The sequence below is a fragment of the Flavobacterium sediminilitoris genome (genome assembly GCF_023008245.1).
Taxonomy (GTDB): domain Bacteria; phylum Bacteroidota; class Bacteroidia; order Flavobacteriales; family Flavobacteriaceae; genus Flavobacterium; species Flavobacterium sediminilitoris.
Map to the genome: position 1 here is coordinate 3,112,192 of NZ_CP090145.1, position 115,343 is coordinate 3,227,534.

Annotated in this window: 116 protein-coding genes, 1 tRNA gene and 1 other RNA gene (2 of these 118 only partly in view); 61 read left to right on the forward strand and 57 right to left on the reverse strand. The window is 27.7% G+C overall.

Features of this window, described 5'->3' with window-relative positions; all coding sequences use genetic code 11:
• A protein-coding gene (locus LXD69_RS14250; protein WP_045967378.1) for a patatin-like phospholipase family protein crosses the window boundary here: on the forward strand, positions 1-518 show its 3' portion. Its footprint begins 391 nt before the window's first position; the window shows 518 of its 909 coding nt (coding positions 392-909); its start codon lies beyond the left edge, outside the window; the stop codon is at positions 516-518.
• A gap of 68 nt (positions 519-586) precedes the next feature.
• The gene (locus LXD69_RS14255) at positions 587-2,326 is read left to right on the forward strand and encodes a hypothetical protein (RefSeq protein WP_246915886.1); all 1,740 of its coding nucleotides are present in this window, start codon (positions 587-589) and stop codon (positions 2,324-2,326) included.
• 58 nt (positions 2,327-2,384) lie between these two features.
• Here LXD69_RS14255 and LXD69_RS14260 read toward each other — a convergent pair whose 3' ends face one another.
• Positions 2,385-2,906, reverse strand: a complete 522-nt coding sequence (locus LXD69_RS14260) for a DUF7935 family protein (protein ID WP_045967376.1) — start codon at positions 2,904-2,906, stop codon at positions 2,385-2,387.
• 249 nt (positions 2,907-3,155) lie between these two features.
• Here LXD69_RS14260 and LXD69_RS14265 point away from each other — a divergent pair, with 249 nt between their 5' ends.
• The gene (locus LXD69_RS14265; protein ID WP_246915887.1) at positions 3,156-5,489 is read left to right on the forward strand and encodes an ATP-dependent helicase; all 2,334 of its coding nucleotides are present in this window, start codon (positions 3,156-3,158) and stop codon (positions 5,487-5,489) included.
• A gap of 97 nt (positions 5,490-5,586) precedes the next feature.
• Here the strand turns inward: LXD69_RS14265 and LXD69_RS14270 are convergent, their stop codons facing one another.
• Both LXD69_RS14270 and LXD69_RS14275 read right to left on the reverse strand, forming a co-directional pair.
• Complete coding sequence (locus LXD69_RS14270; RefSeq protein ID WP_246915888.1) at positions 5,587-6,276, reverse strand: LytR/AlgR family response regulator transcription factor; 690 nt, start codon at positions 6,274-6,276, stop codon at positions 5,587-5,589.
• Positions 6,277-6,278: 2 nt separating this feature from the next.
• Positions 6,279-7,100, reverse strand: coding sequence for a sensor histidine kinase (locus LXD69_RS14275; RefSeq protein ID WP_246915889.1), 822 nt, complete (start codon positions 7,098-7,100; stop codon positions 6,279-6,281).
• 362 nt (positions 7,101-7,462) lie between these two features.
• On the opposite strand from LXD69_RS14275, the gene LXD69_RS14280 reads away from it, so the two are divergent.
• From LXD69_RS14280 to LXD69_RS14290, 3 genes are read left to right on the forward strand one after another with little or no spacing between them, the layout of a single operon-like run.
• Positions 7,463-8,275 (forward strand): DUF5694 domain-containing protein, encoded by an 813-nt coding sequence (locus LXD69_RS14280; RefSeq protein ID WP_246915890.1) that lies wholly within the window; start codon positions 7,463-7,465, stop codon positions 8,273-8,275.
• Positions 8,276-8,335: 60 nt separating this feature from the next.
• Entirely contained in the window at positions 8,336-8,956 is a 621-nt protein-coding gene (locus tag LXD69_RS14285) for an L-threonylcarbamoyladenylate synthase (RefSeq protein WP_045967371.1), read from the forward strand.
• 13 nt (positions 8,957-8,969) lie between these two features.
• Positions 8,970-9,992, forward strand: a complete 1,023-nt coding sequence (locus LXD69_RS14290) for a carboxypeptidase-like regulatory domain-containing protein (protein WP_246915891.1) — start codon at positions 8,970-8,972, stop codon at positions 9,990-9,992.
• A gap of 43 nt (positions 9,993-10,035) precedes the next feature.
• On the opposite strand, the gene LXD69_RS14295 is transcribed toward LXD69_RS14290, so the two are convergent.
• The 4 genes from LXD69_RS14295 to LXD69_RS14310 all read right to left on the reverse strand — a co-directional run bounded on the left by LXD69_RS14295 (position 10,036) and on the right by LXD69_RS14310 (position 13,300).
• Complete coding sequence (locus LXD69_RS14295) at positions 10,036-10,614, reverse strand: chalcone isomerase family protein (protein WP_045967369.1); 579 nt, start codon at positions 10,612-10,614, stop codon at positions 10,036-10,038.
• A 310-nt stretch (positions 10,615-10,924) separates the two neighbouring features.
• Positions 10,925-11,764: an OmpA/MotB family protein gene (locus LXD69_RS14300; RefSeq protein ID WP_045967368.1), complete on the reverse strand. Its 840-nt coding sequence runs from the start codon at positions 11,762-11,764 to the stop codon at positions 10,925-10,927.
• A 76-nt stretch (positions 11,765-11,840) separates the two neighbouring features.
• Positions 11,841-12,845 carry a glycosyltransferase family 2 protein gene (locus LXD69_RS14305; protein WP_246915892.1) on the reverse strand — a complete coding sequence of 335 codons (1,005 nt, stop codon included), beginning with the start codon at positions 12,843-12,845 and terminating at the stop codon, positions 11,841-11,843.
• The gene (locus tag LXD69_RS14310; protein ID WP_246915893.1) at positions 12,842-13,300 is read right to left on the reverse strand and encodes a type I restriction enzyme HsdR N-terminal domain-containing protein; all 459 of its coding nucleotides are present in this window, start codon (positions 13,298-13,300) and stop codon (positions 12,842-12,844) included. The genes LXD69_RS14305 and LXD69_RS14310 overlap by 4 nt, the downstream gene beginning before the upstream one ends.
• A 54-nt stretch (positions 13,301-13,354) precedes the next feature.
• Here LXD69_RS14310 and holA point away from each other — a divergent pair, with 54 nt between their 5' ends.
• Positions 13,355-14,356, forward strand: coding sequence for a DNA polymerase III subunit delta (holA, locus tag LXD69_RS14315; protein ID WP_045967365.1), 1,002 nt, complete (start codon positions 13,355-13,357; stop codon positions 14,354-14,356).
• A 41-nt stretch (positions 14,357-14,397) separates the two neighbouring features.
• On the opposite strand, the gene LXD69_RS14320 is transcribed toward holA, so the two are convergent.
• The 3 genes from LXD69_RS14320 to LXD69_RS14330 are packed head-to-tail and all read right to left on the reverse strand — an operon-like array spanning position 14,398 to position 20,599.
• Positions 14,398-16,326: an OmpA family protein gene (locus tag LXD69_RS14320; RefSeq protein WP_246915894.1), complete on the reverse strand. Its 1,929-nt coding sequence runs from the start codon at positions 16,324-16,326 to the stop codon at positions 14,398-14,400.
• Between the two features lie 12 nt (positions 16,327-16,338).
• Entirely contained in the window at positions 16,339-17,271 is a 933-nt protein-coding gene (locus LXD69_RS14325) for a PorP/SprF family type IX secretion system membrane protein (protein ID WP_246915895.1), read from the reverse strand.
• Between the two features lie 22 nt (positions 17,272-17,293).
• The gene (locus LXD69_RS14330) at positions 17,294-20,599 is read right to left on the reverse strand and encodes an Ig-like domain-containing protein (RefSeq protein WP_246915896.1); all 3,306 of its coding nucleotides are present in this window, start codon (positions 20,597-20,599) and stop codon (positions 17,294-17,296) included.
• A gap of 413 nt (positions 20,600-21,012) precedes the next feature.
• Between LXD69_RS14330 and LXD69_RS14335 the strand changes: the two genes are divergently transcribed.
• From LXD69_RS14335 to LXD69_RS14350, 4 genes are all read left to right on the forward strand, one after another.
• On the forward strand, positions 21,013-21,195 hold the full coding sequence (locus LXD69_RS14335) for a CAL67264 family membrane protein (protein WP_045967362.1): 183 nt from the start codon (positions 21,013-21,015) through the stop codon (positions 21,193-21,195).
• A 216-nt stretch (positions 21,196-21,411) separates the two neighbouring features.
• The gene (locus LXD69_RS14340) at positions 21,412-22,602 is read left to right on the forward strand and encodes a T9SS type A sorting domain-containing protein (protein WP_246915897.1); all 1,191 of its coding nucleotides are present in this window, start codon (positions 21,412-21,414) and stop codon (positions 22,600-22,602) included.
• 284 nt (positions 22,603-22,886) lie between these two features.
• The gene (gene ettA, locus LXD69_RS14345; RefSeq protein WP_246915898.1) at positions 22,887-24,581 is read left to right on the forward strand and encodes an energy-dependent translational throttle protein EttA; all 1,695 of its coding nucleotides are present in this window, start codon (positions 22,887-22,889) and stop codon (positions 24,579-24,581) included.
• Positions 24,582-24,725: 144 nt separating this feature from the next.
• Complete coding sequence (locus LXD69_RS14350) at positions 24,726-26,933, forward strand: tetratricopeptide repeat-containing hybrid sensor histidine kinase/response regulator (RefSeq protein ID WP_246915899.1); 2,208 nt, start codon at positions 24,726-24,728, stop codon at positions 26,931-26,933.
• A 9-nt stretch (positions 26,934-26,942) separates the two neighbouring features.
• On the opposite strand, the gene LXD69_RS14355 is transcribed toward LXD69_RS14350, so the two are convergent.
• Together LXD69_RS14355 and LXD69_RS14360 are read right to left on the reverse strand one after the other, a co-directional pair.
• A complete protein-coding gene (locus LXD69_RS14355) occupies positions 26,943-28,193 on the reverse strand; it encodes a DEAD/DEAH box helicase (RefSeq protein ID WP_246915900.1) in 1,251 nt (416 codons plus the stop codon).
• A 28-nt stretch (positions 28,194-28,221) separates the two neighbouring features.
• Entirely contained in the window at positions 28,222-29,253 is a 1,032-nt protein-coding gene (locus LXD69_RS14360) for a formimidoylglutamase (RefSeq protein ID WP_246915901.1), read from the reverse strand.
• Positions 29,254-29,370: 117 nt separating this feature from the next.
• Between LXD69_RS14360 and LXD69_RS14365 the strand changes: the two genes are divergently transcribed.
• Entirely contained in the window at positions 29,371-30,255 is an 885-nt protein-coding gene (locus tag LXD69_RS14365; protein WP_045967357.1) for a hypothetical protein, read from the forward strand.
• Positions 30,256-30,331: 76 nt separating this feature from the next.
• On the opposite strand, the gene LXD69_RS14370 is transcribed toward LXD69_RS14365, so the two are convergent.
• Both LXD69_RS14370 and LXD69_RS14375 read right to left on the reverse strand, forming a co-directional pair.
• Positions 30,332-30,913: a 3'-5' exonuclease gene (locus LXD69_RS14370; protein WP_246915902.1), complete on the reverse strand. Its 582-nt coding sequence runs from the start codon at positions 30,911-30,913 to the stop codon at positions 30,332-30,334.
• A 30-nt stretch (positions 30,914-30,943) separates the two neighbouring features.
• Positions 30,944-32,863 (reverse strand): DUF294 nucleotidyltransferase-like domain-containing protein, encoded by a 1,920-nt coding sequence (locus tag LXD69_RS14375; RefSeq protein ID WP_045967355.1) that lies wholly within the window; start codon positions 32,861-32,863, stop codon positions 30,944-30,946.
• A gap of 347 nt (positions 32,864-33,210) precedes the next feature.
• Here LXD69_RS14375 and LXD69_RS14380 point away from each other — a divergent pair, with 347 nt between their 5' ends.
• The 16 genes from LXD69_RS14380 (at position 33,211) to LXD69_RS14455 (ending at position 45,251) form a co-directional block, all read left to right on the forward strand.
• Complete coding sequence (locus tag LXD69_RS14380; RefSeq protein ID WP_246915903.1) at positions 33,211-34,947, forward strand: sensor histidine kinase; 1,737 nt, start codon at positions 33,211-33,213, stop codon at positions 34,945-34,947.
• A gap of 7 nt (positions 34,948-34,954) precedes the next feature.
• The gene (locus LXD69_RS14385) at positions 34,955-35,605 is read left to right on the forward strand and encodes a response regulator transcription factor (protein WP_246915904.1); all 651 of its coding nucleotides are present in this window, start codon (positions 34,955-34,957) and stop codon (positions 35,603-35,605) included.
• Positions 35,606-35,845: 240 nt separating this feature from the next.
• On the forward strand, positions 35,846-36,529 hold the full coding sequence (aqpZ, locus tag LXD69_RS14390) for an aquaporin Z (protein WP_045967353.1): 684 nt from the start codon (positions 35,846-35,848) through the stop codon (positions 36,527-36,529).
• 207 nt (positions 36,530-36,736) lie between these two features.
• A complete protein-coding gene (locus LXD69_RS14395) occupies positions 36,737-37,864 on the forward strand; it encodes a hypothetical protein (RefSeq protein WP_246915905.1) in 1,128 nt (375 codons plus the stop codon).
• On the forward strand, positions 37,858-38,406 hold the full coding sequence (locus LXD69_RS14400) for a hypothetical protein (RefSeq protein ID WP_246915906.1): 549 nt from the start codon (positions 37,858-37,860) through the stop codon (positions 38,404-38,406). The genes LXD69_RS14395 and LXD69_RS14400 overlap by 7 nt, the downstream gene beginning before the upstream one ends.
• A 46-nt stretch (positions 38,407-38,452) precedes the next feature.
• Positions 38,453-38,617 (forward strand): hypothetical protein, encoded by a 165-nt coding sequence (locus LXD69_RS14405; RefSeq protein WP_246915907.1) that lies wholly within the window; start codon positions 38,453-38,455, stop codon positions 38,615-38,617.
• 311 nt (positions 38,618-38,928) lie between these two features.
• Positions 38,929-39,696, forward strand: coding sequence for a hypothetical protein (locus LXD69_RS14410; RefSeq protein ID WP_246915908.1), 768 nt, complete (start codon positions 38,929-38,931; stop codon positions 39,694-39,696).
• An 8-nt stretch (positions 39,697-39,704) separates the two neighbouring features.
• Positions 39,705-40,208, forward strand: coding sequence for a hypothetical protein (locus tag LXD69_RS14415; RefSeq protein WP_246915909.1), 504 nt, complete (start codon positions 39,705-39,707; stop codon positions 40,206-40,208).
• Entirely contained in the window at positions 40,208-40,390 is a 183-nt protein-coding gene (locus LXD69_RS14420) for a hypothetical protein (RefSeq protein ID WP_246915910.1), read from the forward strand. The genes LXD69_RS14415 and LXD69_RS14420 overlap by 1 nt, the downstream gene beginning before the upstream one ends.
• 4 nt (positions 40,391-40,394) lie before the next feature.
• On the forward strand, positions 40,395-40,601 hold the full coding sequence (locus LXD69_RS14425) for a hypothetical protein (RefSeq protein ID WP_246915911.1): 207 nt from the start codon (positions 40,395-40,397) through the stop codon (positions 40,599-40,601).
• A gap of 120 nt (positions 40,602-40,721) precedes the next feature.
• Complete coding sequence (locus LXD69_RS14430; RefSeq protein ID WP_246915912.1) at positions 40,722-41,282, forward strand: hypothetical protein; 561 nt, start codon at positions 40,722-40,724, stop codon at positions 41,280-41,282.
• 171 nt (positions 41,283-41,453) lie between these two features.
• Complete coding sequence (locus LXD69_RS14435) at positions 41,454-41,897, forward strand: hypothetical protein (protein ID WP_246915913.1); 444 nt, start codon at positions 41,454-41,456, stop codon at positions 41,895-41,897.
• Positions 41,898-42,625: 728 nt separating this feature from the next.
• Positions 42,626-42,991: a hypothetical protein gene (locus tag LXD69_RS14440; protein WP_045967352.1), complete on the forward strand. Its 366-nt coding sequence runs from the start codon at positions 42,626-42,628 to the stop codon at positions 42,989-42,991.
• A gap of 130 nt (positions 42,992-43,121) precedes the next feature.
• Positions 43,122-43,730, forward strand: coding sequence for a YqaA family protein (locus LXD69_RS14445; RefSeq protein WP_045967351.1), 609 nt, complete (start codon positions 43,122-43,124; stop codon positions 43,728-43,730).
• On the forward strand, positions 43,727-43,996 hold the full coding sequence (locus LXD69_RS14450) for a DUF3817 domain-containing protein (RefSeq protein ID WP_045967350.1): 270 nt from the start codon (positions 43,727-43,729) through the stop codon (positions 43,994-43,996). The genes LXD69_RS14445 and LXD69_RS14450 overlap by 4 nt, the downstream gene beginning before the upstream one ends.
• Before the next feature lie 13 nt (positions 43,997-44,009).
• The gene (locus LXD69_RS14455) at positions 44,010-45,251 is read left to right on the forward strand and encodes a mechanosensitive ion channel family protein (protein WP_045967349.1); all 1,242 of its coding nucleotides are present in this window, start codon (positions 44,010-44,012) and stop codon (positions 45,249-45,251) included.
• Here the strand turns inward: LXD69_RS14455 and LXD69_RS14460 are convergent.
• Entirely contained in the window at positions 45,248-45,640 is a 393-nt protein-coding gene (locus LXD69_RS14460; RefSeq protein WP_246915914.1) for an acyl-CoA thioesterase, read from the reverse strand. The two genes, LXD69_RS14455 and LXD69_RS14460, sit on opposite strands and share 4 nt — an antisense overlap.
• A 160-nt stretch (positions 45,641-45,800) precedes the next feature.
• Here LXD69_RS14460 and LXD69_RS14465 point away from each other — a divergent pair, with 160 nt between their 5' ends.
• Both LXD69_RS14465 and LXD69_RS14470 read left to right on the forward strand, forming a co-directional pair.
• Entirely contained in the window at positions 45,801-46,193 is a 393-nt protein-coding gene (locus LXD69_RS14465; protein WP_045967347.1) for a hypothetical protein, read from the forward strand.
• Between the two features lie 10 nt (positions 46,194-46,203).
• Positions 46,204-46,698 carry a MepB family protein gene (locus tag LXD69_RS14470; protein ID WP_246915915.1) on the forward strand — a complete coding sequence of 165 codons (495 nt, stop codon included), beginning with the start codon at positions 46,204-46,206 and terminating at the stop codon, positions 46,696-46,698.
• Here LXD69_RS14470 and LXD69_RS14475 read toward each other — a convergent pair.
• The 28 genes from LXD69_RS14475 to LXD69_RS14610 all read right to left on the reverse strand — a co-directional run bounded on the left by LXD69_RS14475 (position 46,691) and on the right by LXD69_RS14610 (position 74,886).
• On the reverse strand, positions 46,691-47,356 hold the full coding sequence (locus LXD69_RS14475; RefSeq protein ID WP_246915916.1) for a DUF2461 domain-containing protein: 666 nt from the start codon (positions 47,354-47,356) through the stop codon (positions 46,691-46,693). The genes LXD69_RS14470 and LXD69_RS14475 overlap by 8 nt on opposite strands.
• Before the next feature lie 315 nt (positions 47,357-47,671).
• Entirely contained in the window at positions 47,672-49,567 is a 1,896-nt protein-coding gene (locus LXD69_RS14480; protein WP_246915917.1) for an endonuclease MutS2, read from the reverse strand.
• Between the two features lie 440 nt (positions 49,568-50,007).
• Positions 50,008-50,595: a bifunctional phosphoribosyl-AMP cyclohydrolase/phosphoribosyl-ATP diphosphatase HisIE gene (gene hisIE / locus LXD69_RS14485; protein WP_246915918.1), complete on the reverse strand. Its 588-nt coding sequence runs from the start codon at positions 50,593-50,595 to the stop codon at positions 50,008-50,010.
• Between the two features lie 29 nt (positions 50,596-50,624).
• Positions 50,625-51,380: an imidazole glycerol phosphate synthase subunit HisF gene (gene hisF, locus LXD69_RS14490; RefSeq protein WP_246915919.1), complete on the reverse strand. Its 756-nt coding sequence runs from the start codon at positions 51,378-51,380 to the stop codon at positions 50,625-50,627.
• Between the two features lie 42 nt (positions 51,381-51,422).
• Positions 51,423-52,166 (reverse strand): 1-(5-phosphoribosyl)-5-[(5-phosphoribosylamino)methylideneamino]imidazole-4-carboxamide isomerase, encoded by a 744-nt coding sequence (gene hisA, locus LXD69_RS14495; protein ID WP_246915920.1) that lies wholly within the window; start codon positions 52,164-52,166, stop codon positions 51,423-51,425.
• A gap of 29 nt (positions 52,167-52,195) precedes the next feature.
• Entirely contained in the window at positions 52,196-52,777 is a 582-nt protein-coding gene (gene hisH, locus LXD69_RS14500) for an imidazole glycerol phosphate synthase subunit HisH (RefSeq protein ID WP_246915921.1), read from the reverse strand.
• A 58-nt stretch (positions 52,778-52,835) separates the two neighbouring features.
• Complete coding sequence (gene hisB, locus LXD69_RS14505; protein ID WP_246915922.1) at positions 52,836-53,972, reverse strand: bifunctional histidinol-phosphatase/imidazoleglycerol-phosphate dehydratase HisB; 1,137 nt, start codon at positions 53,970-53,972, stop codon at positions 52,836-52,838.
• Positions 53,965-55,005: a histidinol-phosphate transaminase gene (gene hisC / locus LXD69_RS14510; RefSeq protein WP_246915923.1), complete on the reverse strand. Its 1,041-nt coding sequence runs from the start codon at positions 55,003-55,005 to the stop codon at positions 53,965-53,967. Before hisC ends, hisB begins: the two co-directional genes overlap by 8 nt.
• A gap of 11 nt (positions 55,006-55,016) precedes the next feature.
• Positions 55,017-56,318, reverse strand: a complete 1,302-nt coding sequence (gene hisD, locus LXD69_RS14515; protein WP_246915924.1) for a histidinol dehydrogenase — start codon at positions 56,316-56,318, stop codon at positions 55,017-55,019.
• Between the two features lie 22 nt (positions 56,319-56,340).
• The gene (gene hisG, locus LXD69_RS14520) at positions 56,341-57,198 is read right to left on the reverse strand and encodes an ATP phosphoribosyltransferase (protein WP_246915925.1); all 858 of its coding nucleotides are present in this window, start codon (positions 57,196-57,198) and stop codon (positions 56,341-56,343) included.
• A 269-nt stretch (positions 57,199-57,467) separates the two neighbouring features.
• Positions 57,468-58,175 (reverse strand): VIT1/CCC1 transporter family protein, encoded by a 708-nt coding sequence (locus LXD69_RS14525; RefSeq protein WP_045967472.1) that lies wholly within the window; start codon positions 58,173-58,175, stop codon positions 57,468-57,470.
• A complete protein-coding gene (locus LXD69_RS14530; protein WP_246915926.1) occupies positions 58,168-58,629 on the reverse strand; it encodes a hypothetical protein in 462 nt (153 codons plus the stop codon). The genes LXD69_RS14525 and LXD69_RS14530 overlap by 8 nt, the downstream gene beginning before the upstream one ends.
• A 4-nt stretch (positions 58,630-58,633) precedes the next feature.
• On the reverse strand, positions 58,634-60,022 hold the full coding sequence (locus LXD69_RS14535) for a HAMP domain-containing sensor histidine kinase (protein WP_317236299.1): 1,389 nt from the start codon (positions 60,020-60,022) through the stop codon (positions 58,634-58,636).
• A complete protein-coding gene (locus tag LXD69_RS14540) occupies positions 60,015-60,677 on the reverse strand; it encodes a response regulator transcription factor (protein WP_045967333.1) in 663 nt (220 codons plus the stop codon). Before LXD69_RS14540 ends, LXD69_RS14535 begins: the two co-directional genes overlap by 8 nt.
• Positions 60,678-60,687: 10 nt before the next feature.
• Positions 60,688-62,001, reverse strand: a complete 1,314-nt coding sequence (locus LXD69_RS14545; protein WP_246915927.1) for a DUF3570 domain-containing protein — start codon at positions 61,999-62,001, stop codon at positions 60,688-60,690.
• 8 nt (positions 62,002-62,009) lie between these two features.
• Complete coding sequence (locus tag LXD69_RS14550; RefSeq protein WP_045967330.1) at positions 62,010-62,219, reverse strand: DUF4266 domain-containing protein; 210 nt, start codon at positions 62,217-62,219, stop codon at positions 62,010-62,012.
• A gap of 2 nt (positions 62,220-62,221) precedes the next feature.
• Positions 62,222-63,226 (reverse strand): FAD:protein FMN transferase, encoded by a 1,005-nt coding sequence (locus tag LXD69_RS14555; protein ID WP_246915928.1) that lies wholly within the window; start codon positions 63,224-63,226, stop codon positions 62,222-62,224.
• Positions 63,227-63,273: 47 nt separating this feature from the next.
• Entirely contained in the window at positions 63,274-63,705 is a 432-nt protein-coding gene (locus tag LXD69_RS14560; RefSeq protein ID WP_246915929.1) for a thioredoxin family protein, read from the reverse strand.
• Between the two features lie 681 nt (positions 63,706-64,386).
• On the reverse strand, positions 64,387-66,414 hold the full coding sequence (locus tag LXD69_RS14565) for a hypothetical protein (protein WP_246915930.1): 2,028 nt from the start codon (positions 66,412-66,414) through the stop codon (positions 64,387-64,389).
• A 31-nt stretch (positions 66,415-66,445) separates the two neighbouring features.
• Positions 66,446-67,192, reverse strand: a complete 747-nt coding sequence (gene fabG / locus LXD69_RS14570; protein ID WP_045967321.1) for a 3-oxoacyl-[acyl-carrier-protein] reductase — start codon at positions 67,190-67,192, stop codon at positions 66,446-66,448.
• Between the two features lie 210 nt (positions 67,193-67,402).
• Positions 67,403-68,275, reverse strand: coding sequence for a succinate--CoA ligase subunit alpha (gene sucD, locus LXD69_RS14575; protein WP_045967319.1), 873 nt, complete (start codon positions 68,273-68,275; stop codon positions 67,403-67,405).
• A gap of 91 nt (positions 68,276-68,366) precedes the next feature.
• A complete protein-coding gene (locus tag LXD69_RS14580) occupies positions 68,367-68,729 on the reverse strand; it encodes a nuclear transport factor 2 family protein (RefSeq protein WP_246915931.1) in 363 nt (120 codons plus the stop codon).
• A complete protein-coding gene (locus LXD69_RS14585; RefSeq protein ID WP_045967316.1) occupies positions 68,719-69,660 on the reverse strand; it encodes a UDP-3-O-(3-hydroxymyristoyl)glucosamine N-acyltransferase in 942 nt (313 codons plus the stop codon). The genes LXD69_RS14580 and LXD69_RS14585 overlap by 11 nt, the downstream gene beginning before the upstream one ends.
• A 71-nt stretch (positions 69,661-69,731) precedes the next feature.
• A complete protein-coding gene (efp, locus tag LXD69_RS14590; RefSeq protein ID WP_045967314.1) occupies positions 69,732-70,292 on the reverse strand; it encodes an elongation factor P in 561 nt (186 codons plus the stop codon).
• Positions 70,293-70,321: 29 nt separating this feature from the next.
• The gene (gene lpxA, locus LXD69_RS14595; RefSeq protein WP_045967313.1) at positions 70,322-71,110 is read right to left on the reverse strand and encodes an acyl-ACP--UDP-N-acetylglucosamine O-acyltransferase; all 789 of its coding nucleotides are present in this window, start codon (positions 71,108-71,110) and stop codon (positions 70,322-70,324) included.
• 4 nt (positions 71,111-71,114) lie between these two features.
• Complete coding sequence (locus LXD69_RS14600; protein WP_045967312.1) at positions 71,115-72,506, reverse strand: bifunctional UDP-3-O-[3-hydroxymyristoyl] N-acetylglucosamine deacetylase/3-hydroxyacyl-ACP dehydratase; 1,392 nt, start codon at positions 72,504-72,506, stop codon at positions 71,115-71,117.
• 14 nt (positions 72,507-72,520) lie between these two features.
• The gene (lpxD, locus tag LXD69_RS14605; protein WP_045967311.1) at positions 72,521-73,537 is read right to left on the reverse strand and encodes a UDP-3-O-(3-hydroxymyristoyl)glucosamine N-acyltransferase; all 1,017 of its coding nucleotides are present in this window, start codon (positions 73,535-73,537) and stop codon (positions 72,521-72,523) included.
• Positions 73,538-73,650: 113 nt separating this feature from the next.
• On the reverse strand, positions 73,651-74,886 hold the full coding sequence (locus LXD69_RS14610; RefSeq protein ID WP_246915932.1) for an HD domain-containing protein: 1,236 nt from the start codon (positions 74,884-74,886) through the stop codon (positions 73,651-73,653).
• A 192-nt stretch (positions 74,887-75,078) separates the two neighbouring features.
• On the opposite strand from LXD69_RS14610, the gene porX reads away from it, so the two are divergent.
• The 6 genes from porX to LXD69_RS14640 all read left to right on the forward strand — a co-directional run bounded on the left by porX (position 75,079) and on the right by LXD69_RS14640 (position 80,278).
• Entirely contained in the window at positions 75,079-76,632 is a 1,554-nt protein-coding gene (porX, locus tag LXD69_RS14615; protein ID WP_246915933.1) for a T9SS response regulator signal transducer PorX, read from the forward strand.
• Between the two features lie 86 nt (positions 76,633-76,718).
• Entirely contained in the window at positions 76,719-77,132 is a 414-nt protein-coding gene (tsaE, locus tag LXD69_RS14620) for a tRNA (adenosine(37)-N6)-threonylcarbamoyltransferase complex ATPase subunit type 1 TsaE (protein ID WP_246915934.1), read from the forward strand.
• 104 nt (positions 77,133-77,236) lie between these two features.
• The gene (locus LXD69_RS14625) at positions 77,237-78,433 is read left to right on the forward strand and encodes an alanine dehydrogenase (RefSeq protein ID WP_045967305.1); all 1,197 of its coding nucleotides are present in this window, start codon (positions 77,237-77,239) and stop codon (positions 78,431-78,433) included.
• 113 nt (positions 78,434-78,546) lie between these two features.
• Positions 78,547-78,933, forward strand: coding sequence for a DUF4258 domain-containing protein (locus tag LXD69_RS14630; protein ID WP_045967304.1), 387 nt, complete (start codon positions 78,547-78,549; stop codon positions 78,931-78,933).
• Positions 78,934-79,016: 83 nt separating this feature from the next.
• Positions 79,017-79,091: transfer RNA gene (locus LXD69_RS14635), tRNA-Val, on the forward strand.
• Positions 79,092-79,642: 551 nt separating this feature from the next.
• Positions 79,643-80,278: a response regulator transcription factor gene (locus LXD69_RS14640; RefSeq protein ID WP_045967302.1), complete on the forward strand. Its 636-nt coding sequence runs from the start codon at positions 79,643-79,645 to the stop codon at positions 80,276-80,278.
• Between the two features lie 212 nt (positions 80,279-80,490).
• Here the strand turns inward: LXD69_RS14640 and LXD69_RS14645 are convergent, their stop codons facing one another.
• A complete protein-coding gene (locus LXD69_RS14645; protein WP_045967300.1) occupies positions 80,491-81,657 on the reverse strand; it encodes a proline dehydrogenase family protein in 1,167 nt (388 codons plus the stop codon).
• Positions 81,658-81,751: 94 nt separating this feature from the next.
• On the opposite strand from LXD69_RS14645, the gene aroB reads away from it, so the two are divergent.
• The 4 genes from aroB to LXD69_RS14665 all read left to right on the forward strand — a co-directional run bounded on the left by aroB (position 81,752) and on the right by LXD69_RS14665 (position 85,907).
• Positions 81,752-82,819 (forward strand): 3-dehydroquinate synthase, encoded by a 1,068-nt coding sequence (gene aroB, locus LXD69_RS14650; RefSeq protein ID WP_246915935.1) that lies wholly within the window; start codon positions 81,752-81,754, stop codon positions 82,817-82,819.
• A 303-nt stretch (positions 82,820-83,122) separates the two neighbouring features.
• Positions 83,123-84,526: an arginine decarboxylase gene (locus LXD69_RS14655; RefSeq protein ID WP_045967296.1), complete on the forward strand. Its 1,404-nt coding sequence runs from the start codon at positions 83,123-83,125 to the stop codon at positions 84,524-84,526.
• Between the two features lie 12 nt (positions 84,527-84,538).
• Positions 84,539-85,513, forward strand: a complete 975-nt coding sequence (locus tag LXD69_RS14660; RefSeq protein ID WP_246915936.1) for a deoxyhypusine synthase family protein — start codon at positions 84,539-84,541, stop codon at positions 85,511-85,513.
• A gap of 88 nt (positions 85,514-85,601) precedes the next feature.
• Positions 85,602-85,907: a hypothetical protein gene (locus tag LXD69_RS14665; RefSeq protein WP_045967293.1), complete on the forward strand. Its 306-nt coding sequence runs from the start codon at positions 85,602-85,604 to the stop codon at positions 85,905-85,907.
• Positions 85,908-85,941: 34 nt separating this feature from the next.
• On the opposite strand, the gene LXD69_RS14670 is transcribed toward LXD69_RS14665, so the two are convergent.
• The 3 genes from LXD69_RS14670 to LXD69_RS14680 form a co-directional block, all read right to left on the reverse strand.
• A complete protein-coding gene (locus LXD69_RS14670; RefSeq protein ID WP_045967292.1) occupies positions 85,942-86,451 on the reverse strand; it encodes a DinB family protein in 510 nt (169 codons plus the stop codon).
• A gap of 45 nt (positions 86,452-86,496) precedes the next feature.
• Positions 86,497-86,976 carry an Lrp/AsnC family transcriptional regulator gene (locus tag LXD69_RS14675; protein WP_045967291.1) on the reverse strand — a complete coding sequence of 160 codons (480 nt, stop codon included), beginning with the start codon at positions 86,974-86,976 and terminating at the stop codon, positions 86,497-86,499.
• Between the two features lie 85 nt (positions 86,977-87,061).
• Entirely contained in the window at positions 87,062-88,174 is a 1,113-nt protein-coding gene (locus tag LXD69_RS14680; protein ID WP_246915937.1) for a M14 family metallopeptidase, read from the reverse strand.
• A 301-nt stretch (positions 88,175-88,475) separates the two neighbouring features.
• Between LXD69_RS14680 and LXD69_RS14685 the strand changes: the two genes are divergently transcribed.
• Entirely contained in the window at positions 88,476-88,955 is a 480-nt protein-coding gene (locus tag LXD69_RS14685; protein ID WP_246915938.1) for a helix-turn-helix domain-containing protein, read from the forward strand.
• A gap of 55 nt (positions 88,956-89,010) precedes the next feature.
• Here LXD69_RS14685 and LXD69_RS14690 read toward each other — a convergent pair whose 3' ends face one another.
• The gene (locus LXD69_RS14690; RefSeq protein ID WP_246915939.1) at positions 89,011-90,018 is read right to left on the reverse strand and encodes a hypothetical protein; all 1,008 of its coding nucleotides are present in this window, start codon (positions 90,016-90,018) and stop codon (positions 89,011-89,013) included.
• Positions 90,019-90,088: 70 nt separating this feature from the next.
• Complete coding sequence (locus LXD69_RS14695; RefSeq protein ID WP_045967285.1) at positions 90,089-90,640, reverse strand: 1-acyl-sn-glycerol-3-phosphate acyltransferase; 552 nt, start codon at positions 90,638-90,640, stop codon at positions 90,089-90,091.
• 55 nt (positions 90,641-90,695) lie between these two features.
• Here LXD69_RS14695 and LXD69_RS14700 point away from each other — a divergent pair, with 55 nt between their 5' ends.
• Complete coding sequence (locus LXD69_RS14700) at positions 90,696-91,361, forward strand: spermidine synthase (protein ID WP_045967284.1); 666 nt, start codon at positions 90,696-90,698, stop codon at positions 91,359-91,361.
• Here LXD69_RS14700 and LXD69_RS14705 read toward each other — a convergent pair.
• The 4 genes from LXD69_RS14705 to LXD69_RS14720 are packed head-to-tail and all read right to left on the reverse strand — an operon-like array spanning position 91,358 to position 94,603.
• Positions 91,358-91,816 carry a hypothetical protein gene (locus LXD69_RS14705; RefSeq protein ID WP_246915940.1) on the reverse strand — a complete coding sequence of 153 codons (459 nt, stop codon included), beginning with the start codon at positions 91,814-91,816 and terminating at the stop codon, positions 91,358-91,360. The two genes, LXD69_RS14700 and LXD69_RS14705, sit on opposite strands and share 4 nt — an antisense overlap.
• 12 nt (positions 91,817-91,828) lie before the next feature.
• On the reverse strand, positions 91,829-92,554 hold the full coding sequence (gene kdsB, locus LXD69_RS14710; protein ID WP_246915941.1) for a 3-deoxy-manno-octulosonate cytidylyltransferase: 726 nt from the start codon (positions 92,552-92,554) through the stop codon (positions 91,829-91,831).
• Positions 92,555-92,608: 54 nt separating this feature from the next.
• A complete protein-coding gene (locus LXD69_RS14715; protein ID WP_246915943.1) occupies positions 92,609-93,172 on the reverse strand; it encodes a DUF4126 domain-containing protein in 564 nt (187 codons plus the stop codon).
• Between the two features lie 6 nt (positions 93,173-93,178).
• A complete protein-coding gene (locus LXD69_RS14720; RefSeq protein ID WP_246918891.1) occupies positions 93,179-94,603 on the reverse strand; it encodes an ATP-dependent DNA helicase in 1,425 nt (474 codons plus the stop codon).
• 121 nt (positions 94,604-94,724) lie between these two features.
• On the opposite strand from LXD69_RS14720, the gene LXD69_RS14725 reads away from it, so the two are divergent.
• Genes LXD69_RS14725 through LXD69_RS14735 form a run of 3 tightly spaced genes read left to right on the forward strand, consistent with a single transcriptional unit; the run spans position 94,725 to position 96,863 of the window.
• Positions 94,725-95,486, forward strand: a complete 762-nt coding sequence (locus tag LXD69_RS14725) for a hypothetical protein (protein ID WP_045967276.1) — start codon at positions 94,725-94,727, stop codon at positions 95,484-95,486.
• Positions 95,470-96,282 (forward strand): DUF3822 family protein, encoded by an 813-nt coding sequence (locus LXD69_RS14730; RefSeq protein ID WP_246915944.1) that lies wholly within the window; start codon positions 95,470-95,472, stop codon positions 96,280-96,282. The genes LXD69_RS14725 and LXD69_RS14730 overlap by 17 nt, the downstream gene beginning before the upstream one ends.
• On the forward strand, positions 96,279-96,863 hold the full coding sequence (locus tag LXD69_RS14735) for an RsmD family RNA methyltransferase (protein ID WP_045967273.1): 585 nt from the start codon (positions 96,279-96,281) through the stop codon (positions 96,861-96,863). The genes LXD69_RS14730 and LXD69_RS14735 overlap by 4 nt, the downstream gene beginning before the upstream one ends.
• Before the next feature lie 87 nt (positions 96,864-96,950).
• On the opposite strand, the gene LXD69_RS14740 is transcribed toward LXD69_RS14735, so the two are convergent.
• On the reverse strand, positions 96,951-97,154 hold the full coding sequence (locus LXD69_RS14740) for a hypothetical protein (RefSeq protein WP_246915945.1): 204 nt from the start codon (positions 97,152-97,154) through the stop codon (positions 96,951-96,953).
• A 95-nt stretch (positions 97,155-97,249) separates the two neighbouring features.
• An RNA gene (gene rnpB, locus LXD69_RS14745) (RNase P RNA component class A) lies at positions 97,250-97,577 on the reverse strand.
• Between the two features lie 402 nt (positions 97,578-97,979).
• Between rnpB and LXD69_RS14750 the strand changes: the two genes are divergently transcribed.
• From LXD69_RS14750 to LXD69_RS14765, 4 genes are all read left to right on the forward strand, one after another.
• Positions 97,980-98,276: a hypothetical protein gene (locus LXD69_RS14750; protein WP_045967271.1), complete on the forward strand. Its 297-nt coding sequence runs from the start codon at positions 97,980-97,982 to the stop codon at positions 98,274-98,276.
• 34 nt (positions 98,277-98,310) lie between these two features.
• Positions 98,311-98,817 (forward strand): hypothetical protein, encoded by a 507-nt coding sequence (locus LXD69_RS14755; protein ID WP_246915946.1) that lies wholly within the window; start codon positions 98,311-98,313, stop codon positions 98,815-98,817.
• Between the two features lie 71 nt (positions 98,818-98,888).
• Positions 98,889-99,974, forward strand: coding sequence for a DNA polymerase III subunit gamma/tau (gene dnaX, locus LXD69_RS14760; protein WP_045967268.1), 1,086 nt, complete (start codon positions 98,889-98,891; stop codon positions 99,972-99,974).
• Positions 99,975-100,228: 254 nt separating this feature from the next.
• Positions 100,229-100,624 carry a hypothetical protein gene (locus tag LXD69_RS14765; protein ID WP_052705109.1) on the forward strand — a complete coding sequence of 132 codons (396 nt, stop codon included), beginning with the start codon at positions 100,229-100,231 and terminating at the stop codon, positions 100,622-100,624.
• 95 nt (positions 100,625-100,719) lie between these two features.
• On the opposite strand, the gene LXD69_RS18025 is transcribed toward LXD69_RS14765, so the two are convergent.
• Complete coding sequence (locus tag LXD69_RS18025; protein WP_255350295.1) at positions 100,720-100,854, reverse strand: hypothetical protein; 135 nt, start codon at positions 100,852-100,854, stop codon at positions 100,720-100,722.
• Positions 100,855-100,922: 68 nt separating this feature from the next.
• On the opposite strand from LXD69_RS18025, the gene LXD69_RS14770 reads away from it, so the two are divergent.
• The 5 genes from LXD69_RS14770 to LXD69_RS14790 all read left to right on the forward strand — a co-directional run bounded on the left by LXD69_RS14770 (position 100,923) and on the right by LXD69_RS14790 (position 105,027).
• Positions 100,923-102,008 carry a hypothetical protein gene (locus tag LXD69_RS14770; RefSeq protein WP_246915947.1) on the forward strand — a complete coding sequence of 362 codons (1,086 nt, stop codon included), beginning with the start codon at positions 100,923-100,925 and terminating at the stop codon, positions 102,006-102,008.
• 15 nt (positions 102,009-102,023) lie between these two features.
• Complete coding sequence (locus LXD69_RS14775; RefSeq protein ID WP_246915948.1) at positions 102,024-102,431, forward strand: hypothetical protein; 408 nt, start codon at positions 102,024-102,026, stop codon at positions 102,429-102,431.
• A gap of 119 nt (positions 102,432-102,550) precedes the next feature.
• Complete coding sequence (gene yiaA / locus LXD69_RS14780) at positions 102,551-102,952, forward strand: inner membrane protein YiaA (protein ID WP_045967261.1); 402 nt, start codon at positions 102,551-102,553, stop codon at positions 102,950-102,952.
• A gap of 108 nt (positions 102,953-103,060) precedes the next feature.
• The gene (locus LXD69_RS14785; RefSeq protein WP_246915949.1) at positions 103,061-103,714 is read left to right on the forward strand and encodes a TetR family transcriptional regulator C-terminal domain-containing protein; all 654 of its coding nucleotides are present in this window, start codon (positions 103,061-103,063) and stop codon (positions 103,712-103,714) included.
• Between the two features lie 2 nt (positions 103,715-103,716).
• Positions 103,717-105,027, forward strand: coding sequence for an ABC1 kinase family protein (locus LXD69_RS14790; protein WP_246915950.1), 1,311 nt, complete (start codon positions 103,717-103,719; stop codon positions 105,025-105,027).
• A gap of 87 nt (positions 105,028-105,114) precedes the next feature.
• On the opposite strand, the gene guaB is transcribed toward LXD69_RS14790, so the two are convergent.
• On the reverse strand, positions 105,115-106,587 hold the full coding sequence (gene guaB, locus LXD69_RS14795; RefSeq protein WP_045967257.1) for an IMP dehydrogenase: 1,473 nt from the start codon (positions 106,585-106,587) through the stop codon (positions 105,115-105,117).
• 478 nt (positions 106,588-107,065) lie between these two features.
• Between guaB and LXD69_RS14800 the strand changes: the two genes are divergently transcribed.
• From LXD69_RS14800 to LXD69_RS14830, 7 genes are all read left to right on the forward strand, one after another.
• Positions 107,066-107,266, forward strand: coding sequence for a hypothetical protein (locus LXD69_RS14800; RefSeq protein ID WP_246915951.1), 201 nt, complete (start codon positions 107,066-107,068; stop codon positions 107,264-107,266).
• A gap of 381 nt (positions 107,267-107,647) precedes the next feature.
• Positions 107,648-108,226 carry a hypothetical protein gene (locus tag LXD69_RS14805; protein WP_246915953.1) on the forward strand — a complete coding sequence of 193 codons (579 nt, stop codon included), beginning with the start codon at positions 107,648-107,650 and terminating at the stop codon, positions 108,224-108,226.
• Positions 108,227-108,441: 215 nt separating this feature from the next.
• Positions 108,442-109,500, forward strand: a complete 1,059-nt coding sequence (locus LXD69_RS14810; RefSeq protein WP_246915954.1) for an efflux RND transporter periplasmic adaptor subunit — start codon at positions 108,442-108,444, stop codon at positions 109,498-109,500.
• 39 nt (positions 109,501-109,539) lie between these two features.
• Positions 109,540-112,620 carry an efflux RND transporter permease subunit gene (locus tag LXD69_RS14815; RefSeq protein WP_246915955.1) on the forward strand — a complete coding sequence of 1,027 codons (3,081 nt, stop codon included), beginning with the start codon at positions 109,540-109,542 and terminating at the stop codon, positions 112,618-112,620.
• A gap of 1 nt (position 112,621) precedes the next feature.
• Entirely contained in the window at positions 112,622-113,929 is a 1,308-nt protein-coding gene (locus LXD69_RS14820) for a TolC family protein (RefSeq protein WP_317236300.1), read from the forward strand.
• Between the two features lie 40 nt (positions 113,930-113,969).
• Entirely contained in the window at positions 113,970-114,833 is an 864-nt protein-coding gene (locus LXD69_RS14825) for a bestrophin family protein (RefSeq protein ID WP_246915956.1), read from the forward strand.
• A 77-nt stretch (positions 114,834-114,910) separates the two neighbouring features.
• Positions 114,911-115,343: the start of an AraC family transcriptional regulator gene (locus LXD69_RS14830; protein WP_317236301.1), read on the forward strand. 494 nt of this gene lie beyond the right edge of the window; only the first 433 of its 927 coding nucleotides appear in the window; the start codon lies at positions 114,911-114,913; the stop codon falls past the right edge of the window.

A 115,343-nucleotide genomic window follows, 5' to 3' on the forward strand; every position in this document is an offset into this window, starting at 1 on the left:
TTATTGTAACCGTTTCAAATTTATCATTAAATACTGTTGAATATAAATCTATTAACGATTTTGATTATGATGATTTTTGCGATTGGGTATGGATTTCATGTAATTATATTCCATTTATGTCATTAGTACGGAAAAATGGTTGCGAATATGCCGATGGAGGATTTGCATCTATGGTTCCAATAGAAGAAGCAATAAAAAGAGGAGCCACTCATGTAGATGCCATAATTTTACATACTGAAACATCATTATATAATAGATTACCAGCAAGAAGTCCTTTTAATTTACTTACAAATCTATTCTCTTTCATGATGGATAGGATTGAATATCAGAATATTAAAATAGGTAAGTATGAAGCTAAATTTAAAAATGCAACGATCAATTTTTATTATACACCTACATTATTAACTACAAATTCATTAGTTTTTAATAAAGGACAAATGAAAGAATGGTGGAAAATTGGGTATGATTATGCAAAAAGTAAAGAAATAGATACTCAAGAAATACCAGTAGAAGAATAAAAAATTAAAAATAAGGGTAACAAAATATATTTAGTGTTGATATATAGGAAACATAAATATATTCAGTTATGAAAAAATTAAAATTTATTTTAGCAACACTAGTCATCAGTTCCCTTCTTTTTACAAGTTGTGATACAAATGATGACAGTTTAAATTTAGATGAAAATCAAGATTCTTCAATTAATTACAATTTTGGTTCAACCGTTTCAAGAGACTTTATTGGGCAAATAGTTGATGAAAATAATGACCCTATTCAAAATGCAACCGTTTTTATAGGAAACAATTCTTCTCAAACAGATAGCAATGGTATTTTTATAATTAAAAATGCTAGTGTAAAATCAAATTTTGCTTATATCACAGCAACAAAAGCAGGATATTTACAAGGTTCACGATCAGTTATTCCTACCTCAGGAGAAAATAACGTTAAAATAATGATGTTAAGTGCCACAGTTGTAGGAACAGTAAACTCTGGAACTTCAGGAAATGTTACTTTGCCTAATGGAACTAAAGTAGATTTTGATGGAAATTTCAAAAAAGAAGACGGTTCTTCATATTCAGGTTCAGTAAGTGTAATCATGCATCATTTAGATCCGGAAGATTCTAATGTAGAAGCAAAAATGCCAGGAATGTTATTGGCTTCAGATACTAATGGAGAAGCCAAAGTATTGGAAACTTTTGGTATGATAAATGTTGAATTATTAGGATCTAGTGGTGAAAAATTACAATTAGCAAGTGCTGCAACAATTGAAATGCCTATTGCTATAGGTCAAATGGCTTCATCTCCAAGTACAATTCCATTATGGCATTTTGATGATGTAAAAGGGTATTGGGTAGAAGAAGGTAGTGCAACAAAAGTAGGAAATAAATACGTAGGTTCGGTTTCACATTTTTCATGGTGGAATTGCGATGCACAATTTCCAACTGTTCATTTGTGTTTAACAGTTGTTGACTCGAATAATAACCCTCTTTCTAATGTTCAAGTAGAATTAGCTCCTAATAATCAAACATATCCTAGAACAGGAACAAGTGATAGTAATGGAGAGATTTGCGGATTAATTCCATCAAATCAGACAATCACAATGAATGTATTAGATAATTGTGGAAATGTAATCAGTACTTCTCAAATAGGACCATTTTCTTCAAATACAGTATTGCCTAATGTTATTGCAACTTCTGGAATGGTTTCTTCAACAACTGTTACAGGAACATTGGCACAATGTAATAACTCAAATGTTACAGATGGTTATGTTTTATTAAACTATGGAAACCAAAGATTCGTTTCTAATGTAACAAATGGAAGTTTTAGCTTTAATACCTTGGTATGTAATGCGAATACAACATTTACTTTAGAAGGATATGATTATGTAAGCTTGCAAACATCAGGTGTAATTAATTATACATTTGTGACACCAGTAACAAACATAGGAAATTTACTTACTTGTAATGCTGTAACAGAATATATTACTTATCAAATTGATAATGAACCTGTAGATTATTTCATTGGAAATATTTCAGCATCTTCTTCTCCAAATGGTTTAAACGTTTCTCTACAAGGAGCAACAGGAACTTCAAGTTTTTATTTCTATGGTAGCATTTTTGCAACAGGAAGTTATACAACAGCAAATTTCTTAATTGAAAATAGTGAAGTAATCATTCAAAATGGTGTAACAAATAATGTTATTTGCAATGTGAGTCAAATAGGTGCAATAGGAGGCTATATTGATATTACTTTTAGTGGTACATATGAGGATAATTCTAATGTAACTCACACTATTACAGGAGTAATACATGTAATTAGAGATAATTAATTCTAAAAAAAAGAAGTAAAATTTAAAATCCCAAGTGTAAACTTGGGATTTTATTTATTTAAAAAACTGTTTTTAATTCCTCTTTTAAATAGCTTATAGCAATTGCGCTAGGTGCTTCATTCTCGGTCAAACTAATTAAAATAGCTTCACGCAATTTTTCTGCATTAAGCACATCTTCTTCAATAGATGTTTGACGAATTAACTGAATGGTAGAATTTTTTGCTTTATTAATAATATCCCAAGTTGCACTAGTCAAATACACTTGTTGCGTTAAATTATGTTCAAATTCCGTTTGAATAGTATGAATTAATAATGTAGCATAGTCATTTTTATCATTACTTATGGGAGAAACACGTAATAGCAATTGAGTAGGATTTATTCTCTCCAATAACAAAACAATACGCTCATAAGCTTGTAATCGTATAGGTAATGCTTGTTTTTGATTTTCTTTTAAAAGTTCAAAACGTCTTCTGTTTTCTTCATTTTTAAAAAAAGAATGAAATAAAAAATAAGCAACACCACCTGTAATCAATGCTGGTAGAGTATAAGAAGCTAATTCAATAATTTTTGTACCGTCCATAATTGTTTTTAGAAGCTTTTTCCTGCTTTCGCCTTTATCTTTTTTCGCTATCACTACAAAAAAGGATATCAGCTCTATCAGGGCTATGTTAATAATCGCAAAGTAAAACTAAACTTTAACAATTTCCAAATATCAGTTTAGATTTAGGATTTAAATCATTACAAAAAAATGGTTAATAACTTCATTTGTAATAACAAATACAGAAGTGTATTTTTGTAGATTAGTTTACTCATTTGTCATAAAATTAAAATGCAACATATAATTTCCCAACTTAACGAGGCACAACAAGCACCAGTAATACAAAAAGACGGTCCTATGATTGTAATTGCAGGTGCAGGTTCTGGTAAAACAAGAGTGCTAACTGTGCGAATTGCTAACCTTATGAGTCAAGGTGTAGATGCTTTTAATATACTAGCTTTAACATTTACAAACAAAGCAGCACGTGAAATGAAAAAACGTATTGCAGATATTGTAGGAAATAATGAAGCTAAAAATCTTTGGATGGGAACATTTCACTCAGTATTTGCTAAAATTTTGCGTATTGAAGCTGAAAAATTAGGTTATCCTACAAATTTTTCTATTTATGACACTCAAGATTCTGTGAGATTAATAGGCTCTATTATAAAAGAAATGCAATTAGATAAAGATGTATATAAGCCAAAACAAGTATTAGGCAGAATATCATCTTATAAAAATTCATTGATTACAGTAAAGGCTTATTTTAATAATCAAGATTTACAAGAAGCAGATGCTATGAGTAAAAAACCTCGAATGGGGGAAATTTATCAACAATATGTAGAACGTTGCTTTAAATCAGGAGCAATGGATTTTGATGATTTATTATTAAAAACAAATGAATTATTAAATCGCTTTCCAGATGTATTGGCAAAATATCAAGATCGTTTTCGTTACATATTAGTAGATGAGTACCAAGATACAAACCACTCGCAATATTTAATTGTTCGTGCGTTATCAGATAGATTTCAGAATATTTGTGTAGTAGGAGATGATGCACAAAGTATTTACGCTTTTCGTGGAGCAAACATTAATAATATTTTGAATTTCCAGAAAGATTACGATAATGTTAAAATGTATCGTTTGGAACAAAATTATCGTTCGTCAAAAAACATTGTAGAAGCAGCAAATAATGTAATTGATAAAAATAAAACAAAACTAGATAAAGTAGTTTGGACAGCAAATGACGATGGACCAAAAATAAAAGTACATAGAAGTTTAACAGATGGAGAAGAAGGTCGATTTGTAGCCTCTACTATTTTTGAACAAAAAATGCAAAATCAATTACCAAATGGAAGTTTTGCTGTTTTATATCGTACAAATGCTCAGTCACGCTCTATAGAGGATGCTTTGCGTAAACGCGATATTCCATATAGAATTTATGGTGGTTTATCTTTCTATCAACGTAAAGAAATAAAAGATGTATTAGCATATCTTCGATTAGTTATAAATCCTAAAGATGAAGAAGCATTAATAAGAGTAATAAATTATCCTGCTCGTGGAATAGGAAATACAACTATTGAAAAATTAACTGTTGCTGCTAATCATTATAAACGTTCCATTTTTGAAGTAATGGAACATATTGATAAAATTGATTTAAAACTAAACTCAGGAACTAAAACAAAATTGCAAGATTTTGTAACCATGATCAAGAGTTTTCAAATTATCAATGAAAACCAAGATGCTTTTTACTTAACAGAACATGTTACAAAAAAAACAGGTTTAGTTCAAGAGCTAAAAAAAGACGGAACACCAGAAGGTATTACTCGTATTGAAAATATTGAAGAATTATTAAATGGTATAAAAGACTTTACTGAAGGACAGAAAGAAATTGATGGAGCTCGTGGAGCATTAGCCGAATTCTTAGAAGATGTTGCTTTAGCAACTGATTTAGATAAAGATACAGGCGACGATGATAGAGTAGCGCTTATGACTATTCACTTAGCCAAAGGATTAGAGTTTCAGCATGTCTTTATTGTAGGTTTAGAAGAAGACTTATTTCCAAGTGGAATGAGTATGAATACAAGAAGTGAATTAGAAGAAGAACGACGCTTATTTTATGTAGCTTTAACAAGAGCTGAACATCAAGCTTATTTAACTTATGCGCAATCTAGATATCGATGGGGAAAATTAGTAGATAGCGAGCCATCTCGTTTTATTGAAGAAATAGATGATAATTATTTAGAATATTTAAATCCAGTAGATAACGGAAATTATCGCTATAAACCTTTAATGGATATTGATGTTTTTGGCGATATAGATAAATCTAAATTGCGATTAGCAAAACCTATTGCGAGTAAACCACCTGCTTATTTAAAAACAGAAGAAAATAATAAACCTAATATTCGTAAATTAAAACCTGTCTCTGGAATAAAAACGCAAAGTGCTCCTAATTTGTTTGATAGTAAATTAGTTGCTGGAAATATTGTAATGCATGAGCGTTTTGGAAAAGGAGAAATCATAAGCATAGAAGGAGTAGGAGCAGATAGAAAAGCAGAAATTAGATTTGATGTTGGCGGTTTAAAAAAGCTATTGTTAAAATTTGCTAAGTTAGAAGTAATAGGATAAAAAGTAATTTATCATTTTCAGATAAGATAAATTTTATTTTTGACTATTTAGATTGTTTGGTTTTATAGAAGATTTAAGCTTTAATGTATTTTAAAATTCATTCTTTATTGCCAATCCATTTTTTTATCTTATGCTTATAAGTTTCACCAATAGGAGTAGTGCCAAGATCATGATAGATCATATTTCCATCAATTGATTTTATTTTATCAAGTTGAATAATATAAGATTTATGAACCCTCATAAACTCATTTAGTGGAAGTTTATGGATAAAATCTTTTAAATTATCTAAAACTATCAAACGCTCATTTAACAGATGTATTCGAATATAATCACTTAAACCTTCTATTAAAATAATCTCTTTTGGATTGATTTTTATTTGCCGTCCGTCTACTTTTACAAATAAATGATTGTTTTCCATAGTTTCTAAAATCACAAAATTGGTAAATTTTTGTATTGATTTATGAAATTTATCAAAACTGATAGGTTTTAGTAAATAATCAATTACACGATAATCATAACTTTCTAAGGCATAATCTGCATAAGCAGTCGTAATTATAAAGTAATTATCTTTATTGAACATTTGCATTAGTTGAATTCCGGATAGTTCAGGCATTTGAATGTCAATAAAAATTAAATCAACAGTTTGTTTTTGAAGTTGTTCGATTACTTCAAAAACATCAGTTGTTGCTAAAACAACTTCCAGTTGTAACTGCTTATCGGCATAATTTTTTAAGAGATCCACTGCTAATGGTTCGTCGTCTAAGATGATGCACTTAATTTTTTTCATGATTATAATTGTATTTCAAGATAACTTTTAAATATAATTCCATCATTTTTTACCTTAAATATATGCTTATTGGGATAATAATATTTCAAACGTTTTTTCAGATTAGCAATCCCGATGCCGGAATGTACATCTTTAAGTTTGTTATTTATATGATTTTCAGTTTCAATAATGATTTTTTTACTATTAGATTTAATAGAAAAAAGAACTGGATTTTTTACATCATCTAAAACACCATGTTTTATACAATTTTCAATAAACGGAAGTAATAAATAAGGAGGAATGATCTGATTTTTGTCTTTGACTTCTACTAAATCTAGTTTAATATAAATGGTTTTAGTATTTCTAATTTTTTCCAATTCAATATAGCTTTCAATATATTTCAACTCACTTTCTATAGGAATTTTTTCTTTTTGAGTTTCATAAGTAGTAAATCGCATAATCTCACTCAGTTTTTCTATAGCTGGTAAGGCTTGCTCAGATTTTGTAAAAACCATTGAATAGATATTATTCAGTGTATTAAAAATAAAATGTGGATTAATTTGTGATTTTAAAAACTGAATTTCCGCTTTTTTCTTTTCTTCGTTCAGTTGTACTTCATTCTGTAAAGTTCTTATGAAATTAATCACTAGCCAAATAATAGTACTTGTAATAATAGGCTTTGATGCCCAATGTAAATTGTCAAAAATATAATAAGTAAAATGAGTTCCTTCAAAATAATTTCCAGTTCCAATGACATGAGGAGAAATAATTTCTTCTATTATATAACGAACAATTATAAAATAAGCAAAAATTAGAATCAATCCTACTAAAAATTTGACTGTCATCTTAATGTCAAAAAAAATTTTTAAGATGAAAAGATAATTTAGATAAAAAGTAGAAATAGTAATAAAGAGATAAGTTAATTCAAAATAGGTAATTTCGTCAAGACTAAAGATAAACTCATTCTCTGGCTTTAATTTGACAAGGTAGCTAGATAGAAAAACCAACCAATATATGGAGTGAATTATAATTTCTTTTTGTTTTGAAAAGGGTTTCATTTCATTTTTACATTTTACTTTGTAAAAGTACAGGAGCTTTTTTTAAATAAAAAAGTGTTGACAGAATAAAATAAGGTGTTTATCGAAAAAATGAAGTATAGGGTTTAAATAATCTTCAACTTTGATTCAAACATTAAAAAAATAATATCATGAACAAAGTCATTTTCTTTATCGCATTTTTAGTAATTTCAAATGTTAAAGCACAGCAAAATATCTTTAAAGATAAATTTGATGATGCTATTCCAGTATTGAATTTCGGAACATTTCATATGGGATTCACTTCTGACGCTAATTCTGTAGATTTTGATGAAAACGATAAAAAAAATCAAAAAGAAGTGCATAAAATAGCAAAAATGATTGCAGAATTTAAACCTACTATCATCATTGTAGAAACTACACCCGATTTTAATGAAACATTACAGAAAGAATATGCCGAATATCTCAAAAATCCCAAAATAAAATTTAAAAATCCTTCTGAAATTGAACTTTTAGCTTATGAAGTAGGTCGTTTGAGTAGTGCAACTCGTATTTATGGAATTGATCATCATATGGGGTATAATTATAATATTCCAAATTATATTCCGAATAAAGTAAATGATCAAACCTACGAAAGGTATTTTCAATTAATAAATGAAGAAGAAAAAAAATTGAATTATGATAATCTTTCATTATTAGAAAAGTTAAAAATAGATAATAATCCACAATATTTAGATTTTTTAATTAACATTAATGCTGATATTTTGACTCATGTTTCTACTAAAGATAAATTTGAAGGAGCGGATGAAGCTGCAAAATTCTATCATAGAAATATCAGAATGTATTCTAATTTAAATCAGATTGATTTCAAGCCTGGTGACCGAGTTTTTATATTGATGGGAGCAACACATACGGCTTATTTTAATAATTTTATGAAGAGAAGTCCAAAATATCAGTTAGTAGATCCATTTTTATATTTAAAATAAGAAGTAAAAGACTTCTTTATTTCTGTGGAATTTTCGTAATTTGAGGAAAATTCCATAGAAATGGCAGAATTCATAAAAATATACGAAGACAAACCAAGTGAAGCAGCTATTAAAAAAGTAGTAAATGTTTTACGTAATGGGGGTTTAATTATTTATCCAACTGATACAGTTTATGGTCTTGGGTGCGATATTACAAACACAAAGGCGTTAGAACGCATTGCAAAAATTAAAGGAATTAAACTTGAAAAGGCTAATTTTTCTTTTATATGTAGTGATTTAAGTAATATATCAGATTATATAAAACAAATTGATACGTCAACGTTTAAAATATTAAAACGCGCTTTACCAGGACCTTATACTTTTATTTTACCTGGAAATAATGATTTACCAAAAGAATTTAGAAAAAAGAAAACAGTAGGTATTCGTGTTCCAAATAATAATATTGCATTACAAATAGTTCAAATGTTAGGAAACCCCATTGTTTCTACATCTATTCATGATGAAGATGAAGTTATAGAATATTCTACAGATCCAGAATTAATCTTTGAAAAATGGCAAAATAAAGTAGATTTAGTTATTGATGGTGGTTATGGCGATAATATTGCATCAACGATAATTGATTTATCAGGTTATGAACCAGAGGTAATAAGAGAAGGAAAAGGAAGTTTAGATATTCTTTAAGGCTTTTAGAATCATGAAGATATTTTTATTTTTTTTTATTCTTTTTAATAGTCCAATTATCGCACAAATAGTTGTTGAAGGAAAAGTTACAGACGAAGATAATATGCCAATATATGGTGCTTCTGTGTATGTAAATGGAACAACTATAGGAACTATGACCGATTCAAAAGGTGATTTTATATTGCATATTCCTAGTGAATTAAATACAGAAATAATTACCAGTTATATTGGGTATAAAACAACTTATTCAGTAATTCAAAAAAATAGTTTTAAATTAAATATTGTTCTAAAACAAAATGTTACTGAGTTAAAAGAGGTTGTATTGAGTCAAAATAAATTTTCGAGAAAACAAATGCTCGATATTTTTAGAAAGAACTTTTTAGGTACTACAAAAGCAGGTAAAAATGCTATAATTACAAATGAAGATGAAATTTATTTTGATTATAATAATGATAATTTTGTATTAACTGCATTTTCAGACAAACCATTACTTATTGATAATCCATATTTAGGATATAAAATTGAATATACACTTTTAGAATTTAGTACTACATTTTATAAATCAAGTATAAATATAAATGATGCAATAAGCAGTTCATTTGGAGGGTATTCGGTTTTTAAAGAAACAGAATTATCTAGTAAAATATCAAAGAGAAGAGAGAAAGCATATAAAGGTTCTTTTTTACATTTGTTTAGAAATTTAGCTCAAGAAAAATGGTCAAAAGATGAATTTTTATTATTTGAAGGTTCTTTTATGGTAAATTCTAAAGAGCATTTTAAAATAGAAAAAGATAGTAGTAAAAACATGAGTGAAGTTTTTGTGGAAAAACAAGACAGATTATTGCGTAAAAAAGGATTTATTGCTGAATTTAGTATTTTATATGATCAAAAAGAACAATCGAAAATATTTTTTTATACGTCTAAATTTTCTATCGATATATTTGGATTATTTACAGACTATGATAAAATTTATTTTTCTGGAGATATTACTAAAAGAAAAGTAGGCGATTTATTACCATCAAATTATGGTTTATAACAAAAAACACTTCAAGAAATTGAAGTGTTTTTTGTTGTTTATTTTATTTTCCTAGAAGCCTTCTTTTTAAAGTTTTATCTACAGCTCTTTCTTCAAGCCAAATTCCAAATAATGCTTTTCTAAAGTCTAAACCTTCAATTTCTCCTATTATATCATCGTTAAGAAAAACATAGGTTTTTTCATCATTCTGAGAATAGACAAATTCTACATATCCTTCAGCTTTTAATTCATTTTCAAAAAAGGACATAAACTTGTTTAATCGATCTCTTAAAGGATCTAAATCACCTTTATATGATTTTTCCATTCCTTCTTCAATCGCTTTTATTAGTTTTTGTCTAGTAACTAAAGTTGAAGTAATGTATAAACGAGTTGCAATGGTATTTTTAGAGTTTAAAATTTCATCTGCATTATCAGTCTTTTTTTCTAAGTAAAGAGCTTGTACATATAAATTAATCCACATTTTATCTCTAATTCCGTATCCATTCAATGACAATTTTGTTTTGTCATTTCCGTCTTTAACTTTAATTGATTTTTCAATTTTAATTCCGTCTATTTCAACATGTGACTGTGAAAAAAGTATTGAAGAAATAAATAGTGCAGTTAGTAAAAGTGTTTTTTTCATATTTTATTAAAAATTGGATTTAAAGGTAGTAAAAAAAAATATTTAACAAAAAAAATACCTTAATTTTGATGTATTATTAAAGAATAATTCTTTTTTTAACAAAAATAAGTTGTGTTTCAGTTTAATATTCTTGTTAAATTTTATAAAAAAAAACACCTCAAGTAATTGAAGTGTTTTTTTAGTTTTTAAAGTGTTTCAATATTATCCTCCTAAAAGTCGTGGCTTTAAAGTTTTATCTAACAGTATTTCTTAAAGCCAAATTCCAATTTTATATGGATATAAGTTCTATAAAGACTAAATTTAATTAGGATTATTTCTTTTCACTTAATGTTTTCATTTCCTTTTCAATCATATCATAGAATTGATCAATTTTAGGTAAAATGATAATTTTTGTTCTTCTATTTTTTGCTCTATTTGCTGGTGTATCATTTTCTACTAATGGAATATATGAACTTCTACCTGCTGGAATTAATTGTTTTGGATCAACTCCTAATTGGTTTTGTAATACTCTTACTATTGAAGTAGCTCTTTTAACAGATAAATCCCAATTGTCTAATAGTACATTGTTTTTAATTGGCACATTATCAGTATGTCCTTCTACCATACATTCAAAATCAGGTTTGCTATTGATAACTTTAGCCACTTTAGCTAAAACATCTTTTGCTCCATTACTTACTTCATAACTTCCCGATTTGAATAATAAATTATCAGCAATAGAAATAAATACTACTCCTTTTTCAACGTTTATATTAATATCTGGATCATTTAAACCAACTTCTTTTTTCAAGCTAGTAACTAAAGCAAGTGTTACACTATCTTTTTTAGTTAAAGCATCTTGTAATCTTGAAATTTTCAGATCCTTTTCTTTTAAACTCTCTAAAGATTTTTCTAAATTCTCAGCTCCTTTAGTAGTTAAAACAGTTAGTTCTTTTGAGCTATTTATTAAATCAGAATTATTCTTTTTAAGATATTCTAATTGACTTGTTATTGCTGATTTTTCGGTTAAACAATTATTTAATTTAACAGTTGCTGAATTTAGTAAATCTTGTATTTCTTTATTTTTCGCTTCCAACTCAGTGAATTTCTTTTTAGAAACACAAGACGTCATCAATAAAGCCAACACGGATAATGACAGAACGATTTTTTTCATTTTTTTTCATTTTTTTTAGTTATACAAATGTAGTTGAAATCATAATAGTATAATCAACCTTAGTTCTAAAATAAAGTTAATTATTATTAAAAATTTCTTTAAAGAAATGCTTCTTTAAAATAAAGTATTGATATATAATTGAGTTCGTTATATAATATTCTTTATTCTTTATTGATCTTCTCTTTTTAATATATTTAGGAAGCATTCTATAGAAAGAGAAGTGTGCTTTTATTATTGCTAAAACGTGAGTAAACTTTCCTTGTAATAAAAAACGTATTCCTGCAATTCCATCAAGAATTAGTCTTATGAACAAGATAATGAATAACTTATTTTTAGGCAAATTTTTTGTTAGCATACATAATGAATTTCTAAAATTTAAATATGTTTTTTTAGGATTTTGGATGCTTAATGTGGCTCCACCTACATGATAAACAGTTGATAAACCGCAATATTTGATAATATGATTATTATTTAAAGCTCTCCAACATAAATCAATTTCTTCCTGATGTGCAAAGAAGTCTTCATCAAAACCATTTAGTTCTTTATAAATGTCACTTTTAATAAAGAAACAAGCACCTGAAGCCCAAAAAATATTTATAACATCATTATATTGATTATTATCTTTCTCTAAGGTTTCAAAAATTCGTCCTCTACAAAAAGGAAAACCATATTTATCAATAAAACCACCAGCAGCTCCAGCGTATTCAAAATGGGTTTTATTTTTAAAATCTAAGATTTTTGGTTGAATTATAGCAGTCTTCGGTTCAGCATCAAAAATATCAATTATAGGTTGTAACCAGTTTTCAGTAACTTCAATGTCACTATTTACTAACGCAAGATAAGGCTCTTTTATTGTCTTTAAACCTTCATTATATCCTTTTGCAAATCCAAAATTGCCTGAATTTTCTATTATGTTAACAGAAGGAAAACCTTCTTTTAAAGTATTTATCGAATCATCAGTTGAATTATTATCAATAACATATATTGAAGCTTCATCTGAATATTGAATTACTGATGGAAGGAATTGTTTTAATAATGAAACTCCATTCCAATTTAGTATGACAACAGCTATTTTTTTCAATTTTTTTCAGTTTTTTTAAAATCGGGTAATTCTTTTAAAAAAGTATATTTTTCATTTTTAAAATCCATTATACAAAAGTAGTGATTAAGTCCGTTAGTAACCATTAAATACTCTGCTTTTAATACTAAATTATATTGTGCAATTTGATCAAATGTTTGCTGTTTTATGGTCACTTCTGGTGCTTTGCATTCTATTAAAAGATTAATGCTGCCACTAGAATTAAAAACAACAATATCATAGCGCTTATTTATATCATTTACTTTAACTAATTTTTCAACGTTTATATAAGATTTAGGATATTTCTTTTCTTGAATTAAATATTGAATAGTGTGTTGACGAACCCATTCTTCTGGAGTAAGAACAATAAATTTTTTTCTTATTTCATCAAAAATATAGGGTTTATTTTCACTATTTTTGAACCGAAACGAATACGTTGGAAAATTCAATTTTTGCATAGAGCAAATCTATAATCAATTTTACGAATATACAAATTAACAAATCCACATATTTTGGACGAAGTCATTCAAATTACTAAAGATATCAAAGCAGGAAATTTTAAACCTATTTATTTTTTTATGGGTGAGGAATCTTATTATATTGATAAACTTACTGAATATATTGAGAAAAATGTTTTGAGCGAAGAGGAAAAAGGATTTAATCAAGTTGTTTTATATGGTAGAGATACTACAATTGAAGATATTGTTTCAAATGCAAAGCGATATCCTATGATGGCCGAAAGACAAGTTGTTATAGTAAAAGAAGCGCAAGAATTATCTAGAACTATTGATAAATTAGAATCTTATATTGAAAATCCTCAACCTACAACAATCCTTGTTTTTGCATATAAATATAAAACGTTAGATAAAAGAAAAAAGGTAACTAAATTATTAGGAAAGTCAGGTATTTTATATGAAAGTAAAAAATTATATGAAAACCAGGTTGGCGATTGGATAAGACGTGTTTTATCAGGTCAAAATTATAATATTGAACCAAAAGCTGCTGCAATGTTAGTAGAGTTTTTAGGAACAGATTTGTCTAAAATAAGTAATGAATTAGATAAATTGAAAATTATATTACCAAAAGGACATACAATTTCGGCAAAAGATGTTGAAGAAAATATAGGAATAAGTAAAGATTATAATAATTTTGAATTGCGCAAAGCAATAGGAGAGAAGGATCAATTGAAAGCATATAAAATAATTAATTATTTTGCGCAAAACCCAAAAGATAATCCTATTGTTGTAACTACTGGACTTGTTTTTGGTTTTTTCTCTCAATTACTTCAATATCATGGTTTAAAAGATAAATCTAAAGCAAATGTGGCTAAAGTTTTAAAAGTGAATCCTTATTTTGTATCTGATTATGATGTTGCTATTCGAAATTATCCAATGAAAAAAGTAAGTGCAATTGTTTCTACTTTAAGAGGAATTGATGTTAAAAGTAAAGGTGTAGGAGCAAATATTTCGCAACACGATTTATTAAAAGAAATGTTGATTAACATATTTAATTAATACTAAAAGAGAGAGGTTTTAAGTCTCTCTCTTTTAATGTTTTATTTACTGACTATAATAAAATCGGAACGCCTATTAATTGAATGTCGTTCTTCTGTGCATTTTACACCATTTGGACAATTTTCTTTTAGTCTAGTTTCTCCATAACCAATAGCACTTTCAATACGTTCAGGACTTATTCCTCTTGCTATTAAATAAGTTTGAGTAGCTTTTGCTCTATTATCAGAAAGTTTTAAATTATGTGAATCTGAACCTCTAGAATCGGTGTGTGATTCTATTTTTATAACTACTTTAGGGAACTCAGTCATAACATAATATACTTTTTCTAGTTCACTTTCTGCTTGAGGAGTTATTGCAAATTTGTCTAAATCAAAATAAATAGGGTTTACTTTTATTTTTTCAACATTATCTTCTTTAACGACTAAACTTTCAAAGCTATTTAAATAAACGATATTGTTTTTAATATCTTTCGCTCCGTCATCTGTTTTTACCTGAACATTTTTAGAACTATAATTAGGTTTAGAAAAATTTAAATTATGCTCACTATTACAGGGTAATTGCACATTATAATATCCTAAACTATCCGATTTTACGTTTTGAACAGTATCTCCAAAATTATCTATAACTTTAATATTAGCATAAGGAATAGGTTTTTTAGTTGCTTCATCTAAAACATTTCCAGAATAATTTTGAAAGATAACTTCTTTTGTTTTTACGAAAGAATAGATATCATCATCTCCTTTTCCCATTGTTCTATTTGATGAAAAATAACCATCGCCAGTTTCTTTGTAGTATGTAAATGAGAAATCATCCATATTACTATTAATAGGAGACCCTAGATTTGTAGGAGTTGAAAATGAGTTTTTACTTTCAAGTTTTGATTCAAAAATATCTAATCCACCAATTCCATAATGTCCATCTGATGAGAAATATAATGTATTATTTACAAAATAGGGAAACATTTCTCTTCCAGCAGTATTAACAGAAGGTCCTGCATTAATAGGTGTGTTTATAGACCCATCTTCAAATATTTCAGCATAATAAATATCAGTACAACCATAACCACCAGGCATGTCTGAAACAAAGAATAAATATTTTCCTTTATCACATAGCGAAGGATGAGCACAAGAATAGTTTTCATCATTAAATTTTAGAGTTTCAATATCAACTATTTTGTTATCTACAATTGATCCTCTTAAAATTTCCATATTAGATAAACCGCTTTTGTTTGTTTTTATTTTACGTCTTTTTAAGTAATTAGAAGTAAAATATACTTTTTCTAAATCGTTTGAAAAAGCAACAGTTGCATCATGATAATCAGAGTTCAAATTATTTAAAAACAGTTTTACATTATCTACATTTCCTGTACCAATATTTTTTTCGGCTATATATGTATTTAAATAAGGTTGTTCATTCCAAGAGTATATTTTATTATTAAATTTAGAAGTATCTCTTGATGAATAAAATATTATTTTATTAGGGCCATATTTTACAGCTCCAAAATCGGACATTGGTGTGTTAATAGAAAGATTTGTAATTGTATATAACGTTTTCTTTTTATTTAAACTATCTAATTCTTTCTTTTGATATGCCAACATCTTTAGTTTGACAGGATTATTTTTGTAGTACTCCTTTAATAAATTATTAGCAGTATCATAGTCTCTGTTTGACTTTAAAGATTCAATGTATTTAATAAAGTTTACTTCAGCCATACTGCCTTGTTCTGCTTCATAGACTTTATCAAACCATTTTTTCGCATTTATATAATCATTTATATAAAAGTAACTATTAGCAATTCTAAAAACGGTTTCCTGACTATTTGCACCTTTATCTTCAATGGCTTTTTCATACATTTCAACTGCTTTTTTATATTGCATTGTCTTATAATATTTAGTTGCTTTATCTAAACTGGATTGTGAAAATAGGCTAATACTAAATAGAAATATTGCTGTTTGTATAATTTTTTTCATAGTAATAAAGGATTAAAAGAATCTAGGTGAACGAGCTAGTTTTGCTTTGTCATTTAAATTAAATTTTAAAATGATTTCATGTGAACCATCATTATATTTTTGTAAATCAGTAATAGAATGATCGTACGCATATCCTACAAATATTGAATTTGTTATTTGAAATCCTGCCAGAGCAGAAAACGCATCTGTAAATCGATATCCAGCACCTATTACAAATTTTTCGTTTATCATAAAGTTTGCAGATGCATCATAGGTAACGGGTGCTCCTTCAACTAGTTTTGCTAAGAAAGCAGGTTTAAATTTTAAACTAGGGGAAAGATCAAAAACATAGCCTCCTTGTAAGTAATAATGTGTTTTTCTCCTAATTATAGATTCTTTTATATCATCATACGATTCTGTGATTATAAAATTTGGAATTGATAAACCTAGATACCAATTTTCACCATATAAAAATCCTCCTGTGCCTATTATTAATCTTGTATTATTGTTTAAATTTTCATTAAAAGCATTGTCTGTTTGACTTCTATAAGTTCCTTTAGACCAATCAATATTTAATAAATTGAAACCTGCATTAATACCAAGTGATAAAATTGTTTTTTCACTCATTTTTATATGATATGCAAAATTCCCATTAAAATATTGTTGACTTTGTGGTCCAATTTTATCATTGATAACACTTAATCCTAGACCTGTGTATTCACCTAATTTACCATGAACGCCTAAAGATTGAGTTACTGGAGCTCCATCGATTCCAATCCATTGCGATCGATGAAGTAAAATTGCTTCAAGTCTTCCGTTTGTACCTGTATAACCAGGATTAATACTCATAGTATTGTACATATACTGTGTATACTGTGGTTGTTGTTGACCAAGTAGACTATTTTTACAAAATGTTATTAAAATTACGAGAAGAAATTTTCTTAATATATTGTTTGTTTTTTTCATACTTAAAATAGTTTACTTTGAATTATTTAGCAACGTATATCCATCCAGATTTTGATATATTTAATTCATCAACTTTTAATGAATAAAAATAAGTTCCAACTGGTACTGATTCGCCTTGTTTTATTACACCATTAACATTTGATATTCCATTCCATGTGTTCTGATATGATTTTGTTTCATAAACCATATTTCCATATCTATTGAATATTTCTAATTTGTTATTTGGGTAATTTTCAATACAATCAATTATGAAAAATTCGTTCTCTCCATCATTATTTGGTGAAAATTCATTATAAACCGTTAAGCAAATAACCATTACTTCTGCGATAGCTACATTATTATCAGGATTACTATCTACTGGATCAGAGTTTAATATTGTAGCTGTATTTGTAAAGTTTCCTGAAGCATTTATCGTTACAGTAATTTGTAAAGTGGCACTTTGTCCTGCTAATAATTGACTAATTAACCAAAGATTTGTTGATGAATCATAAGTCCCTATAGTAGTCGTATTAGAAACATAGTTATATCCTGATGGCAAATCTTCAAGTACTTCAATATTTTGGATGTCTGATGTTCCATTATTTGAAACAGTAATTGTGAAGACGATAGTTTCTCCAACTGCAATTTGCGAAACATTTGCAACTTTTGTAATTGTAAGGTCTGAACAAACAGTAATTGGAATATCTAATGAAGCAGAAGCTGTAGCACTACAAAGAGTAGCCCCTGAATATGTTACATTAACATTTCCTGTTGTTACTTCATTCCACTCTATGGTAACAAAATTTGATGAAGAGTCACCTCCAGAAGTAATTAAACCTCCTGTAACAGACCATTGATAATTAGTCATATTGGGTTCAGTAGTATATGTATATTCATTACTAAAACAAATATTTGCTGTTTCTCCATCTATTGTAGCATCACTTGTTGAATTTATAATAACAGTTACTTCTAATCTAACACTACTTTCACACGTTGTTCCAACAATTGCTGCGTAATACATTCCATTAGTAAGAAGTGTTGTAGGATCTAAAGGTGTTCCACCTGTGGAAGCAGTATACCATGCAATAGGAAATTCGTTTACTTGTATATCAGCTACAGTTGCATTTTGAGATACACAAAACTCTTGAGTCGTATCGTTAGTTGTAGGTGTTGCTTCATCAGAAATAGTTACAGTTACTTCTAATCTAACACTACTTTCACAAGTTGTTCCAACAATTGCTGCGTAATACATTCCATTAGTAAGAAGTGTTGTAGGATCTAAAGGTGTTCCACCTGTGGAAGCAGTATACCATGCAATAGGAGATTCGTTTACTTGTATATCAGCTACAGTTGCATTTTGAGATACACAAAATTCTTGAGTCGTATCGTTAGTTGTAGGTGTTGCTTCATCAGAAATAGTTACAGTTACTTCTAATCTAACACTACTTTCACAAGTTGTTCCAACAATTGCTGCGTAATACATTCCATTAGTAAGAAGTGTTGTAGGATCTAAAGGTGTTCCACCTGTGGAAGCAGTATACCATGCAATAGGAGATTCGTTCACTTGTATATCAGCTACAGTTGCATTTTGAGATACACAAAATTCTTGAGTCGTATCGTTAGTTGTAGGTGTTGCTTCATCAATGATAGTAATGATTACTTCTTTTAAATCGCCAGGGTTATTTGAACATTGGGTGTTAGAATCAGTAATACTTAAATAATAAGAAACAGGACTATCATTAGTTGTCAATCCGTTTATAGTTAGAACACCATTTGAATCGATAGAATATGTAATATTTCCATTAATCAATCCGTCAGTAATTTCATTTGTTGCATTTGCATCAAAATACCAATGAAAAGTTCCTGTAATTGTACTTGAAGAAGGAGTTATTACAACACTATTAATTGCGCATATTGGATTTTCATTTCCTGTTACAGATAAATTATTTCCTGTAGGTGCTGTATTAACATTTACAGTCACTTCAGTTCTTACAGATTCATCCGGACAGTTTGGATTTTTTGCAGCAGCATAAAAAGTTGTGGCTGTTGTAATTGCTGGAGTAATAAATGCTTCTCCAGAATTAACCATTCCTATTGGAGTTCCTCCAGAAGGCACATCATACCAGTAAATTTGTAAAGTTGAAGGATCAGCATGTGCAATTAAACTAGCTGAACTACCAGAACAAACAACTAAGTTTTGAGAACTAACATCAATAGTAGGTGCTGGAGGCGTTCTTGTAATATCAAATAAGTCTAATTTTTGAAAAGCAGAAACATTTAATAAAGCGGAATATTGAATAGTGATTCTATCCACTGCCATTCCTGGAGAATATGGTATACTTACAATCTCATTATTTTGTAAAAGAGTTAGTAAGTCTAAATTTAGTAATCCATTTAGTGATATTGAATTAGCTACATTGGCTCCATTGTATGAACTAATAGTTATATTATTAGCAACTCCAAGAGTAACTAAAGATGGATCTAATCTTAACCTTATATTAAAAACATCATTTGGATTTGATAATCCATCAAAATATACTGTTTGTTCAATTGATGCTGCTACATTTAAAATTCCTAAACTTAATTCAGAATATGAATTTAAATCAGAATCAATTACATTTTCTGGGTTATTTACACCCGCACCGCCTAATTCAATAAGATCTACTGTTAATCCACTTCCATTAAATGAAGTATATAAAGTATTTCCACATTCATTAGATTGTGATATATAATGAGCACTATAAACTTTTAAATTTTTAGTGTTATTTAACCCTAGGAGTGATCCAACTCTATTAGTTAATCGAATTCTATTATAAGGTTGATTGGGTGTAACTGCAAGAAAGTACTCGCCTAATTCATTAATTACAACTCTTAAACTAGGTGTAGCAAAAGCATTTGGTATTTGAGAACTTCCAGATCCTACGTTAATAATAGAATTGTTCATTTTTGCCTGAATAGTAAATTCTTGATTACCAATTAATACAATTCCAAGCACATCAGAAAGAATATTTCCTAAACTTCCTCCTAAAAGAACTTCTAGCAAGTTGTCATCTGATTCAATTTTCACATAAGATGTTGTGTTTGCAGGTAAAGTAGTTGGGAATTCAAGTTCAAGGTGCCCCGAGTAACTTCCTATTCCTACTGCAATTCCTGTACTTGCTCTTACTACTGCAAATGTAGTTTGGTCTAAGTCAGCAGCATTTCCACTATTGTCAACTTCACTTTCTGAAATAATTGATTGAGCGTAAACTAAAGTTTGAGCTTCAGAATAGCTAAGTTTAATCAGAAAAAAAAGCAGCGCAATAACTTTCCATTTTTCAAAACAATTTTTGAAGTAAAAATTTTCCATAAAAAAATATTGTTTAAGTTAATAAAAAATAGAGTTGTCCTTTATAAGAAAAAGGTAAAAAAAATGCCTAACAAGGTTTGAAATATTTATTATTAAAATAATTATACTAAACCTATCTGACATAAGCTCTTTTATTAGTTTTGTTTGTTCTTGATATGTAAATTTACGTATTTTTATGTTAAAACATTTACACTTTTATTATAATTAAAGTTAATTTTTTAATTAATTTACAATAAATTTACTATTAGAACATTAATTTAATAACAATATTCTTAATATTATTATTGTATACAAACACATTATTTTAAAATTAATAACCTTCATTTTTAAAACTCTTAATGAAAGAATAAGTCTACTCCTAAATATTAATAGAATTTGTATATTTGCTTTACTCAAATTTTTAAACTTAAATTATGGGAATGAATAAAAATACGGTATTAGCTTGGGCAACCTTTATAATGATTTTAATGGGATTACTTTTAATAGGGTTAGGTATTTATAGATATGCTGATATTGCAGGTTGGGGTTTTTCTGCTGTGGGAGTAGGCTTTTTTGCCATAGCATGGGTATTTAATGCCTTAAAGGGAAGAGTATAATTTTTTAGAGAAACAAATATGAAGTCGGTTATAAATAACCGACTTTTTTATTTTAATAGCTAAGAGGAGAGTTTTTAAGATGATTTTTTTAATTATATGTGTTGTTTTATTGGGTAATGAATTTTAGAATCGAATACATATCAGTAGATCGATTTAAATGGAGTATCCTGAAAAGCCAATTTAAAAATAGAGTAGGGTAAACAAACAAATAATAAAATGAAAAAATTATCAACCTTTTTAATCTTGTTTCTTTTTGTGCAACAAGTAAGTTTCTCTCAGTGTGCAAATGGAGATTGTAGCACTGCAAATATGGATTTTGAACCTAATGCTTATTTTGTGAGTAATGCCGATTGGCAAGCGTCACATGGAACACCATCTGTGAGTCCAAATAATGCATGGATGTGGTCTGCAAACGGAATTGGAGAAGGAATCAACTATCATTCCTATAATTTTGTTGCAGGTCGTCAATATTGCATAACAATAGTAGCAACAACAGTTGTTAGAGGAGGAGGTTTAGCCGATCCTAATGCACATTTTAAAATGATTGCCACTCAAGGTGATGTTATAGGTGGTGGAGGCACAGCTCTACCAGCTTTACCTTCACCAAATCAACTAATAGCTAATGAAAATTGGAATGCAACAGGACCTCCAAGTACAAATTCTTATACATATACTTTTACAGCTACAAATAATTTCGATAATTTATGGATTTATCCATATTCAAGTACAATGCCAGTTGTAGAATTAACTCTTAAAAGATTAATTATTTGTGATATAACTCCAGAACCTTGTGCTATTAAGTTTAAAATTGGTTTAAGCGAACAAGGAGGAGGAGATACAGCCATAACAGTTCAATCAGATCCAATTCCTTTAGGTGGTGTAGTTACTATGAATATAATCAAAAATGGTTCAAGTGTATATAATGGATTACCAATCAGCTATATTGGAACACCAGGTAACTATACAATATGTATGACATTAACTTTAAAGAGTGGTGTTAAGTGTACAAAATGTTTCGATTTCTGTATTGGTAAATGGTATGAAAAGGATAAATTATCAATAAATGAAGTAGAAGACATAATTTCAACTAAAACAAAAATTAAAGATTATAATCCATTCCCAGAAGAATTGAAAGAAAAAAACATTGAAGAATTATTTAAAAATGATGATGTTCAATTATTCCCAAACCCAAATACAGGAATATTTACGATTCAATCTAATAATGAAGTATTGATTGAAAGTATTACTATTGATAACTTGACTAATAATAGATTAGTTAAATTGATTAAACCACAAACAACTTCTGTTAATATAGATTTATCTAAAGAAGACGCAGGTATATATATTGCTAAAATTAAATTCAGAGATGGAACTACTATCAATAAAAAAATTATTATAAAAAAATAGAAATAGTTTTAGATCAAATTAATTTCATAAAGCGATTCTAAATTCAATTATTTTAAACGAATAACAACATTTACTATTCAAAAAGAAAATGTCTGTTTTTTCAGGCATCTTCTTCGTTTTGCTCTAAATTTAACGCAATATAGCCATTGATTTTTTTAAATTTTAAGCCTATATTTGTACACGTATTAAGTATTTTTTAAATAGTTGAGGATGATTCTAATTTTTATTAAATATCTTAATTTAAAAGAACACTCATATTAATATTTTAAATTAATAAAAAAACAATGTCAGACGATAAAAAAGTGATTTTTTCAATGTCTAAAGTAAACAAAATTTACTCTAGTACTAATAAACAAGTTTTAAAAGATATTTATTTAAGCTTTTTTTATGGAGCTAAAATAGGTATTCTTGGTCTAAATGGATCTGGAAAATCTTCGTTATTAAAAATTATAGCAGGTTTAGATAAAAATTATCAAGGAGATGTTGTATTTGCTCCAAACTATACTGTTGGTTATTTAGAACAAGAACCACAATTAGATGAAACAAAAACAGTAATTGAGATTGTTAGAGAAGGAGCCGCAGAAATTTATGCGCTTTTAGATGAATTTAATAAAATTAATGATAGTTTTGGCTTACCAGAAGTTTATGAAGATGCTGATAAAATGCAGAAGCTTATGGATCGTCAAGCAGAACTACAAGATAAGATTGATGCAGCAGGAGCATGGGAAATTGATAATAAACTAGAAGTAGCAATGGATGCGCTTCGAACACCTGATAGTGATACACCAATTAGTGTTCTTTCAGGAGGAGAAAAACGTCGTGTGGCTTTATGTAGGCTGTTATTACAACAACCAGATGTATTACTATTAGATGAGCCAACTAACCACTTAGATGCAGAATCAGTACTTTGGTTAGAGCAACATTTACAACAATATGCAGGAACAGTAATTGCAGTAACTCACGATAGATATTTCTTAGATAATGTTGCTGGATGGATATTGGAATTAGATAGAGGTGAAGGTATTCCATGGAAAGGAAACTATTCTTCTTGGTTAGATCAAAAATCAAAAAGAATGGAACAAGAAGAAAAAACAGCTTCAAAACGTAGAAAAACACTAGAACGAGAATTAGATTGGGTTCGACAAGGTGCAAAAGGAAGACAAACAAAACAAAAAGCTCGTCTTCAAAACTATGACAAACTTTTAAATGAAGATCAAAAAGTATTAGATGAGAAATTAGAAATTTACATACCAAATGGACCTCGTTTAGGAACAAATGTAATAGAAGCAAAAAATGTAGCTAAAGCATTTGGAGATAAATTATTGTATGATGATTTAAATTTTACACTTCCTCAAGCTGGAATTGTTGGAATCATAGGTCCAAATGGAGCTGGTAAATCTACTATTTTTAAAATGATTATGGGAGAACAACAACCAGATGGAGGAGAATTTTTAATTGGGGATACAGTTAAAATTGCTTACGTAGATCAATCACATTCCGATATTGACCCAGATAAATCAATTTATGAAAACTTTTGTGATGGACAAGAATTAATGATGATGGGAGGAAGACAAGTGAACTCTAGAGCTTACTTATCACGTTTTAATTTCGGAGGAAGTGATCAAAATAAAAAAGTAGCAACACTTTCTGGAGGTGAACGAAATCGTTTACATTTAGCCATGACACTAAAAGAAGAAGGTAATGTTTTATTATTAGATGAGCCAACAAATGATTTGGACATTAATACTTTAAGAGCTTTAGAAGAAGGTTTAGAAAATTTTGCTGGTTGTGCTGTAATAATCTCTCACGATAGATGGTTTTTAGATAGAGTATGTACACATATTTTAGCTTTTGAAGGAGAATCACAAGTATATTATTTCGAAGGAAGTTTTTCTGATTATGAAGAAAATAAGAAAAAGCGACTAGGTAAAGAAGTTACACCTACAAGAATTAAGTATAAAAAGTTAATACGAAACTAATATTTAAAATGATAAAAAAAGCCATCAATCTAGTTATTTAAACAGTAATTGATGGTTTTTTTATTTTTGAATATAGATATTAGTATGATATTTATTATATTTAAATAAAAAATAAGCAGTTAAGTATCTTAAAAATCTTCTCAAATGAAAAACTATTTAAAAACTATACTTATATTCTTCAGTTTAGTTTTTTCAATTGTAGTTTTTTCTCAAGATACAATCTCTTCAAATAAAGAAATTCACAAACTCTTACAAACTGCTGGAAAACAATTAAATACATTAGAAACGGATTTATCATTGCAAAATGCTAAAAAAGCACTTGCACTTGCTATAAATATTGAAGATAACGTATCAATAGCTAAATCATATAATTATATAGGCTTAAATATTGTAGAACATAGTGATTATGAAAAAGCGATTGAATATTTCAAAAAAGGTATTTTTTATGCTAATAAAACAAAAAATGATACTATAAAAAGTTGGATATATAATAATTTAGGAAATTTATATTCTTACAATAAGAACGAATATGAAAAGGCTATTAAATATTATTTATTATCATTAAAATATGCTAAAAAAGTTAGTATTGTTGAACTGACCTATAATAAAATTAATATTGCAGGTACTTATTTTGAAATTAATGAGTTTGAAAAAGGAAAAAAATATTTAAATAGTATAAAATTAGATATTACTCCTTTGAAAAAAGAGTATGAAGCACAATTTTTATATTATAGTTTAAATGCAGATTATTATTTGGAGAAAAATAATTTAAAACTTGCAGAACAAAATTATTTAAAGGCATTGAGTATTTGTTCACCAAAACCTAAAGATTTTTACATTCAACATGAAATTGACATAAATGAAAGTCTTTCAGATTTTTATTCTAAACTGAAACAGTATGAAAAAGCCTATTATTATTTAAATATTTCTGATTCATTAAAAGAAGTAAATTATGATGATAGTAAAAACAGAAAAGTTAAACTTTTAGGTCAGCAAATAGAGCAGGAAGAAATAGAAAGAGAATTATTAAAAGTAGAAGCAGAGAAAAAAATTCAAGATCAAAAACTTCTAAATATTAAAATTTTTATAATTCTTATCTGTTTAATTTTTTTAGCTACATTAATCATTTTATACTCACAATTTAAGATTAATAAGATTCGAACAAAATCAAATATTGAACTTAAAAAAGCAAATGAAGAATTAAAAATTGCTAAAGAAAAAGCAGAAGAAGCTTCAAAATTAAAATCTCAGTTTGTATCAACTGTAAGCCATGAATTAAGAACACCTTTATATGGAGTTATTGGTATTACCGATATAATCGAACTAGAGCATAAAGAATTAGAAAACAGCCAACATTTAAGAGCATTAAAATTTTCTGCAAAATATTTATTGTCGCTTGTAAATGATATTTTAAAGGTTTACAAGTTTGAAGAAAATCAAGTTTTTTTAGAAAATAATTTATTTCACTTACAAGATAGATTAGAGACAATTAAAGATTCAATTAATAATATTGCATTAAAACACAATAATAAAATTATAATTAGTGTAGATGAAAAAATACCTGAATATATAATAGGAGATAGTATAAGATTATCACAAATTATTATAAACTTAATGAGTAATTCTTTAAAGTTTACAAATAATGGAAAAATAGAAATTAAGGCTCAATTAGCTAAAGTTGTTAAAGATGTATTTTATATTGAATTTAAAGTAATTGATACAGGTATAGGAATTCCTAAAAAGTATCAAGATAAAGTTTTTGAAAAATTTGTTCAAATTGATAGGAGAGAAGATGATTATCAAGGAACAGGTTTAGGACTTACGATTGTTAAAAGACTTATAGACTTATTTAAAGGAGAAATAAAATTAGAAAGTGAAGAAAATATAGGAACTACATTTACATTCACAATTCCATTTGAATCTGGTGAAAAAGAGAAAAATGAATTCATAAAAAATATTAATGTTGATTTAAGCCAACCTAAGATTTATAATGTTTTAATTGTTGAAGACAATAAAATCAATCAAATTGTAACAAAAAAACTACTTGAAAATTATAAACTAGCTTGTCAAATTGCTGAAGATGGCTTTGTAGCATTAGAATTATTAGAGCATCAAAAATTTGACATTATATTAATGGATATTAATATGCCAAAAATTAATGGATTTGAAACTACAAAACTCATCAGACAAAAAGGGTATACATTACCTATAATTGCTGTAACTGCTTTTGAAAAAGAAGAAGTTGAAGAAAAAGCAAAAAGTTCAGGTATAAACGATATCATTGCAAAACCCTTTGATGCAAAGCAATTATTTCAAATGATAAAATTAAATATAAATATTAGATCAAAATAAATTAGTATTTTAATACCAACGTTTCTTGTTCTTTTTAGAATTATCTGATTTTCTAGATTTATTATTAGAAGATTTATTTTTATTTCTCAAATCAGGTTTCTGACCTTCCTTTTTTTCTTCTTCTTTCCAAGGATATGGATGATCTTCAACCACTTTGATTTTCATTCTAATTAGCTTTTCAATATCTTGCCAATATGCTTTTTCATCTTTTCCACAAAAAGAAATGGCTAAACCAGAGTTTCCAGCTCTTCCTGTTCGTCCAATTCTATGAACATAAGTTTCAGATATATTTGGAATATCAAAGTTAATTACAAAAGGTAAATTTTCAATATCAATTCCACGAGCCGCAATATCTGTAGCAACTAAAACAGGAATTTCTTGATTTTTAAAGCTTTCTAAAACACGTTGTCTTGCATTTTGAGATTTATCTCCATGAATAGCTCCAGATTCAACACCGTTCTTTTTTAAAGCTTTAACAACATTGTCAGCACCATGCTTTGTTCTTGTAAATACTAACACGTTTTTAATTCCATCATTTCTAATTAAATGATAGAGTAAGTTTCTTTTATCAGATTTATCAACAAAATATACTTTTTGACTAACATTTTCTGCTGTACTAGAAATTGGAGCTACTGAAACATACTTAGGATTAGTTAAAAAACTATCTGCTAATTCTCTTATTGCAAAAGGCATTGTTGCAGAAAATAATAATGTTTGTCTATTATCAGGAGTAAGTTTAATTATCTTTTTTACATCATTAATAAATCCCATATCGAGCATTTGATCTGCTTCATCTAAAACTAATTGATGCATGTGATTTAAATCTATAAATCCTTGCTTGTATAAATCTAATAATCTTCCTGGAGTAGCTATTAAAATATCTACACCTTTTTTTAATTGATCAACTTGAGGAATTTGATTAACACCACCAAAAATAACTAAAGACTTTATATTAGTATATTTTCCATAAGTATTAAAACTTTCTCCTATTTGTATAGCTAATTCACGAGTAGGTGTAATAACTAAAGTTCTAATTCTTTTTACTTTTTTTGCTGAACCAACAATTTTGTGTATTAACTGTATAATTGGTATCGCAAAAGCGGCTGTTTTTCCTGTTCCTGTTTGCGCACAAGCAACTAAATCTTGTTCTGCTAATATTTCAGGAATAGCTTGCTCTTGAATAGGTGTTGGGTTTTCATATCCTTCTTCTTTTAGAGCTTCTTGTATATTGCTAATTAAATGTAGATCTTTAAATGTCATAATTATCTGTTTCAGATGATTTTTTAAATTATAATGTTTTGCTTTTAATAAAATCGGTTATTAAATAAGCAATTAATTTGCCAGTTAAATGGCTGTTGTTTGTTAAATCTAATTCAGGAGCACCTTCGCATATATGTAAGTATGAAGCGTTTTTATGCTTTCCAAAAAAATGAACATACTCACGAGCTTGTTGAACACTAAAACCACTTAATGTCATAGCACTTGAATAAATATTTGGAATAGCATCTAAATCTAACTCTATTCCGTATGGATCTTGTTTTATAAATTGGAATGCTTCTTCTAATTGTGAAGAAAAAGTTTTTTGTTTTCTAACCTCAATTTCTTCGTAAGATACATATTTTACTCTAGAATCTAACTCTTTTAAGGTATTAAAGACGCTTTTTGATACAAAATTTTCATGCAAACCAAAAACAAAATATTTTTTTAAAAATCCTTCTTCAAAAGCATAACTAAAGCCATTTCCAGAATGTCTTCCCTCTAAAATTCTAAAATCGGTATGCGCATCAAAATTTATAGCATTTACAGGTTTTCCTTTTGCAAGAGCTAATCCTTTTATATTTCCGTAAGCATTATTATGTCCACCACCAATAATTATAGGTGTTTTTCCCGCTTTAATTATTTGATGAATTATGTGAGATACTTCTTTATCAATTTTTTCAACAATTTGGAAAAGTCTTTTTTTGTGATCTTTAATAGATGGTTTCAACTCTCTTGCTTCATTCATTTCTTTAATGACATCGAGTTGACCTAATATTAATAAGTTAGTTCCTTTACAAAACTTATTATGTTGAATATTTACAAGACTTTTTAATGCGCTTTCATAAGCAGAAGCCGTACCAGCTCTTCCTAAATTTGCTTTAACACCAATATCTTCTGGAATACCAAAAATAACAAAATTGGCATCACATGAAGTCATAAAGTTAATAGCATTTTCACCTACTGGAACTGTTAATACCTTCTCTCCAAACTTTACTTCACCACTTCTATGGTTTGTAATTTCAGCCAAATCTTTAATAGTTAATAATTTAATGTTTTCCATTTCTTAAAAAATTTCACTCCAAAAATACTATTTTAAAATAACTTTCGTTGTTACATTGTAAAATACTTTAGAAATTGTACATTTGTTAAAATAAATTAAAAAAGTAAACAAACATTTATGGAAAATAAGGGAAATAATTCAGGTTTAAAAGCAGCAATCGTTGTATTAGCATTATTATTATTGGGAAGTATAGGTTATATCTATAAATTATCCTCAGATAATAAAGAACAGTTAACATTATTAACAACAGAAAAAGCATCATTAGAAGATGATATTAGATCTAGAATTGCTGAGTTAGAAAGCATGTCTAGTGAAAATACAGCTTTAAAAGGGGATATTGATGCTCAAAAAGAAGAAATGACAAAACTTTTAGATGAGTTAGAAAAATCTAAAGGTGATGTAGCTGCCATGACTAGATATAAAAATGAATATTTTCGTTTAAAAAGAGAAATGGATAATCTTGTTGCAGAAAATAAGTTATTAAAAGAACAAAATGTTTCTTTAACATCTAGCTTAGACAGTACAAGTACTGCTTTAGATGAGTCAAGAAAATTCACAGACACTCTTTTAGTTCAAAACAATAACTTGACTAAAACTATTGAAAAAGCTTCTAAACTTGCAGTTTTAAATTTAAATGTTTTAGCATTAAAAGAAAGAAGTTCAGGAAAACAAGTTGAAACAAGTAAAGCAAGTAGAGCTAATAAATTAAAAGTTAGTTTCTTAATTGCTGAAAACCAAATTGCTCAGTCTGGAGATAGAAAATATTACGTTCAAATAATTGATAGTAAAAATAATATTTTAGGAGAAAAAACAACTATTGATATGGGAACTGAAGGACAATCATTAACATATAGTTTTGTTTCAACTGTAAAATATGAAAATAAATCTGTTCAAGTGAATCAAGAACTTGCAGGTGAAAACTTTGAAGCAGGAACTTATTTTGTAAATATATTTAGTCCTAATGGAGAAAATGTATCTAAAACAAGTTTTGTATTAAGATAATTAACAAAAAGAATAAACATAAAAAATGGATGTGTTAAATACACATCCATTTTTTTTTATACAATTTTTAAAATATTTAGATACCTAATTTTCTTTTCAATTTTAAAAAAATCAAAGACATTATATAGCTATCTCCACTAGAAGTGTGTCTTTCTGTTTTTCTAATTTTATAGATATCACATAGTTCATCAAGTGAAGTATAATGATTTTCAGGTAAACCTTTTAATTTTTGATACATGATATTTATATCCATGTATTGATTTTTAAGCTTTCCAACATTTAATCTGCCAAGAGCATGATTTATCATTTCTATATCAGAATCAATATTATGACCAACGAGTGTTGCATTTTTGATAAAACTTAAAAATTGAATAATAGCTTCAGCTTCAACTACTTTTTCTTCTTTACCTTCTTTTAAAATACCATGATATGGAACACTTTCAGGATTAAAAATACTTTGTTCTATAAACAATTCTATAAAATCGCTTATTAGTACAGTATTTTCATTAGCTCCAATTGCACTTATAGATAAAATTCTATCATTTTCTATATCTAAACCTGTAATTTCTAAATCAAAAATAACATATCTATTTAAATCTTGCTTATTTTCAAAATGCGAAAGGTATTCTTCCCAGAATTTAGGATAATCTTTTAGCATATTTTTAAAAAAAGGAATTTCCATTACTAATTAAGTAAAATAAGTGAGTTTAAATTTATTTTTTATAAGCTCTTGAACATGAGTTATAGGTTGAAAAGAGTTTTTGAGTTTTACTTTATCTAGTTTTGATAAATCTTTCAAATTAAGATAATTACCATCTGAATTATATAATAATCCTTCTTCTGTTCTAAATTTAATTAATTCTAAGAACGCTTCTTCGCAAGCCTCATAAATACTAGCATTTGCAGGTTCAATTTCTGCTAATTTAGCAAATCGAGAAGCGGTATTATTTATATTTCGTATACCATGACTTAAAATCATTATTCGAGCAGCATCAATAAGCTGTAATAAAGCTCTACTTTTAATATCAAAAGTGTCTTTATGTTCACCATCACTTTCTACTAAAAATTGCCTAAAAAAACCTAATGGAGGCGGATTTTTCAAAGCATCAGCTCCTAAATAGGCTAAAAATAATTGATTGTCAATAATGTTTTCAAAAATAGTATCCGTTATATCGTGAATTAAATTTTCATCTCCATATACAAAATCATAATCAAAAAAGACAGTGCTTATTACGGCCTTTTTCTCTCTAGGATTTAATATCCAACTTTTAAATTGGTTTTTCCAATCGGTTAAAGATTTACACCATAAAGGATTATTAGCCATCATATCATCTTTACAATATTCATAGCCAATTTTATTTAATTTATTTGTGACTATTTTACCTAATACTAAAAAGTATTTTTTTACTTCATCATATCTTTCGTCACTAACATCTTCAAAAATAATTGCATTATCCTGATCAGATAATAATAATTGTTCTTTTCTTCCTTGACTACCAATATTAATCCAAGAAAACGACGATGGAGGAGGAGTACCTATTTTTTCAATTGCTTGTTCAATTGCTCTTTTAGTTATAGCAATATTAATTTCTCCAACAATGGAACAAATATGTTTAATAGGAATGTTTTTATCAATAGAATGTTGAATTAAATTTGAAACTTTTTCTCTGACAATCTTTAAATCACGTGTATTTTGTGCTCGTTTTGTTTGTTTTAATAATACTCCAGGATTATTTGCTTGTGCTACAACAATATCATGCTCTGATATTATACCTGTTATTTCAGATAATGTTGTTCCGTCTTTAGTGACACATAAATGACCTATATTATATTTTAACATCATCATTTGAGCTTCAACAATTGAAATGTTTTCGGCTACAGTTATTACTGGAGATGACATAATTTTATTTATAGGAGTATCTATTGTAAAAAGGCCTGTTGCAATTTTTGATCGTAAATCTTTATCTGTTATAATACCAATGGGTAAACGATTTTCATGAACAAGAATACTACCAATTTTTCTACTAGACATCATTTGAGCAACATGTTTAACAATGTCTGTAGAAGTTGTTATTATTGGATTTTTAGTATAATGAATAGGTTGATAATATTGAATTTCATTTGTTCCTTCACTATAAATCACATTTTCGGATAGCAGTTTTCCTTTATGATTCTTATCTAATGGATTTCTTGTATTTGAAGCAAAACTTTGAAGCAAAAAATTTAAAACATTTGTATTTTGCATTGCTATTGGCTTAAAAACAGCAATAGGGATTGAATATACAATACTTTCTTCTCTAGCTTTGGCATTCATTAGATAATTATCTTTTGCAAAAAAGGGCCTTAATCCTAAAATATCTCCTTCATCACATTTGTCAACCAAAATATCATCAGAATCAGATGTAATAGTAAGTCCTATTGCTCCAGAAGCAACTACATAGAAAGTATCATGAGTTTGATCATTTACTTTAAATAAATAATCATTTTTTTCAAGATAAAGAACATGTATATTCTTAGCAATTTCAAATAAATCACTATGTTTTATACTTGTAAACGGATGATATCGCTTTAAAAAGTCTGAAATACGTTCTGCAATAGGATTCTTCATTATTAATGATAATTACAACGAATTTACAAATAAATAGATTATTCAAAACATTTTTTAATTAAAAAATATTGCAATTTTAATCTATAAAATAGTCAAAAAAAATTAAAATTATATATATATTTTTAGTACAAAAATTGATATAATTTTTGTAGATTTATATCTACATAATTGTAGATATAAACCTACATGAGGTTTCATTAAATATCCATATTTTTGCATCAATTTTATATTAATAATTTTAAATCAAGCCCTAAAATTTAAATTATTAAAAGCATAAAATAGCATTTTAAAACTAGATGTTAGTTTTAAAATTTATATTCTATAATTTAATAAAAAATATCTTGAGATTGAAAATTTATAATATTAAAAATCTTGACTTTAAGTATAGAAAAATAGTTCACTATACACTTTTGGCAAGCGCTTTTTTTCTTCAAATTTTATTAATTATTTTCTTTTATAATGAAATTTTTAATGAGGCTAAATTAGATAAAATTGAAAATGAAATTGCTAAAAGCAAAAACATGAAATTGCATTCAAGATTAGCACAGTTAGAATTTATAAATGCGCAAAATAATTTTCAAAATTTTATAATATCAAAAGAAGATTTATCTCTTCAAAATTATACTAGTTCATTAAAGCAAATGATAGATAGTTTTGATTCAATCCAATCATTTTCAGATTCTAACGCTAATTTTAAAAATCATGTTAGAACTCAAAATTCTTCGGAGATTAATGATGAAAAATTAAGATATAAAATAGATTCTCTTTTAAATTCACAATCATTAATACCAACAGCTAAAAATGATTTAGATTTTATAACTGTAAATCAATATAACTATAAAAATGTTTTAAATAGTATTGATATTGAATCATATATATTAGTTGACAGTGTGGCACGTAAAGGTCTTTTCTCAAGATTAGGTGATGCAATTTCAGGAAAAGTTGATGTACAAAAAGAGAAATTAAATGTAATTGTTACGATGAAGTATGGCAAAAAAGTAACAAAAGGAAATATTGAAGAACAACTTGCAAATGCTTTTAAAAACACAAATAATTACTATTTAGATGAATTTTCAAATATTAAAAAGAATTTATTATTTATTAAAGATAGAGAAAGTGCTTTTATTAAAAAAAATCTAGAGCTTATATTATATTGTAATTCAATTTTAAATAATTATGAGCAAGCTATTAATGATTTTCATTCCGATTTAGAAAATAACTTTAAAAATCAATATTCTACTAATAAATCTATTAGAAATTTTTCAGTTATAGGATTAGTTGTATTGATGATTTTAATTTCAATTGCTATATTATATTTAACCCGATTTGCATTTGATTATGAGGAAAAATTAAAAACTGCAAACCTACAGATTGAACAAAACTTAAATTTTAAAAATAGAGTTTTAGGTATGCTTAGTCATGAATTAAGATCACCATTGAATATTATAACAATCTTTACTAATAAAATAATAAAATCGACTCAAGATTCATCTATTAAGGAAAGTTTGAATGCAATACAATTTACCTCTAATTCACTATTATTACAAGCAAATCAAATTTTAGAATATACTAAAGACCAAGATAAAAAACCAGAATTAAAGCATAAGGCTTTTAATTTAAAAAATGAATTAGATCATATTTTTAATGCAATTAAACCTTATGTTGAAAGTAAAGGAAATAATTTTAAAATAACAAATGATATAAGTGATGATTATACAGTATTTACAGATAATATAAAAATTCATCAATTATTTTTAAATATAATTGGCAATGCAAATAAATTTACAAATAATGGAATTATTGAAGTAACAACACAAGTTAAGTTGTTAAAAGATAATAAATTAGATTTTATTGTAGATGTAAAAGATACAGGAATAGGAATATCTAAAAGTGATTTAAAAAATATTTTTAATCCATATTATCAAGGAATTCTATCAGAAGAAGTGGAAAATTTAGGAGCAGGATTAGGATTAAATCTTTGCAAAGAAATAGTAGAATTGTTTAATGGAAAAATCATGATAGATAGCGAAGTTAATAAAGGAACAAATGTTAATTTTAATCTGTATCTTCATTTAAATAAGTAAACAATTCATGGAAAAAACACAAGATAAACTTCTTTTTTTATTAGCAGATGATCATAGTATAATTAGACAAGGTTTAGAAATAATTATAAAAGAATTATTTTTAAATGCAACTGTTAATCATGCTAATAATCTTACCGAAACATTCTCTCTTGTTTCCAATTTAAATGTTGATGTGTTAATTTTAGATATTAGTTTTCCAGAAGGAAATAGCCTAAGTATAATAAGTGAAATAATTAAAATTAAACCTAAAACTAAAGTGTTAATCTTCACAGCGTATGATGAAGAGTTTTATGCATTAAGATATATAAAAGCAGGAGCTTCTGGATATTTAAATAAGTTAAGTAGTGAAGAAGAAATTAAATTAGCCATTAATAATATTATTATAAAAGGAAAACATATTTCACAAAGTATACAGGATAAAATTTTAGAATCTTTTATTTCAAAAAAGCCATTGAACCCGCTAGAAGGATTATCAGATAGAGAAATGGAAGTTGCCGTTTTATTAGTTAAAGGATATGGCAATTTAGAAATATCATATATGCTTAATATCAAGCAGAATACCATTAGTACATTAAAAAATAGAATTTTTCAAAAACTTGAAATTAATAATTTACCTTCATTAATTGAACTTTTTAACTTATATGGAGATAGTGAATAATATATTCATAGTTTATTTTTAAAATTGGGCTTATATATTCTATATATAAGATTATCTATAAATCTTAAATTATCACAAATAATACTTCATTTTTAATGCATACTATGTAGATAAAGTTCTACATGGCGTGTGTGTATTAACCACAATATATATTATTACTTCATGATATATTTGTTTAATAGTTTAAATAAAATAAATGCTTTTTATAATCTAACTCAATAAAAGTATTTAAGAATAATTATGAAAAGATATATAGTTGAGTTAATAGGAACATTTTGGTTAATATTTACGGGTTGTGGAAGTTCAATAATAACAGTAGCTTTTCCTGAATTTGGAATTAGTTATGTTGGAGTTGCATTGGCATTTGGATTTTCCATTTTAACAATATATTATGCTGTTGGAGGTGTTTTAGGTTGTCATTTGAATCCAGCAGTAACAATAGGAGCTATTGCAGCCAAGAGAACAGGTATTAATGAAGGAATAAAATATATTGCTTTTCAGTTATTAGGAGCAACTTTAGGAGCTGGAATATTATACTTAATTGTGACAGATAATGAATTTATGGAAATAGGAAGTTTTGCTTCAAATGGTTTTGGAAAGCATTCACCATTAGGATTTGGAGTTATAGCATGTTTTATAACAGAATTTATAATGACATTTTTTTTTGTATTTATATTTTTGAGAGTTACATTAAAAACTAAGAATTCGAATTTATCCGGATTAATAATAGGATTATCGCTAACCTTAATACATTTAGTTAGCATTCCAATAACGAATACATCAGTAAATCCTGCTAGAAGTACATCGCAAGCAATTTTTACAGATTTAATTTGGCCACTTGAGCAATTATGGCTTTTTTGGTTAGCACCTTTATCTGGAGGAATAATTGCAGGATTAGTCTATAGAAAATTTAATACAGTTTGATATACAGTATTTCACGGTACATTTTTTGAGTAGAAATGTTTTAATTTAGTTTGTTTTTTAGAGTAAAAAGCTAGAGTGGTTTCTAGCTTTTTTTTATGCATACGAATTAATGACTAAATAGAGTTAACATAGTTTAATATTTTCTATTTTACATAATATAAATTATAGTTCAAACGTATTTTCTAATTTTCTGATAATTAGTGCGTTATGAATTATAATAAAATCCCCTTTAATGTTGGGTTAATAGATTCGTTAACGATTTATCTTCCTTTAGATAAAATTCAGGTTATTGATGAACGTTTAGTTTCAGAATATCAGGTGTATTATCCTGAAACTGGAGAAATTATAGAAGATTTAAACCCACCGAAACCAATTTTAATAAAAGATAATGGTATCAATTTTCGTTTTAATCGTGTCGTATTTCCACCAAATATAATAAAAAAAGAAACGACAGAATTAATTAGATTAACATTAACATCAAAAATGTTATTTGGTCGATATTTTGAAGGTATTAATATTGATAATTTACAAATGATTGTAGATTATATCAATTCTCGTGAAATTATACGTTTTGACCTGAATACTGCTTTAAATTCAATTTGTAATGATATTGATATTTGTATTAATTATAATCTTGATTTTGAACCATATAAACAAAGTTTACAATATTTAAAAAAAATGGTTAAGGCTTCAAAACAGCATGAAGTTACATTATATCCACGTAAAGAAACTTTTAAAAATGACAAAAATTATGGTATCGAATTTAGCAATAGAGATTCTGCAAAAATAGGCTCTCCATTTTGTAAATTTTATAACAAAACAGAAGAATTGTTAACGAATTCCGCTGATTTTTACAATAAATATATTTTTCCACAATTACGTTATGGTTTATCAATTGACAATATAATTCGTAAGGAAATTACTATAAAAAATAATGCAGTAAAGCAAAATTTAAGAAAGAAAAAACTTGTAAATATTGAAAATCAATTATCTACGTTAAAGGATATTTTATCAATTACTCAAATTGAATTAACTACTATTTGTAATATTCAATTAAAATATTATTACGAAAAAAAACAATTTTCAGTTTCATCTGATTTAAGTCCTACAGAAAAAATAATTAGTTATTACATGCATAAACTTGTAGAACTTGGTGCAGATAAATTAACACTTCAAGAGCCTTTAACCTTATTTGATTGTAAAGTTCAAAAAGCAAGGTCAAAAAAACAAATTCTTAATTTAATAGATATAACTTTTGATACGGAGTATTTAACAAAACAGTTAGAACAAAATACGATTACTAATCAATTTATAAAAATGCAAAACTTATGGTAAATTTAATTCCAGTACTTTTTGTACATCCTAAATCAAATTATAATAAATTTCCTTTTTTTGATTGTTATGACGAAAAAAGAAATTCTTTAACATACTCAGGTTCAAAACCAGTTATTTGCCATCCTCCTTGTAGAAAATTTTCAAGATTAAGAGGTTTAAGCTGCGCACCTGATTCTGAAAAAGAATTAGGATATTGGTCTATTGATCTGGTTAGAAAAAACGGTGGAATTGTTGAACATCCACATGATTCTCAATTGTGGAAAGATAAGGAAGTCGTTAAGCCAGGCACTATAGATGAATTTGGCGGTTTTACATTTTGTATCGATCAGTCTTGGTTTGGATATTATACTCCAAAGCGTACAATTCTTTATATTGTTGGAATTAAACCTAAAGAATTACCTGATTATGATTTTAACCGGGATATTAATTTCAGAAAATTTCAAAATTTAACAAAAAAACAACGTTCAGAAACTACTTCTGATCTGTGTATTTTTTTAAAAAAAATTATAGACAAAATTAATTTGAATTGTGGGGGTTACTGATACCCCCACCCCAGTTAACATATATGTAAACTTTAAGTATAAAATTATGAAAGCAAAAAAGGCACAAAAGAAAGCTTTAACACCAACTATGATTATGAAAAGTGAGAAATCAAAAAATTACTGTTATCGTTTGTCAAATGGCGACTATTTAGAATTTAAAAACAAGGATTTCCCAATAGTTGAAAATAACGGACAATTATCGATTTTTTAATTAAAAAAGGAGGGGTTGCACCCCCTCCCTACTCTAACCTATTAAAATTAAAATATATGCAAAATCTAACAATTATAAAGGCTAAAGATATATCTAAACTTACAGGATGCTCAATCAGAACCGCCCAAAGGTATTATAACGATATAAAAAAAGAATATGACTTAAATAAAGCAGTTACATATTCTCACTTGTGTAAGTATTTGCAAATATAATGCCAAAAATAGCCAAAAATAGCCACAAAGCACCATTTTATAATAGTGCTTTTTTTTTATTTAAATATTTGCATTAACAATTTAACAAAATTAAAATATATGCAAATTTTAGATTTTACAGCAACAACTACAAACACAAAAATTGTTGCAAACACACGTAAAGGTGTTCAATCTATTGTTTTGTATTCTAATCTCGACTTAGATGCATTTACAACAGAGAGAATACAATTAGAAATCGAACGAAACGGGCAAAATTCAACGCAAATCACAAAAGGTTTTGTGAATCTTAAAAAATTCGTTGCTGCTGCTACTTACGGAGATGATGCAATTTCAAGTTTCCCTTCATCATTCGGTGTCGAATCATTTAAAACTGTAGCAGTTATTGAACTAGCGGAGCTTGGCGCTATTTCATTAGCAGGCAATGACCAGTTAACAATAGTATTAGACCAATTAGTAGATGGTGCAAGATACGTAATTGATGGTGTAGAAAGTCCATTTGAAGATGACAGTATTTATTTGTATGAAGATAAGACACTATTATCAACGGACACAAATGCGTACTTAAATACTGTTGGTTTTGAAACTATGGTACTAGACAACGATTCGAACATTAAAAACATTTGGCTACACTATGAAAATGGAAAAGTTACTAAGCATTCGTTAAGAGAATTTAGAGCAATTTCTCAGGATATCGACCCTGTAGCGTATGTAAAACAAAACGGTCAAGTATTGCCAAGTTTTCCAACATTTTTACAATATCCATTAAAGGGGATAAATGGAATTACAATAGATAAAGAAGTCGGGTCTAACCCTCAATTTCTTTTTCGTTACGACCATAGTTTAGTGAATTTAGGAATCATGAAATAATTATAAAAATGGGATTTTTCAAAAAAATAGGAAAAGGTATAGGCAAATTCGCTAAGAAGAATTTGAACTTTAAAACATTGGTAAAAGTTGGTAGTATGGTAGACCCTACAGGACTTGTTGGCGGTTTACAAGGCGCACACTACGCAGCTAAAGAACAGCGAGAGTATGAAAAACAATTAGCAGCGGAACAACTAGCAGCCAATCAAGAGGTTATGAATAGTTTGATTAAAATTAACCCACAAACTACCTCAATAGTTCAAGCACAAAAGAACATAAACATTAAAGATGTTTTAACAGGTGCAGCAGGTGGTGCATTAAACGGTGCTGGTGAAGTTTTAGCGGGTACTTCACAAGTGGGTAATGTTGGCGCTGCTGTTGCAGATTCAACTATTAAAGCATGGTTTAAAAAGCGTTGGTATTGGGTTGTAGGAGGTTTAGGAGTTTTAACAGGTGTTGTAATCTTGATTGTCAAGTTAGCTAAACCAAAAAGAAATAGAGGCTACAGAAGATAATGAAAACACAATTTTTAACAACAGCATTGGGCACTGCTTCAATAGGAACTATTGAGGCGGTGCAACATCTGCCAAGTCCAACAGAGACAGCGGATTTAATTAAAATTTTGGTTCAAGTAGTAGTAGCTTTAGGTACTATTATTCAGTTATTTAAGAAGAAAAAAGAAACTAAAAAACAATAAGAAAATGTCAAGTAGAATAAATACAGATAGATTTGGAAACCCTTATCAATTAATAGGCTGTAAGGCTAATAAAAATGGTTTCCCTGTTGGATATATTGAACTAGGAGGTAAAACTTACAAAGTTGAACCTTCAAGAGCTAATAAAGAGGGTGTAGAATATTGGGTAAAAGTTACCAAAGTAGACCCTAAGAAACGCCCTACTTCAATGTAATGAAAAAGGCAATTTATATATTGAGAAAGGTGGCGGGAATCGCTGCCTTTGTCTACGCAATAATTGAAATTTTTGATTATGCGGCGAACAGATTAGAAAACGTAAAAATACCAACAAAAGATGATATTAGAGATATTTCGGGAGAAACTAGACCCACAGAAAATAAATAAAGTAATTGAGGTCTCAAAAGATTTAGAGCTTGAACCAAACTGGCTACTTGCAGTTATGCATTTTGAAACTGCAAAGACATTTAGTCCAAGTATAACTAATCCTATTGGTTCAGTAGGTTTAATCCAATTTACAAGGGATAAAAAAGGAGTTGAATATAAAACCATTAACGGAAAAAAATACTTTCTTGCAGACCTTAAAAAGATGTCATTTATAGAACAAATGGACGTTGTTAAAGAATACTATCAAGAGGTTTACAGAATGATAAAACGTAAACCGCAAGATTTCATAGATACATACCTGGTTACATTCTTCCCTATTGCAATTAATAAGCCTTTGGATTTTGTATTTGAAGCAAAAGGCTTATCACGTCATATCATTGCAAAGCAAAACCCAGCTTATCGTGACAAAAATGGATTAGTAACTAAGGCTTCTGTTATTAAGAAGTTTGAAAGTTATTACGGAGAGATTTTTAAGGAGATTAACACAAAAAAAAAAACATCATGCAATTAATTAGTGAATATTGGAAAAAATTTATTTCAAGCAAATTAGGGCTTACTTTAATTGCTCTAATACCTTTTGCTTTGATTATATTAGTAGTAATTTGGCTTTATAAGAAATTTATAAAAAATAAAAAGTAATCTAAACCCCATTTTTTGGGGTTTTTAAATAAAATAAGAAGATATGCGACACTATCCAAACTATTTAGATTCAGAGGTCGAAAGACCTAGAAATTTAGCGCAAATTCAAGCCTATTTGAATAACAAAAAAGAAGGGAACTATCTTTTATGTTTGAATCGTCAATATAATATATTTTACCTTGATTTGAATAAAGAAGAAATCGAAAATATAACAGGTCAAAATGATACGGGAACTATTTTCTATGCAGATATGCCTGAAGATAGTTTAATTATCGATTTTATAATTAACGATTTATCTGTTGTAAATAATCAAGATTACTATTACATGCTACCATTGATTTTTAATCAATTAACGCCTATAGAATCGTTTGTTTTTAGAAAAACGTATTTTAATTATGATTTCATAACACAGCGTGATTTTCCTAGAATTGAGGGACAAAGAGTAACTTTCTTGCTAAAATATACCTCAGGAAGTTTGCCAAGTTAAAAACCTTTACTATATTTGAAACTGTAAAGGTGTTAGCGCACCTACTTAGAACACGAAAAAAGGTAATATTTACACGCCAAAATTAATTAATTGCTATTATTAGCCTATATATATTGCCTATAAAGAATAATTCTCTATAGGCTTTTTTTTTTTATCTCTTTAATATCATCTTTTCTCGTTTTCTTTTTTTTTTATCTTTTTAATAATATTTATTTATGGAATTTAAAAATAAAAATGATTACACTGTAATTGTTTTCTTTGATGATGGAAGACCTCCTTTAAAATCAGAATTTGTGCATAACTGTTATAAAATGGCGCTCTGGTTAAATGAATCCCGGAATTATTCTACTTGGAAATATTTTAATGTGTACGCTAGACGTACTCAGCGTTATATTAGAAGATTTTACCCAAATAGTTTTATAGAACCAAAACCTAAAAATTAACAATAAAAAAACCGCTTAGATTAACGGTGTTAGCGCACCTACTTAAGCGGTTGTATTTAATAATATTTACATGGCAAATATAGCAAAAAAAACTTTACATACTATAAATTATAGTTCAAAAAATATACATTAAAAGTATTCAAAAATCTGGTACATTAGATAATCTAGATATAATTACTATAAAACAAAAGTATATGATTATAACTTTATTTATTATATCTCTTTAAATAATTGTATAAAACTGAATAAAATCATAGATTTGCGAACCTTAATTATATCATTCAGATGGAAAATAAATATGCACAAAAATTAATTGAAAAAATTCAAAAAGAAATTCTACAAGATAAATTTGAATTAGCTTCAATTATAACTGATTTAAAGAAGATTAGAGAATATTCTCTTGAAGAGCAAAATCCTGTGGTTACAAAATCATTACGTTTGGCTTATGAGCATTTGGAAAATAATAATGCTTTTTTAATTGGAATTCCTGATGATGAACCTTTAGAATCTGAAAGTGAATCAACCAAAAATGTCTCTGAAGAAAATGATATAGAAAGTTTTGAATATTTCTTATCAATATTGTTTGATTTAACTAAAAAGAACAATTTATTAGATTTGAAAGAATATAATAAAGCATTTTTAGCTTTTTAAGTTTTAGTTCATTTCTATTTTACATAATATAAAATCGGTATTTATAATAATACCGATTTTTTTATCTATACTTTAACAATAAAGGTATAAATTTCTTAGTAAATTTGCATTCCTATAATCTATTAATTTCATGCAAAAACAAAAAAAATCTAGAGTTAAATTACTTCATCAATACTATAAGTATACTGGTTTTTACTCATTTATATGGGACAATACTAAAAAAGCTTTATTGCCACTTGCAATAATTATTGGGATATTACTTTATATTAATTATAAAGTGATGAGTATTAATGATATGTTATTGTATGTCACTAAAAATTTTAGTGATTTTTCAATTTTCTCATTATTTTTAGTTTCTGAAAGCTTTTTAGGACTCTTACCTCCAGATATTTTTATTGCATGGACAAAAAATACGGACTCTCCTCTCCTCTATTTAGCAATCTTAGCCGTATTATCTTATGCTGGTGGTGTTTTTTCTTATTATAAAGGAAGAACTTTGTTATTGGTTCCTAAAATAAACAATTATTTAGAAGGAAAAATGACTAAGCATATTAAAAATATGCAAAAATGGGGCGGATTTTTAATTGCTGTAGGAGCATTACTTCCATTACCCTTTGCAATGGCTTGTTTGGCAGCCGGTATGATTAAATTTCCTCAAAAACAATTCTATATTTTTGCATCATTACGTGTATTTCGCTTTGTTATATATGGATATGCAATTTACTCTGCTTTATCATGATAAAATTTTTTAAAACTATTGCCTTATTAGAAGGTGTATCGCTATTAGCATTATTATTTTTTGCTATGCCTATGAAATATATTTTTAACAATCCAGTATTTGTTAAACATGTAGGAATGGCACATGGAATATTATTTCTTTTATACATTGCATTAGCTGTAGTATTGAAAATAGAGCAAAAATGGGAAATGAAAAAGTTTTTAATCATTTGTGTAGCTTCGATAATACCTTTTGGAACTTTCTATGTTGAAAAAAAATATTTATAAAATATAATATTTAATGAAAATATTTAATTGGGTATACAACATACTTAAAAATCTAGATTTTAATGAAAGTCTTTCGCAATACATTAATCTTTTTGTAAATATTATTGTACTTAGTATTGTTGCTTATCTATTAGATTATATTTTCAAGAAAATATTGATTATTATTTTGGCAATTATTGCAGCTCGAACTAAATCAACTTTTGATGATTTTTTAGTAGCAAATAAAACTGCAAAATACATTGCACATTTAGTCCCATTAATCTTTATATACAAAACAGTTCCTGTTATTTTAATAGATTTTACTTCTTGGGAAAATTTCTTTGAAAAAGGTGTCAAAATTTATATTATAATTTTATCGCTTTGGATAATAAGAAGTGTTTTTAATTCATTAAAGGACTACTTAAAAAATAAGCCTAGATATAGTGATAAGCCAATTGATAGTTACATTCAAGTAATTATGATTTTCCTTTGGGGATTTGGTGCTTTTTCATTTTTTTCTATTCTTTTTGAAATTAGTAGACCTGTATTTTTAACAGCTCTTGGTTCTATTTCAGCAGTTGTTATTTTAGTTTTTAGAGATACCATTTTAGGTTTTGTAGCTAGTATTTCAGTTTCAGTTAACGATATGGTTCGTATTGGAGATTGGATTACTATGGAGAAATTCGGAGCCGATGGAGATGTGATTGAAATTAATTTGGCTACAGTAAAAGTTAGAAATTTTGACAATACGACTACAACAATTCCAACATATAGTTTAATTTCTGATAGTTTTAAAAACTGGAGAGGAATGTTGAAATCTGATGGTAGAAGAATTAAAAGACATATTTTAATAAAGTCTAAATCAGTTAAGTTTTTAAAAGATGAAGAGTTAAGTTACTATAAAAAAATACATCATTTAGATAGTTATATTGATCATCGTCAAAATGATATTATTAAATATAATACTCAAAATAATATTGATAAATCTTTAATTGTTAATGGTAGAAATCTAACTAATTTAGGGTTATTTAGAAAGTATATTGAAAAATATATTCAAAACCATTCAGGCGTAAATAAGGATATGTTATTAATGGTGAGACATTTACAACCTACAGAAAAAGGTATCCCTTTAGAAGTTTATTGCTTTTCCAGAGACAAAACTTGGACAAATTATGAATACATTATGGCCGATATATTTGATCATATTATTTCATCTGTGCAATATTTTGATTTAGAATTATTTGAATTAGAAAGTGTTATTACTAGTGAAAATTAATCTCTTTTAATTCTATCTTGTACATATTCTATTTTAGTTTTTCCATGTGGTTTTGGTTTTCCATTCTCATCAAGATTTATCATTGTAATAGAATCAATTGTAAGGATAGTTTCTCTAGTCATTTTATTTCTAGCTTCGCATTTTAAGATTAAAGATGTTCTTCCAAATTTTATAACCTCAATTCCTAGTTCAATTATATCTCCTTGTTTAGCAGAACTCATAAAATTTATCTCCGTCATGTGTTTGGTAACTACTCTAGGGTTTTCAAGTTGAATAATGGTATAAAGTGCTGCTTCTTCATCAATCCAAGCTAATAATTTTCCTCCAAATAGTGATTCATTAGGATTAAGATCTTCTGGTTTTACCCATTTTCGAGTATTAAAATTCATGTTTATTTATTTAATACAAAAATAAGGAAAAAATAGCGTGTATATTAATTAAATAGTTTGGATAGTAATTAACAAATCTATCTTAATAACTTATAGCTATCTAGTAATTATTAATGTACTATTTTCTTTAACTTTATACATAACTACTAAAATTACTGTTATGAAAACTAAAGATGAAGCAATTCTTGAAATTAGAGGTGAGTCAATTGGAATAGTAACTGAAAGCTCTAGTAATGAAGAAAAGTTTCAAAACTTAACTTTGAGACCAATTCTTAAATTTCAAAATGATTTATGTATCGAAGTTTTCCGAAATTATGCTACTAAACAAAAAGGTGTATTTTTTACACTTTCACCTGAAAAAAAAATGCACTATATTGAAAATGCAATTCAGCGTGATATTAAGTTTAGAAACTCTTTAAAAGGTATAATTATTGGAATGTTTACAATTACAGAATATAATGAGTATATTCTTAATTCATCAAACTTAAATAAAAGAATGATGAACTTATTAATTGAACGCCTTAAAAGCCAAATTCAATTATATGAGGTTTAAAATTTATTAAATGATTGAATCTGAATTATTGTTTTTAAAAGAACAAATTTATAATAAATGTTTATTTCAAATTGATACTATTGAAGTTCATAATGAAAGTGTAGAATATTTAGCTTGTTCTTTTCATTTAAATGAAAGTAAAATTATTTTTAGGAAATCTAAAATAACTCCTAAAAAAGTTGGACAATTTGTTACTTTTTGGAAAAGAAGTGATTTAGGTCCGATTATACCTTATCATGAAAATGATATGTTTGATTTTTTTGTTGTTAATTCTTACAATAAAGAACATTTTGGTCAGTTTGTTTTTCCAAAATCAATCTTAATCCAAAAAAAAATTATTTCAAATGGAGAAAAAGAAGGAAAAAGAGCTTTTAGAGTTTATCCTCCTTGGGAAAATGTTACAAGTAAACAAGCAGAAAAAACACAATCTTGGCAAAAAAACTACTTTTTATTTATTACAAATGATTTAGATATTCATAAATTAAAAGAAATGTATACTAAATAATACTTTCACCATTTAAATTGGTAGTTAATACATCACTCATATAATTAAAAAAAGGTCGCATAGCTTTAAAAGTAGCAATAATTTCTTCTTTAAAATTAGAAGCTAAAACCTCTTCATTCGTAAAGCTTCTCGATACTAAAAACTGTTTTTTTCGAATCAAATCGATATCAGGATGGTTTTTATCAAAATTTCTAGGAGCTGACTTTAATTCTTCACCTTCAAGTTTTCCAAAAAAATGTTTAAAAGTAGATTCGTTTATTATTTCTCTTAGTTCTGAAGCATCTAATTCAATTTCTTTTCTAATTCTAAGTAAATCTTCTGTATTAGGTTCCCAAAATCCACCACCTACAAAACTAGCATTATTTTCAATTCGAATATAATAACCACCTCTTAACATTGGTTTTGTTCTAGCGTAAGAAGCACTTAAATGTTTGTTATAAGGTGTTTTATCTTTTGAAAATCGTACATCTCTATAAATACGATAAAATTGTATTTTTTCTAAACTATCATCTTTTTGAAAATCGGTATATATTTCATTGAAAAAAGATTTTGCTTCTTTATCTATTTTTTGAAATTCACTTTTATGATCTGCAAACCAATCTCTATTGTTATTTTCGTTAAGTTGATTAAGAAAATCGAAAGTATTTTTTGAAATCATTTTTTATTTTAAAATTTTTAAGAAAAATCCTTTTTAGTTGATAACGATGATTACTTTGTTATTCAGTACGTTTCAGTTATTTCATAGCAAATATACAAAATTTATACTTCTCAAAATGATTAAACAATTTTACCTTCTGTCGGAATTATAGGATAAGTAAAAAGGGCTATTAAAGCCTTTTATTTTCGTTATAAAATTATATTATTTTAATGGTTACATTTATATTGTTCTTTTTAAAAAATTTTAATATTTGGTTTTCAGAATAGTCATATAAAAGAAACTGTATCAAACTGTGATACAGTTTCTTCTATTTTATCATTTAGTTTCAAAAATCAATCGGTTTAATTTTACCTTGCTTTTAATCGCTCCAAAAGCAACGATAGCCTCATGACCTTTTATCTCCAATATAGTTCCAACAGCGGTCTGTCCCTTCAAAATAATTCTATCCCCAATTTTCATTGTTTTTGTTTCGTTAGTTATAATAACAGTATTAGAAACATTAATAGGTTCGGAAATTGTGGGTTCTGACTTAACGATTTCACTATCTATCTCTTTCCGCTTGGTTTCCCAATATAATTTATCACGGGCAATGGATTGCAAGAAACTATCTATATTGATAAAGTCTTCACCAATTTTTTTTGAGGCTTCTGAAATGATGTTTTCAGATAAACCTATACGTCTGGCAACTTCTATAGCAAATGAACTTCCTGCATTACCTATTGATAGTTTGTACAACGGTTTATTATTCTCTGTGTCGTAGAGCATTGTTCCGTTTATAACTCCTTTTGTATTATAAGCAAAATGTTTGAGATTTTGAAAGTGTGAGGTAATCAACCCGAAACTTGCTTTTCTATTGAACTTGTCAAGTAGTGTCTCTGCTATTGCACCGCCTATTTGTGGTTCTGTCCCTCCTCCGAACTCATCTATTAACAAAAGGGTCTTGTCGTTGTTGTTCTCAACAAAAAACTTCATATTTGTTAAATGTGCTGTATATGTGCTTAGGCTGTTTTCCATACTTTGCCCATCTCCAATGTCCATAAATATGCGTTCAAAAATACCTGCTTTTGAATTTTTGTGAACAGGAATTAATAAACCGCATTGTAGCATATACTGTAATAGTGCAAGTGTTTTTAAGCAAAGTGATTTCCCTCCTGCATTAACTCCTGAAACTAATAATATTCTATTTGTATTGGTTAAATGAATATCCAATGGTTGGACTTTTTTGTGTTCTCTACGCAAGGTTATATCTAACAATGGATGTACCGCTTCGTTCCACTCAATATTTGTTTTATTCTCTAGTATAGGTTTTAATCCGTTGATGCGTACTGCAAACAATGTTTTTGCACGTATAAAGTCTATGGTAGCCATAAACTCATAAGAATGCAAAATTGCGGATATATCACCCCTTACGAAGTTGGTAAATTCAGTTAAAATATGGGCAATTTCTCGGCGTTCCTCACTTTCTAATTCACGCAGTCGATTGGAAGCCTCTACAACAGCTTCGGGTTCGATAAAAAAAGTTTTTCCACTACTTGAACTGTCACGTACAGTACCTTTTATCTTTCTTTTATTAGATGCTGTGACAGGAATTACATAATGTCCGCCTTTCATATCCCCTTGAACGTCCTTAGCTATTATTCCTTGTGCTTGTGCATTACGAACAGCTACATATACAGCTTTTGTAATATCTTTCTCTGCCTCTATTTTATTCTTCCGTATGGTTGCAAGAAGTTTAGAAGCATGATCCTTTATTTGACCTGACTTATCTAAAATACTATTTGCTTTTTCAACTATTGTTGGAAATACTTTTATTTCATCAGCCAACTTTTTCAATTCAGGATATTTAGGACCTCTGTCCTCGATTTTATTACTATTGTTCAGAAAATCTACTATGTGCACGATAGTTTCCATTGAATTTGCCAAAAGAGGAATATCCGTTTCTGTAAACCAAACTGTGATATCTTTGTCTATTTGATTTAAAGAAGCTCGGATGTCTAAGAAATAGTCTGTAGGAAAATCTTCTTTATTTTGGATAATCTGTAAAAATTCATGGGTTTGTTCCAGCCATTTATTAACAGTTTCATATTCTGATGAGAACTGCATTTCCGCCACTTTTTCTTCTCCTAACGGACTTAAACACTTCTCTATAATATATTCTCGGATTGAATTAAAATCTATTTTTTGTTCAAAATTTTTTGGATAAATATTCATTTTCAAAATTATTTGAATAGTCCACCCATCAACTCTCCAAAGTGCTGATGAACTGACATTTTTTTAATAAAAACTATTTAATTGAATAAAATTGAAAGTTTCCATATCGAACCAAGGTACTTTATTATTTGACGATAATTGAGTATTCACTGTCGTCAAAAGTCCCCTGTCTTCTCAAAGATTAGAGAAGTAAAATTGCGATATGGTATTTATACGGATAGAATAAACATAAATTTATTTATATTTCTGCAAAGATAAGAAAATTAGATACAATACTTCTTTAATTTTTATCAAAATGCAGAAATGCTATTTTTAAATAGAAAAGTTGTATTTCATAAGCTACTACCTTTCTTGTTCATTCGGTTGAAAAACTGTTTTTCCTCATAGTCCTCTGTGTAATCTTACTATAAACAGTACTTGGTATTAAATTCAGACTTGTTTTACTTCTCTCTGCTTTTTAAAATATTTACTACATCATTTAATTGATAGCCTTTTGCCTGTAATAGAATCAAATAATGAAATAATAAATCAGCGCTTTCGGACAGAAATAAATCATCATTAGTGTCTTTTGCTTCTATAACAACTTCTACAGCTTCCTCTCCTACTTTTTGGGCTATTTTATTGATTCCTTTGACAAATAAACTAGCTACATAACTTTTATTTGAATCAGCGTTTTCTTTTCTATTTTTAATAGTCTCTTCTAATTTTGTAATAAAACCAAACTCCTGATTGTTAATCTCTTGCCAACATGTATCTAAACCTGTATGACAAGTTGGACCAACAGGATTTACTTTAATTAAAAGTGTATCATTATCGCAATCATTTTTAATAGAAACTAAATTTAAAAAATAACCACTCTCCTCTCCTTTTGTCCATAATCTATTCTTAGAACGACTAAAGAAAGTAACTTTATTTAATTCTAATGTTTTATCTAATGCTTCTTGATTCATATAACCTAGCATTAGCACATTTTTGGTTTCATTATCTTGTATTATGGCTGGAATTAGTCCTTTAATATTCAATTTCATTGTTTTGCAATTTAATTTTTGTTAACATTCTATAATCGTATTGGAATATGATTCTTTTTTAATTCTTCCTTTAATGCTATAATCTCAATTTCTTTGAAATGAAAAACACTAGCAGCAAGTGCAGCATCTGCTTTTCCTTGAATAAATGCATCTGTAAAATGTTGTATTGAACCAGCTCCACCAGAGGCAATTATTGGAATATTTACTAAAGTTGATAATTTAGATAAAGCTTCATTTGCAAATCCGTTTTTTGTACCATCATTATCCATTGAAGTAAATAGAATTTCTCCAGCACCTCTTTTTTCTACTTCTTTTGCCCAGTCAAATAAACAAATTTCTGTAGGAACTTTTCCACCTACTAAGTGAACGATCCATTTTCCATTAATTTGTTTTGCATCAATAGCTACAACGATGCATTGACTTCCAAATTTTAAGGTTAATTCATTTATTAATTCAGGTTGCTTTACAGCAGATGAATTAATTGAAATTTTATCTGCTCCGTTTTTTAATAATGTAGCTACATCCTCAATAGAAGCTATTCCTCCTCCTACTGTAAATGGAATATTAATAGTTTGTGCAACTTTTCGAACAAGTTCAATTAATGTTTTTCTTCTTTCTTCTGTAGCAGAAATATCTAAGAAAACCAATTCATCAGCTCCTTCTCTTGAATATTTTTGGGCTAATTCTACTGGATCACCAGCATCTTTTAAATCGATAAAGTTTATCCCTTTTACTGTACGTCCATTTTTTATATCTAAACAAGGAATTATCCGTTTTGTAAGCATTTTTTTAGTTATTTAAAGAAGTCTAAGTAATAGTATCTCATTTTACGAGTTACTTATATAGTTTTCTATTTGTTTTAGAGCGATTCTACCTTCATAAATAGCTTTTCCTATAATGGTTCCTTCACATCCCATTTCAGCTAATTTCGGTAGTTCTTCAAAAGTTGAAATTCCTCCGGAAGCTATTAATTTTATTTTTCCAACTTCATTGGAAGTAGTACATTTTGATAAAATATCTTGGTATAATTCAAAACTTGGTCCTTCAAGCATGCCATCTTTTGCAATATCTGTACAGATGATATAGGAAATACCTTCTTTTTGATAATTTTGAATAAATGGAATTACTTCTTCCTCACTTTCTTCTAACCAACCAGAAATTGCTATTTTTTTATTAGTAACATCAGCGCCAAGAATAATTCTATCAGTTCCATATTGATGGATCCAACTTTTAAAAAGTTCAGCATTTTTAATTGCAATACTTCCTCCTGTTACTTGATTAGCTCCATTTTCAAAAGCAATTCGTAAATCGTCACTAGATTTTAAACCACCTCCAAAATCAATTTTTAAAGAAGTTTTAGTTGCAATCTGTTCTAAAATCTTATAATTTATAATTCTGTTAGATTTTGCACCATCTAAATCTACTAGGTGTAAATACTGAATACCATGATTTTCAAATGATTTCGCAACTTCTAAAGGGTTTTCATTGTATATTTTTTTTGTATTATAATCTCCTTTGGAAAGACGTACACATTTTCCTTCTATAATATCTATTGCTGGAATAATTCGCATTGTTTTTATATTTTAAAAAATTGAGAGAGTTATAGATTTAAAAAATTAAGTAAAATTTTTTCTCCAAAAACGCCACTTTTTTCAGGATGAAATTGTACTCCATAAAAATTATCTTTTTGTAATGCTGAAGAATACTCAGTATCATAATCAGTATTAGCAATAGTATTTGAGCATTTTGAAGCGTAAAAACTATGAACTAAATACATATATTCTTTTTCTTTAATTCCTTGAAAAAGAGTTGTTTTTAGATTGTAAATTGTATTCCAACCCATTTGTGGTACTTTTACTTCTTTTGAAAATTTTATAATATCTACATCAAAAATTCCTAATCCTGTTGTATTTCCTTCTTCTGAAGTTCTACACATTAACTGCATGCCTAAACAAATTCCTAAAACAGGTTGTTTTAATGTAGGGATTAAGATATGAAGTCCGTTTTCTTTTAATTTTTCCATAGCGCTACTTGCTTCTCCTACTCCTGGAAAAATTACTTTATCTGCTGTTTTTATTAAATTCCAATCTTTTGTTACAAATGCAGTAAATCCTATCCTTTCTATTGCAAAAAGAATGCTTTGAAGGTTTCCAGCACCATAATCTATAATGGCTATTTTCATGATTTCTTTTTTTGTACTAGAAATAAGCAAAAATTATCTACTTATTTCTAATATCATTTTATAACATTCCTTTGGTACTTGGTAATATCATTTTTTCAGTATCTTGTTTTACTGCTGCTTTTATTGCTTTTGCAAATGCTTTAAAAATAGCTTCAATCTTATGATGTTCATTTGTTCCTTCTGCTCTAATGTTTAAATTAGCTTTTGCACCATCTGTAAATGATTTGAAAAAATGAAAAAACATTTCAGTAGGCATTTCTCCTATTTTTTCACGTTTAAATTCAGCATCCCAAACTATCCAGTTTCGCCCACCAAAATCAATTGCTACTTGTGCTAAACAATCATCCATTGGTAAACAGAATCCATATCTTTCAATACCTAATTTATTCCCTAGTGCTTTTGCAAAAACTTCTCCTAATACTATTGCTGTATCTTCAATTGTATGATGTTCATCAACTTCTAAATCTCCTGTTACATTGATAGTTAAATCCATTTGGCCATGACGAGCAATTTGATCTAACATGTGATCAAAAAAGGGTAAACCCGTATTATTTTGACTCTTACCTGTTCCGTCTAAGTTTAAATAGATTAAAATATTAGTTTCATTTGTTTTACGTGTAATTGAAGCTGTTCTGTTTTCTAATTTTAAAAACTCATAAATTTTCTGCCAATCATTTGTTTCTAAAGCTATTACCTGATCTAATTCTTCTCTTTTTACAGAAATTTCTCCTACGCCAAGATTTGTATTATCATTTATAAAGATTGCTTTAGATCCTAAATTTTTAGCTAATTCTACATCTGTTAGGCGATCTCCAATTACGAATGAGTTTACTAAATCATATTCTTTTGAAAAATAGTCTGTTAACAATCCTATTCCTGGTTTTCGAGTATTTGCATTTTCATAAGGAAATGTTTTATCTAAAAACACCTTTTTAAATATAACACCTTCATTTTCATAGGTTTTCATAATAAAATTATGAACAGGCCAAAATGTATCTTCTGGAAATGTGGAAGTTCCTAATCCATCTTGATTTGTAATCATGACTAATTCATAATCTAATTCTTTTGCTATTTTACTTAAATAAGGAATACATTTAGGATAAAAAATCATTTTTTCAAAAGAATCAATTTGTTCATCTATTGTTTCTTTTATAATTGTTCCATCTCTATCAATAAATAATACTTTTTTAGACATTTTTTAGATTTTTTAATAACTCTATTACTTTTTTATTTTCTTTTTCTGTTCCAATGGTAATTCTTAAACAGTTTCTACATAATGATTCACTAGATCTGTTTCTGACAACAATTCCATTCTCTAAAAATTGATTGTATTGAAAAGCTGCATTATCAACTTTGAACAAAATGAAGTTGGTTTCTGATGGTAATATTTCAGTAACAATTTTGCAGCGAACAAGCGCTTTCATTATTTTTTCTCTTTCTGATTTTATAATGGATAGTCTTTCTTCAAATTTTGGACTTAATAAGGTTTCAATGGCTAAATTTTGTGAAGCGATATTTATATTATAAGGTGGTTTTATTTTTTCTAAAACAGCAATAATTTCTGTAGAAGCATATAATAATCCTAGCCTTAAACCTGCCATTCCATAGGCTTTAGACAACGTTTGAACAATAACTAAGTTTGGAAATTTAGAGAGACGATTTAACCAACTTTCTTTTTCTGAAAATTCAATATAAGCTTCATCAATTACTACCAATCCTTTAAATTCTTTGAGTAATGTGTAGATGCTTTCATCTGAAAAAGTATTACCTGTTGGGTTATTTGGTGAACAAAGAAAAATTATCTTTGAGTTTTTATTTACTCTATTTAAAATGGAACTTACATTGGGTTGAAAACAGTCATCTAGTATTATTTTTTTATTTTCAATTGCATTTAAATTGGCTAAAACACCATACATTCCATACGTTGGTGGTAATGTAATTACATTATCTATATTAGGTTCACAAAAAGCTCTAAATAATAAGTCTAACACTTCATCGCTACCATTTCCTATAAGAATGTTTTTTGAATCGATATTTTTAATTTTGGATAATATTTTTTTTAAAACACTCTGATTAGGATCTGGATAACGATTCATTCCATTCTCAAAAGGGTTTTCATTTGCGTCTAAAAAGATTAAATTGTCTTTTACATCATTAAATTCATGTCTGGCAGATGAATATGGTTTCATACTCTTAATGTTATTTCTAACAAGATTTTCTAAATTCATTTAATTGAAATTTAAGGTTGATATTTGTTTGTTTTTTGTTTGTTCAATCTTAGATTTACAGCCATTTTATGTGCTAGTAGTCCTTCTGCTTCTGCCATTATTTCTATACTTTTCCCTATATTACTTATCCCTTTTTCAGTAATTTTTTGAAAAGTCATTGCTTTTAAGAAACTATCCAAATTTACACCACTATAACTTTTTGAATATCCATTAGTAGGTAACGTATGATTCGTTCCTGAAGCATAATCTCCTGCACTTTCTGGTGTATAATTGCCTATAAAAATAGATCCCGCATTTTCTATACCATTTATAAAGTAATCTTCATTATTTGAGCAAATGATAAAATGTTCTGGACTATATTCATTTATTAAATCTAAGGCATTTTTATCAGAACCTAAAAAAATTAGTACAGAATTATTTATTGCAATTTCTGCAATTTCTTTTCTAGGTAATTTTTTTAATTGTTTATATATTTCTTTTTCTACTTCATTTAAAATATTTTGTGATGTTGTAACTAAAATAACTTGACTGTCTTTTCCATGTTCGGCCTGACTTAATAAATCTGATGCCACAAAACTTGGCACTGCTGAATCATCTGCAAAGACTAACAATTCACTTGGTCCGGCTGGCATATCTATAGCAACGCCAAGTTGTGTAGCATATTGTTTTGCAATAGTTACAAATTGATTTCCTGGTCCAAAAATTTTATAGACTTTGTCTACAGATTCGGTTCCAAAAGTCATTGCTGCAATGGCTTGTATGCCTCCTATTTTATATATTTTAGTAACACCACATAATTGAGCAGCAAATAAAATAGCTGGATTAATTTTTCCTTGTTTGTCAGGAGGAGTGCATAAGATAATTTCTTTGCAACCTGCTATTTTTGCAGGAATTGCTAACATTAATACAGTTGAAAACAATGGTGCTGAACCACCAGGAATGTATAATCCTACTTTTTGTATAGGTCTTTTTTCTTGCCAACAAATTACTCCTTCTGTTGTTTCTATTTCGATTTTACTTGATATTTGAGCTGTATGAAATTTTTCAATATTAGATTTTGCTAACTTAATAGCTTCTTTTAAGTCTTCTGAAACTAGATTTAAACTATTTTCTATTTCTTCATTAGTTACAATATTGTTTTCTAAAACAATACCATCAAAAAGCGATGTATATTTTAGAACGGCTTGATCTCCTTTTTGTTGAACTTCTTTAAAAATTCCTTTGACAGTTGTTTCAATATCATCAAATGTTTGAGTTGGTCTTTTTAATATTGATGACCAAGTTTCAGGTTGTGGATTGTATATTTTATTCATGATTTTTAAGTTTTTAATATTTTTAAAGTACCATTTTTTCTATTGGACAAACTAGTATTCCTTCTGCCCCAGCTTCTTTTAATTGATCGATTACTTTCCAAAAAGTATCTTCTTCAATAACGGAATGAAGACTACTCCAACCTTCTTCACTTAAAGGCATAATTGTTGGACTTTTTAAAACAGGTAAAATAGAACTTACTTTTTCTATTCTATTATTTGGCACATTCATCAAAATATATTTTGATTTTCTTGATCTTAATACAGCTTGAATTCTAAATTGTAGTTTATTTAATAATTGTGACGCTTCAAATGATATTTCTGGTGAAATGGCTAAAACAGCCTCACTTTTAAGAATAATTTCTACTTCTTTTAATCCATTTTTAAATAAAGTACTTCCACTTGAAACAATGTCTACAATTGCATCAGACAAACCAATGTTTGGAGCAATTTCGACAGAACCAGAGATTTGGTGTATATCTACATTTAATCCTTTATCATTAAAGTAATCGATTACTGTATTTGGATATGAAGTTGCAACTCTTAATCCGTTTAAATCATTAATTGATTGATAATTAAACGATTTAGGAACTGCAACAGAAACTTTGCATTTTGAAAATCCTAATCTTTCAGCTACTTTAATGTTTTTTGCTTTTTCAACTAATAAATTATCACCTACAATAGCAACATCTACTACTCCATCTATTAAATATTGTGGAATATCAGAATTTCGTAGAAAATAAACTTCAAGAGGAAAGTTTGAAGCCGTTACTTTTAGTTGGTCATTGCCATTGTAAATAGAGATTCCTGAATCTCTTAAGAGTTGGATACTTTCTTCGTAAAGTCTACCTGATTTTTGAATTGCAATTTTTAAGATACTCATGGTTTGTTTTTAAATAATTTGAGTATATCGTACTATTGCTTTTTGAAATAAAAAACCCGTTTGATATACTCAAACGGGTTTATAATTATTTTGAATTATTACAAAATCATCATTGCCTCGCTCGAGCGTGGTTTAAATGATGATGATGATGTAATTTATTTGTAAACATTTTTGTTGTTTTATAACAGTGCAAATATAAAGACATTAATTTATTAAAAACAAGCGTTTTATAAAATTTTTATTTTAATTGGTATAATTTAAAATGAGCTTTATGCTAAATTTACACCAAATAAATATCCAACCATTGCTGTTAATCCCATTGCAATTGTTCCCCAAAAAGTGACTCTTAAAACGGCTTTAGTAATACTTGATCCACCTGTTTTTGCTGACAAAGCTCCTAAAATAATTAAGAAAAATATTGCAAAACCATAGAGATAATATTCCATACCTTTTAAAGGGAGAAAAAGTGTTACTAAGAAGGGTAAAATACCTCCTAAAGTGAAAGCTGCACCAGAAGCTAATGCTGCTTGTAATGGATTTGCCTGATTAATTTCATTAATACCTAATTCATCTCTAACATGAGTCCCTAATGCATCATACTCTGTTAATTCTTTAGCTACAAGTAATGCTGTTTCTTTTTTTAATCCTCTATTTTGATAAATTTCTGCAAGTCTTTGTAATTCTTCTTCAGGCATTTCTTTTAACTCTAATTTTTCTCTTTCAATATCTGCTTTTTCAACGTCTGTTTGAGAACAAACAGATACATATTCACCTGCGGACATTGACAAAGCTCCAGCTACTAAACCTGCTAAAGTTGCTAAAATAATAGACTCTCTTGTTGTACTAGCTGCTGCGATACCTATTGCTATACTTGAAGTTGATAAAATACCATCATTGGCTCCTAAAACAGCAGCTCTAAGCCAATTACTTCTATGAATGTAATGATTATCTAGGTAATCGTCTTTAGATTTATTCATTGTTATCATTAGTATTATTTTCACGAATTTCGGTATGACGAATTTCTCCTCCAAAAGTTCCAACAGATTTTGACAAAAAAGCTGCAATTATTGATAGAACAAGTACTATATATGTAATATAAATTGTTTTTGGATGTTTTCTTTTATTTAAAACTAAACCTACAATTGAAAATAATCCTAATCCATAAAGTACTTTCATAAATCCTTCAGCTAGTTCTTCATGTTCATGGATAATTTTATGTGAAATACCTAATTCTTCTACAATATCTTCAGCTCCTTCACCTGTCATCATTGTTGCTTTTCCCATTATCATACAAATAATAAAAATGACATAAGCAGTATTAATCAGTATAGTTTGTTTTTTAATAATTCCATAAGTTAAAATTCCAATTCCAAAGAATAATCCAATTATAGGAAAATGATTGAATAACATGTGTAAATGTGCTTGATTCATATTTTTATTTTATAAATGTTAATATAATTGATGTTCCAATATTTTTTTTACTGCTAATTGCAATTTTAATATTTAATAAATCGCATAGTCTTTTTACAATTGAAAGACCAATACCAGTTCCTTTTATTTCAGGATGTGATGTTGTATTAGCTCTATAGAATGAGTTATAAATTTTATCTAAATCTGTTTCATCTATTCCTATTCCAGAATCATTAATAACACAATTTATAGTGTTGTTTTCTTTTAATAAAAGAATCTCCAAATTAGACTTTTTTGTTGAATATTTGATTGCATTTGAGATTAAATTACTAAAAATAATATCTAATGAATAACTATCTGATTTTGTATAGAAATTTTCTTTAAATTTTGTCTTAATTGAGATATCTTTTTCTTTGATATCGTGTGAAAATCGTGATAAAATATCTAAAACCAGCGCATTAAGGTAGATTTTTTCTACTTTTAAATTTTGTTTTTGATTTTCAAATCGGGCTAAAAGTAATAATTGATCTACCATGTGATTTAATCGATCAACTTCTGAAATGCAAAAATTAATTTTTGATTCATATTCACTTTGATTTCTAGGTTTTCGAATTAAAACTTCCATGGTTCCTTTTATAACAGCTAAAGGTGTTCTCAATTCATGAGATGCATCTGAAGTAAATTGTTTTTCTCGTTCAACTGCATTTTCAATTCGATCTAATAGGTTATTAATGTCTTCAGAAAGTATGTATAATTCATCTTTATTTTGAGGTAATGGTATTCTTGTTTTTAAATTATCTTTTGTTATTTCTTTTGAAGTTTTAATGATTGCGCTTACTGGTTTTATACTTTTTCCTGCAAAAAATCGTGCAATTAAGAACAGAACTATAAGAATTATAGGAAATGAAATGAGTAAAATATCTTTAAGGATTTCAACAATTTCAAAGTCTTCTAAAGACATTGCAATAACAATATATCCTACTTTTTCATTTTTGTTTAATATTTCTTTTTGTGTTTGTCTTAAAGGAACTCCATTTAAAGAAGAGTTTATAAATTGGTCATTAAATGATTCGTTTAAAAGTTTAAGGTTTGAATTATTGAGATTTGGTGATTTATCAATTACTTGTTTATTATTATCATAGAATTCAACAAAAACGGGATTAACTTTAATAGAGTTATGTTCGCGAGCTCTCCATTGATCAACTTGTATTAAGTAAGTATTATTAATATCTATTTTAACGTCATCTAAATGTTTATAGAGTTCGTCCTTAATTTCATCATTTATATGTTGGTTTACACTATATCTTACTATAGAATAAATAAACAGAAAAACAATTGCAATTAAAAAAGAGCCACTTACTAAATAATTAAAGGCTATTCTATTTTTAAAAGAAAAAGGAAAAATATTATTCATTTGCTATATATCCAACACCTCTAATTGTTTTTATAAGTTCTTGATCTTTAGTAAGGTTTAGTTTTTTACGAATAGCATTCATAAAAACATCTATAACTCCAGTATCATATTCAAAATGGATGTTCCAAACATCTTCTATAATTTTATTTCTAGCACAAACAGTTCCTTTATTTTTAATTAAATATTCTAATAATTCAAATTCTCTTTGGGTTAAATACACTTCTGTATTATCAACAAAAACCTGAAACTTATTCTTATTCAATGTAATATTTCCGAGAGTAAGATTTTTAAGTTCTTTTTTATCTCTAAAATGGATTTTAATTCTTTCTAATAGTTCTTCAAAACTAAATGGTTTTTTAATATAATCATTAGCTCCTGATTTTAAACCTTCTATTGTTTCTTGAACTGTATCTTTTGCTGTTAAAAAAATAATTGGTACTGTTGAATTTTCAATACGTATTGCTTTGCAAACATCAATTCCGTTCATCATTGGCAACATCCAATCTAAAAGAATTAGATCAACTGGTAAAGAAAGTGCTTTTTCAAGTCCTTCTTTCCCATTCATTGCGTAAGAAACAGTATAATCTTCTTCTTCTAAACCTTGCTTTAGAAAATTAACAATTCCTTTTTCGTCTTCAATGATTAAAATATGCATATAAAAGTTATTATTGAACAAATTTTATCCCAAAAAAAATAATATTAGCATCTAAACCATCACTTCTTTTATAATAATTATATCTCAAATCGATATTTTTAATTCCAAATTTCCAAATTTTAGCGCTTGTAAAAATGTCTGTATAGTTTACTCCAAATCCATATTGATTAGCATCAAAAGTAGATAAATCATAATCAGAAGTATAGTATTTTTCTGTTGATAAATGTGCTTCATGAGGTGCAAAATATTTCGATTGATTTTGTGTATAATAGCGATACATTGGAAACACTGTAAATCTATCTGACAATTTAACTGGTAATTCTATAGATGCGGTATGTGATTTTATATCCCAATTGTCTGTATAATAACGATAATATGTTCGGATAACCAAGCGCTCATTAATATAATAATTTAACCTTGTTCCTATTGGTAGTTTAAAACGAGTGTCTGGTAAGCGTTCAATGTCATCGGCTAATTGAAATTCATTTATAAAAGAATCGTCAATATCTGAAAAATAAATTCTTTGATATGGTGTTGATAATAATCCTTGCTGCTGTAATACATCCAAAAATAATGAAAATTGGAGTTTTCTGGTTAATATTTGAGAGAAACTTAGTGAAACTGCATAAGAATTTCTGTTTTTCTTTTCATGAAATGAGAATTTTTCTGGATTATAAATAGTGTTCCCTGTAATAGTAAAATTATTAAAAATCCCGCCATTTAAATTATTTCCGTTTGATACAAAATCTTGTAGTTCTTTTGGATAAATTGGACTCCATGTATCTAAATAAACATTTGCAGATAGATTTACTTCTGTATTTTTATCATTAAAAAGTTTAGTTAATCCACCTCCAAAACCTATTGATGAATAATCATATTCAATAGAGCCTGAAATATGTCCATTCCAAATAGTATTCCTATCATCTGAGCTATGGCTATAATTAAGAACCAATGTAGTTAGAGCGTCTTGCGCAGATGCTCCTGAGGAAGCTTGCCATGGACTAGGTGTATTACTATCAAAAGGGTTAATATTTCCTGAAGATGCTGATGAATAAGCAGAGATTCCTACATCTACAGTTAAGACATCATCATCATTTAATGGAACAGCTACTACAATTGTAGGAGTAATATCTGTTAAATCTTCCATACCTTTTCCTCCAGAAACTGCCGAATGTATTCCATCTTGCTTATAATAGCTAGCTAAAAAATCAACTTCAATACTTTCTAATACTCGTTTTTTATAAGTTATTTTAGTAGAGTCTTTTTCTTGCGAAAAAGAAAATAAGCTGATTAAGCACAAAAATAATACAATTTTATTTTTCATACGTGTTATTAATTACATCCACAACCTCCACCTGTTTTTCCTCCATTGGCTCCAGCCGCAGCTTCACGATATACTTGAAAATTAGTTTCAAATCTTTCGGTTATTTTTGCTGACAGTTTCATATCTGGGTCATTGATATATTGTTTATCATATTCTTTGACTGTGTTACATGAATAACTAGATATTCCAAAAATTATAATGATTATTATCTTTTTCATTTTTATTGTTGTTTTAGATCAATGTTTTTTGAATAATGTATGTTTCCTTGATCGTCTATAATGATACATTCAATTCCATTAATTTGATTAATTAGGTTTAAGCCTACTTCTACTCCTAGAACAAAAACTCCTGTTGCAATTGCATCAGCTATTTCAGTTTGCTTTGCAAAAACGGATACGCTTATAATTCCTGAAGCTGGATAACCTGTTCTTGGATCTATAATATGTGAGTATCTTTTCTTATTAAAAGTAACATATTTTTCATAATTTCCAGAGGTCTCTACTGCGCTATCAATGAGAGGAAAAGTAGCAAAAACTTTATTTTTGTTTAAAGGATTCACAATAGCTACAGTCCATGGTTTCCCATCTAATTGATAACCCCAAGTATTAATGTCTCCAGAAACATTTACAATTCCAGATGTACATCCCTTTTCTTGTAGTAAAAACTTAATTTTATCAGCTATGTAACCTTGACCTATTCCTCCAAGACCTAATTTCATCCCTTTATCCTTTAAAAAGATAGTTTTATGGTTATTATCTAGAATGATTTTATGATATCCTACTCGTTCAACTGATTTCTTTATTTCGTCACTTGTAGGCATTACTTTCATTGTTCCATCAAATTTCCAAATTTTATCCATTGAGGCATAACTTATGTCAAAGGCACCGTTTGTTAGTTTAGAAACTTTCACTGCTCTTTCAACTAAATCATAGACTTCATTGTCAACTTTAATAGGTTGTATTCCTGCATTTTGATTTACTCTTGATATTTGAGATGATGGAATCCAATCTGAAATTAAATTTTCAATTCTTTTAACTTCGTTAATAGCTAAATCACAGTATTGATTTCCTTCAACGGAGTCCATTGCAACTACAATAATTTCAAAAGGACTTCCTAATAGAGAAGCTTTCTTTTTATGCACTATTTGTCCACTCAAGTAGTTAGAAATGAGAATTAAGAATAAAAAAATAGTTTTACTTTTAAGGTTGCCTCGTATTGTATCCATATTTTGTGTAAAGCATTAAAAATGATAAAAAGAAATCAATACTATATTTATTTTAAGGATTCAATTATTTTAATATATTCATTTGGACTCACATTTTTATATCCTACCTTTCCTAGCGCTTTCCCTTTTGAGTTTAATAAAATTACTAGTGGGAAACTTCCTTCGTTATTATATTTTTCAGCTAATTCTCTATTATGATTCATTTGTTCTTCAGATAGTTTATTTGCTGTTTTTCTTGGGAAATTTACTTTTACTAAAATCCATTTTTCAGAAGATTCTTTTTTAAATTCTTCAGATTGCCATATTTGCTTATCTAGTTTTATACAAGGAGCACACCAGTCTGATCCTGAAAATACCATTACAATATCCTTACCTTCAGTTTCAGCAATTTTTTTTGCTTCTTCAAAATTATACTTCCAATCTTGAGAAAAACTAAAATTTGAAATAAGCATGATTAAAATTAATACTATCTTTTTCATATACTATAAATTTATTTACACAAATTAAACTCTTTTTTTAAGACTTTGTTGCTTTGGAAAACATAAATTAAGCGAAACTTAAGAATGTATTAAGTGATTTTTAAGATAGTGATAAAATACAATAATAAATTTGAATTTATATTTAAATCACTATGCATAAACATCTTACACCATTTCAAAATCTTCTTATATTTTATTTAATAATTAATTTTATCTTGAGGATTTTTCTATGGTTGTACTTATTATTTTTATCAAATTTTAAATTCAATAACTATTTGTTTTAATAATGATTCAAAATATGGTTAGTTAATTTTTCTTTTGGAATGAATTTGGTGTGCGTTATAATTTTATTGCAGTAGATTATTCAATTTATGCTAATACTGTAATTGGAAATATAATGGAATCTTATCAAGTTGTTCCATTAGTATTGGTTTAATTACTTTTATTGCAACTTGTCAGGATTTAGGTTATATAAAGAATGATGTTTTAACTATTATTTCTCCTGTAAAAGAATCTAAATAATTTAGCTTAAAACAACTTGAGAATTCTAAAGTTTCTTCAAGTTTTAATATATATTATGAAGAGAAATTAATGAAGGTTAGCAATAATGATTTAACTAAAGAATGTACTTCTTTTTATCAAACTGCAACTTATTCATTAAAAAACAAACTGTATCAAAAATTATAACAATCCGTTATATTTTCGCGTAAACCATTCTATTGAAAGTAAAGCAACAATAAAAATTAATAACCATTTCCAATCAATTAATGGTGTTTTTTTAATTATTTCTTTTTCAATAGGTAGATATTTATCAGTATCTTTTAATGATTTAATTAGCATATCTAATTGATTTGGATAATAGACTTTTCCTGCTGTATTTATAGCCAATTGTTCTAGTCTTGTTCTATCAGGGTTTACAAATTGCTTTTCAAAATCAAATTCTAATATTTCGAAACTACCTGAAAAAGAGCTGTTTGATTCTTTTTCTTTAACAGTGAAATTATAAGTTCCTTTTTCTAAATTATCAAATGCTACTTTGTAATCTAAGTTTGATTTTAAAAAATTATATGATTTTGTAGCTTTCGTTTCTTTATTAGTGAGTTGTATTGTTAATTGAGCATTTTCATCTAACTCATAATTTTTATTGAAATATTGAGCTGTTATTTCTATTAATTCACCTGAATTATAAAAACTTTCATAGTCAACAACTAAGGATTTTTTGGATGAATTTGAGTTTAAATATTGAATTAATTTATCTATAAATAAATCAAAATCATTAAAAGATTTTTTCTTCAGATATGTTTCCATTCTCCATTTCCAAATATTTTCACCAAACAAATATGCTTTTCTTTGTTTTCCGTTTTCAACAAAAGCTAATAATGGGTTTCCTGTTTCAATATTTCGAATAGTTGCATCTAAAAAAGTTGTAATTGTTGTTTTTGGAGTAATCGTTCCAAAACTATTTTCTAGTGGTGAAAAAGAGCTAAAACCAATATTATCTTGTGAAAAAAGATTAAATCCAGAATTGTATTTGGCAAAATAATTTTCTTTTTTCCTTAACATTTTATAAGTAAAATCAGATTGATTTTGGTTTAAAAAATTAAAATCTGTATTTGTTCCTGTTATAATAAATGTACTTAATTGAACGGATTTATTTTGCTCAATAATTCCTTTAAAAGTAGAATTGGGTTGGTATAAAATCAAAATATTATAATCTAGTAAGTTTTTGATTTCGTTTGGTTTAAATATATTTACCTTACGTTGTTCATTAACTTCTATACTTCTTTTTAAAGTTCCTAAATCAGGATGATTATTATCTGATATAATAGCGATTTCAGTTCTTTGATCAATGATTTCTACAGCAAAATTTTTACTGTTATTAATTTTGTTTTTTTCTTGTATTGATGAAGTTATTGATGCTTTATATTTTTGAACTCCAATACTTGAAGCATCTAATAATACTTGAATTGATTTTGCTTTTTCTTTAGCTGAAAAGGAAACATTTTGTTTATGAATAATTTGGTTTCCATTTTGAATTGAAAAAGTTGTTGTTAAGGATTCATTTCCATTATATTGTAGAAATACTTCTACAGGAAATTTATTTTTTAGAAAAGCATACTTATTTACATTGATTTGATTGATTTTTAAGTCAAAAACAGAAGTTGTATCTCCTAAAACAACAGGGAAAACAGATGAATTATCTTGAAAACTATATACATAATCATTCCCTTTTGTTTGATTTCCATCGGTGAATAAAATTACTGGATAATTTGTGTTTCTGTAAAGTTGTTTTAGATTTTTAGCCACATTATCAATGTAAGTTTGCTTTCCTAAAAAATCTAATTTTTCTAAGTTTTTAAATTCTTCATCAAAAGAATATAATTGAATATCATATTTTTGATTTAAGGCTTTATCTTCACTTATCTTAGTATAAAAATCAGTTTTAAGATTAGAATCATTCAATTCTTTTATTGATTCAGAATTATCAATAACAATGGGTAATGGTGTTTTTTTAATTTCAAATGATTTTCTAGTTATAATTGGATTTATCAATAGTAAAAGAACTCCAAATAAGGCTAAAAAACGTAAAAAAGCTAGAAATAAACTTAATTTTGATTTATTTCTAGCTTTATAATAATATTGGAAATAAGACAAACCAGCAGCTATAAATACTGATAAAATAAGAAGTAAAATAGTGCTTGTGGTCATATAATGTTTCTATTATTGTAGAGTCTAACTTTTATGTTAACATTCCTCCATCTACATTAATAACTTGCCCTGTTACATATGCACTCATGTCTGAAGCAAGGAATACACATACATTTGCAACATCTTCAGGCGAACCACCTCTTTTTAATGGAATTGATTCTCTCCAACCTTTAACAACATCTTCGTTTAATTTAGCTGTCATTTCTGTTTCAATAAATCCAGGAGCAATTGCATTACAACGAATATTACGAGAGCCTAATTCTAGAGCAATAGATTTAGTAAAACCAATCATACCTGCTTTTGAAGCAGCATAGTTTGCTTGACCTGCATTTCCTTTTACTCCTACAACACTACTCATATTTATGATAGAACCTGCTCTATTTTTTAACATTGTTTTTTGAACAGCTTTTGTCATATTAAAAACAGATTTTAAGTTGATTTCAACTACTTTATCGAAATCTTCTTCGCTCATTCTCATTAACAGGTTATCTTTTGTGATACCTGCATTATTAATCAAAATATCGATTGTTCCAAAATCTGTTAGAACATCTTCAACTAATTTTTGTGATTCATCAAAATTTGCAGCATTTGATTGATACCCTTTTGCTTTAACACCTAAAGAGGTTAATTCATTTTCTAGTTCTTGCGCTGATGAAGCTGAAGAACTATATGTAAAAGCTACATTTGCACCATTCTTAGCAAAAATTTCTGCTATTCCTTTACCAATACCACGACTAGCACCAGTAATTATAACTACTTTTCCTTCTAATAGTCTCATTTTAGTTTGTTATTAATGAAAGCCAAATATATTAATAATTTAAAGTTTATAAAACAGAATAATGAAATAGTTAACACTTAATCTTTTTATGTTATGATAATGATATATTTAATTTGCTTTTTAGTTCTTAAAACATATAAGGGATAAAATTAGACATAAAAAAAACCTGTTTATAAACAGGTTTTTTTATATTTAAAATCAGTTTTATAATTATCCTAAAACTTCTTTCACTTTTTTACCAATTTCAGCAGGAGAATCTACAACGTGAATTCCATTTTCTCTCATGATACGTTTTTTAGCTTCCGCAGTATCATCAGCACCACCTACAATTGCACCAGCATGTCCCATTGTTCTTCCTTTAGGCGCTGTTTCTCCAGCGATAAAACCAACAACTGGCTTACGGTTACCATCAGCTTTTACCCAACGAGCAGCATCTGCTTCTAATTGTCCACCGATTTCACCAATCATGATGATACATTCTGTTTCTGGATCATTCATTAATAATTCAACTGCTTCTTTTGTAGTTGTTCCAATAATTGGATCTCCACCAATTCCGATGGCTGTAGTAATACCTAAACCTTGTTTTACGACTTGGTCAGCTGCTTCATAAGTTAATGTTCCTGATTTAGAAACAATTCCAACTTTTCCTTTTTTGAATACAAAACCTGGCATAATTCCAACTTTTGCTTCTTCTGGTGTAATAACTCCTGGACAGTTTGGTCCTACTAAACGACAATCTCTTGATTTGATATAATCATAAGCTTTAATCATATCTGCAACAGGAATTCCTTCTGTAATACAAATAATTACTTTTATTCCTGCATCAGCAGCTTCCATAATTGCATCTGCAGCAAATGCAGGTGGTACAAAAATAATTGAAGTATTTGCTTCTGCTTTAACTACAGCTTCTTCTACTGTATTAAAAACAGGTCTGTCTAAATGAGTAGTTCCTCCTTTACCTGGTGTAACACCTCCAACAACATTTGTACCGTATTCAATCATTTGAGAAGCATGAAAAGTTCCTTCGCTTCCTGTAAATCCTTGAACTATTATTTTTGAATCTTTATTTACTAAAACACTCATGATATGATTATTATATTATTTTTTAAATTGTGTTGCAAAAGTAAGTTTTTTGTAAAAAAAACAGGAACTTTTTTGATTTTATTTTTCAACTTTATACAGGTTGACTTATTTGAGAGCCTTTAAAAAGTTTATTCTCTTTAAATTCCCAAATAACAAAGAACTTAGCGATTAACATTATTTCGTCAGGATTTTCAATAGTTGATACTTTATGGTCGTATTTTATGGCTATTTGATTTCCTTCTTCAACTTGATGAGTTATTTCTATAATTGATTTTTTATAATTTGCTTTTAACTCATTTGCTAGCGTAATAATATCATCCTTTTTAAAAATTAAAATACCATCAGAACTAATCCATTCTAAAACAACTTCATCATTAAGTAGTTCTTTTAGAATTTCAGCATCTCTAATACCGTCTTGAAGGTATAATATATTTATAAGTTCTTTATTTTTCATTACCTTTTAATTTATCTAAAATTTGAGGTATCTTTTTTATATTAGCTAATTGCTTCAGTTTTTCACGTGACTCTTCAATAGGTGTTCCAAAATAGGTTTTCCCTCCATCAATTGATTTAGTAACTCCAGTTTGTCCCATTACAACAGCTTTAGATCCAATAGTTATTCCACTAGTTGTTCCTACTTGTCCCCATAATGTAACTTCGTCTTCAATAATTACACAACCTGCAATACCTGTTTGAGCTGCAATTAAGCATTTTTTACCAATAATTGTATCATGTCCTACATGTACTTGATTATCAATTTTTGTGCCTTCTCCTATGGTTGTATCGCCTGTTACTCCTTTATCAATTGTACATAATGCTCCAATTCCTACATTATCTTCCACTACTACTCTTCCAGATGATAATAATTGATCAAATCCTTCAGGACGCTTTTTATAATAAAAAGCATCAGCGCCTAATATAGTTCCTGCACTAATTATAACATTATTTCCTATAATTGTATTGTCATAAATAGATACATTTGAATGTATAATACAATCGTTACCTATTTGAACGTTATTTCCAATAAAACAATTCGGTTGAATTATAGTATTTTTTCCAATTATAGCAGAATCAGATATTGAAGTATTTGTATGTTTAAAAGGTCTAAAATGCCTTGTTAATTTATTAAAATCGCGAAAAGGGTCATCTGATATTAATAATGCTTTTCCTTTTGGACATTCAACTTCTTTATTTATCAAAATAATAGTTGCAGCCGATTCTAATGCTTTATCATAATATTTAGGGTGATCTACAAATACAATATCTCCAGATTCAACTACGTGAATTTCATTCATCCCTAGAACGGAAAAATTTTCATCACCAACAAATTTAGCATCTATTAATGTCGCAATTTCTTTTAGGTTATATTCCCTGTTAAACTTCATAAAGAGTGATTAGTGATTAGTAAAAAGTGATCAACTATATACAAATTAATCACTTTTACTATTATATTTTTTTATACACGTTCCATGTATTTACCTGAAGCAGTATCAATTTTAATTTTGTCTCCTTCATTTATAAATAATGGTACATTTACAGAAGCTCCTGTTTCAACTGTAGCAGGTTTAGTTGCATTTGTTGCTGTATTTCCTTTAACACCTGGCTCAGTATATGTAACTTCTAAAATAACTGAAGCAGCCATATCTACTGATAATGGTAAATCAGTTTCTGTATTGATTTGAATCATTACGTTTTCACCTTCTTTTAATAAATCTGGAGCGTCTAATACATCTCTATTTAAAGTAATTTGTTCAAAACTTTCAGTATTCATAAAATGAAAATCCTGACCTTCAGCATATAAATATTGAAAAGTATGTGTTTCTACACGAACAATATCAATTTTATGTCCAGCAGAAAAGGTATTATCTAATACTTTACCGTTTGTTAATGATTTCAACTTTGTTCTCACAAAAGCAGGTCCTTTTCCTGGTTTAACATGTAAAAATTCAATAATTTTATAAATGTCGTGATTGTGTTTGATACAAAGTCCGTTTCTGATATCTGATGTACTTGCCATTTTATTTTTTTATGTTTATTTTTTTAATTTTAAATTGTGCTACCAGTATAACCCTTCATTACTCCTCGAGATGAGTTTCTGATAAATTGAATAATATCATCTCTTTCTGGTGTTGCTTCCATTTCTGCTTCAATAATACTTAAAGCTTGTGTTGTATTAAAATTCTTTTGATATAAAATTCTATAAATATCTTGAATTTCTCTAATTTTTTCAGTTGAAAACCCTCTTCTTCTTAATCCTACAGAATTAATACCTACATAAGATAACGGTTCTTTTGCTGCTTTTGTGAATGGTGGTACATCTTTTCTTACTAAAGAACCTCCAGAAACCATTGCATGTTCACCTACTGATATAAATTGATGAATAGCAGCTAATCCACCTATAATTGCATAATTACCAACAGTTACGTGTCCTGCTAATGCTACACCATTTACAATAATTGCGTTATTTCCTATTTGACAATCATGAGCAATATGTGCTGTTGCCATAATTAAACAATTATCTCCTATTTTTGTTTGACCAGATGCAATTGTACCTCTATTAATAGTAACACATTCTCTAATAGTTGTATTATCACCAATAATAGCTAGTGAATCTTCTCCTCCAAATTTTAAATCTTGTGGTACAGCAGAAATTACAGCTCCAGGAAAAATATTACAGTTTTTACCAATTCTTGCACCTTCCATGATAGTTACATTTGATCCTATCCATGTTCCTTCTCCAATTACTACATTATTATGAATAGTTGTAAATGGATCTATAACTACATTTCTTGCAATTTTTGCTCCAGGATGAACGTATGCTAGTGGTTGATTCATAATCTTATTGTTGTTTTTTAACTATTTGTGCCATTAATTCTGCTTCTGCAACCAATTTTCCGTTTGCATAAGCATTTGCTTGCATGTGACAAATTCCCCTTCTTATAGAAGTAATTAAATCACATTTAAAAATTAAAGTATCTCCAGGTAATACTTTTTGTTTAAATTTAACATTATCAATTTTCATGAAATATGTTAAATAATTCTCTGGATCTGGAACTGTACTTAAAACTAAAATTCCTCCTGTTTGAGCCATAGCTTCAACTATTAAAACACCTGGCATCACTGGTGCATCTGGAAAGTGTCCTACAAAGAATGGCTCATTCATTGTAACATTTTTTAAACCAACTACTCCATTATCTGTCAATTCTAAAATTTTATCAATTAATAAAAATGGTGGTCTATGTGGCAACATTTTCATTATTTGATGAATATCCATCAAAGGTTCTTTGTTTAAATCATAAACTGGAACTTGATTTCTTTCTTCGATTTTAATAATTTTAGATAATTTTTTCGCAAATTGAGTATTTACAAAATGACCTGGTTTATTAGCAATAACCTTTCCTTGTATTCTTGTACCAATTAATGCTAAATCACCTATTACATCTAAAAGTTTATGCCTTGCAGCTTCATTAGGATGATGTAATGTTAGATTGTCTAAAATTCCATTTTGTTTTACAGATATTGATTCTTTATTAAAAGCTTTTTTTAGATTTTCCATTGTTTCTGTAGAGATGTCTTTATCTACATACACAATTGCATTATTTAAATCTCCTCCTTTTATTAAACCATTATTTAATAACATTTCTAATTCATGTAGAAAACTAAATGTTCTACTATTAGAAATTTCAGATTTGAATTCACTAATATTTTTAATACTAGCGTTTTGAGTTCCTAATACTTTTGTTCCAAAGTCTACCATAGCAGTAACGCTGTAGTTATCACTTGGAATAATTGTAATCTCACTACCTGTAACTTCATCTGTATAAGAAATAACATCTTTTATAACAAATACTTTACGTTCGGCATCTTGCTCAACTATACCTGCTTTTTCAATTGCTTCTACAAAGTATTTAGATGAACCATCCATAATTGGTGGTTCAGATGCATTTAATTCAATGATTACATTGTCTACATCACATCCTACAAAAGCAGCTAATACATGCTCAGATGTTTGAATTTTAACACCTCTTTTTTCTAGGTTTGTTCCTCTTTGTGTATTCACTACATAATTGGCATCTGCTTCAATAATAGGTTGACCTTCTAGATCAACTCTTACAAAAGTATAGCCGTTATTAATAGGTGCTGGTTTAAATGTCATTGTTACTTCTTGACCAGTGTGAAGACCTACTCCAGTTAATGAAATTTCGCTAGCGATGGTTTTTTGTTTAACCATGATTATTGTAAAATTTAGTTATTCTTTTTTATTTTTTCTAAATCAGAGACTATTTTTGGAAGATTTCTAAAATGCACGTATGATTTAGAGAAATCAGCATAATTAAAAGCAGGACTTCCTTGAACTACTTCTCCATCTTGTAAACTTTTTCCTATTCCAGATTGGGCTTGAATTTTAACATTATCTCCTATAGTAATATGACCTACAATTCCCACTTGACCGCCAATCATACAATTTTTACCAATTTTAGTTGACCCAGCAACACCTGTTTGAGAGGCAATTACTGTATTTTCTCCAATTTCAACATTGTGTGCAATTTGAATCTGATTATCTAATTTTACTCCTTTTCTAATAATTGTTGATCCTAAAGTGGCTCTGTCAATCGTAGTACAAGCCCCAATCTCAACATTATCTTCAATAATAACATTACCTATTTGTGGTACTTTTTGATAAGTTCCATCTTCTTGTGGAGCAAAACCAAATCCATCAGAACCAACTATTGATCCTGAATGCACTGTACAATTGTTTCCAATAATTGTTTCCGAATAAATACGAACTCCTGCAAAAAATACACAATCATCACCTATTACGACATTATCACCTATAAAGCTATTGGGGTAAATTTTTGCGTTTTTTCCAATAGAAACATTTTTTCCAATATAACAAAAACTTCCAAGATATAATCCTTCTCCATACGTCACATTATCTGAAATCATTGAAGGTTGTTCAATTCCTGATTTCATTAATTTAACTTGGTTATAATATTCTAATAATTTTGAAAATGACTTATAAGCATCTTCTACCTTAATTAATGTTGTATTTATTTCTTGTTCTGGTTGAAACGTTTTATTAACAATAGTAATCGTAGCCTTTGTTGTATATATATGGCTTATATATTTTGGATTTGCTAAAAAAGTTAAAGAACCTTCTGTTCCTTCTTCTATTTTGGCTAATTTATAAACTTCTGCATTAGTATTACCAACAACCTCTCCTTCTAAAATACCTGCTATTTGTTCTGCTGTAAATTTCATTCACTTTATTTAAAATTATCCTTTTTTAGAGGGAAAAATATTTTCTATTTTTTCCTAAAAAATAGAGCTGACTCTAATTCATTCTGACAAAAATATAAAATTTAATTAAATACTTATACTTCTAAAACTACTTTTGGAAAACATATAAAATATTTTGTCACTGGTTTTGATAATGCTTTTAAATTTAATTGGTCAGATGCTTGAACAACATCTTCAATAGTTTTATCCTTTTTCAATATTCTAATAGGCTCACTTTCTTTACTATATGCCTGATTTTTGACTTTTCCTTTAAATACAAAATAGTCAATTTCTTTTTCTGTTAATGGATGCGATTTTAATAAAATATTCTTATAAGAATTTAAAATTTCTTTATTCGGTTTTTCATCTAGCATCCTAATTTTTAATAAATCACGATTAATAATCATTTTACATAAAGTAGATAAAACATAATCGTCATGAAATTGCCAAGCTTTTATAGCACTTAGTACATCGTAATCATCTAATTGAGAAAATGTGTTTAAAATAGCTCTATTAAAATCAGTTAAAGATACTTTATTATTCATAAAATATTGTAAAGGTTTACTAGCTTCTAAAGGAATACTTTTTTGAGCTAATTCTTTTGCTCTTTTCAATATTTTAGTCAAAGTAAGTTCTGCTACAACGCTAGTTTTGTGTAAATAAGCTTGCCAATACATCAATCTACGAGCTACTAAAAATTTCTCAACAGAATAAATTCCTTTTTCTTCAATAACTAATATATCATCTTGAACATTCATCATCTGAATTAAACGTTCACTATTAATATTTCCTTCTGCAACACCACTATAAAAACTATCTCTACGTAAATAATCCATTCTATCCATATCTAATTGGCTAGAAATTAATTGTAACATAAACTTTCTATGATATTCTCCTTTAAAGACTTGTATAGCTAAAGATAATTTTCCTTCAAACTCATTATTTAATTGTTCCATAAATAATAAAGACAACTCTTCATGATGAACATCTTCAACAATACTATGTTCCATTGCATGACTAAATGGTCCATGTCCAATATCATGTAAAAGAATAGCAATATATAAAGCGTTTTCTTCTTCTTCAGAAATTTTTACGGCTTTAAATTTTAATGTTTGAATGGCTTTTTGCATAATATGCAAACATCCTAATGCATGATGAAAGCGTGTATGATGTGCTCCTGGATAAACTAAATACGACATTCCCATTTGAGAAATTCGCCTTAACCTTTGAAAATAAGGATGCTGTATTAAATCATATATTAAGGTATTCGGGATGGTTATAAAACCATATATAGGATCATTAAAAATTTTTAATTTGTTGGTTTCAATCACAAGTTTAAATTTTAGGATAACAAATGTAGGAATTAAATATTACATAGTAAGTCATAGTTCTTTTAATATGAAACAATTAGTAAGTTAGTCATTAACCTTGTAATTACAAATAAGATAAAAAAATAAAACTTTATACTATTTTTAATACATTCTCGTTGAAGATATATTAACTTGCATAGAAATAGAATAACAATGAATAAAATTAAAATCTTATGGGTTGATGATGAAATCGACTTATTAAAACCACATATATTATTTTTAGAGAAGAAAAACTATGAAGTAACAACATGCAATAATGGTCAAGATGCAATTGATATGTTTGAAGAAAACAATTTTGACATTGTATTTTTAGATGAAAACATGCCTGGTTTAAGTGGTTTAGAAACCCTTTCTGAAATAAAGGAAAAAAAATCTTCTGTACCTGTAATTATGATTACTAAAAGTGAAGAAGAATATATTATGGAAGAAGCTATTGGTTCTAAAATAGCTGATTACCTTATAAAGCCAGTCAATCCAAATCAAATACTGTTAAGTTTAAAGAAAAATTTAGATCATTCTCGCTTAATTTCTGAAAAAACAACATTAGATTATCAAAAAGAATTCAGAAAAATTGCAATGGATATGGCAATGGTAAATTCATTTGAAGATTGGATTGAACTATACAAAAGATTAGTATATTGGGAAATGGAACTTGAAAATATTGAAGACCAAAGTATGGTTGAAATATTAGAAAGTCAAAAAGTTGAGGCTAACACCCAATTTGGAAAATTTATAGAACGAAATTATGAAAATTGGTTTGATAATACTGATGATAAACCCGTTTTATCACATAAAATATTTGGAGAATTAGTTGCGCCTGAAATTAGAAAAAAAGACAAGCCAATACTTTTTATTGTTATTGACAATTTGCGCTACGACCAATGGAAAGCTTTTGAAGGCATTGTAAATAATCATTATAAGTTAGAAAAAGAAGTAAGCTACTACTCTATTCTGCCAACAGCAACACAATATGCTAGAAATGCTATTTTCTCAGGATTAACACCTTTAGAAATGGAAAAAAAGTTTCCACAATATTGGAAAAACGATATTGATGATGGAGGGAAAAATTTATATGAAGGTGAATTTTTAACAGAACAATTAAAACGTTTAGGGTTAGATATTAAACAAGAATATTATAAAATTACTAACTTTAAAGATGGTAAAAAATTAGCAGAAAACTTCAAAGGATTAAAAGGAAATGATTTAACTACAATTGTGTATAACTTTGTAGATATGCTATCTCATGCAAAAACCGAAATGGAAGTTGTAAAAGAATTAGCCTCAGACGATAAAGCATATCGTTCATTAACTGTAAGTTGGTTTAAAAATTCTCCATTACTAGATATTATCCAACAAGCACAAAAACAAGGTTTTAAACTAATTATAACTACAGATCATGGAACTATAAACTGTAAAAACCCTTCAAAAGTGATTGGAGATAAAAATACAAGTTTAAATCTAAGATATAAAACAGGAAGAAGCTTAACCTATGAAGATAAAGATGTTTATGCAGTGAAAGATCCTAAAAAAATAGGATTGCCAGCATTAAATATGAGTAGTTCTTTTATTTTTGCAAAAAATGATTTATTTCTAGCTTATGTAAACAACTATAATCATTATGTAAGTTACTATAGAAATACCTATCAACATGGAGGAATTTCCTTAGAAGAAATGATTATTCCGTTTTTAGTTTTTGAACCTAAATAACAATATTTAGTAAATAAAAAGGTAAATTGTCTCTTATTTAATAATTTTGACAATAACCTTTTTATTTATTTAAAACCAAGCTACAAATGAATATAAACTTTACTCTTGAAGAAATACAGAATGTTGCAAAACAAATACTAGAAACACCTTTATTAAAAAAAGTAATTACTTTTCATGCCGAAATGGGCGTTGGAAAAACTACTCTAATTAAGGCTTTAGTTAATGAATTAGGAGTGCAATCTAATTCGAGTAGCCCTACATTTTCATTAGTAAACGAATATGAAACTAAAAATGGTGAAATAGTTTATCATTTTGATTTATATAGATTAAATAGTGAAGTAGAAGCTTATGATATGGGAATTGATGAATATTTTTATTCAGGAAATTGGTGTTTTATAGAATGGCCAGAAAAAACCCCAAATCTTATTCCTATAGATCATGCTGCGATTTATCTAAAGTTAAACAATGATAAATCTAGAACATTAGTTTTAAAGAATTAAATAGAAATATAAAGAGTTGATAAAAATATTGATTCTTTTCTTAATCATCTATTTTCTCTTATCAAAAAAATCCCTAAATTGGCTCAACTTTACATTAACCTATCATGTCAATATACAGTCCGTTTTCAAAAATGCAGTTGCTACCTCAGGAAGAGAAATTGGAAATTATTACCCATAAAAGTGATTTATTTATTGGAATTCCCAAAGAGACAGCTTATCAAGAAAGACGCATTTGCTTAACACCAGATGCTGTTAGTTCTATGACTTCTCATGGACATAGAGTTATGATTGAAGCTGGAGCAGGAGAAAGTTCTAGTTATAGTGATAAAGATTATTCTGAAGCTGGAGCAGAAGTTACAAACGATACTAAAAAAGTTTTCAGTTGTCCTATGATTTTAAAAGTAGAACCTGCTACTCTACCTGAAATCGAAATGATGAACCCACAAACAATTATCATTTCTGCAATACAATTAAAGACTCAAAGGAAAGCTTATTTTGAAGCATTAGCTACAAAAAGAATAACAGCATTAGCATTTGAATTCATTAAAGATGAAGATGGGTCTTATCCAGCAGTAAAATCATTATCAGAAATTGCAGGAATTGCATCAATACATATTGCTGCTGAATTAATGATTAATCAAAATATAGGAAAAGGACTTTTATTTGGAAATATTACAGGTGTTCCACCTACAGAAGTTGTAATTCTTGGAGCAGGAACCGTAGCAGAATATGCTGCTAGAACAGCAATCGGATTAGGTGCAAGTGTAAAAGTTTTTGACAATTCTATTACAAAACTTAGACGACTTCAGAATGCATTACACCAACGTATTTTTACATCAACCATTCAAGAAAAAGCACTTTTAAAAGCATTAAGACGATGTGATGTAGCTATTGGAGCAATGAGAGGTAAAAATAGAACTCCTATTGTTGTTACTGAAACTATGGTTGAACACATGAAAAAAGGAGCTGTTATAGTTGATGTAAGTATTGATACTGGTGGCTGTTTTGAAACATCTGAAATTACAACTCATGAAAAACCTACATTTATAAAGAATAATATTATTCACTATTGTGTTCCAAATATTCCTTCTCGCTATTCTAAAACAGCATCAATGTCAATAAGTAATATTATTACACCTTTTTTACTTCAAATAGCAGAAGATGGAGGAATTGAAAGTGCTATTCGATGCAATAGAGGGCTCAAAAATGGAATTTATTTCTATCATGGTCTTTTAACTAATAAATCTATTGCAGATTGGTTTAATCTTGAATATCGAGATATTAATCTTATTGTATTCTAAAAGTATTTCATAATATTTTGTTAATTAGTAAATCCTGTATAAAAAGGACAATATTCCTATAGTCAATGCCGATTCAAAAAATACTATATTTGCAAAAAATAAAATAAAATAAAATGAAATTAAAATTTCGCCTAGCCTATTATTTATTTGGATTATTATTAGGAATATTTTTTGTTATTAAGTTTTTAGGAGCAAAAGCCGATGCTAAAGGAGTTGAATTTTGTTACTTACCAAACTGTCGTGTTTTAAAAGAACTAAGAAATAAACCATTAGATTATTCATCAGAAGTAAAAACAATTTTAAATGAAAATTGGATAAGCTTGGAAGATATAAAGAAAACATTGCAATATGGAGATGTAGATTTTTCAAAAAGTAATAAGCCTTATAAAAATGGAAAAATATACCTTATTGAAGGAAAAACAACTAAGGATGAAAACATTAGCGTTACTGTAATAAATTACAGTTCAAAAGTACTTTTAGAAAAAATAGAAAAAAAATAATTTTTTCATTAAAAAGCTTGCAGATATAAATAAAGCTTGTATATTTGCACTCGCAATACGGAATTAAACATTGCAATTTATTAGGGCGATTAGCTCAGCTGGTTCAGAGCACCTCGTTTACACCGAGGGGGTCGGGGGTTCGAACCCCTCATCGCCCACAAAAAGCACTCCAAATGGAGTGTTTTTTTTTACCTTTAACTTAAAGTTTTTTAGTAACATTATATTAAAATTAATATAATAAACTATATTAATTTTAAAAATAGAAAAATCCTAATTATTGAAATAAAAATAAAGATTTTTATGTTTTAAATACTTCAAAAAATATAATGACTAAAAATGATTCTATAAAAAACCAAAGTTTACATTTTTAAGATTCTAAAGTTCATAATAATAAAAAAATGCCAAATTACAAATCATTATGGTGCATAATTGTAAATATCTAAATATAATAATCATCCAGTAAGGCCTAAAGTAGTCATAGACCATATGAATGAAATATTAATAGATGAAAGACAAATTTTATTCAAATTAGAAACTAATATACAAGATCAAAACACTTCTCACACAAGAATATAAATTACTTTAGCAAATACTCAAAATAAGGAAGTTTAAAAAGTTAATCTCCTAGAAAGGAAAATAAGACATTTTTGAAAATATTTTTTTTATTAAAAAAAAGATGTAAATTGAAAAGATTTAAAGATAAAATAAAATGAAGATAGGTATTTTAGAGGACCATGCTTTAATTGCTGAATTGTTAAAAGAAAATTTAAATTTGAAATTAGGATATGATAAAATTTATATTTTTAATAATTCAGAAAAATTGTTTTCACTTTTGCAAAATGAGAAATTAGATTTCTTATTTTTAGATATGTATATTAACGATGAAAATGGAATTAATGTATTAAAGGAATGTAGAAAAAGATACAATAAAGAAGAATTAAAAATAATTATTTTAAGTTCATCTGTTGAACCAAAAATAATTTCAGATTCTTTTAAATATGAAGCAAATGGATATGTTACAAAACATGAAAGCATGGATGAAATCATTGAAGTTTTTCAAAATTTAATAGAGTTTCCTTTAAAGAATAGAGTTAGTAGTAGTGTTTCTGATATTTTATTAGAATACAATATATCGGGAGATAAAATAAAGTTATCACCACGAGAAGAACAGTTACTAACTTTAATTTGTAATGCTAAATCAGCAAAAGAAATTGCATACGAATTAGGTTTAAGCTTAAATACAATTCATTATTACACAAAAAGATTGATGATAAAAATGGGTGTAAATAGAACACCTGATTTAATATTAAAAGCAATAGAAAAAGGGTATCATTTTATAAATTAAGCTAAAGGAATTTCCACATTAATAATAAAGCCTTTTGAAATATTTTTAGTTTCAAATATGCCTTTTATCAACTCCATTTAACAGGACAGCCTACACCATACAAACATTGTAATATCCAAATGGAATTGACATTAAACTTAAAGAGTTTTAAAAACTATTATAAATTTTTATGATAAACTAAAAAATCCCTCAAAATGAGGGATTTTTTAGTTTTATAACTTTCTTCTAGCTCTTTCTTTTTTAATCAAATCAAGTTCTCTACTTGTTTGTCCTGCAACAGAAGTGTTTTCTTCTGCTCTTCTTATTAAATATGGCATAACATCTCTTACAGGACCAAAAGGAAGGTATTTTGCTACATTATAACCACTCTCTGCTAAATTGTAACTAATATTATCACTCATTCCAAATAATTGTCCAAAAAAGATACGAGCATCATTTTTAGCAATACCTTTCTCGGCCATCAATTCCATCAAACGATATGAACTATTTTCATTATGTGTTCCTGCAAAAATAGCCATCTTCTCTATATTTTCTAACATATAAACAACTGCTGCATCATAATTTTCATCTGTAGCTTGTTTACTAGCACAAATAGGTGTTGGATAGCCTTTTTCTTCTGCACGTTTATTTTCTTTCTCCATGTAAGCACCACGAACTAACTTCATTCCTATGTAAAAACCATCAACTTTAGCCAAAGTGTATAGTTTTTTAAGATAATCAAGTCTATCCCATCGATACATTTGTAAAGTATTAAAAACAATAGCCTTCTCTTTATTATACTTTCTCATCATTTCAGCTACTAAATCATCAGCAGCATCTTGCATCCAACTTTCTTCTCCATCAATTAACAGGGCTACATCTTTTTCATGTGCAACACTACAAACTTTATCAAATCGAGCTACTACTCTATCCCATTCAATCTGCTCCTCTGGAGATAATGATTTACCTTCTCCTAATTTTTCATATAATGCAAAACGACCAAAACCTGTTGGCTTAAAAACAGCAAAAGGAATAGCTAAACGTTCTTTAGCAAATTCAATTGTCTTTAATGTCATATCTAAAGCAGCATCAAACTGAGCTTCTTCTTCTTTACCTTCTACTGAATAATCCAAAACTGAAGAAACTCCTTTTGTAAACATCTTATCAACAACAGAAAGACAATCGTTCTCATTTATTCCACCACAAAAGTGATCAAAAACGGTACTTCTTATTAAACCTTCAACTGGTAAATGTGCTTTTAAAGCAAAATTTGTAACAGCAGTTCCTATTCTAACTAGTGGCTGACTCTCAATCAATTTAAATAAAAAATAAGCTCTTTCTAGTTCAGTATCACTTTTTAATGAAAAAGCAACCTCAGTATTATTAAATATTTTTTCCATCTTTTAGTACTAATTTGGAATGCAAATATACTTTAGAGCATTGTAATTTTAAATAAAAAATGCCTTATTTTGCAATAAATTGAAAATAAAAACAATGCAGACTATTATAGCTAATAATTATCACGTTTTTTTTAACGAAAAAGGATATCAATATTTATCTGAAATTCTAGTTCCAAAAGACTATTCGAAAATATTTATTCTAGTTGATGAGAATACTTCAAATCATTGTCTACCAAAATTTTTATCAATGTTATCTACAGAAGTAGAAATCGAAATAATAGAGCTAGAAGCAGGAGAAGAAAATAAAAACATAGAAACGTGTTTACAAATTTGGCATTCATTAACTGAATTAGGAGGAGATAGAAAAAGTATCATTCTTAATTTAGGTGGAGGCGTTATTACAGATATTGGTGGATTTATTGCTTGTACTTTCAAAAGAGGGATTGATTTTATAAACATACCCACTACTCTATTATCAATGGTAGATGCATCAATAGGTGGAAAAAATGGAGTCGATTTAGGAAATCTAAAAAATCAAATAGGAATTATTAGAGAACCCAAAGCCGTAATTATTGATACATTATTTTTAGAAACATTACCTGGAAACCAAATGCGTTCTGGATTTGCAGAAATGTTAAAACATGGATTAATATTTGACAGAGAATATTGGAATAAATTAAAAAATGTATCTTCCTTAAATACAAATGATTTAAATAGTTTAATTCATGAATCAGTTGAGATAAAAAACAAAATAGTTTCTGAAGATATAACTGAAAATGGAATTCGAAAATCACTAAATTTTGGACATACATTAGGGCATGCAATTGAAAGTTATTTTCTTGAAAACACAGAAAAACAAAGCTTACTACATGGAGAAGCTATTGCAATAGGAATGATTTTAGAAGGTTTTATATCTAAAGAGAAAGGACTGTTAACTGATGAAGAATATCAAGAATTAAAATATGTAATTAGTGATATCTACGATCCTATAGAATTTAATGAAGTTGATATCAAAAATTGTATAGATTTATTGATTTATGACAAAAAAAATGAATTTGGAACCATTCAGTTTGCCTTATTAAATGGTATTGGAAAAATAAAAATTAACGAACAAAGTTCTAATGAATTGATTTTTAAAGCTTTTGAAAATTATAAATCATAATATTTTTTTAATAATATAGTTTGAAAATAGCATAAAAATATTTTTACCTTTGTACTATAATGAAAGAAAGAAAAACAAAGAGATCTTTAAATATAATTACAAAACAAAGAGGTGTTTATTCAGCATCTCTATCTTATAGCAAATTAAATTCTAAAGCAAGTTCTTTTATTCATTTATTTGAATTATTAAAAGCATTTAATGAAAAGTTACTTATCATTTTTGCAAATATTAGGGTTTGAAGAGCAGATATAATTACAGATCAATTATTCTAATTTTCAAAACACTTAAAACATTATTATTCAAATGAATACAAAATATTATGATTTAATAAATCAAACATTTTATTTTCCACAAGAAGAATTTACATTACAGAAAGATACACTTCAATTTCACGGAATCGACTTAATGAAATTAGTTGAAGAATATGGTACACCGTTGAAATTTACTTATTTACCAAAAATTTCTAAAAACATAAAAAGAGCTAAAACTTGGTTTAGAAATGCAATGGAAAAGCATGACTATGATGCTAAATATTTCTATTGCTATTGTACAAAAAGTTCTCATTTTGAATTTGTTTTAAACGAAGCTCTAAAAAATAACATTCACATAGAAACTTCATCTGCTTTTGATATAAATATTGTAGAAAAACTGATTGAAGAAGGAAAAATAAACAAGAACACCTTTGTTATATGTAACGGATTTAAACGTGATCAATACATTGAAAACATTGCACGATTAATTAATAATGGTCATAAAAATACTATTCCTATTATTGATAATTACGAAGAATTAGATCTTTTACAAGAACAAATTAAAAGTAAAATTAAGATTGGAATCCGTATTGCTGCTGAAGAAGAACCTAAATTTGAATTCTATACTTCAAGATTAGGTATTGGATATAAGAATATAGTTCCATTCTACAGAAAACAAATTCAAGAAAATAAAAAAGTAGAACTAAAAATGCTTCACTTTTTTATTAATACAGGAATACGAGATACTGCTTATTACTGGAATGAACTTTTAAAATGTATGAAAGTATACATTTCATTAAAAAAAGAATGTCCTTCATTAGACAGTTTAAATATTGGTGGTGGTTTTCCAATCAAAAACTCATTAGCTTTTGAATATGATTATCAATATATGATTGATGAAATACTGAATCAAATAAAAATTGCTTGTGATGAAGCTGAAGTTCCTGTACCAAATATTTATACAGAATTTGGTTCATTTACGGTTGGTGAATCTGGAGGTGCTATCTATGAAGTTTTATATCAAAAGCAACAAAATGATAGAGAAAATTGGAATATGATTGACTCTTCTTTCATTACTACATTACCAGATACTTGGGCTATCAACAAACGATTTGTAATGTTAGCTGTAAATCGCTGGAATGACACTTACGAAAGAGTACTTCTAGGTGGAATGACTTGTGATAGTGATGATTATTACAATTCAGAACAACATATGAATGCAGTTTATTTACCAAAATATAACAAAGAAAAGCCATTATATATTGGATTCTTCAATACAGGTGCTTATCAAGAAACAATTGGAGGATTTGGAGGATTACATCACTGTTTAATTCCACAACCAAAACACATTCTAATTGATCGTGATAAAAATGGAATTTTAGCAACTGAAATTTTTTCAGAGCAACAAAATGCAAATGATGTTTTAAACATTTTAGGTTATAATAAAAACAAATAATATCAAAAAGAGATGAATAAAGGACCAATTAGTCAATTTGTAGAAAAGCATTATCTACACTTTAATGCTGCTGCATTAGTTGATGCTGCAAAAGGATATGAAGAACATTTATTAGATAATGGAAAAATGATGGTTACTCTTGCAGGTGCTATGAGTACAGCAGAACTTGGAAAATCATTAGCAGAAATGATTCGTCAAGACAAAATTCATATTATTTCATGTACAGGAGCTAATCTTGAAGAAGACATTATGAACTTAGTAGCGCATAATTCTTATAAAAGAGTACCTAATTATAGAGATTTAAGCCCACAAGAAGAATGGGATTTATTAGAAAACCACTATAACAGAGTTACAGATACTTGTATTCCAGAAGAAGAAGCATTTAGACGCTTACAATCTCACTTATTTGATATTTGGAACAAAGCAGACAAATCAGGAGAAAGATATTTCCCTCATGAATTTATGTATCAAATGATAAATTCAGGTGTTTTAGAGCAATATTATGAAATTGACCCTAAAGATTCTTGGATGGTTGCGGCAGCAGAAAAAAACTTACCAATTGTAGTTCCTGGATGGGAAGATAGTACAATGGGAAATATTTTTGCTTCTTATTGTATAAAAGGAGAATTTAAAGCATCTACAACCAAAAGTGGAATTGAATACATGGCATGGTTAGCAGATTGGTATCCTAAAAACTGTGCAGGAAAAGGAATTGGATTCTTCCAAGTTGGTGGTGGAATTGCAGGTGACTTCCCTATTTGTGTTGTACCAATGCTTTATCAAGATATGGAAATGCATGATATCCCATTCTGGAGTTATTTTTGTCAAATTTCCGATTCTACGACAAGTTATGGCTCATATTCAGGTGCAGTACCTAATGAAAAAATTACTTGGGGAAAACTAGATATAACGACTCCTAAATTCATAGTTGAATCTGATGCAACAATTGTTGTTCCTTTGATTTTTGCTTACATTTTAGGATGGTAATTTTTTTGAAAAAAAAATTAAAAAACTATTTGATTATTACAATAGGGATATTACATTTGACAAAAATACCTGATTAAAAAGAACCCAAATGAAAAGAGTAATTGTTGATTACGCAAAATTAACAAACGAAATTTTGACCTTATTAGTCGATAAATTTCCAGAAGGTTATGATGAATCTGACATCATTCGTTTTAAAAACGCTAAAAATGAATCAGTTGAAGCTGTAGAAGTACGCACGGAAGACACTATTTTCCTTGTAAAGGTAAGTACTAAGCTAGCTGACAGAATTGAAAACTATGATGAAGACGATGAAGATGATGTAGTAGATGAATCATTAGAATCATTAAATGATTTAGAAATCGCTGATGAAACAGATGATTCTGACGAAAATTAAATAAAAAAGACATGTAATACATGTCTTTTTTATTTTACAAATACCTTTCCTTTATTACTGATACATGATGCAATTCATGACCTAAAATGATATAACCTAATGCTCTCACTGAAACTGTAGAATTTGAAGCTGTACCTATTCTCATTTTTTGTTCCTCAGTAAAACTAGTAAACAATGAAATTGTTGCGCTTCTTACCGATTTATATTCTAATAATAAGTTTTCTATAGTTCTGTTGTTTGCACTTGCATTTAATACATAATCATTTTCTTCAAAACCTGGCATTTCAGTTTTATCATTTCTAGAAATTCTAAGCGCTCTATAAGAAAACACCCTTTCAGCATCAATTAAATGCAATAAAATGTCTTTAATAGTCCATTTCCCTACTTCATATCTAAATTCATGCTTCTCAACAGGAATATTACTAAAAAAAGCATCTAATTCTTCTTCTTGCTCTTTTAAACTTTTAACAATGTCTTTGAAAAAGATTGATTTTGATATATAAGTTGCATAATAGGGAGCAAATTCGTTTTTATTTAATTCCATATTCTAAGTATAAAAAAATCCCGATAAACATATCGGGATTAAATATTAAAGCTCTTTAAAAATTGTGTGCATCAATCGTTTCTTATCATTAATGCTCTCTTCAAGTGAAATCATGGTTTCAGTTCTATATACACCATCAATATCATCAATCATGAAAATAACTTCTTTTGCATGCTTTGTATCTCTTGCTCTAATTTTACAAAAAATATTAAACTTACCAGTTGTAATATGAGCTACAGTAACATAAGGTATTTGATTTATTCTTTCTAAAACAAATTTAGTTTGCGATGTATTATGAAGAAAAACCCCTACATAAGCAATAAAAGAATACCCTAATTTCTCATAATCTAAAGTCAAAGATGAACCCTGTATAATCCCTGCATCTTCCATTTTTTTTACCCTAACATGAACTGTTCCCGCAGATATTAATAGCTTTTTTGCTATATCTGTAAAAGGAACTCTTGTGTTGTCAATCAACATGTCTAAAATTTGATGATCAACTTCATCTAAACGAAACTTACTCATAAAAAGTATATAATAAAAATTTATTTAATACAACGTAATGCTAATGCTGTTATTACTTTCTAATACTAAATTTAACTTATTTTTATCAAAAAACAGGCAATTTATCCCCTATTTCTGGGATTTTAACCTCATTTGTATTAAAAATAGTATCTTTAAAATCAAATTCAAGATGCCCATTATGATTTTCTAAATCATTTATTTGAATAACTTGTGCTTCGAAATGTATGGTATTGGATTGCAAAGTCTCAACATATTGCGCTGCAAAGTTAATGGTTTTTTCTTCAGAATTGTCAATAAACCTAACATTTTTATAAAGAAAATCATAAAAACACTTTGAATTTTGAGGAATCTGCAAATAATTGTCTAATTCCCTGTTTACTACAAGGCTTTCGTGTGATAAATTAAATGAAGACAAAAGAGAACAAAATATATATTTTCTTACTTCATCACGCTGATAATCATCTTTATAGTGACCTGCTTCAAAAAGCACTGTAGGTATATTCCTATAAGTAAAATAATCTCCAATACAATTAATATTAAATGAATCATCAAATCGACCTACTTGATTTGGTATAAATTTTTGCAAATTCTCATTCATTTTATTAATAACCTGAATAGCCTTGTATCTTACATCATTAAAATCTCTGGTTTCATTATATGCTGGTGCTAAAAAAGAGACTGTAGCGGGTAAATTAAAGCCTTCTGTTCCAAAAATTGTTCTTTGGTCGTGTAGGTTATAACAAAAATCAGGTTTAAAATTTTCAAAAATTGTTCTTAATAAAACACTTTCTGGTTGAGTATTCTCAAAAGCATCTCTATTTAAGTCTACTTTATTAGCATTTACTCTTGTATAAGCTTCTGCTCCATCAGGATTTAATATTGGAATACTATATAGTGTATAATTTTTATAAATTAATTCAGCATTTTCATGATTTGATGATAAATAATTAAAAAAATCAAATAAACCTTTGGTTGTTGTAGATTCATTTCCATGCATCTGCGACCAAATTAAAACCTTTGTTTTTCCAATACCAAATTTGACACTAAAAATATCTTTATCTAAAACAGATTTACCTATTGTTTCTATCTTAAATTTATTAGATAATGATTTCAATAAAGGAGCTATATGCTCATTTGTGATATATCTTCCACTTATTTTTTTCTCTAAATATTCTGTTGCTAATTGTAAATTATTCATTGCTTTATATTATGTTACAAATGTAAACAAGATATTATTTACATTTGTAAACAATGTTTAATTTGAATTAGTTCACAAATGTTAACATCTAATTAAGCTTTTTGTTTATAACTACCAATTCCTTATACTTAATATTGATAGATAATTACTTAATTATATCAATTTACTGTTTTTCAGTTAATTAAATACTATTATATGAAGTATACATTTATGTTTTTAATTAAAATATTGTACTATTTTTGGTGTTTTGAATTCATTTCGTTACATTTGTAAACAATAATCTATTTAAAATTGGTTTACAATGGTAAACATTGAAGATTTCATTAAACGACTTGAATTATTACTTGAATATTATAATTTATCAGCTTCCGCTTTTGCAGATAAGATAGATGTACAACGTTCTAGTATATCACACCTACTCTCTGGAAGGAATAAACCAAGTCTTGATTTTATATTAAAAGTCATTGAGGTTTTTCCTGATGTAGATTTATATTGGATATTAAATGGTAAGGGAACTTTTCCTAAATCAGAAAAAAATAATGAAGAAGAAGAAAAGATATCACCTACTCTTCAAAATGAAAATTTTCAAAATGATACCAGTCTAAAAAATAATGTTGACCTATTTAGTGAAATTGAAACAGTTGAAAAAAAAACCATAAATGAAAAATCTTCAGAAATTTTTTCAAATATGCAAAATTTTGAAGCTGCAAATAATTTGATAGAATACATAGTCGTTTTCTATAAAGATGGAACTTTTAAGAAATATAACTCTAGACAATAAAAAAAGCGCCATTCTAAATTAAGAATGAACGCTTTTAAAATTAACTCAAATATTTTTATTTTTTAACTAAATATACTGCTGCAACTCCTGGTTCTGCTCTTGTAGATATAGGTGCTATATTTCCTGAACTTGAAGGAAAATTAAATGTTAGAACATTTCCACCTCCATTTGCTCTTTCTGCAACATAAATTCTATTTGTATCATAATCATAGGCTACATCAACGGGATTTCCTAAGGTTGTATTAGAACCATATAATCTAATTTGATTAGTTGTTGAAATTGTTCCCATATTGGCTGTTGAATTCAAAATAGTAGAAAAATTATTAATAATAACTAAACCACCATCTGTTGCATCCGCAGCACTAGCAACATCTGTTAGAATCATTACATTATCCATTGCTGAATATGTGATTCCATGTGTTCTTATTAAATTTTCAATTGTAACTCTTTTCGAAGGCATTATACTTCCTGAAGCTAAAGAAAAGAAATTATTAAAAACTACAATATCACTGGTTAAATCAGCTACAGCATATAAATCGTTTCCATTTACATGAATTCCCCAAACTTTAAAGTTTAAAGTATATTGATTTAGTAAGGTATAACCTGTAGCGCTTTTTTGATATACAAATAATTTATTAGTATCTCCATTACTTGCTGCTTGATCTTGTGTTACTACAATTTTATCTCCTGATACTGCAATTTCTCTAGCATTATTAAAATCTGTACTAGCACTAAAATTAGCTAACATCAAATTATCCATATTAGATGAAACAGCATTTTTTAATCCTGAATAGGTTTCCAAACGATTATTTGTCCTTGATGCTAAAATAATTTCATCCGTATCTGTATTATAAAAAATTCCATCATTATCTGTTCCATTCACAGAAAATGAAATAGCAGTAGGATTTACTGAAAGTAAGTTAGTATAAGAAATTTTACCTGTAGTATTACTTGAAGTAACTAATTTTAGTTCAGATGTTAAAATTTCGGAAATAATATCATCATCAGAACATGATGTTAATGACAATGAGGCAAAAATGCCTAAAAAAATTAAGTTTCTCATAATATTTATGTTTTAATAGTTGATTAAAAACATATTTACGTTTAAAACTTAATTTTGGTTTTAATTTTTTTTAAGGTGTAAAACTATATTCAGGAATTTTACCAATTACTCCTTTATAATAAGCTTGTAATTTTTTCAGATCTTCATCAATATTTCCTGTTGGATAAAATGGTTCATTATAAACTACTTCTTTTTTCCCATAATCAAATGCAACTGGAATTATTGGAATATTAGCTTTCAATGCCATATAATAAAAACCCGTTTTCCATTGTGTTACTTTTTTTCGTGTACCTTCTGGAGCAAGTGCTAATCTAAATAGTTCTTTTTCTTTAAAAATTTTAGCTATAGCATCTACTTTATTCTCTTTTTTACCTCTATTTAATGGAGCTCCTCCTACCCATTTAAAGAAATAGCTAAACGGAAAAATAAATAATTCTTTTTTTGCTAAAAAATTAATTTCTATATTTAAAATACCTCTGGAAAAAATGCCTAAGAAAAAATCCCACCAACTAGTATGAGGAACTGCAATTAGGATACATTTTTTTATTTCTCGATCAATATCACCTACTACTTTCCATCCAAAAAGAGTACAAAATATAAATCTATATATTTTTTGCTTCATTAGTTATGATTTGGTGTAAAATTAAAATTATATTTACAAATAGAAAGTATTTTACATGATTAAACAAATATTGAGCTTCTTATTTCCTATTACCATTTTTGAAAAAAGATCGGCTATCAGTGACAATATTGAAGTGACTTGGAATAATGGAAAACTAGTTTTAGACTCTAAAAATACTAATTATTCTTATGGCAGTCTACAAAAAGTATTAAGAAAAGGATTAATTACTATTGGATTTAAAAAGGTTCAATCCATGTCTGATATTCTAATTTTAGGTGTTGCTGGTGGAAGCGTAATAAAAACATTAGTTGATGAGATAAAATTTAAAGGAGAAATTACAGGAGTAGAAATTGATGAGAATATTATTGATATTGCAAATAAATATTTTGGATTAAATAAAATTAAAAACTATAAGACTATCATTGCTGATGCTTCTAAATTTGTTACAGAAAGTTCCAAAAAATATGATTTAATTATTATTGATATTTTTGAAGATATTGTAATGCCTAATTTTTTATTTGAAAAAGATTTTATTTATAATATTAAAAGATTACTTAATAATAATGGATTCATTTTATTCAATACAATGATACTTGATGAAAAGGTAATTAATAGAAATACTATTTTTATGCAACATTTTAAAAATGGAGAATATTACTGTAAAACTTTTTCAAATGTTGAACATTTTAATCAATTAATTTTAATTGAAAAAAGAAATTAATCTTGATTTTTATAAAATTGATAGAATACAATTGCAATGCAAATATATCTAAGTAATTCTCCAATTATAGGCACGTAAATACTTAAAAATAAATTACTTTTAGAATCATAAAAAGATTTCCAATTTTCATTGTAATTTTCATAAATATAATCTCCAACATAAAATGCATAAAGAAATTGTAAAACTTGGATAAGAACAAAGCTAACAATCAAATATTTTATTACTTTTTTATAGTTTAAATATCGTATATCTTTTAAAGATTTTAAAAAGATATAATATAAAACAACAATTATGAAATTGTATAAAAAATGCTGAATTACATTTGCATAATCATAATCTATATTATTTATAATAAAAAGATCTATAGATATAATTTGTAAAGTATATGCCAAACTCACTATAGCAATCCAAGAGCAGATTCCTAATCCTATTAAACTAAAATCTTTTTTCAACATATCTGGCATATTCTATAGCATTTGCCTTGCTTTTTCCAAATCTTCTGGAGTGTCAATTCCAATACTTGCATGCGTTGTTTCTACCATTTTTATACGCTTTCCATATTCTAAATAGCGAAGTTGTTCTAATTTTTCTGATGCTTCTAAAGATAACATTGGTAAACTATAAAAATCTAGCAAGGCTTGTTTTCTAAAAGCATAAATACCAATATGTTTCATATAACGAACACCTACGTTCTCTTCTCTAGGATATGGAATTACAGAACGTGAAAAATAAAGTGCAAAATTTTGTTGATCTACAATTACTTTTACATTATTTGGATTCTCAATATCTGTTCTATCTTTTATTTCAAACATTAATGAAGCTAAATCTACTCTGCTTTCAGTGTCTTTTTTAAAAACTTCTATTACTTTTTGAAGCGGTTCTGCATTAATAAAAGGTTCATCACCTTGAACATTAATAACAATATCAACATTCATATTTTCAACCGCTTCTGCAATTCTATCACTTCCACTTTCATGCTCTTTAATACTCATAATGGCTTTTCCATTATTTTTAACTATTTCATTATAAATAAGTTCCGAATCAGTTACTACGAAAACATCATCAAACAAATTTGTATTAATAGCGGCTTCATAAGTTCTTAGAATTACTGTTTTCCCACCTAAATCTTGCATTAATTTAGCTGGGAAACGTGTAGATGCATATCGAGCAGGAATGACTGCAATTATTTTCATTGGTTCTTTTTTATATAAATCAAAAATACGTTTAATTTTAAAAATGCAGCTTTATTATTTATTCTTATTAAAAAATTTTCTAAATACTTTAATTCCAATAAAAACAATTAAAATAACAAGTAATAAAGCCAATACTGGTAAAAATATAGCTGTCACCGAGACAAAAGAAGCTGTAGCTGTTTCTGTTGTAGAAACAACGGAATTTCCTATTCCTCCTGTAGTTACAGTTGATGTAGCTCGTGTAGCAGTTGTAGCACTAGAAATAGCAGCAGCAGAACCACCACCAGCAATAATAGCTAATCCCCAAGTTAACATTGGATCAATATCTATCATTGTAGAAGCCATAGCAATTGTTCCTGCAATTGTAGCTAACGGAATTGCTATAGTATCCAATAAATTGTCAATATACGGAATATAATAAGCAATGATTTCTACAATCGTTGCAATTCCTAAACATATCATTGCAGTTGTACTTCCTATCCATAAAAAAGAATCTCCAACAGGTACATATCCATAATGTGTAGCAATACTTAATACAAATAAAGGTACAAAAACTCTAAATCCTGCTGAAGCAGCAAGACCAATTCCTAAACAAATACTAACAATTGTTTCAATCATAAACAGTTAATTTTCAAAAGATTCATCTTTAAAACCTATTAAATATAATTTTTCTTTTGCTCTGGTTACAGCTGTATACAACCAACGAAGATAATCTTGATCTACTCCATTTGGTAAGTACGGTTGTTCTATAAAAACTGTATTCCATTGTCCACCTTGTGATTTATGACAAGTTATAGCATAAGAAAACTTCACTTGTAAAGCGTTAAAGTGAGGATTATTTTTTACTTTTAAAAACTTTTTATACTGTTGTTTTTCTTCTTCATAATCTTTCATTACTTCTTGATATAATTTATTAGATTCATCATAAGTTAATGAAGGCGACTCGCTATTCACAGTATCTAAAAGTAAAACCGTTTCAAATGCAGGTTGATCTGGATAATCAATCATTCTAATTTTTACATTAGCGAATTTAAATCCATATAATTCTTGAATATTAATAATTTTTAAAATTTCAATAATATCGCCATTCGCAATAAAACCAGCATCTGAGCTTTCTTTTAGCCAAAAATAATTATTTTTTACGACCATCATTAAATCTCCAGTGGAAAGCTCTCCTTCTCTACCTAAAATTTTAGATCTTATTTGCTGATTATATTGATTTGCTCTTTTATTTGAGCGAACGATAAAAGCTGTTTCTTCTTCTCCATTTTCTTCAAAAGATTGATAAATAGCGTCTTGTATTTCATACCCATCTTGCAATCTAACAATATCTTTAAAAGAAAGTAGTTGAAATTTAAATGTATCTATAAAATGAGATTTTAATAACTCTCTCATTTCAGTTGCGTTAAATAAAATTCCTGAAGATTCAGATTGACGCATTACTTCGTCTAATTCAATTTGTTGTACTTCTTTATTAAAATGTAATGATAATAAATCACCATTCAGAGCTGGACTTACATCCAAATTAACTGGTGGCAACTGAGCAGTATCTCCTATGAATATTAATTTACAATTAACTCCAGAATCTACATAAAATATTAAATCATCCAAAAGAGATCCATTTTCATATAATTTAGATTCTTGAGAAGTATCTGAAATCATTGAAGACTCATCAACAATAAAAATTGTGTTTTTAAACTTATTTTGTTGTAAAGTGAAAGAGACAGCTCCAGAACTATTTTTTTTGGGGAAATAAATCCTTTTATGTATTGTGAATGCTGGTTTTTGAGCATAGTTACTTATCACTTTTGCAGCTCTTCCTGTTGGTGCAAGTAAAACATACTTTTTATCTGCATTTTTAAGATAGTTAACTAAAGTGGAAATAATTGTAGTTTTTCCTGTTCCAGCATATCCTTTTAAAATAAATATTTCATCATTTTCTTTTTTTAAGACAAAATCAGCAATTTTTTGAAAAAAAATGTCTTGTTTAAGAGTTGGATCAAATGGAAAATTATCGCGTAACGTTTTGTAAAACAGTGCAGAAGTCATTATTTTTTTAAATTGGCTTGTAGAATTTTTCAAATATACAGATGATTTTTTAAAGATTTTCTTTTGAGTAGAAAAAAAAATTGTAGATTTGCGTACCATTTTAACTAAAAAACTAATATAAATGTTACTATTAATCCTTTATGTAATTATAACTGGCCTTGTTGCTGTAGGCTTAGTTAAACTTATTGATAAATTTTTACCTAGTGGTGCTAGAATTGTAGTTTCTATACTTTTATGGGCTGCCACATTTTTCTTAGGTTATCTTATCTACAATTCAATAATGAAACCTATTGAATTTGATAAAGCTAAAAATGATCGTTATAAAGTAGCTGTGCAAAAAATGATTGATATCAAAAAAGCACAGTTAGGTTACAAAACGGTTTATGGTGAATATGCAGATTCTTTTGATAAGCTTGTCAAATTTATTGAAACTGATAAATTTGCAATTGTAACTAGAAAAGATACTGCAGTTATTGATGTAGTTAAAAATAAGGCTTTTGGTATTATTACTGATGCTACTGGTAAAGGTGGTTTCTATAAAGATATCATTATTAAAGACACTTTAGGATATGTAACTGTAAAAGATTCTTTATTTAAAGATAATGATAGATACAAACATTTAGGTCTTGTTAAATTTAAAGAAATAGAAGTTCCTGTAGAAATGAAAACAAGTTTTGTAATTAGAAATGAGACTAAATTACCTGTTTTTCAAGCTACAATCGATAAAAATGCTTTACTTGAAGGTTTAGATGAAGATTTATTAGCTCAAGAAAATAAAGTAGAAGATATCAATGAAATTAATGGAGATAAAATAACACTAGGTTCTTTAGTAGAAATTACACTAACTGGAAACTGGCCAAAAAGATATGGTAATAACGACTAACGATATTACACAAAAAAATTATAAAAAATTGTCCATTCAGGTATCTCTGAGTGGACTTTCTTTTTGTGTTTTCGATTTAATTACAAAAAAAGTCATTACTCACAATAATATTGAGTTTGAAAAAAATAAAGTTATAGAAGAGCAACTTTGGAAAGTTTTTATTGATAATCCCATTTTGATTAATTCTTATGATGAAATTATTGTTTTACACGATAATAATTTAAACACCTTTGTTCCTGATGCTCTTTTTGATGTGAATCAAATAGGAAGTTATCTTCAGTATAATGTAAAAGTTTTTGAAACAGATTTATTCAATTATGATAGTATTGAAAATTACAATATTAATAATGTTTATGTTCCATACGTAAATATCAATAATTTTTTACTTGATCAATTTAGTAGTTTTGATTACAAAAATGTAAACACTATCTTAGTAAAAAAGATTTTAGATCTTTCAATTGGAAATAATGATAAACAAGTTTTTGTTCATTTTCAACCTGATAGTTTTCAAATAATTGTTGTAAAAAATCAGTTATTATTTTTATTTAATTCTTTTGAATATTCAACTCCTGAAGATTTTATTTATTATTTATTATTTACCTATGAACAATTACAGTTGAGTCCGGAAACAATTTCAACACAATTACTAGGAAACATAGAAAAATCTAGTGATTATTTCAAAATCGCATATAAATTTATTAGACATTGTGATTTATTAAATACAGAAAAATTAATAAATGTAATTGGTAAGACAGATATTGAAATTCGTAATAACTTCATATTATTTCATTCATGAGAATCATTTCAGGAAAACACAAAGGAAGAAGAATAGTTGCTCCAAAAAAATTGCCCGTTAGACCAACTACAGATATGGCTAAAGAAGCTCTATTTAATATTATTAATAACTATTTCAATTTTAGCGATTTAAAAGTATTAGAATTGTTTGCAGGAACAGGGAATATAGGCTATGAATTTGGCTCAAGAGGAAATATAAGTGTAATTGCTGTTGATGCTGATTTTGGTTGTGTAAATTTTATAAAAAAAACAGCTACAGAATTAGAATTAGACATTACGGCCATAAAATCTGATGTCTTTTCATATTTAGATCGTTGTAATTCGTCTTTTGATATTATTTTTGCTGATCCTCCTTATGATTTATCACAAGATAATTTTGAAAAAATAGCTATTCAAATATTTGACAAAGGGATAATTGAAGAAGAAGGTATGTTAATTATTGAACATTCAAAACACACTAAACTTAACCATTTGAGTAATTTTTCATTCGCCAAGCATTATGGTGGAACAGTATTTTCTTTTTTTGAATTTGAATCAAATGATGAAGAAGTAGGCGATGAAGAAAATGAAAATGATTTATAATCCCCATGATATTACACAATAATAATTTAAATAAACAGTATTTATTATTACTACTGTTTATTTAAATCTATTTCTTTTTTGAAAGACTTATTTAAACTCATTAACCATTTTTAGAATTGTTTCAATTCCTTTTTGAGTTTCTTCATCTTCATTATTAATAAAATTTTTGTTGTAACCTGAATCAAGCTCAATTTCATCATTAACAAAAGAAGTAATACTTTCAATTATTTCAACGCTATCAATTGTTAAAATTTTTTTTATTAATTCTATTTTTAACTCCTTAATTTCCATAAATATTGTTTTTTACTAAAGTTAATAAATTTTATTTTTAAAACAATATTTATTTATTTTTTAACCAATAAATAACATTTTGGAGATCTAATATAAAAAAATGCAGACCTATAAGCCGGATTCTGTATTATGCAAGAGCATAACCCTTATCATTTATCTAGATTTTACATTACTGCAAAATTCAAGCTGTCTACCCTTCAACATCGAACGAGTAGTTCTTATTTAGCCTAAACTAAAATTGTTGATATACTTGACATTTCACCGCATAGAGTTTACCTGGTTTCACTACAGCATTATCTGTACATACTTTCTGTTGCACTTGTCCTCACTTTTCAGCGGATGGGCGTTACCCATTATGCTACTCTTTGGTGTCCGGACTTTCCTCCTTCTTGTTACCAAGACGACGATAAGGCGGTCTGCGAGGCAAATATAGGTATTAAACCTTCCTTATGCAATAGAATCTCTAATGATACAATCTCATTTTTTAAGAATAGAGGGTTTTCATTAACTTATTTTAAGTTTATCAATCCTGTAGAAGTAAAAAAACATCCATAAGCATCTGAAATAATTCCTAAGTCGAATTGTAAGTTATTAAATGTGCTTTTATTTACATCTGAATAAATCTGTCTATGCCCAATTTATAGCATCTCTAAAAGTACCTAATTCTTCAACAAATAATGAGCTTATTTACAAATAACTTAAAAAAATGATATTCACTACTGTAAAATTAAAAACTGACTTTTAAAGACTACTTTAACATTACTTTCTATAGAAAGCTTTATAAAAATCGTAACTTTATAGAAATGAACATTTAAACTTAAAACCATGTCAAAAATATATCATTATGCGTCTGTTTCTGAAGCTTTAACTTTATTGAAAGAAAAAGGCTTTGTTTATGATTATAATATCCATGAAAATGAAATAATGGAGAACCCTAAAGATTTTGAAATTGTTCATATTTATAGATATGAAGGAGATTCTAATCCTGATGATGAAGCTTTTGTTTATGGAATAAAATCAAAATCTGGAGAGAAAGGTGTATTTGTTACAGGTTCGTCTGCTAATTCTATTTCTGAAGCTAGTAAAGTTTTAATAGATTTATCTATTAAAAAACATTCATGATTTTTTAGTATTTTTAGCAAAATAAAAAAAATAAATGAAGAAATTTTTCTATTTCGTACTTATTTTGATTGCTTTACTATATATATCAGTTAAAGTATTTCAGAATTATAAAGAGAATAATTTACTAAAAAATGAAGCAGTTGTAAATATCTATTTTAATTTGCCTGAAGAAGAAATTGATAGTTACTTTGGCTTAGAAAAAGGAACATTTGATAAAACAAAACACACTATTTTGTGTAGCTTTCAAAAACAAAATAATTATTTATTAGATTACTATTATAATCTCTCTATTTATAACGGAACAGATTTAATTAATTGCGATGAAAAGTTTTCAATTGAAAAACATCGTCGTTTTAAAAAATATGATATTAATTCTTCAACAATGATTGTTAGACTAGTAAATATTCGTTCTAGTAATAACTATTCTGCTAATATTTCAAATTCAATTATTGCTAAAAAAGAGGAATATATTAATATTGGTTTTGGAAAAATAAACAATATTATACTAGATAAAAATGGTGCTTCTCATTATTGTCATTAAACTAATGCTTTTTAAGGTTCACACTTGCCAATTGTAATATTTACAACTATATTTGTGATTCAATTTTTCGTATGGAACAGTTTATTGTATCAGCCCGTAAATATCGTCCACAAACTTTCAAAGATGTTGTAGGACAAAAAGCGATTACCAGTACTTTGTTGAATGCTATTGAAAACAATCATTTAGCACAAGCTTTGCTTTTTACTGGTCCTAGAGGCGTTGGTAAAACAACTTGTGCTCGTATTTTAGCTCGAAAAATTAATCAAGAAGATTATGATGATCCTAATGAAGATTTTTCTTTTAATGTTTTTGAATTAGATGCTGCTTCAAATAATGGTGTTGATGATATTAGAAGTATTATTGATCAAGTAAGAATACCTCCACAAACCGGGAAATACAAAGTTTATATTATAGATGAGGTGCACATGCTATCTCAAGCCGCTTTTAATGCTTTTCTTAAAACATTGGAAGAACCACCTAAACATGCTATTTTTATTCTTGCAACTACTGAGAAGCATAAAATTATACCTACCATTCTCTCTCGTTGTCAAATATTTGATTTCAAAAGAATTACAGTTAATGATGCGAAAGAACATTTAGCTGAAATAGCAAAAGAACAAGGCGTTACTTTTGAAGATGATGCATTACATATTATTGCTCAAAAAGCAGATGGAGCTATGCGAGATGCTTTATCTATCTTTGACAGAGTGGTTTCATATTGTGGAAATAACCTTACAAGACAAGCTGTTACAGAAAACTTAAACGTTTTAGATTTTGAATATTATATTAAAATAACCTATTTAATTTTAGAAAATAAGATTCCAGATTTATTAATTGCTTACAATGACATTTTAGCGAAAGGGTTTGATGGACATCACTTTATTTCTGGTTTAGCTTCTCATTTTAGAGATATATTAGTTTGTAAAAATCCTGCTACATTATCACTTTTAGAAGCTGGTGAAAAAGCACAGGCTTTATATGCTGAACAATCGCAAAAAGCAACACAGGATTTTTTATTAAAAGGTATTGAATTAGCAAACGAAACAGATTTAAAGTATAAAAACAGTCAAAATCAGCGTCTTTTAGTAGAACTTTGCTTAATGCAATTAGCCTCTATCACTTTTGATGGAGAAAAAAAAAAGTTAAGTCCTTTATAATTCCAGCAACTTATTTTAGAAATGCAGATTATTCTATTACTGAAGTAAAGCAAAATAATCCTAAAACAGAAGTAAAACCTACAGAAAACAAAGAAACTATTGCTGAGAACAAACCTAATACTATTCTTCCACCAGTAGAAATTAAACCTGAACCTATTATTCAGAATTTAAAAACTGAAATTGGTTCTAAAAACACTATTTCCGCTCTTTCATTATCAAGTATTAGGGCTAAAAAAGAATTAGAAGCTAAACAAATGAATCATGTGAAACATCGTGATGAATTACCAACAGAAGCTTTTACAGAAACCGATATGCGTTTAATTTGGGATAAATTTGCACAGCGTTTAACTAATCAGGGAAAAAGGTTAATGGCAACTTATATGCAAATGAATGATCCAAAACTTGAAGGAACAATTATTAAATTAGAATTACCAAACCAAAGCACTAGAGAAGAATTTTTATCAGGTAACAATGAACTTTTAGGTTATTTAAGAGGTAAATTACACAATCATGATATTACTATTGAAGTAATTGTAAATGAAACTACAGAAACAAAATATGCCTTTACTCCTATTGAAAAATATGAAAAATTGAAAAGTATTAATCCTAATCTTGAATTATTAAAAAAATTGTTTGATTTGGATGTTTAAAATATTTATCATTCTTCATATTATAAAATTTAATTACAACAACCTTTCAGTACATTCATAATTTTAAACACGTAAAATTGAAATTATAATATCATTTATCCAAGACAATTTGGGAAATCTTTTTGTTTTCTATTACCTTTTGGAATACTCAAAGAATTTGATAAACTAAATGATGGAATTACTAGATTTTTATAAGGCAGTAATCTTACAATAAAAAGTAGAAAAAACATGATAGATTATTTTTAATTATAGAAATTAACTAAAAAATGATTAATATTGATTATAAAAGAAGAATATAATGAAATTAAAATATATACTATACTTGTTTTTTATCACAACTATTAGTCACTCACAAAATCTGCTAAAAAATTTATATGATATAGATACTAATTTTCCTCCTAAAATGGAAAAATCAAAAGCATTTATTGAACAAATATGTTCAGATTTACTTATCTATAATTTAATTCCAGGAGGTAATAACTCACACCATTCTAGTTACCAGTTTGAAATAAAGTCAAAAAAATATTTAAAATTCAATCTTCCATTTACAGATTCTTTTTCAATTGAATTTTTCGATTATAAAACGAAACAACCTGTAAAAGAACATCTATTTTATGTCAATTACTATTTTCAATATCTTTCATATAATCATGAGTTTGATTTAAATAAAGAAACCTTTTCACCTTATACATATTTTACTCTTGCTACTGAAATAAATAACTATACCGAAACAGATATAGTAAGAGAAATTTTATATAATTTATACAAAGATCCTTTTGATAATAGATATTCATTAGTTATTAACGAAATAAACAAGCAAGTAAACTCAAACTTAAAACTATCGTTAGATGAGGTTTTAAATGAAGATGAGTCATTAACAATGAATGAAAAAATAGAAAATTTAACAAATGCACTATATGATCATTTTGATGAAGATTTAATGCCTATTCTATTTAAAACATTCTTTAAAGATAAATCAGATGAGAAATCACTTGAAAACATAAAGAAATTTTTTAATGATAATATTATTGAACAAGTTGATAATGTTTTACAACCAAAAATTGAAATCAATACAAATCAAAGCGCTTTTTTAAATATTCCAAATAAATACATAAGTGTAGCAAGTGAAGAGCTACATTATCTTGTAAATAATATAGAGACCATTCTTGATTTTAAAAATAAATGCCTAATTCTAAACCTTAAAAACAATTCATTAACAAAATTAATACTAAAACAAGCCACATTAGTTGAGAATGACAAAACAGTAAACAATATAGAAATAACGTCGAAAAACATCCAAATAAAAATTACTGAAACCAATACTAAATTATATATTGAGGACACTTTTAGCAAGAAAAAATATGAAATAATACTAAAAAAATAATATGAAAACAATAATATGAAAACAATAATACTCTTACTACCCTTTTTGCTAATCTCTATTGTATCTAAAGCACAAAAAAACAACTATATAGGCAATTATGAAAAGGAAATTAAAGCTATTACAGGAGAAATTTTTCAATACAAACTAGAAATTAATGCAGATAGTACATTTACCTTTCATTATTTTAGAAATATTGGTCAACCTCAAAGTATTAATGAAAACAGCTGTGGAAAAGGTACTTGGAAAATAATTAAAAATATTATACACTTTTACACTGATGTAGAAAATGATATTAACACTAAATATCAATTAAATTTCACAAACTCAAAAGGAAGATTTGATCATAAAGACAAAAAATTATTTCGTTTTTATCATTCTGATATCCGATGGATAGAAAAATTAACTATTTTAAAAGTAGATTAAAAAAACACTTTTATATTTTTAAAGTTTTATTTTTATTTTCAACTTTCTTAAAATTGAGTTAATAAATTTTAGAAATCAATAAAAAATATCTTACATTTATCTAAATAAAATAACAAAATATGAATCAAAAACCGTCAAATGCATTTATTGCAGCATCATGGATTGCTTTAGGAGCAGGAATGGCAGGATACTTAATCGGGTTATTTAGAGCTGAAATGCTTTTAAATGAAAAAGGCTATTACTTTACTATTCTAATGTTTGGATTGTTTGCTGTAATATCATTACAAAAAAGCGTAAGAGATCGATTAGAAAATATTCCAGTAACAGAATTATACTATGGTATTTGTTGGTTTGCTACAATATTATCAATTGCATTATTAGTTATTGGCTTGTGGAATGCAACATTACTACCTAGTGAAAAAGGGTTTTATGCTTTTTCATTTCTTCTGGCCATATTTGGTGCTATTACAGTACAAAAGAACACTAGAGATAGTCAACAAATAAAAAATAAAGAAGAATAACTATAATTTATAAAAGTATTTCAACTTCATTAATTTATATTTTGTTTAACTAATGTTAAGATAATACAGATTATAAAAAGCGGTATCTTTGAGATAAAATCAATTGATATGGCTAAAAAAATCAATTTCAACAAACAAAGTATTATTTCTGAATATTCAAAAATAATTTTAGAAAGTGGTAAAAGACCAAGTTCTATTTATCTTTTTTGTCAACACCTCAAAGTTGAAGAATCACAATTTTATCAATTCTTCACTAGTTTAGAACAAATTGAACAGTCTATTTTTACTACTTTTTTTGAAAGTACAATAAAGTTACTATCTGACAGTGAAGAATACAATAGTTATGATGCTAAAACAAAAGTATTAAGCTTCTATTTTACTTATTTTGAACAATTAACAGCAAATAGAAGTTTAATTACTTATTTACTACATGAAGATAAAAATCAACTTAAAAACTTAAAAAAACTAAGTGATTTACGCTCACATTTTAAGCATTTTATAGAAGAACTAGCACTCGAACCTATTAAAATTCCACAAGAATCTATTGAAAAAATCCAACAAAAAAGCATTTCTGAAATGGCCTGGATTCAATTTCTCATGACTTTAAAGTTTTGGATAGATGACACTTCACCTTCTTTTGAAAAAACTGACATTTTTATTGAAAAATCAGTGCATGCTAGCTTTGATTTAATGGATTTAACACCATTAAAAAACATCATTGATTTTGGAAAATTTCTTTGGAACGAAAAAGTAAAAGTATAGTTATGAAAACATTAGATAGCATTCCTACTTCAAAAATACAACGTGCCTCAAAATTAATTCAAACAGGAGCAAAAGTTGGTGTTAATTACTTAAAATATTATGGTGATAAACTGACTAAAACAGAAGAAGAAGCCAAAGAAAACCTAAACCTTTCAAATGCCGAAGATATTTATGATGGTTTAAAACAAATGAAAGGAAGTGCTTTAAAAGTAGCGCAAATGCTAAGTATGGAAAAAAGTATTCTACCCAAAGCTTATGTAGAAAAATTTTCATTAGCTCAGTTTTCCGTTCCACCATTATCAGCTCCATTAGTCATAAAAACCTTTAAAAATTATTTCGGAAAAAGTCCATATGAAATTTTTGACACATTTAATGCCACTTCTATAAATGCAGCTAGTATTGGTCAGGTACATGAAGCCGAATTAAATGGCAAAAAATTAGCAGTAAAAATTCAATATCCAGGTGTAGCAGATAGTATTTCTTCAGATCTAGCATTAGTTAAACCAATAGCTATTAAAATGTTTAATATCAAAGGGAAAGACTCCGATAAATATTTTAAAGAAGTAGAAAATAAATTAATTGAAGAAACCGATTATATAAACGAAGTAAAACAAAGTAAAGAAATAGCAACAGCTTGTAAACATTTGCCTAATTTATCTTTTCCAGAATATTATGAAGCATGGTCATCTGAACGAATCATTACCATGGATTGGATGTCAGGAAAACATTTATCTGAATTTACAGCTATAAATACCAATCAAGAAACAGCAAATACTATAGGTCAAGCTCTTTGGGATTTTTATATGTATCAAATGCACGTTATTAAAAAAGTACATGCCGATCCGCATCCTGGAAATTTCTTAGTATCTGATGAAGGAAAACTAATTATTCTCGATTTTGGTTGTATGAAAACTGTACCTGATGATTTTTATACACCTTATTTTGAATTGGCTAAAAAAGAGAACATTAATAATCCTGTTTTTTTTGAAGAAAAACTCTATGAGTTGGAAATTTTAAAACCAGAAGACACAAAAGAAGAAAAAGTTTTCTTTTCTACTTTATTTCATGAAATGTTAAGCCTATTTACTCAACCTTTTCATAATGAAATTTTTGACTTTTCAGATGAAACATTCTTTGGAAAAATTGCTAAATTAGGTGAACGTTATTCTAAAAGTACAGAAATTAGAAATATGAATGGTAACAGAGGTTCTAAGCACTTTATTTACATTAACAGAACCTTCTTTGGGTTATATAATCTAATGCATGATATCAAAGCTAATACTGTAGTAATTAATAATTTCTTGAAATATTAATTATTGATTTCGATATTTAAAAATAAAAAAAGCTATCTACATTAAATAGATAGCTTTTCGCATTATAATCTAAAAACTAAAAAAGTATTATCTTGAATAATTAGGAGCTTCTTTAGTAATGGTTACATTATGCGGATGACTTTCCCCTATTCCACTTGCCGTAATTCTTACAAAACGACCTGTTTCTTGAAGTGTAGGGATATCTTTTGAACCACAATACCCCATTCCTGCACGAAGTCCACCAATAAACTGTAACATACTTTCTGCTAATTCTCCTTTGTATGGAACACGTCCTACAATTCCTTCTGGAACTAGTTTTTTAACATCGTCCTCTACATCTTGAAAATAACGATCTTTTGAACCTTCTTTCATCGCTTCAACAGATCCCATTCCTCTATATGATTTAAATTTTCTTCCTTCAAAAATAATAGTTTCTCCTGGCGATTCTTTTGTTCCTGCTAATAAAGATCCTAGCATTACACAATCAGCTCCAGCTGCCATTGCTTTTGGAATATCTCCTGTATAACGAATTCCTCCATCTGCAATAACAGGAACTCCACTTCCTTTTATAGCAGCTGCAACCTCTAAAACAGCGGAAAATTGAGGAAAACCTACTCCTGCTACTACACGAGTTGTACAAATTGAACCTGGTCCTATTCCTACCTTTACTCCATCAGCTCCATTATCTACTAGATATTGTGCCGCTTCAGGTGTTGCAATGTTCCCAACAATTACATCAAGATTTGGGAAAGCTGTTTTTACAGCTTTTAATACATCTACCACTCCTTTTGTATGTCCGTGTGCTGTATCTATAATCACAGCATCTACACCTGCATTTACCAGTGCACTTGCTCTTTCTACTGCATCTGCTGTTACTCCTAAAGCTGCTGCTACTCTTAAACGTCCATACGTATCTTTATTTGCAATAGGCTTCTGCGTTAATTTTGTAATATCTCTAAAAGTGATTAACCCTGCTAGTTTATTTCCTTCTGAAACTACTAATAGCTTTTCAATTTTATGATCTTGTAGTATTTCTTCTGCTTGTTGTAATGTTGTACCTACTGTAGCTGTTACTAAATTCTTTGAAGTCATTACTTCTGTAATGGGTCTATCATTAATTTTTTCGAAACGTAAATCTCTATTCGTAACAATTCCTTTTAGTGTCATGTTATCATCTACTACAGGAATTCCTCCTATACTATGCTCTTTCATAGCTCTTTTCGCATCACCTACTGTTGCAGTTAAAGGCAATGTTACAGGATCGATGATCATTCCTGATTCAGCACGTTTTACTTTGCGTACTTCTGCAGCTTGGCGTTCAATTGACATATTTTTATGTAACACTCCAATTCCTCCTTCTTGAGCCATTGCAATTGCCATAGCACTTTCTGTAACAGTATCCATTGCAGCAGATGCAATAGGAACATTTAAAGTAATATTTCTTGAAAATTTTGATTGAATGCTAACTTCTCTTGGAAGTATTTGAGAGTAATTTGGAATTAGAAGAACATCATCATAAGTTAATCCTTCTCCAATAATTTTAGTAGTGTGTGCTTTCATCTTGCAATTTGTAGTTAAATTGCATGCAAATATAGAAAAAAAATAGAAAATTTAGTTTAGAATTTTGAAGTTTTTTCTATTTTTAAAATAGAATTTAAATAGTCACTAAACTGACAATTATTAATCATTAAAACTTAATCAAAAACAAATCACTTTTCTACACTACCAAAAATTACGCAATAAATCATTAACTTAAAAAGGGGTTCAAGTACATGTAAATACGTATTGCGAGTTTAAAAAGAATAGATTACGTTTGTAAATATAAAGAATATAATTTGTTATATACGCAAACAAGTTAAGCATAATTATATTGAAAAACTTTATCAATATATTCATTTTCTTAGTTTTAGGATGTAAATAAAATAATGGATTAAATATTATTCTTTCAAAAATTATTCTTGATGATTCTACTAAATTTAAAATTACACAACTAATTAAAATCTATAATTCTTAGTTTTTAATCATATAAAAAACAAAATTGAAGATCAAACAAGCATATCTAAAGGGAAAATCTATTTTTATAATTTCACTATTTGTAATTGGTATTACTATTTTAACTGTTTACCTTACTGGAAAAAATTATAATCGAACAGTAACTTCTAATTTATATATTTCATTATCAATAATTGGAACTATTCTTTTTTTCTTCATGACTTATGGACTCTACAAAGGAATTTGATTAACTAACAATTTTCCGAAATTTAAAAACGTTAAAACAAAAAATTGGATTACGCAATCTAATATATTACCTAACTTACCCGATATTTCCATTGGAGATGAAATTGGAGGAATAATTATCTCAATACTACTCTGGATTGGAATGACAATATTCGTTTTTATTCTTTTAATTGTATTAGAAATTATATTTTTGTCTTCTGTTTTTATACTTTTAGCAATGCTTTATTGGATATTCTTTCGAGGATTAAAGTTTATATTATCAAAATCAAATAAAACAAAAGGAAACCTAACGCTTTCAGTAATTTACTCTCTACTTTATACTTTTCTATCAATAAGTTGGATATTTGGAATTGTGTACTTAAATGAAATTTTTTCATAAAAAATGATTGAAGAAATATTTTTTACACTACAAGTAATACAAATAGATTTTTTTATAAGTTTTGGGCTATTTACAATCTTATATCTGTTTTTCTCTATTTTTATAAAAAATTCAATTATTAAGAAAATTGACGAAGAATCAAGTCAATTTATTTCTTTTATAGGAATTATCTATTTAATAGTTTGGATAACAGGAATATTCATTCAATTAAATATTCTAAATGAAGAAGATAAAACATCACTATTAAATAGAATGTTTGGAAAATATTGGTTTGGCTATTGGGTTCAACCACTACTTTGGATTTCAATTACACAACTGCTAAGAATTAAAGCTATTAGAAAAAATATCATACTAAGAATATTATTTAGTATTTTACTTATCCTTTCAATAGAGCGAATCATTATAATTATTACATCATTTCATAGAGACTATCTGCCTAGTTCTTGGACAATATATAGTGACTTCCAATTATATCCTTCTAATATTATGCTTTCTTTACTTCTAAAAATAATTTTATTTTTAACTTTTGTTGGAATATTTCATCTAATCAATAAGAAAATAAAAAGTTTTAAAAATAAATAGCATGAAAAAATACATCCAATCTGAAGACAACAAATAGATATAAGAAATTTTATATTGTTAAAAATTTAAATAAAAATGGAATATTCCACAATTAGAACGTTGTAACATAGAAAATCATCATATTTGTATCTACAAATGTTAAAAAAATTGTAACGAATTCGCTTTATATACTTTGAACTATTAGATTTGTCTTAAGGAAAACTTATACAAAAATAATGAAAGTAAAAACAATACTCTTTACACTTTTAATTCTCTCATTTTTAGGACTAATTGGCTATAGAATACTAAGCAATTCTTCAACAAACAATAAAGCAAAAAATGAAAATACTAAAAAACCTCTTTCACAGGTTAAAGGAATTATTGTTAAAGAAGAAAAATTTTCTAATATTATTTCCGTTTCAGGATCAATAGAAGCAAATGAACAAGTAGAAATAAGAAGCGAAGTATCTGGAATTGTAGAAAAGATATCATTTTTAGAAGGAACCAATGTAAACAAAGGACAAATTCTATTAAAGGTAAATGATAGTGAATTAAGAGCACAATTAGCCCAAGCCATTACAAAACAAAATTTAGCTCGTGAAAATGAAAGAAGAGCTAAGCTTTTACTCGAAAAAGAAGCCATTAGCCAAGAAGAATATGATATTGCTAGTGCCGAATATAGAAGCCTCCAATCACAAACACAATTAATTCAAGCTCAAATTGCCAAAACATCCATTAAGGCTCCTTTTTCTGGAAAAATAGGATTACGAAACATATCGCCAGGTACATACCTCACTCCTACTACCATTGTTACCAATCTAGTAAATTTAAATCCATTAAAAATTACATTTTCTATACCAGAAAAATACTCCTCTGAAATAAAAACAAACACAGAAATAATCTTTACCGTTTCAGGATCAACACAAAACTTTAAAGCCGTTATTTATGCAATAGAACCTAGTGTAGATATCAATACCAGAACTCTTTTAGTACGAGCAAAAGCAGAGAACAATGAAGGAAAACTTTTTCCAGGCACATACACAAACGTAAAACTACCATTAAGTGAAATTGAAAATGCAATTTTGATTCCTACAGAAGCTATAATTCCAATACAGAACGGTAAAAAAGTATTTATTTCAGAAAAAGGAAAAGCCAAAGAAATACTAGTAGAAACAGACACTAGAACAGAAAAATCAATACTAATTTTAAATGGTCTAAAAGCAGGAGACACACTATTAACAAGTGGGATAATGGGATTAAAACCAGAGACTCCTTTAAATGTTACAATTCAATAAGTCAAACAATTAAGAAGTTTACTTAAATAAAATATTCACATGAGCCTATCTACATTAAGTATAAAAAGACCTGTTTTAACAATAGTATTGAATCTTGCCATAATACTATTTGGCTTCATTGGCTATAAATTTTTAGGAGTAAGAGAATATCCTTCTATAGATCCAGCCCAAATTTCAATTCGAACAAATTACACAGGTGCTAATGCAGATATTATAGAATCTCAAATTACAGAACCATTAGAAAAAGCCATAAACTCCATTGACGGAATTCGAAACATAACTTCCTCAAGTAACCAAGGAAGTAGTTCTATTACAATCGAATTTAATCTAGAAAAAGACTTAGAAGAAGCTGCTAATGATGTTAGAGATAAAGTATCTCAAGCTATACGAAATCTGCCTGAAGACATTGATTCACAACCCATAGTTTCAAAAGCAGATGCTAATAGTGAAGCCATTATATCCATGACTGTTCAAAGTGAAACTCGAAATGCACTTGAACTAAGCGATTATGCCGAAAATGTCATAGGACAACGTTTAGAAACAATTCCAGGAGTAAGTGGTATTCAAATTTGGGGGCAAAAACGCTATGCCATGCGATTGTGGATTGATCCAAACAAACTATCATCTTATGGTATAACCGTTTCTGATGTTAGAAAAGCCTTAAACGAACAAAATGTAGAATTACCATCAGGTAAAATCACAGGAAACAATACAGAATTAACCGTAAAAACCCTTGGAAACCTATCTTCAGCAGAAGAATTTAACAACATTATAATTCGTTCCGATGGAGAAAAAATAATAAGACTAAGCGATATAGGATACGCAACCCTAGGTCCTGAAAATATTGAAACTCAACTTACGCAATCTGGCAAACCACTTGTAGCAGTAGCAATAGTACCACTTCCAGGAGCAAACTATATAGATATTTCAGACGCTTTTTATGAAGAATTTGAAAAATTAAAAAAGGATTTACCAAAAGACATCCAATTAAACATAGCGATTGACACAACTGTTTTCGTAAAACGATCAGTAACCGAAGTAGCAGAAACCCTATTAATATCCATTATATTAGTAATTCTAATCATTTATTTATTCTTTAGAAACTGGGCAATAGCATTTCGTCCATTAATTGATATACCTGTTTCCTTAATAGCTACTTTTTTTATAATGTGGTTATTTGGCTTCTCTATTAACGTATTAACACTATTAGCCATTGTTTTAGCAACAGGTTTAGTAGTTGATGATGGAATTGTAGTAACAGAAAATATTTTCAAAAAGGTAGAAGAAGGAATGAGTCCTATTGAAGCAGCTATAAAAGGTTCCAATGAAATCTTTTTTGCCGTAATTTCCATATCCATAACTCTAGCCGCAGTATTCTTACCTGTTATCTTTTTAGAAGGATTCGTGGGAAGATTATTTCGAGAATTTGGAGTCGTCATAGGAGCAGCAGTGCTTGTTTCTGCTTTTGTCTCATTAACATTAACACCTATGTTAAATGCCTATTTAATGAAAGGTGGTGAGCAAAAAAGAACTAAATTTTATGATATAACCGAGCCTTATTTTGAAAAATTAAACTCAGGCTATGCAACTTACTTAGAAAGATTTGTAAAGCACAAATGGATTAGTTTTGCAATCATAATATTTTGTTTTGGTCTAATATATCTATTCTTTAATATTATTCAAAAAGAAACAGCACCTTTAGATGATCGAAGCAGTTTCGTTATGAGAATGTCAACTCCAGAAGGGGCTACTTATGAATACACAGATAGATTTATGCAAGAAATATCGCAATTAGTAGACGATTCTATACCCGAAAAAAAAGTAAGTCTTGTAATATCATCACCAGGTTTTGGAGGTTCATCATCAGTAAACAGTGGCTTCATTAGAATATCATTAAAAGATCCTAGCGAAAGAGAACGCTCACAAATGGATATTGCTGATGAATTATCAAAATGGACAAAAAAATATGTTGATGTTAAAACCTCTGTAATCCAGCAGCCTACTATATCTGTAAGCAGACGAGGTGGTTTACCTATACAATACATCATTCAAGCTCAAAACTTTGAAAAACTACAAGAAAAAATTCCAGTTTTTATGGAAGAAGCAGCTAAAGATGAAACATTTTCTATGGTAGATGTAAATCTAAAATTCAATAAACCCGAAATCAACGTTACTATTGACAGAGAAAAAGCCAAAAGTTTAGGAATTTCAGTTATTGATATTGCACAAAATCTACAATTATCACTTAGTGGTCAACGTTTTGGTTATTTCATGAAAAATGGAAAACAATATCAAGTAATTGGACAATTTTTACAAGAAGACAGAGCGAGTCCGCTAGATTTAACCTCAATTTTTGTTAAAAATGATAAAGGAGAATTAATCCAAATGGATAACGTGGTTTCAATTGAAGAACAAAGCAATCCTCCGCAACTCTATCACAATAACCGATACATGTCTGCCACAGTAAGTTCTGGTTTAGCGCCTGGAAAAAGTATAAATGATGGAATTGAAGCTATGAATGCAATAAAAGCCAAAGTGTTAGACGATACATTTACAACCGATTTAGGAGGAGAATCTAGAGATTTTATAGAAAGTAGCTCAAACACCTCTTTTGCATTTGGACTAGCTTTATTATTAATTTTTTTAATATTAGCTGCTCAATTTGAAAGCTTTATTGATCCATTTATCATCATATTAACAGTTCCAATGGCAGTTGCAGGGGCATTATTTTCACTATGGCTATTTGGGCAAACATGGAATATTTTTAGTCAAATCGGAACCATTATGCTAATTGGATTAGTAACAAAAAATGGTATTTTAATTGTAGAATTTGCTAATCAACTTCGGGAACAAGGAAAATCAAAGTATGAAGCTATTATTGAAGCCTCAGAAGCTCGTTTACGACCTATTCTAATGACAAGTTTGGCCATTGCATTAGGTGCTTTACCAATAGCCCTATCATTAGGAGCAGCTTCAGCTAGTAGAATGGGAATGGGTGTTGTAATCGTAGGAGGAACTTTATTTTCATTAGTACTTACCTTATTTGTTATTCCAACTATTTATTTATTATGGTCTAAACAAAGAAAACACCGCCCTGAATTTGATAATTTAGAAAAATAAAATGATGCCTAATATTTTAAAATACATACTCCTTTTTTCTTTTAGTTTTCAACTTCAAGCACAAGAAACATTAACTCTTGAAAGTGCTATAAAAATAGCATTAGAAAACAATTATGAAATTAAAATTGCAACAAATAATTTAAAGATTGATGAAACCAATAATAATTTAGCTAATGCTGGTTTACTTCCATCTATAAATGCAACCTTAACAAATAATAATAGTCAATTAAACACAAGTCAAACTCAAGCAGATGGTTCAGTAAGAACACTTAACAACGCTAAAAATTTCAATTTAAATTATGGAATAGGATTAGATTGGACAATTTTTGATGGATTAAGAATGTTCGTAAAAAAAGAACAACTTGAAGTGTTAGAACAACAAGGCAAAACAGAACTTCAAGCTTCAATACTTTCAAAAATAAGTGATGTGTATCTTACTTATTATGATTTAGTACAACAGCAACAAGTAATGGCATCAATTGATAGTGCAATTGTTATTTCCAATCAAAGACTCACAACAGCCCGAAACCGATTTACCATTGGAAAAGCATCAAAATTAGAAGTCCTAAATGCTCAAGTAGATTTAAATACTGACAAAAGCCTTTTATTAAAACAAAAGGAAATTTATAAAACAACCAAAATCAAACTTAATGAACTATTAGCTAGAGAACTTCAAACTGATTTTAAAGTCATTCAAGATATACTTATAGAAGAAAATCTAAATTATGAAGAATTAAAAGAAATGGCTTTACAACAAAATCCACAATTACAAACCCAAATTTTATCAAAAAAACTGGTTGATTTAAATTTAAAAAACGTAAAAGGAAACCGTTATCCAACAGTCCGATTAACTTCTGGTTATAACTTTTCTCGCTCAGAAGCTTCGTTAGGTTTTATTACACAATCATCAGGACAAGGTTTTGTTTACGGTGTTTCGGCTAGTATTCCTGTTTTCAATGGCTTTTTACAAAATAAAAATGAAAAAGTAGCCAAATATGAAGTAGAAAATGCTACTTTTCTATTGGATCAACAAAAAGTAACATTAGAATCGCAAATTGCTTCCTTATTTGCAAGTTATGAAACCAACTTAGAATTAGTAAAAGTAGAAGAACAAAATACTGAAATTGCAAAACAAAATCTTGATATCACATTAGCAAAATTTAGAATTGGAACCATTACTACAATAGAATTTAGAACAGCACAACAAAATTTCATAGAAGCTTCTGTTCGCTATTCAAATGCACAATATCAAACAAAATTATCAGAAATTAACCTAAAAGAATTAGCAGGAACACTAAGCTTAAATTAATTTATTAATTTTGCGTCTTTAAAAACAAACCTTACTAAAAATGGTACAATACAACCCAAAAGACTGGATTACTTTTATATTCAGATTTCATAAATCAGATACTTTTAGAACCTTAATTCCAATGATGATTACCATTGGTTTATATTCTTATGCAGTAGCCTATTTAGAAATAGAATATTGGAAACTATCCGAAGCTAGTCATGTAAAAAACATTACCATAATGCATGGAATGTTAGGCTTTGTAATTTCCTTACTATTAGTTTTCAGAACAAATACAGCCTATGACCGTTGGTGGGAAGGAAGAAAACATTGGGGAGCATTAGTAAACAATAGTAGAAATTTAGCTTTAAAATTATCAGCCATATTAAGCGATGAAAGCGATAGAGCCTTTTTTAGAAAAATAATTCCTAGCTATGCATCTATGTTGCAAAAACATTTAACAGATGATAAAACTGCTAAGATGCTTTTTGATGATTTAGAACTACAAATCGATCAACACAAACATCGCCCTAATCAAGTAGCAAAAATGCTTATTCAAAAAATTAATGATTTGCACACAAGTGGAAAAATTTCAGGAGATCAATTAATTATAATTAATCATGAAATACAATCTTTTACAGATATTTGTGGAGCTTGTGAACGCATCAAAAACACACCTATTCCCTACTCTTACAGTGCTTTTATAAAGAAATTTATTTTCTTTTATATCATGACATTACCATTTGGTTATGTATTCAATTTAGGATACTATGTAATTCCTGTTGTAGTTTTCACCTTTTATGTTTTAGCTAGTTTAGAGCTTATTGCCGAAGAAATTGAAGACCCATTTGGAAATGATGCAAATGATTTGCCAACAGATAAAATAGCAAGCAATATTAAAAAACATGTTGAAGAAATTCTTTAAAAACTCATTTTTTAAAGAATTTAATACTATAATATCATATAATTTCTTAAATTGGAGTTCCAAATTTTTATAGTATTATGTCAATAAAAACATTACTTGATAAACCCTCACTTACACATGAAAAATCATTAAAAACATTAGTGGAAAATAGGACTATTTTCTCATTAGACCATTGCGAATTAAACATTTTTGAAACCTATAAAAAATCGGATTTAGTTCCTCTAAAATTTAATGATTTAGTAGTAACAAGTATGCTAAGAGGTAAAAAAGTAATGCATTTATTTGATGAACCAAAGTTTGAATATTTACCTGGTGAAACTGTAATAGTTCCTTCAAATGTTGAAATGAAAATTGATTTTCCAGAAGCATCAAAAGAAAACCCAACACAATGTATTGCTTTAGCTATTGATAACAAAGTAATAACAGATACTCTTTCTTTTTTAAATGAAAAATATCCAAAAGAAGGGAAAAACAATTTATGGAAATTAGATCATGAAAACTACTTCTTTT

Coding starts and splice junctions, on each gene's coding strand:
- LXD69_RS14255 (WP_246915886.1), top strand. CDS start 587: ATGAAAAAATTAAAATTTATTTTAGCAACACTAGTCATCAGTTCCCTT.
- LXD69_RS14260 (WP_045967376.1), bottom strand. CDS start 2,906: ATGGACGGTACAAAAATTATTGAATTAGCTTCTTATACTCTACCAGCA.
- LXD69_RS14265 (WP_246915887.1), top strand. CDS start 3,156: ATGCAACATATAATTTCCCAACTTAACGAGGCACAACAAGCACCAGTA.
- LXD69_RS14270 (WP_246915888.1), bottom strand. CDS start 6,276: ATGAAAAAAATTAAGTGCATCATCTTAGACGACGAACCATTAGCAGTG.
- LXD69_RS14275 (WP_246915889.1), bottom strand. CDS start 7,100: ATGACAGTCAAATTTTTAGTAGGATTGATTCTAATTTTTGCTTATTTT.
- LXD69_RS14280 (WP_246915890.1), top strand. CDS start 7,463: ATGAACAAAGTCATTTTCTTTATCGCATTTTTAGTAATTTCAAATGTT.
- LXD69_RS14285 (WP_045967371.1), top strand. CDS start 8,336: ATGGCAGAATTCATAAAAATATACGAAGACAAACCAAGTGAAGCAGCT.
- LXD69_RS14290 (WP_246915891.1), top strand. CDS start 8,970: ATGAAGATATTTTTATTTTTTTTTATTCTTTTTAATAGTCCAATTATC.
- LXD69_RS14295 (WP_045967369.1), bottom strand. CDS start 10,614: ATGAAAAAAACACTTTTACTAACTGCACTATTTATTTCTTCAATACTT.
- LXD69_RS14300 (WP_045967368.1), bottom strand. CDS start 11,764: ATGAAAAAAATCGTTCTGTCATTATCCGTGTTGGCTTTATTGATGACG.
- LXD69_RS14310 (WP_246915893.1), bottom strand. CDS start 13,300: ATGCAAAAATTGAATTTTCCAACGTATTCGTTTCGGTTCAAAAATAGT.
- LXD69_RS14320 (WP_246915894.1), bottom strand. CDS start 16,326: ATGAAAAAAATTATACAAACAGCAATATTTCTATTTAGTATTAGCCTA.
- LXD69_RS14325 (WP_246915895.1), bottom strand. CDS start 17,271: ATGAAAAAAACAAACAATATATTAAGAAAATTTCTTCTCGTAATTTTA.
- LXD69_RS14330 (WP_246915896.1), bottom strand. CDS start 20,599: ATGGAAAATTTTTACTTCAAAAATTGTTTTGAAAAATGGAAAGTTATT.
- LXD69_RS14335 (WP_045967362.1), top strand. CDS start 21,013: ATGGGAATGAATAAAAATACGGTATTAGCTTGGGCAACCTTTATAATG.
- LXD69_RS14340 (WP_246915897.1), top strand. CDS start 21,412: ATGAAAAAATTATCAACCTTTTTAATCTTGTTTCTTTTTGTGCAACAA.
- ettA (WP_246915898.1), top strand. CDS start 22,887: ATGTCAGACGATAAAAAAGTGATTTTTTCAATGTCTAAAGTAAACAAA.
- LXD69_RS14350 (WP_246915899.1), top strand. CDS start 24,726: ATGAAAAACTATTTAAAAACTATACTTATATTCTTCAGTTTAGTTTTT.
- LXD69_RS14355 (WP_246915900.1), bottom strand. CDS start 28,193: ATGACATTTAAAGATCTACATTTAATTAGCAATATACAAGAAGCTCTA.
- LXD69_RS14360 (WP_246915901.1), bottom strand. CDS start 29,253: ATGGAAAACATTAAATTATTAACTATTAAAGATTTGGCTGAAATTACA.
- LXD69_RS14365 (WP_045967357.1), top strand. CDS start 29,371: ATGGAAAATAAGGGAAATAATTCAGGTTTAAAAGCAGCAATCGTTGTA.
- LXD69_RS14370 (WP_246915902.1), bottom strand. CDS start 30,913: ATGCTAAAAGATTATCCTAAATTCTGGGAAGAATACCTTTCGCATTTT.
- LXD69_RS14375 (WP_045967355.1), bottom strand. CDS start 32,863: ATGAAGAATCCTATTGCAGAACGTATTTCAGACTTTTTAAAGCGATAT.
- LXD69_RS14385 (WP_246915904.1), top strand. CDS start 34,955: ATGGAAAAAACACAAGATAAACTTCTTTTTTTATTAGCAGATGATCAT.
- aqpZ (WP_045967353.1), top strand. CDS start 35,846: ATGAAAAGATATATAGTTGAGTTAATAGGAACATTTTGGTTAATATTT.
- LXD69_RS14395 (WP_246915905.1), top strand. CDS start 36,737: ATGAATTATAATAAAATCCCCTTTAATGTTGGGTTAATAGATTCGTTA.
- LXD69_RS14400 (WP_246915906.1), top strand. CDS start 37,858: ATGGTAAATTTAATTCCAGTACTTTTTGTACATCCTAAATCAAATTAT.
- LXD69_RS14405 (WP_246915907.1), top strand. CDS start 38,453: ATGAAAGCAAAAAAGGCACAAAAGAAAGCTTTAACACCAACTATGATT.
- LXD69_RS14410 (WP_246915908.1), top strand. CDS start 38,929: ATGCAAATTTTAGATTTTACAGCAACAACTACAAACACAAAAATTGTT.
- LXD69_RS14415 (WP_246915909.1), top strand. CDS start 39,705: ATGGGATTTTTCAAAAAAATAGGAAAAGGTATAGGCAAATTCGCTAAG.
- LXD69_RS14420 (WP_246915910.1), top strand. CDS start 40,208: ATGAAAACACAATTTTTAACAACAGCATTGGGCACTGCTTCAATAGGA.
- LXD69_RS14425 (WP_246915911.1), top strand. CDS start 40,395: ATGTCAAGTAGAATAAATACAGATAGATTTGGAAACCCTTATCAATTA.
- LXD69_RS14430 (WP_246915912.1), top strand. CDS start 40,722: ATGATATTAGAGATATTTCGGGAGAAACTAGACCCACAGAAAATAAAT.
- LXD69_RS14435 (WP_246915913.1), top strand. CDS start 41,454: ATGCGACACTATCCAAACTATTTAGATTCAGAGGTCGAAAGACCTAGA.
- LXD69_RS14440 (WP_045967352.1), top strand. CDS start 42,626: ATGGAAAATAAATATGCACAAAAATTAATTGAAAAAATTCAAAAAGAA.
- LXD69_RS14445 (WP_045967351.1), top strand. CDS start 43,122: ATGCAAAAACAAAAAAAATCTAGAGTTAAATTACTTCATCAATACTAT.
- LXD69_RS14450 (WP_045967350.1), top strand. CDS start 43,727: ATGATAAAATTTTTTAAAACTATTGCCTTATTAGAAGGTGTATCGCTA.
- LXD69_RS14455 (WP_045967349.1), top strand. CDS start 44,010: ATGAAAATATTTAATTGGGTATACAACATACTTAAAAATCTAGATTTT.
- LXD69_RS14460 (WP_246915914.1), bottom strand. CDS start 45,640: ATGAATTTTAATACTCGAAAATGGGTAAAACCAGAAGATCTTAATCCT.
- LXD69_RS14465 (WP_045967347.1), top strand. CDS start 45,801: ATGAAAACTAAAGATGAAGCAATTCTTGAAATTAGAGGTGAGTCAATT.
- LXD69_RS14470 (WP_246915915.1), top strand. CDS start 46,204: ATGATTGAATCTGAATTATTGTTTTTAAAAGAACAAATTTATAATAAA.
- LXD69_RS14475 (WP_246915916.1), bottom strand. CDS start 47,356: ATGATTTCAAAAAATACTTTCGATTTTCTTAATCAACTTAACGAAAAT.
- LXD69_RS14480 (WP_246915917.1), bottom strand. CDS start 49,567: ATGAATATTTATCCAAAAAATTTTGAACAAAAAATAGATTTTAATTCA.
- hisIE (WP_246915918.1), bottom strand. CDS start 50,595: ATGAAATTGAATATTAAAGGACTAATTCCAGCCATAATACAAGATAAT.
- hisF (WP_246915919.1), bottom strand. CDS start 51,380: ATGCTTACAAAACGGATAATTCCTTGTTTAGATATAAAAAATGGACGT.
- hisA (WP_246915920.1), bottom strand. CDS start 52,166: ATGCGAATTATTCCAGCAATAGATATTATAGAAGGAAAATGTGTACGT.
- hisH (WP_246915921.1), bottom strand. CDS start 52,777: ATGAAAATAGCCATTATAGATTATGGTGCTGGAAACCTTCAAAGCATT.
- hisB (WP_246915922.1), bottom strand. CDS start 53,972: ATGTCTAAAAAAGTATTATTTATTGATAGAGATGGAACAATTATAAAA.
- hisC (WP_246915923.1), bottom strand. CDS start 55,005: ATGAATTTAGAAAATCTTGTTAGAAATAACATTAAGAGTATGAAACCA.
- hisD (WP_246915924.1), bottom strand. CDS start 56,318: ATGAATAAAATATACAATCCACAACCTGAAACTTGGTCATCAATATTA.
- hisG (WP_246915925.1), bottom strand. CDS start 57,198: ATGAGTATCTTAAAAATTGCAATTCAAAAATCAGGTAGACTTTACGAA.
- LXD69_RS14525 (WP_045967472.1), bottom strand. CDS start 58,175: ATGAATAAATCTAAAGACGATTACCTAGATAATCATTACATTCATAGA.
- LXD69_RS14530 (WP_246915926.1), bottom strand. CDS start 58,629: ATGAATCAAGCACATTTACACATGTTATTCAATCATTTTCCTATAATT.
- LXD69_RS14535 (WP_317236299.1), bottom strand. CDS start 60,022: ATGAATAATATTTTTCCTTTTTCTTTTAAAAATAGAATAGCCTTTAAT.
- LXD69_RS14540 (WP_045967333.1), bottom strand. CDS start 60,677: ATGCATATTTTAATCATTGAAGACGAAAAAGGAATTGTTAATTTTCTA.
- LXD69_RS14545 (WP_246915927.1), bottom strand. CDS start 62,001: ATGAAAAATAAAATTGTATTATTTTTGTGCTTAATCAGCTTATTTTCT.
- LXD69_RS14550 (WP_045967330.1), bottom strand. CDS start 62,219: ATGAAAAAGATAATAATCATTATAATTTTTGGAATATCTAGTTATTCA.
- LXD69_RS14555 (WP_246915928.1), bottom strand. CDS start 63,226: ATGGATACAATACGAGGCAACCTTAAAAGTAAAACTATTTTTTTATTC.
- LXD69_RS14560 (WP_246915929.1), bottom strand. CDS start 63,705: ATGAAAAAGATAGTATTAATTTTAATCATGCTTATTTCAAATTTTAGT.
- LXD69_RS14565 (WP_246915930.1), bottom strand. CDS start 66,414: ATGACCACAAGCACTATTTTACTTCTTATTTTATCAGTATTTATAGCT.
- fabG (WP_045967321.1), bottom strand. CDS start 67,192: ATGAGACTATTAGAAGGAAAAGTAGTTATAATTACTGGTGCTAGTCGT.
- sucD (WP_045967319.1), bottom strand. CDS start 68,275: ATGAGTGTTTTAGTAAATAAAGATTCAAAAATAATAGTTCAAGGATTT.
- LXD69_RS14580 (WP_246915931.1), bottom strand. CDS start 68,729: ATGAAAAATAAAGAACTTATAAATATATTATACCTTCAAGACGGTATT.
- LXD69_RS14585 (WP_045967316.1), bottom strand. CDS start 69,660: ATGAAGTTTAACAGGGAATATAACCTAAAAGAAATTGCGACATTAATA.
- efp (WP_045967314.1), bottom strand. CDS start 70,292: ATGGCAAGTACATCAGATATCAGAAACGGACTTTGTATCAAACACAAT.
- lpxA (WP_045967313.1), bottom strand. CDS start 71,110: ATGAATCAACCACTAGCATACGTTCATCCTGGAGCAAAAATTGCAAGA.
- LXD69_RS14600 (WP_045967312.1), bottom strand. CDS start 72,506: ATGGTTAAACAAAAAACCATCGCTAGCGAAATTTCATTAACTGGAGTA.
- lpxD (WP_045967311.1), bottom strand. CDS start 73,537: ATGAAATTTACAGCAGAACAAATAGCAGGTATTTTAGAAGGAGAGGTT.
- porX (WP_246915933.1), top strand. CDS start 75,079: ATGAATAAAATTAAAATCTTATGGGTTGATGATGAAATCGACTTATTA.
- tsaE (WP_246915934.1), top strand. CDS start 76,719: ATGAATATAAACTTTACTCTTGAAGAAATACAGAATGTTGCAAAACAA.
- LXD69_RS14625 (WP_045967305.1), top strand. CDS start 77,237: ATGTCAATATACAGTCCGTTTTCAAAAATGCAGTTGCTACCTCAGGAA.
- LXD69_RS14630 (WP_045967304.1), top strand. CDS start 78,547: ATGAAATTAAAATTTCGCCTAGCCTATTATTTATTTGGATTATTATTA.
- LXD69_RS14640 (WP_045967302.1), top strand. CDS start 79,643: ATGAAGATAGGTATTTTAGAGGACCATGCTTTAATTGCTGAATTGTTA.
- LXD69_RS14645 (WP_045967300.1), bottom strand. CDS start 81,657: ATGGAAAAAATATTTAATAATACTGAGGTTGCTTTTTCATTAAAAAGT.
- aroB (WP_246915935.1), top strand. CDS start 81,752: ATGCAGACTATTATAGCTAATAATTATCACGTTTTTTTTAACGAAAAA.
- LXD69_RS14655 (WP_045967296.1), top strand. CDS start 83,123: ATGAATACAAAATATTATGATTTAATAAATCAAACATTTTATTTTCCA.
- LXD69_RS14660 (WP_246915936.1), top strand. CDS start 84,539: ATGAATAAAGGACCAATTAGTCAATTTGTAGAAAAGCATTATCTACAC.
- LXD69_RS14665 (WP_045967293.1), top strand. CDS start 85,602: ATGAAAAGAGTAATTGTTGATTACGCAAAATTAACAAACGAAATTTTG.
- LXD69_RS14670 (WP_045967292.1), bottom strand. CDS start 86,451: ATGGAATTAAATAAAAACGAATTTGCTCCCTATTATGCAACTTATATA.
- LXD69_RS14675 (WP_045967291.1), bottom strand. CDS start 86,976: ATGAGTAAGTTTCGTTTAGATGAAGTTGATCATCAAATTTTAGACATG.
- LXD69_RS14680 (WP_246915937.1), bottom strand. CDS start 88,174: ATGAATAATTTACAATTAGCAACAGAATATTTAGAGAAAAAAATAAGT.
- LXD69_RS14685 (WP_246915938.1), top strand. CDS start 88,476: ATGGTAAACATTGAAGATTTCATTAAACGACTTGAATTATTACTTGAA.
- LXD69_RS14690 (WP_246915939.1), bottom strand. CDS start 90,018: ATGAGAAACTTAATTTTTTTAGGCATTTTTGCCTCATTGTCATTAACA.
- LXD69_RS14695 (WP_045967285.1), bottom strand. CDS start 90,640: ATGAAGCAAAAAATATATAGATTTATATTTTGTACTCTTTTTGGATGG.
- LXD69_RS14700 (WP_045967284.1), top strand. CDS start 90,696: ATGATTAAACAAATATTGAGCTTCTTATTTCCTATTACCATTTTTGAA.
- LXD69_RS14705 (WP_246915940.1), bottom strand. CDS start 91,816: ATGTTGAAAAAAGATTTTAGTTTAATAGGATTAGGAATCTGCTCTTGG.
- kdsB (WP_246915941.1), bottom strand. CDS start 92,554: ATGAAAATAATTGCAGTCATTCCTGCTCGATATGCATCTACACGTTTC.
- LXD69_RS14715 (WP_246915943.1), bottom strand. CDS start 93,172: ATGATTGAAACAATTGTTAGTATTTGTTTAGGAATTGGTCTTGCTGCT.
- LXD69_RS14720 (WP_246918891.1), bottom strand. CDS start 94,603: ATGACTTCTGCACTGTTTTACAAAACGTTACGCGATAATTTTCCATTT.
- LXD69_RS14725 (WP_045967276.1), top strand. CDS start 94,725: ATGTTACTATTAATCCTTTATGTAATTATAACTGGCCTTGTTGCTGTA.
- LXD69_RS14730 (WP_246915944.1), top strand. CDS start 95,470: ATGGTAATAACGACTAACGATATTACACAAAAAAATTATAAAAAATTG.
- LXD69_RS14735 (WP_045967273.1), top strand. CDS start 96,279: ATGAGAATCATTTCAGGAAAACACAAAGGAAGAAGAATAGTTGCTCCA.
- LXD69_RS14740 (WP_246915945.1), bottom strand. CDS start 97,154: ATGGAAATTAAGGAGTTAAAAATAGAATTAATAAAAAAAATTTTAACA.
- LXD69_RS14750 (WP_045967271.1), top strand. CDS start 97,980: ATGTCAAAAATATATCATTATGCGTCTGTTTCTGAAGCTTTAACTTTA.
- LXD69_RS14755 (WP_246915946.1), top strand. CDS start 98,311: ATGAAGAAATTTTTCTATTTCGTACTTATTTTGATTGCTTTACTATAT.
- dnaX (WP_045967268.1), top strand. CDS start 98,889: ATGGAACAGTTTATTGTATCAGCCCGTAAATATCGTCCACAAACTTTC.
- LXD69_RS14765 (WP_052705109.1), top strand. CDS start 100,229: ATGAATCATGTGAAACATCGTGATGAATTACCAACAGAAGCTTTTACA.
- LXD69_RS18025 (WP_255350295.1), bottom strand. CDS start 100,854: ATGTTTTTTCTACTTTTTATTGTAAGATTACTGCCTTATAAAAATCTA.
- LXD69_RS14770 (WP_246915947.1), top strand. CDS start 100,923: ATGAAATTAAAATATATACTATACTTGTTTTTTATCACAACTATTAGT.
- LXD69_RS14775 (WP_246915948.1), top strand. CDS start 102,024: ATGAAAACAATAATACTCTTACTACCCTTTTTGCTAATCTCTATTGTA.
- yiaA (WP_045967261.1), top strand. CDS start 102,551: ATGAATCAAAAACCGTCAAATGCATTTATTGCAGCATCATGGATTGCT.
- LXD69_RS14785 (WP_246915949.1), top strand. CDS start 103,061: ATGGCTAAAAAAATCAATTTCAACAAACAAAGTATTATTTCTGAATAT.
- LXD69_RS14790 (WP_246915950.1), top strand. CDS start 103,717: ATGAAAACATTAGATAGCATTCCTACTTCAAAAATACAACGTGCCTCA.
- guaB (WP_045967257.1), bottom strand. CDS start 106,587: ATGAAAGCACACACTACTAAAATTATTGGAGAAGGATTAACTTATGAT.
- LXD69_RS14805 (WP_246915953.1), top strand. CDS start 107,648: ATGATTGAAGAAATATTTTTTACACTACAAGTAATACAAATAGATTTT.
- LXD69_RS14810 (WP_246915954.1), top strand. CDS start 108,442: ATGAAAGTAAAAACAATACTCTTTACACTTTTAATTCTCTCATTTTTA.
- LXD69_RS14815 (WP_246915955.1), top strand. CDS start 109,540: ATGAGCCTATCTACATTAAGTATAAAAAGACCTGTTTTAACAATAGTA.
- LXD69_RS14820 (WP_317236300.1), top strand. CDS start 112,622: ATGATGCCTAATATTTTAAAATACATACTCCTTTTTTCTTTTAGTTTT.
- LXD69_RS14825 (WP_246915956.1), top strand. CDS start 113,970: ATGGTACAATACAACCCAAAAGACTGGATTACTTTTATATTCAGATTT.